Origin of the sequence: Maritimibacter alkaliphilus HTCC2654, assembly GCF_000152805.1 — a bacterium.
Lineage (GTDB): Bacteria > Pseudomonadota > Alphaproteobacteria > Rhodobacterales > Rhodobacteraceae > Maritimibacter > Maritimibacter alkaliphilus.
The window spans coordinates 2712606-2803427 of record NZ_CH902578.1; the positions used below are offsets into that span (position 1 = coordinate 2712606).

Consider the following 90822-nt stretch of genomic DNA (forward strand, 5'->3'; position numbering starts at 1 on the left):
AAAATCAAAGACGCAGCTTTCTGTTAAGCCAGACGAGACCAAGTCAGTTGCCCTGAAAACGGACGATCCGTCGGGCAAATTATCTGGCTCGCTATCGAAGTTTTTGAAGGGAATTTCTTCGAGCGAAGGAAGCCTCACTTTGTTGAACTGGGTCCCTTCTCCGGACTTCCTAATGTCGTACAATTTCCGGAATTTTATCTGGCTTTTGTCTTTCGCAAACCAGACGATGTAATCATAGATCGAAGCGAGGTACTTTGTGCCGAGCGGAATTTTCGTTCTGTAGGCGATTATATTCATGAAGTTTTCAGCGCCGAAAACCTCATCCATGAGCGCTCTCACCGAATGAAGGTTTTCATCTGAGATTTGCACGAAAACAGAGCCTGTTGGGTCCAACAGTTCGCGGGAAAGCACTAAGCGATCACGAAGATAAGTGAGGTATGAGTGCGCCCCTAACTCCCACGTATCGCGGAAGGCTCTGATCATCTCTGGTTCTGCAGTGAGGTCCTCTTCTTTGTCGTTTGTTTGATTTGGTTTCTTGTTGGTAAAGGGCTGAAAATTCGACCCATATTTGATGCCATAGGGCGGGTCGATATAGATCATCTGCACCTTGCCGCCCATGCTCTCCTTCGTCAGGAGCGAGTTCATCACCAGCAGGCTGTCCCCCGCCACCAGCCGGTTCGACCAGCCCTTTTCGTGGTGATAGAAATCCAGCGCCTGGCGCAGCGGCAGGTTCTCGAACGGGGCGGCGAACAGGTCCGGCTGCCGCCACTGCGCGCTTGCGTCCTGCCCCTTCAGCCGCTTCGCCGCATTGGTCAGAATCGTCGCCGGGTCCACTCGTTCATGGACATGGAGGCTGACGGTATCGACCTCGAACGATGTCTTCTCTGCCTTGCCCGTCCAGTTCAGGTAAGGGGCTTGCAGGCGTTTGAGTTCCGTCAGCGCGTCCTTCATCCGCTCCGGATCGTTACTGGCCAGCGCGTCATCGATCAGCGTTTCAATCGCCCCGCGCGCGCGGTCAAAGTTCAGCACCGGGTCCAGATGCGGGTCATATTGCCACGTGGTCTTTTCGCCATCCGGGTCAGTTTCCGCATGAACCATCCCCACCTCGGGATTGTTCACACGCGTCTCGCCATGCCGGTAGGACAGCACCTCGGTCGGGTCATCCGATTTGCGGCTGGCCTTCTTGCGCGTGCCGGTGGTGGCTTTGGGTTCCTTGGCCACCGGAGCCGTCAGTTCCAGATCAGCCACATCTGCCCGATACACCGATCCCCCACGCCCCTTGCCCCGGCCCAGCGTGCCATCGTCAATCAGCGCATCCCGCGCTTCGGCATAGGCTTCCTCAGTCAACGTTGGGATATGGTCCCGCAGCCGCGCGAGCATTGCGCCGTTGCCAATGGACGAGCCATCTTCGGGCGTCAGAGACAGGATCAGGTCAGAAAGATCGGATGACATATGCGCCCCTTACCCTTGAAATCACTTGTGTTCTTTTTGACGAACAATAGCGCGTTCCCCTAAGGGTTGCATCCGGGAAGTTTCGCCTAAGTGTGGCACATCAAGGGTGGCTGACACGGCATCGCATCCCCCTTTTCGCTGTCTAGGTCACACCTTTTCAGACCGGTGTCACATCTCGCCGTGATGAACGGCTATAAAACAAATGCTTAGAAAGATTTCAGTCACGCCTTTCGCGGCGTGATCCACAGATTTGGCGAGCATCGAAGCGCATCCTGAGACTTACAAACAGATCGCAATGACGCGGCCTGCAACGAGATCAGGAAAAGCTAAAATGGCGAAACTTACGCAAACCCAGCTCGCGACCCGCTGGCACATCTCACCCCGGACGCTGGAACAATGGCGCTGGCTCGGCAAGGGGCCGAAATTCCTCAAGATCGGTGCGCGGGTTCTTTACGACGAGGCAGACATCGAGGCCTTTGAGACCGCGCAGATTTGCCAGAACACCCATGGCCCATTGGCACCGGAGCGCATGTGATGGCCAAGAAGTTCCCCGCTCAACGGATCAAAGGGCATCGCGTCTATGATGTTTGGGAGGTCGCACAAGCGCTGGACTGCCACAAGCAAACTGTCATCCGCTGGATCAAGGCTGGAGAACTATCTGCGGATACGTCACGGAAGCCCTGGCTGATTGAAGGGAAAGACCTCAAGGCCTTTCTCGGTGCCCGCCAGACAAAGATCACCGTCAAACTGGCACCGCACCATTGCTATTGCCTCGGGTGTAAGGCTCCCCGCGAACCAGATGGGAAGATGGCCGATTACACGCAGCAAACCCCCGAAACCGGGCGCCTGACCGGCCTTTGTCCCAAGTGCGGCTCGCTGATGCACAAGGTTGTCAGGCGGGTCGATCTGGAGGCAATCCGGGCAAAAATTGAGGTCACGGTTCAGAAGGCGTCCCCAAGAATAGTGTCCCGTGCCGATCCCCGTTCAAATGTCACCATAGAACAGAAGGGCCAAACCCATGGCAAAACGCAGCAGGGATAACCTGCGCATCAAGCGCAAATACCTTCTCTGGCGCAAGGACGCTCAGGGCATCTCCGAGGCTTCCCTCGACAAGTCCGCCGCTGCCATCACGCTTTACGACGGCTGGCTGGGAGGCAAGGATTTCCGCGCATTCCATGCCGAACGCGCCCGGTCGTTCAAGCGCCACCTGGCGGGCCTCCGGAACGAGCGCACCGGCGCGCCGTTGTCCGCAGCGACGACCAACGGCACCCTGCGCGAGTTGAAGGCATTCTTCTACTGGATGGCGGATCAGCCCGGCTACAAGTCCAAGATCAGCCGCGCGGATGCTGACTATCTGACGCCGGATCGCAAATCGGAAAATGCGCGACGTGGGACACTATGGAAACCGCACCCCTCGCCCGCCCAGGCACGTCACGTCATCGAGACGATGCCCTCGGGCACGGTCATCGAGCGCAGGAACCGCGCCCTTCTGGCCTTTCTGTTCCTAACGGGATCGCGCGAGGGGGCCGCGATTTCATTGCCCTTGCGCAACCTCGACCTCAAGAGCGGTTGCGTGCAGTTCGATGGCCGATACGTTGATACGAAATTCGGCAAGTCATTCTCGACCGGTTTCTACCCGTTCGGCGAGTTCGCGGAAAACATTCTCCAGGATTGGGCGACCGAGTTGACGCAGGTTCACCTTTTCAGCGCGACCGATCCGCTGTTTCCGAAGACCAAGGTTGCGGTCGGCGTGTCCCGCAAGTTTGAGGCCGTGGGAATATCGCGGGAACCTTGGAAAAACGCATCCAGCGCAGCGAAGATCTTCAAGCAGGCATTCGCCGACGCTGGCCTGCCGCCGTTCTCGCCGCATCGGGTCAGGGATACAATGACCGATCTGGCAAATGACCACTGCCGCACGCCGGAAGACTTCAAGGCATGGTCGCAGAACATGGGCCACGATGACGTTCTGACGACGTTCAGCTCCTACGGAACGGTCCCGCCAGGGCGTCAAATGGAGTTGATGGGCCGATTTAGAAAACGCGGTGTCCATGTTGACGATGTCATCGAATGATCTCTGTCATTCCGCCTTGGCCTTCCGTACCGTTACGCGGTCCGGGGTCAACCGATAGCCAAGCCATGGTTGGTTTTCGATTATCGCATCGGCTTCCTCTGGCTCCCTGCCGCAGGAGGCCATTTTCTTTCGCATAACCACTTTCGCGCGATTGACCCGTTGGCGAACGGCTTCGTCGCCATCTACCTTCAAAGCCTTCGTCAAGAAGTTCGTGTTGGCCAGCGGGTAGTCGAGAGGCATCAATCCCTGACCAGCCCCTTCGAGCCATTTGTCGGCCAACACAATCAACAGGTCAGCCGTTGCATTGCGTTCAATGAAAATACGGTCGTCGATCACGACACGACGTCTTTGCGGATTCACTTCCATGACCATGGGCTTCGCAGGTTCGACAATGGGGCGAGATGAAACAGGGATATTTGGCAGGGCATTGGCTTTTTGCGCCTCACCGTAAAGCCTTGGCAGGCTTCCATCTGGAAAATCCTCCGCACTCTTTGCCTTCAACGTCGCGCGCATCACGTCGGACACGCCGATCCCGTGCCGTTTCAGCAACCGCGCGATCATTTCAATCGCTGTTTCAGTAGGCTGCGCCAAGTGAGCGACAGCGCTGATGACGGCAGGCAGGGCGCGTTCCAGTTCCGAGGGCGTGATGTGTTCATAGGCCCGGGCGCTTCGCAGGTAAGACAGTGCGACTTCTCGGTCTCGGACATCACTTCTGGTGTCGTCCATCAAGGCAACCCGATAGGCCTCTTCCGGGTCAAACCTTTCCAGCCCTGCAGCCAGCACAGCAAAACGCCGGTCGATGCACTGCGAACACCGCCCGCAATGGATGTGCTGTTTGGTTTGATTGTGAACGTCGGCGCAACTGCGCGTCTGCGCGATCTGCTCGGACATGCCCAGGCGCGCCACCGTCTCGACGACTTCCTTCTTTGTTCGCCAGAAAAACGGATTGTCGATCCGGGTCTCGGATGCGAACACGCGACCCAGGAAATCCGAGAACCGGGATAGTGTTTGCGGATGGGTGGTCCGGGTCGCCCGTGTGCCGAGGACGTTGCCAACGGGCGACAGGTTCAGACTGACGACCCCGTTTTCGAAGAAAGAAACCCGGTTCAGACCGAATGCCCTTGCCGTCACAGCACCCAAGGCCGCGAAAAGAAACGACCTTGCCCGATGTGTTCCTTCCTTGAGGCCCCTGCCAACCATCTGGACCTGCACCGGGATATGGCGGCAACTGTTCTCACCAAACTTCTCGGTCAATGTCTTGTGGAGTTGCCGCTGCACTGGCGCGATCTTCGACGCCGAGAAATGGCTGACCAGGGCGACGCGTTCGCCTCGCTCGGCGATTTCTTCAAGTGCCCCGGCAAAGGAATCGAGGCCGCCAGAGAACATCAGCACCCGCGTCGCCTGCCATGCGCTGCCCTCGTCGAACTTGAAGAACAATGATCGCTCGGCCTCGCCATCCTCTTTGGCGACGAACCGGAACACGAAGCGATCTCCGGACAGGAACATCAGCATTTCTTCAAGCGCCAGGACGACGTCTTCGCTTTGCCAGAAGGCGCGGTCCCGAACAGGCATATCAACCTGGAAATGTCGGTGCCACATCTTGCCCATCTGCTGATCTGCCGTTCCACCGCGACTGACGGCAGCATCGGCCCCGTAGACCACGGCTGCGACTTCCAGCAGGTCCAAAGCGCGGTCCGGCAAGTCGGCCACAAGCTGCGCGTTCAGGTGGCTGATGCAGACCTTGACGCCAGCCGGGTTCCCATCAATCTCAAGACGCAATTGGGCATCGCCGCCGCTCTTGGTCAGCGGCGGCAGGCATCGGACCCGACGCTCAGACGGGATCGCGCCGCCGACCAAGCTCGGACCTCATTTTCTTGAATGCATAATCGGTGAAACGGTTGATGGCGTCCTGATCCAGCGCTTGACGCTGCCAGACGGTTTTGCCGAACCACCCGCCCGCGAACTCTTGCACGATGCGCGAGGCCTCATAGCTGTGTTGAGCAAGTGCCTGCTGGAAAGCGACGCGCTGGGCATCTGTCGCAAAGCGCCGATCCTGCCCGATATGATTGGCCAGTTCGCGGCTAAGGTAATAGTCCAGCGACCGGTATGTCAGCCGCGCAAAGAAGTCCCGTGCCAATGTGGCGAAGCGGTCGCCCGAGGCAAATTCGCCAAGCGCCATGCGGATTTCCTGCGACGTCGGTTCGAACAGGCTCGGCAGGCGATTCCGCAAATGCACAGACAGCGTTTCGAGCAGGGCTGACTTGGCCAGCAAGCCCGCGTCCGATGCCTGCCCGGTGGCAAAGCTTTGTCGTTCGATTGCAGCATCCAACCCAGCCAGCAGGCTTGCCACCGACGTCAGTGGGCTATCGCCGCAACCCAGGTCGGCCAAGGCGTCCTCGAATCCCGGCGCACGCGCCAGAAGCGGCAGACGAACTAAAAGCGCTGCCACGAACTGGAAGCGCGGGTCTTTGCTGGCAAGGGAAAGGTCTCGCTCCGAGGCTTTGGCCGCCGCCTCGGCGATCACGTCAACCGACGCACCAGAATCAATCAGCCCAACGACATCGCGCCACTTTTTCGACCGTGGCAACGCGCCGAGCCGAATATGGCCCATGACAGTCTCCCTATCGTGTTGACGCTGGCGCAACCTGTGCGGGAAAGCAACGGAAATCAGAGATCAAATTCTTACCCTGCGCTTACCCGGTCAAACGGACAAGCTGCGCATCGTGAGATAAGTCTTTGATTTCAGTGGTGAGCCGTGCAGGATTCGAACCTGCGACCCACTGATTAAAAGTCAGTTGCTCTACCAACTGAGCTAACGGCCCACTGCGGAGGGCTGACTAAGGTGCGGGGGGCGGGTGGTCAAGAGAAAAAACCGCATTCTCTTTCATTCATTTCTCACGAGGCGTATATGCGCGCCATGAGCGATCTGCCGACCGATACGGGCCTGCCCTTCATGAAGTGGCACGGGGCCGGAAATGACTTCGTGATCTTCGATTCACGGGGGCGATCGGCTGTGACCACCGAAGCTCTGGCGCGCGGGCTGGGCGACCGGCACCGCGGCGTGGGATTCGACCAGCTCGCCGAGATTCGCGACAGTGACGTGGCGGACATCGACCTCGACTTCTGGAACAGCGACGGCAGCCGGGCGGGGGCCTGCGGGAACGCGACCCGTTGCGTGGCGCGGTATCTGTTCGACCAGACCGGGAAAGAGGCGCTCACGATCCGCACGACTCGCGGTGTGCTCGAAGCGCGTCTGGCCGAGGGCGAGGTTCATGTGAACATGGGCCATCCCCAGACGATGTGGGACGAGATCCCGTTGTCCAAGCCGATGGACACCGCGCATCTGCCGCTGGACTGTGATCCGATGGCCGTCGGCATGGGCAACCCGCACGCGGTGTTCTTCGTGGATGACGTGGGCGCGGTGGATGTCGAAGCGCGGGGCCGGGCGGTCGAGTTCGATCCGCTTTTCCCGCAACGCACGAATGTCGAGTTCGCCGAGGTCCGGTCGCGGGACGAGATTCGGATGAGGGTCTGGGAACGTGGCACGGGCATCACGCTCGCCTGCGGGTCCGGGGCCTGTGCGACCGCCGTGGCCGCGGCGGAACGGGGCCTGACCGAGCGCAAGGTTCGGATGGAGGTTGACGGCGGCTGGCTGACGCTCGACTGGCGCGACGATGGGGTCTGGATGACCGGGCCGACCGCGCATGTGTTCGACGCCACCCTGACGAAAGCCTTTCTGGAGTCGCTGTGATGACGGCGCAGCCCCCCATCTTCGCGACCCTTGGTTGTCGCCTGAACGCCTATGAGACCGAGGCGATGAAGACGCTTGCGGAAGGGGCGGGGGTCGAAGGTGCCGTGGTGGTGAACACCTGCGCCGTGACGGCGGAAGCCGTGCGCAAGGCGCGGCAGGAAATCCGGCGGTTGCGGCGCGAGAACCCCGAGGCGAAGCTGATCGTTACGGGCTGTGCCGCCCAGACCGAGCCCGAGACGTTCGCGGGTATGGCCGAGGTCGATCTGGTCGTCGGCAATGCCGAAAAGATGGAGCCTGCCACCTGGGCGCGGCTCGGCCCCGATTTCGTGGGCGAGACCGAGCGGGTTCAGGTCGACGACATCATGTCGGTGACAGAAACAGCCGGGCACCTGATCGACGGGTTCGGTACGCGCAGCCGGGCCTACGTGCAGGTTCAGAACGGCTGCGATCATCGCTGCACCTTCTGCATCATCCCCTATGGCCGGGGCAATTCGCGTTCGGTCCCGGCGGGCGTCGTGGTCGATCAGATCAAGCGGCTGGTGGACAAAGGGTTCAACGAGGTCGTTCTGACGGGCGTGGACCTGACGTCATGGGGTACCGATCTGCCGGGCGAGCCGCGTCTGGGCGATCTGGTCATGCGCATCCTGCGGCTGGTGCCCGACCTGAACCGCCTGCGCATCTCGTCCATCGATTCCATCGAGGCGGACGAGAACCTGATGCTCGCCATCGCGACCGAGCCGCGCCTGATGCCCCACCTGCACCTGAGCCTTCAGCACGGCGACGACCTGATCCTCAAGCGAATGAAACGGCGGCATCTGCGCGACGACGCCATCGCCTTTTGCGAAGAGGCGCGAAAGCTGCGTCCCGGCATCACCTTCGGCGCGGACATCATTGCGGGCTTCCCGACCGAGACCGACGCGCATTTCGAGAACTCGCTGAAGCTGGTCGAGGACTGCGACCTGACGTGGCTCCACGTCTTTCCCTATTCCGCGCGTGAGGGCACGCCTGCCACGCGCATCCCGCAGAAGGTGAACGGCACGATCATAAAGGACCGTGCCGCGCGGCTGCGTGAGGCGGGCGACGCGGCGGTAATCCGGCACCTGACAGCGCAGGTCGGCCAGACCCATGCCGTGCTTATGGAGAACCCGCGCATGGGGCGGACCGAGCATTTCGCCGAAGTCGTCTTCGACAACGATCAGACCGAGGGCGACATCGTGAGCGCCACGATCAAAGGTTTTGCTAACGGTCAGTTGGTCGCCTGATGCACCCGAACCCGGCCTTCCGCAAAGCCGATACGGCCCGCAACCTCGCCTTCGCACGCGAACGCAGTTTCGGCATCCTCAGCATCAACGGTGCGGACGGGCCGCTCATGGCGCATGTGCCGTTCAACCTGAACGAAGACGGCTCTATCGCCGCCATGCACCTCGTCCGCTCTAACCCGATTCTCGCCGCGCTGGACGCGCCGACGAAAGCCGTGATCGTGGTGAACGGGCCGGACGGCTATGTCTCGCCCGATTGGTACGGGATGGAGGATCAGGTGCCGACGTGGAATTACGTCGCCGTTCACCTGCGCGGGACACTGGAAAAGCGGCCGGCCGATGTGCTGCCGGGGATGCTTGCGTTTCAGTCCTATGCCTTCGAGTCGCGGATCAAGGGCAAGACACCTTGGGCACCCGACAAGATGACGCCCGAGGTGTTCGAGAAAATGCAGCGCGCCATCGTGCCCATTCGCCTGCATGTCGAAACCGTCGACGGAACGTGGAAGCTGGGTCAGAACAAACCGCCGCCCGCGCGTCTGTCGGCGGCTGCCAAGCTAAAGAAAGGGTTCGGGCAGGAGCTCAAGGTGCTCTCGGCACTCATGCGCCGCCCCGATCTGGACTGATGAATAAGATTGGACAGGATCGCGGCGAGGCCCTAGGCTCAATGTGAAGGAGATTCACATGCCGCTGCCCCTTGTCCCCATCGCCGTCTACGCCGCGACCTACGGGTCTCTGGCCCTCGCCACTTGGAAAGTCGCGCAAAAGGTCGAACGCGGGCGTCGCGACCAGCGGGCCGAGGATGCGCTGGACGACGTGCAGGAGGGGTTGACGATCCGTCGCGAAACGGACCAAGCAAACGGCACGGCCCGCATCCGGCGGGTGTTCCGGTTTTCGGATGACGGCTCTGCCTTCGAACTGGATGCAACGCTATTGGGCCGCGTGAAATTCAAGAAGGTTCCCTGATGATGCAGCTTGTTGGTAACCCCGCCTCGCCCTTCGTGCGCAAGGTGCGCGTGATGCTGATCGAAACCGGGCAGACGGACGAGGTCGAGATGATCGAGACCGTCACCACCGCCGTCGACCCATCGCCCGAAGCGACCGCCGCGAACCCGCTCAAGAAGATCCCGGCGCTGATCCGGCCTGATGGTTGCACGCTTTACGACAGCCGGGTCATCACCCGGTTCCTCGACGCGCGTGCAGATGCGAACCTGTATAAAAACAATCGGTTGTGGGAAATTCTGACGCTCGAAGCCACGGCGGACGGCCTTCTCGATGCCTCTGTTCTCATGGTCTACGAGGGGCGCGTGCGGCCCGAAAACATGCAATACGAAGGCTGGGTCGAGGCGCAGTGGGGCAAGGTCGAAGGCGCGCTCGACGCCATCGAAGCCCGCTGGATGAGCCACCTGCGCGGACCCATCGACGCCGGTCAGATCGCGGTCGGCTGCGCGCTGGGCTATCTCGATTTCCGCCACGGCGCCCGCGAATGGCGCAAGGGCCGCGGCGCGTTGGACGACTGGTACGCGGCGTTCGCGGAACGGCCGAGCATGAAGGCGACGATGCCGACAGGCTAGGGCAGGGGTGTTTTCCTGACAAAATCGCTCGCGTTTTTTCCGGTTCAGGCTGCGTCAGGACGCCACACCGCAATCCGTTTAATCCGGGCTTGAATCTCACCTTTGAGGGCTAATGCCTTCTGGACGGGTGCAATTCTAGGCGCTAAACACCGCCGCGATGGGCTACGGGCAACTGCGGCCTTCAAGGGACGTGTCAGCCGCGCACGCGGCTTGGGAAAGGGAGAAACTCTCGTGTCACACGCAGACGATCACGAAGGGACCCGCCGGGATTTCCTCTACTATGCGACCGCCGGTGCCGGCGTCGTTGCGACCGGTGCCGCCGTATGGCCGCTGGTCAACCAGATGAACCCCTCGGCGGACGTGCGGGCGCTGGCTTCGATCCGCGTCGACGTCTCGGGTATCGCCGAAGGCAGCCAGCTTACGGTTCAGTGGCTCGGCAAGCCGGTCTTCATCCGCAACCGGACGCAGGAAGAGATCGACGCGGCCCGCGAAACCCCGATCGACGATCTTCCCGATCCGATCGCGCGCAACCAGAACCTCGGTGGCGAAGAGCCCGCGACCGATGAAAACCGGACCCTTGGCGAAGGCGAAAACTGGCTGGTGATGATGGGCGTGTGCACCCACCTCGGCTGTGTGCCCCTTGGCGACGGCGCTGGCGATTACGGCGGGTGGTACTGCCCCTGCCACGGCTCCCACTACGACTCGGCCGGACGTATCCGTCGCGGCCCGGCGCCCGAGAACCTTCCGGTTCCGATCGCGCAGTTCGTCGACGAAACCACCATTCAGCTGGGCTGAGGGAGAGAGACATGGCTGGTATCCCCCACGACCATTACGAGCCGAAGTCCGGCTTCGAGAAATGGACGCACAAGCGTCTGCCGATCGTGTCGCTGCTTTACGACACCCTGATGATCCCGACCCCCAAGAACCTGAACTGGTGGTGGATCTGGGGCATCATTCTCGCGTTCTGCCTGGTCCTTCAAATCGTGACCGGCGTTATCCTCGTGATGCACTACACGCCGCATGTCGACATGGCGTTCGCCTCGATCGAGCACATCATGCGTGACGTGAACGGCGGGTTCTTCCTGCGTTACCTGCACATGAACGGCGCATCGCTGTTCTTCGTCGCGGTCTACATCCACATGTTCCGCGGTCTGTTCTACGGGTCCTACAAAGCTCCGCGTGAGATCACCTGGATCATCGGGATGCTGATCTACCTCGTCATGATGGCGACCGGCTTCCTGGGCTACGTTCTGCCCTGGGGTCAGATGTCCTTCTGGGGTGCGACGGTCATCACCGGCCTGTTCGGTGCGATCCCGTTCGTCGGCGAAGGCATTCAGACCTGGCTCCTCGGTGGGCCGGCGGTCGGCAACGCGACGCTCAACCGCTTCTTCTCGCTGCACTACCTGCTGCCCTTCGTGATCGCCGCGCTTGTGATCGTTCACATCTGGGCTTTCCACACCACGGGCAACAACAACCCGACGGGTGTCGAGGTGCGGCGCGGGTCGAAGGAAGAAGCCAAGAAAGACACGCTTCCGTTCTGGCCCTACTTCGTCATCAAGGACCTGTTCGCGCTGGCGATCGTCCTCCTGATCTTCTGGGCCATCGTGGGCTTTATGCCGAACTACCTCGGCCACCCCGACAACTATATCGAAGCGAACCCGCTGGCGACGCCCGCACATATCGTGCCGGAATGGTATTACCTGCCGTTCTACGCGATCCTGCGTGCCTTCACCGCCGACGTCTGGGCCGTGCAACTGGTGAGCTGGGTGACCGGCGGCATCATCGACGCCAAGTTCTTCGGCGTGCTCGCGATGTTCGGTGCGATCTTCGTGATGGCGCTGGCCCCGTGGCTCGACACCTCGTCGGTCCGCTCGGGCAAGTATCGTCCGGCGTTCAAGTGGTGGTTCCGTCTTCTGGTCATCGACTTCATCGTCCTGATGTGGGTCGGCGCCCGTGACACGAACTTCCCGCATGACTGGATTTCGCTGATCGGTGCGACCTACTGGTTCGCCTACTTCCTCGTGATCCTCCCGCTGCTCGGCGTGTTCGAGAAGCCGGAGACGCCCCCGGCGACCATCGAGGAGGATTTCAAGAAGCACTACCCCGACGCCCCTTCGGCGGCCGAGTGAGAGAGGATCTGAGACCAATGATCAAGAAACTCACCCTTTCCGCGGTCACCGCGATCACCATGGCCTTGGGCGGCACCGCTGCCCTGGCCGCCGGTGAAGGTGGCCATATCGAAGATGTCGCCTTCTCGTTCGAAGGACCCTTCGGCACCTATGACCAGCAGCAGCTTCAGCGCGGCTTCAAGGTCTATATGGACGTGTGCCGGGCCTGTCATGGCCTGCAATACGTGCCGCTGCGCACGCTCACCGACCTTGGGTATTCCGAGGACGAGGTGCGCGCCTTCGCTGCTGAGAACTTCGAAATCTACGAAGCCGAGACCGACGAATGGCGTCCCGCGCTTCCGCGTGACAACTTCCCGGCCGTGTCGGGCGAGGGCATGGGCCCGGACCTGTCGCTCATGGCCAAGGCGCGCGCGGGCTTCCACGGCCCCGCAGGCACCGGCATCAACCAGCTTCTCAAAGGCATGGGTGGACCGGAATACATCACCGCCTTCCTCACCGGGTTCACCGGCGAAGAGCGTGAAGTGGCCGGTCAGTATCTATACGAGAACACCGCCTTCGACGGCGGCTGGGTCTCGATGCCGCCGCAGCTTTCGGACGGGCTGGTGGACTTCGACGATGGGCACGCGAACGATGCGCACCATCTGGCCGAAGACGTCGCCGCGTTCCTGATGTGGACGGCGGAGCCGAAGATGATGGAGCGTAAGCAGGCCGGGTTCATCGGTGTGATTATGCTCGTCATCCTCGCGACGATGCTCTACCTCACGAACAAGAAGCTTTGGGCGCCGCACAAGTACGGCAAGGAACTGGATCTCTGATCCGGTCCATCCCGCTGAATGAAAAGGGCGCCTCGCGGGGCGCCCTTTTTCTTTGTCGGCCCTGCCCGGGTCAGTGGCCGAGGTAATCGCGAAGCGCCTCAGGCGGATGCGCGAAAATCTCGGCCGTCGGCACGGGGGCATGGGCCACCCCATCGGCCACGAGTATGACATCGTCCGCGATGCGCCGCGCATCGCCCGGTTCGTGGCTGACCATCAGAAGGGTCGCGCCTGTTTCGTCCGCCAGCGCCGCAATAAAACCAAGCATTTCGTCGCGCAGGGCTGGTCCCAGCGCACCGAATGGCTCGTCCAGAAGCATGATCGGCTTGTCGCGCAGAAGCGCCCGGGCAAGCGCCACGCGCGCGATCTGACCGCCCGACAAGGCCGCGGGTTTACGCGGGCCGAGCCCAGCAAGGCCGACCCGGTTCAAAGCCTCGTCCACCCGTGCCACATCGCCCTTGGACAGACGCAAGTCAGGTCGCACCCCCAAACCGACGTTCTGGGCGGCGGTCAGATGCGGGAACAGGTTGTTGTCTTGAAAGATGGTTGTGATCGGACGCTGCGCCGGGGATTTGCCCGACAGGTCGGTTCCTGACCAAAGCACCCGGCCCGACGCGGGTTGATAACCGCCGAGCGCCGCGAGCAGCGTCGATTTTCCGGCGCCCGACGGCCCGAGAATGGCGACTTTCCGGCCCGGCTCGACGCTCAGGGACGCGTCCAGCGTGAAGCCGCCAAGATCGACATGCATGTTTTCAAGCGTCAGCATTCACGCGCCCTCCCCGGTCGAAAACCCAGAACACCGCGAGACTCGCGGCAAGAAGCACCAGCGCGGCCCCGGCGGCGTCATCCATCCGATAAGCTGACAACAGACGATAGAGTTGCAGCGGCAGGGTCGGCGTGTCGGGCGATGCGAACAGGGCAATGACACCAAGGTCACCCATCGACAGGGCCGCGGCAAGCCCGGCAGAAAACCCGAGCGGGCGGCGCAGGCGGGGCAGCCAGACGAGCCTGAACCGCGCCCACCCGGACATGCCGAGACCGTCTGCAAGCCGCCCGAAGTCGGCCTCGATCTGACCAAGCGCGGGCACCAGCGCACGCAGGGCGAAGGGCAACGACATCACGGCGTTGACGAGCGCGGTCACCGGAAGCGCGAAGGCGAACGGATCGGCAACCGGGAAAATCAGGATGAACAGGCCGGTCCCGATCACAAGGGGCGAGGCCGCGATCGTGAGCGTCCCGATCGCCTCGACCAGCCGCGAACGGCTTTTCACGGCCCAGGCGGCAATGGGAAGCGCGAGCGAGATCGACAGCACGACCGAAGCCATCGCCACGCCGAGCGAGCGCAGGGTCGCCGCGAAGACGGAGGGCGGAAGGGACGTAAGCGCCGGGATGCCGTCCACGGCGATCATCGCCATGGGCAGAACCAGAAACAGCGTGGCGAGCGCGATCAACGCGGCGTCGAGCGCGCGCAATACGGGCGAGTTCGCATCCCAGCGCATCACGGCGCGGTCGAGGCCGGAACCGAAGCCGGATGGCAGGGCGACCTTCAACGCGATCAGCGCGACGGCGGCCCCGAGGACGAATTGCACGAGCGCCAGAAGGGCCGCCTTGCCGAGGTCGAAGTCGAGGCGGAACGCCTGATAGATCGCCAATTCGATGGTCGTGGCGCGCGGCCCGCCGCCAAGGGCGAGCGCGACGGCGAAAGACGTTAGGCACAGCAGGAAAATGACGAGGAAAGCCCCCGGAACCACTTCGCGCAGCATCGGCCTTTCGAGATGCCGGGAAATATCGCGGGATGTCATGCCGAGCGACGCGGCAAGGCGGAAGCGTTCGGCAGGAATGGCGAGCCATCCTTGCAGAACCAGCCGGGTCGCAAGCGGCAGGTTGAAGAACACATGCGCCAGCACGACGCCATGAAAGCCGTAGATCGAAATGGGTTCGAACCCGAGGGCGAGGAGCGCCTGACTGACGATTCCTGACCGTCCGAAAACGCTGATGAGCCCGAAGACCGCCACGATCACAGGCAGGATGAACGGTGCACCAAGCAACATGACCAGCAGACTTCGGCCCGGAAATCGCCGTCGCGCGAAAGCCCGCCCAATGGGCACCGCCAGCACAACCGACAGGGCCGCCGACAGCGTTGCCTGTATCAGCGTGAACCGTAGGGCGGCCCAATCCGCCACACCGAACCCGCCCGCACTTTCGGCCCGAACCGCAACCGCCGCGAGCGTGCCCAGCGTCAGAAGGAGAACGAGGGCGAGGGCAATGGCCCCCGCCCCGGCGGTCCGCGTCACCGCGTCGATGCCGCGCGCCATTCCTCGATGGCGTCGTCACGGATCGCTTCGGCCTCGGCCCCCAGATAGATCAGGGCACTCTCCGGCTCATGCAAAGTCTCGAACCCGTCCGGCAGGCCTTCGGTCGGGATCTTGGCCGGGTACATCCAGTTGGTGGTGGGGATCGCGGACTGGAATCCATCCGTGAGCATGAAATCCATGAACATATCGGCCAGTTCGCCCTGTTCGGTCGACGCGACCTTGCCCGCGATTTCGATCTGCATGTAGTGGCCGTCGTCAAAGGCGGCTGCCGCCTTGGTGTCGTCGTCCTCGGCTATCAGGTGATAGGCAGGGGATGTGGTGTAGGACAGGACCATGTCCGCCTCACCCTCGACGAACATGCCGTAGGCTTCGGACCATCCTTTCGTCACGGTGACGATCTGGTCGTTCAGACGCTCCCAATACGCGCCCGCCTCTTCGCCGTAGACCGCCTTGACCCAGAGGATGAGACCGAGGCCGGGCGTGGATGAGCGCGGGTCCTGAATGAGGATCGACAGGTCGCTGTCGGCCAGCTCTTCGAACGAGGTCGGCGGGTTGTCCACTTTGGTCTTGTCATAGATGAACGCGAAATACCCCCAGTCGAAGGGCAGGAACAGTTCGTCCTGCCATTCGATCGGCAGGTCGAGCTGCGGGCTTTCGATGCCGTGCGGCGCGAACAGCGCGGTTTCGCGGGCGGCTTCGGCAAGGTTTTCGTCAAGACCCAGCACGACGTCGGCCTCGGTCCGGGCGCCCTCGAGCCGCAGGCGCGACAGGATTTCGGCCCCGTCGCCTACGGCCACGAATTCGAGGTCGCAGTCGCAACGCGCCTCGAACGCCTTTTCGATCACGGGGCCGGGGCCCCATTCGGCGACGAAGCTGTCATAGGTGTAAACGGTAAGGGTGTCTTGCGCGTTGGCGACGCTCGCCAAGCCCACAAGTCCCGCTGCGATGATGGGTGTTCTCATGTCATCCTCCATTGCGACGGGCGAAAGTCCGGCAGGATGACCTGTGATGGTCCTGACCTTCCCTCCGCCGGTGCTAGCCGGTTCAGGTTCAACGGGTTCGCTTTCGCATCTCAGCCGGACGACTTGCGTCGCACGGGCACCCCGAGGTGAGGCAGACACTATGCATCGAACCCGGCGCTCGCAAGGGGGTGTCACCGAAAGGTGCGTGCTGGCGCACGCGATTTGGGAGCCACGTCCCGCCGCTCGCGGGCCGCGGCGGTGCGAGAGGGCCAGCCCTCTCGCGCCCTCCCGAGGTTTTCCGAAACGAAGAAGAGTTGAGGTTTTCCGGGGGGTCGGCTACCGAAGCGGCAAAGGAGCCGGGCCATGATGAACTCTTTCGGGCATATCTTTCGGGTGACGACCTGGGGCGAAAGCCACGGCCCGGCCCTGGGTGCGACGGTCGACGGGGTGCCGCCGGGCGTGGCGCTGGACGAGGCGATGATCCAGCACTGGCTGGACCGACGCAAACCCGGCCAGAACAAATACACGACCCAGCGGCGTGAACCCGACGCGGTTCGTATTCTGTCGGGTGTCTACGAGGGCGAGACGACCGGGACGCCGGTGCAGCTCATGATCGAGAACACCGATCAGCGATCCAAGGATTATGGCGACATCGCCGAGAAATTCCGGCCCGGCCATGCCGACATCACCTATTGGCAGAAATACGGTATCCGCGATCCGCGCGGGGGCGGGCGGTCATCGGCGCGCGAAACGGCGGCCCGCGTCGCGGCGGGCGGTATCGCGCGTGAGGCGCTCAAGATGCTGGTGCCGGGAATCGAGGTGCGCGGCTACATGACCCGCATGGGCGAGCACGAGATCGACCGCAGCCGTTTCGACTGGGACGAGATCGAGCGCAATCCGTTCTGGGTGCCGGACGCCGAGGCTGCCGCGACATGGGCCGACTACCTCGACGGGTTGCGCAAGGCGGGCTCGTCCGTCGGCGCGGTGATCGAGGTGGTCGTGCGCGGTGCGCCCGCGGGCCTTGGGGCGCCGATCTATGCCAAGCTCGACACCGATCTGGCCGCTGCGATGATGTCGATCAACGCCGTGAAGGGCGTCGAGATCGGTGAAGGCATGAACGCGGCCTGCCTGACGGGCGAGGCCAATGCGGACGAAATCTACATGGGGAACGACGGCAAGCCGGTGTTCTCGTCGAACCACGCGGGCGGCATTCTTGGTGGTATTTCGACCGGGCAGGACATCGTCTGCCGGTTCGCGGTCAAGCCGACATCGTCGATCCTGACCCCGCGCAAGACGATCACGAAAACGGGCGAGCCGGCCGAAATCGTCACCAAGGGCCGTCACGACCCCTGTGTCGGCATCCGTGCCGTGCCCGTGGGCGAGGCGATGGCGGCCTGTGTCATTCTCGATCATCTGATGCTGCACCGGGCGCAGGTCGGTGACGGGCCACGGGGCAAAATCGGCTGATGCTGTCGATCCTCGGGATCACCTTTCCGATCTTCGCGGCGATCGCGCTTGGCTATGGCCTGGTCCGCTGGCGGGTGTTCCGGCCGCAGGACATGCGGGTGTTCGGCGCCTATGTCATGAACATCGCGCTGCCCGCCCTGATCTTCAACGCGGTCGCGACACGGGACATCGGCGAAGTGTTCAACGTGCCCTACATGGCCGCGTATCTCGCCGGTGCGCTGGTCACGATGGGGATCGCGTTCGGCTGGTTTTCAGCCATCACCGGGCCGCAGCGCCGCGCTGTCGGGGCGATGGGTGCGTCCTGTCCGAACTCCGGTTTCGTCGGAGCGCCGCTGATGCTGTTGCTCTTCCCCGATATCGCCGGGCTCATCCTTGCCATGAACATGCTGGTCGAGAATGTGGTGATCGTGCCCGTGGCGCTCGCCCTGATCGAAGCGTCCAAGGGTGGGGGGCTGAACATCGGCAAGGTGCTGATCGGCGTGATCCGGCGGCCGATGGTGATCGGCCTGATCCTCGGCCTCGTCGTGTCGGTGATCGGGGTGCCGCTGCCGGGGCCGGTCGACCGGCTCGTCGGCATGGTGGCGGGGTCCGCCGCCGCGCTGGCGCTGGTCGTGATCGGCGGATCGCTCGCCGGGCTGTCGGTGAAAGGCAATGTCGCTCTGGCGGCGCAGATTTCGCTCGCCAAGCTGGTGGTGCATCCACTGGTGACGGTGGGTGCCGTGATCCTGTTCGGCGTGCTGGGGCTTGGCCTTGCCGGCGATCTGAGGATCGCCGTCATCCTGTCGGCGGCGATCCCGATGTTCACGATCTACACGGTTCTGGCGCAGGAGACGGGGCACGAAGGCCTTGCCTCGCTCGCGCTCTTGATGGCCACGGTCGCGTCTTTCGTGACGCTCAACGTGGCGATTTTCCTGCTGGTCTAGGCCGTCGCGGTGGCGAGCGCCGCGTCGAACAGAGCCTTGATGTCCTCGTAGGCCGTTCCCGCGACGATTCGGGCGATTTCCTTGCGGTCGGGACCGATCGCGATCAGGGTCGAACGGCGCGGAACCTTGAACGACGTGGTGATGTCGTCGCGTTTGTAGGTATCCCAATCCACCTCGATATACGTGATCTTTTCCTTGTAGGCCGGGTTCTCGTCGAACAGGCGCGAGATCACGCGGCGTTGAGCCTGACAGGTGCCGCACCACGGGGCGAAGTAATCGAGGACCACGGGCGTTCCGGCGTCGAGAGCACGGTTCACCGCGCCCGGCGTATAGGCGATGGTGGCGGATTGGCCGAGCGTCGGGATCAGAGCGACGGCGGATACTGTGGCAAGGAATGAGCGACGGTTCATAAGGACCTCCCTAGATGGAAACGGATAGATCGACGAGCCAGGCGGGCATGTTCGAAAACAGCCAGGCATCGATCATGTGGTTGATACGGAACAGGATGGCGAAGCCGACCAAAAGAAACGCGGCGCCGAGAACAGGGCGTGACACGTTGGCGAATTTCCTGAGCGCCGTGGCCCGCAGCCCGTAGCCGATGGCGAGGATCAGGGTCGAAACACCGGCGGCGAACATCACCATGATCGCGAAGGCGCGGATCAGGCTTTCACCCTGTGACGCGAGCGCGATGGCCCCGCCGAGCGTGGGGCCGATACAAGGGGACCAGACCGCGCCGAGCAGCAGGCCCCCGCCGAACTGACCCCAGAGCGAGGTCCGGTCGAAACTGTCGATGCCGCCGTCGGCACGCGCGGCGAGTCCCGCCGTGGCCGAGGCGAAGACCGCGTTCGCTTGCGGCCCCAGCATGACGAGGCCGAAGCCGATCATCAGGACGGCGCCAGCGGTCGCCACGGTGTCTTCGGTCAGGCCTATGGCGTAGCCCACGGTGGACACCAGCATACCGAAGGTGACGAAAGACAGGCTCATCCCGGCGGCGAGCACGACGGGGCCAAGGCGATGCGCCTGCAAGGCGGACGCAAGCACGATCGGCAGGACCGGCAGAACGCAGGGGTTGATGAGCGTCAGCAGGCCCGCGCCATAAGCGAGGATCAATTCCATGCCTTCTCATTGCCGTGACAGCCCGATCACTGTCACCCGACAAGCGCGTGAGTTTCGTTTCAGCCGGAATAGGTTTCCGACATCATTTCACGCAGCAACGGCACGCGGCGGGGACGGAAGCTTTCCCGCGTTTCGCTGACGGAGGCGACGCGGGAGATCAGGAAGCGGCGAAACCCCCTTCGCAGGCAACACCAAGCGAGGATCCACGGTTCGTAATCGGTGTAGACCACCGACAGCGGCCAGATCCGCCGTTCCGTGAACGACCCCTCGCGGTCGGTATAGGTGATATCGACCGCGCGCTCCTCCCATGCGGCTTCACGCAAGATGGGCATGAACTCCGGCACTTCGGGCTTTTTGTCGAAGGCATAGGCGAGCAGGGCGACGTGCCGCGCCTCGTCGGCTTTGCGCACGGGGAGCGAGGCGGTCACCTTGGCGATGGCGCGCTTGGCGGCCTCCGCCAGTGCCGGGTCGCCCTGCCATTCCAGCCAGCCGAGGCCCAGCATCACCGCCTCGAGCTCGAGACGGTCGAACATCTGCGGGGGCACCGCATTGTCCTCGGTCAGCGTGTAGCCGAACCCGGCCTCGCCATCGATGATCGCCCCGGCGGCGCGCAGGCTTTCGATGTCGCGATAGATGGTGCGCTCAGATACGCCTGTTTCACCGGCCAGACGGGCGGCGGTGACAGGTGGGGGCAGTCGCCGTAGGGTATCGAGCAGACGGAATAGGCGATCTGAACGGCTCATGTCCCCTCCTGACGGGAACTGTCAGTATGGGGGGAGCATAACGCGGGCAGTCACACAGGCAACGCGAAAGGAAAACCGATGCTGACGCTTTACCATTCCTACTGGTCCCGCGCGACACGGATGCTCGCCCTTGTCCATGAACTCGGCATCGTCGACGAGGTGACGCGCGTGCATGTCGACCTGAAACGGCAGGACGGATCGGGACGGTTCGACCCGAACAATCCGCATCCCGACCACAAGGTGCCCGCGCTCGACCATGACGGGACCGTCATCACCGAAAGCGCGGCGATTGCGCTTTACCTCAGCGATATGTTCCCCGATGCGGGGCTGGCGCCTGTGATGGGTGATCCGAAACGCGGTCCGTTCCTGACGTGGCTCGTCTATTCGGTGTCGGTGATGGAACCCGTCTACAATCACAAGGCCGCAGGTCTGGATCACCCGATCCTGCGGGCATCGTTCCGCGGCGTGCCCGAGGTCGAGAAACGCCTGATCGATACGTTCGCGGATGGTCGACCGTTTCTTCAGGGTGACACGTTCACCGCCGCCGATCTGATGGTGCAGTCGCCCTATCAGTGGATGCGTGACTGGGCGCCGCAGGATGACAACGTGCTTGCATGGGTCGACCGGGTGAACGCGCGTCCGTCCTATGCCTGGGCTCGGGAGATCGACGCGCAATATGCGCCGGCCATGACCTGAAGCGTCGGCTCAGGTGGCGGCGCGATCCGCCGTCACCGGGGCCGGTTTCTGCTTGGAAAGCTGCACGGCGAGGATGCCGACCGTCACGACCGCGACACCGATCACATCGAGCAGGCCCAGTTGTTCACCCAGCAGAACCGCAGCAATCGCCACCCCGAAGAACGGGTTGAGGAAGTGGAACGTCGCCGCCCGCACCGCCCCGATGCGTTGCACAAGTTCGAACCAGACCCATGTGGCCGCAAGGCCGGGCACCAGCGTGGTATAGGCAAAGGCCGCGACGAGACCGGTATTCCAGTTCACCTCGAACGGTTCCAGCGCCAATGCGAAGGGGGCGAGCGCGATGGCCCCCACCAGCATTTGAAGGCCGACCACCATCAGCAGGTTGCCCCCGCCCGACGCGGTGCGCACTGAAAGCGTCGCGACAGCCAGCGCGACGGCGGCGATGACACAGAGGATCAGACCATACATATCGACGCCACCGGAAATCCGGCTGCCCATGATGAGGGCGACCCCGGCAAAGCCGACGACCAACCCGACAACCGCCAGCATCGGCAGACGGTCGCGGAAGACGACCCAGCCGAGAAGGCCCACGATCAGCGGCATCGTCGAGGCGATGATGGAGGCGAACCCGGCCTCGATCGTCTGCATCGCGATGAAGTTCAGGCCAAGGTAAAGCGCGTTCTGGCAGACACCGAAGACGACCACCGAAATCCACTGGCCCCGCGTCAACCTGATCCGCTGACCCAGCATACGGGCAAGTCCCATTGCCATCAGGCCGGAGATCACGAACCGGATGGCAAGCGCGGTCATCGGCGGCGCATCGGCCACGATGATCCGGGCGGAGGTGAACGCGGACGACCACATCACGGCAAAGGCAAGACCCATCATGATCGCGCGAATATCCATCTGGTGCTCCTTACCGCTGTGCCCGGCGACCCTAGCCAAATCGCTCCGGTGCACAACCCCGTGCAATGCGATCCTCGCCATGTCCGATTGCCGGTCTTAAACTCGCCCCAGAGGTGCCCATGACCACAGAACCCAAAGCGTTCGAAACCATCGAAGATCTGGAAAGCTGGCTCTCCAGAAACCACGACACCGAGAGCGAACTGATCGTGCGGCTTTACAAGGTCCAGAGCGGTATACCTTCGATCACGTGGGACGAACTGGTGCAGGGCATCCTGTGTTGGGGCTGGATCGACGGGATCAAGCGGTCCTATGACGCGGTCAGCTACACGCAACGGATCACGCCGCGCAAACCGCGCTCATCATGGTCGAAACGCAACGTGGCGCATGTCGAGCGTCTGATCGACGAAGGGCGTATGCAGCCCTCGGGTCTGGCGCATGTCGAAGCGGCCAAGGCGGACGGACGGTGGGATGCGGCCTATGCCGGCCCCGCCGACATGGTGATCCCGCCAGATTTTCTTGCCGCCCTCGATGCCGTGCCCGAAGCGCGGGCGACCTATGACGGGCTTGCCAGCGGATGGCGCTATTCGATCTATCACGCCCTGCATTCGGCCAAGAAGCCCGTGACGCGTCTGGCCCGGATGGACCGCATGATCGCGCGCATGGCGGAAGGCCTGCCGCCCGTGAAGCGGTAAGAGTTTCTCGCCCCCCACAAAGCAAAAGGGCCGCCCTCGGGCGACCCTTTCGGACATTCTGATGGCCTGAACTTACGAGTTCACGGAGTCCTTCAGGGCCTTCGCAATGGTCATCTTGACCACCTTGTCGGCTTCTTTCTTGATCTGCTCACCGGTGGCCGGGTTGCGAACCATACGCTCGGGGCGCTCACGGCAATAGATCTTGCCGACACCCGGAAGGGTCACGGCACCGCCGCCCGACACTTCCTTGGTGATGATCGAGGTGATCGCGTCAAGCGCGGCGGATGCCGATTTCTTGTCGGTGTCCATCTCCTCGGCCAGCGCTGCAACGAGCTGGGTCTTGGTCATCGGTTTTGCCATGTGATTACTCCTCACTGTCCCGTCTTCGGGGTTTCATTGGCCGCATTTAAAGGAGGTTGCGGGGGGCACACAACTCTTTCTGAACGGAATCGGCAAGAAAACAACGGGTTTCCGCTCAGTCAGGGGGGTTTTCCTTATTCAAAGGAATGCCGTTTCGTCGAATGAGCGCAACTTCCGGCTGTGGATGCGTTCCAGCGGCATATCGCGCAGGCGCTCCATCGCGCGAATGCCGATCAACAGATGGCGCCCGACCTGCGTGGTGTAGAAGTCGCTCGCCATCCCCGGCAGTTTGAGTTCGCCGTGCAATGGCTTGTCCGACACGCACAGAAGCGTGCCGTAGGGCACGCGGAACCGGAACCCGTTGGCCGCGATCGTCGCACTTTCCATGTCGAGCGCGATGGCCCGCGACTGGCTCAGGCGCTGCACGGGTCCGGAATTGTCCCGAAGTTCCCAATTGCGGTTGTCGAGGGATGCGACCGTGCCCGTCCGCATGATCCGCTTCAACTCGTAACCTTCCAGCTCGGTCACATCCGCCACTGCGTCTTCCAGCGCGATCTGGATTTCGGCGAGCGGCGGGATTGGCACCCAGATCGGAAGATCGGCGTCCAGCACCTTGTCCTCGCGCAGATAGGCGTGCGCCAGAACGAAATCGCCCAGACGTTGCGAGTTCCGCAGACCGGCGCAATGTCCGACCATCAGCCACGCGTGGGGGCGAAGCACCGCGATATGGTCGGTCGCGGTCTTGGCGTTCGACGGACCCACCCCGATATTGACCAGCGTGATACCGGACCCGTCCGCGCGTTTCAGGTGATAGGTCGGCATCTGCGGTAGCTTCGACAGAGACGGGATTTCCCCGTCCGGCTCGGTCAGCGCAAAGTTTCCGGGGCTGACGAAGGCGGTATAACCGCTCGACTTGTCCGCCAGCATCGCGCGGGCGAACAGCTCGAATTCCTCGACATAGAACTGGTAGTTCGTGAACAGCACGTGGTTCTGGAAATGCTCGGCCAGCGTCGCGGTGTAGTGGCTGAGGCGCGCGAGCGAATAGTCGATGCGCTGGGCCGTGAACGGTGCGAGCGGTTCGGACCCGTCCTCGTGCCGGTAGCCCAGCCCGTTGACGATGTCGTCATGCGTATTCGTCAGGTCCGGCACGTCGAACACGTCGCGCAGGGGAAACGCCATCGCCCCCTCTTGCGGAACGGTGATGTCAGCGCGCCCCGCCACCGCGAAATGCACCGGCATCGGTGTGCTGGACTGGCCGACCGCGACCGGAACCCCGTGGTTCTGGATCAACAGGCCGATCTGTTGTTCGAGATAGTTCCGAAACAGGTCCGGTCGGGTGATCGTGGTCGAATAGGTGCCGGGGCCGGGCACATGGCCGAAGGACAGGCGATTGTCCGTCGCCGCATGGGTCGTCGTACGGAACCGTATCTCAGGATAGAACGCCCGGAACCGGTTCGCAGGCTGTTTCGAAAGACCGGCGGAGTCCGAGAATTTAACCGTCAGGAAATCGCAGGCGGCGTCGTAAAGCTCGCACAGGCGGTCCACCGCGAGACTCGCGTCGGTGAAGAACTCCGCCTGAACTTTGGACGGTGTCTTGATCGGCAGGGTCAAGTCAGCGGGGGACATCAAGGCTCCTCAAACAATTCGGTCAACTCGAACTTGGTCACGTCCACCAAACCGAGATCGGAGATGCGTAGTTCAGGGATGACCACCAGCGCAAGCAGCGAGTGCTGCATGTAGGCGTTGTTGAGCGTGCAGCCGCAGGCCGCCATCGCCTCGACCATGTTCTGCGCCTTGGCGGCCACCGTTTCGGCCGGTTCGTCGGACATGAGGCCAGCGACCGGCAATTCGACGAGCGCGATTTCCTTGCCATCCCTGAAGACGGTGATGCCGCCGCCCACTTCGCCCAGCCGGTTCGCGGCCAGCGCCATGTCGCGGCGCGACGTGCCGACGACGATCATGTGGTGGCTGTCATGCGCCACGGTCGAGGCGATGGCCATGTCGCCACGGTAACCGAAGCCCGAGACGAAACCGTTGGTCACGTCGCCCGTGCCGCGATGCCGTTCGACAAGCGCGATCTGCGCGATGTCGTTTGCCTCGTCCGGTTCGACGATCCCGTTCGAGACTTGCAGGTCTGCGGTCAGCGCCTTGGTCGGGGCCTGGTTCTCGACCACGCCGATCACCTTGGCGGTGACGGTGTTCGCGCCATCCGGGGCTGCGATCTCGAAATCGGCCCCCTCCAGCGTCTTGCCGAGGTGCACGGTGTTGCGCGCGTGATCCGGCCAGTCGAGGTGGGGGCACGCGACCGTGATGCGGCCCTTCTCCGCGACCAGCGCGCCGCGCGCATAGACCCGTTCGATCTGCAATTCGGTGAGCGAGGGGGTCAGGATCATGTCGGCCCGCCGCCCCGGGGCGATGGACCCGAGCTCGCGTTCGAGCCCGAAATGGGTGGCCGTGTTGATCGTGGCCATTTGAAGCGCGATCAGCGGGTCGCAACCGCAGGCGATGGCGTGCCGCACCACGCGGTTCATGTGACCATCGTTGACGAGCGTACCGGAATGGCTGTCGTCGGTGCACAGGATGAAGCTGCGCGGGTCGAGGCCTTTTTCGGTGACAGCGGTGATCTGGGTTTCCACGTCATACCACGCCGACCCCAGCCGCATCATGCTCCGCATGCCCTGACGCACGCGCGCGATGGCATCGGCCTCGCACGTCCCTTCGTGGTCGTCGGCAGGGCCACCCGCCGCATAGGCGTGGAAGTTCGGGCCGAGGTCGGGCGAGGCATAGTGGCCGCCAACCGTCTTGTTCGCGTTCTGGGTCGCTGCAATCTCGGCCAGCATCTTGGGGTCGCCGTGGACCACGCCGGGAAAGTTCATCATTTCGCCCAGACCGATGATGCCGGGCCAGTTCATCGCTTCCGCCACATCCTCGGGCGTGATCTCGCGCCCCGTGGTCTCGAGCCCCGGCGCCGAGGGCGCACAGGAGGGCATCTGCGTGAAGATGTTGACCGGCTGCAAGGCGGCCTCGTCATGCATAAGCCGCACGCCTTCCAGTCCCAGCACGTTCGCGATTTCGTGCGGGTCGGTGAACATGCTCGTCGTGCCGTGCGGGATCACGGCGGCGGCGAATTCCGCCGGGGTCAGCATACCGCTTTCGATATGCATATGGGCGTCGCACAGGCCGGGGATCAGGTACTTGCCGTCGGCGTCGATCACCTCGGTGTCGTCGGCAAGGCAATGGCTGGCGTCCGGACCGACGTAGGCGAACCGCCCCTCAGCGACTGCGACTTGCCAGCCGTCCAGCACTTCGCGCGTGTGGACGTTCACGACTTTGGCGCTTTTGATGACGAGGTCGGCAGCCTCACGACCCGCAGCCACAGCGACAAGGCGCGGTGCGGTTTCGGCCCAAGATTTCAATGGAGTGTCTGTCATGGAGCAATTGTCCAGCAAATTTGATCATATGCAAGCGGGTTCCGGGGCGCAGTTTGCCAAACGGTCCGCGAACCCTTACATCTTGCCATGTCAATCCGATGAAGGACGAAACGATGGACCTGCACCCGACCCCGATGAGCCCCCTGTGTTCCCCGGTCGAGGTGTCCCATGTCTGCCTTTCTGTCCCTTCACGATCTTTCTCTCAAAACCCCTGACGGACGCCCGCTCGTCCGTGATCTGACGTTGGCCTTCGGGGCCGAACGTACCGGCATCGTCGGTGCGAACGGGTCAGGCAAATCCACGCTGCTCGCCGCGATGTCGGCAGGCGGTCCGCATGTCTCGCACATCGGCACCTGCGGGCTGTTCGATCAACGGCTCGACCCGGCACAGGCCGTGCCGGAGGCGCTGGGCGTGGACGCCGCGCTTGCGCAACTCGACCGGATCGAAAGCGGGATCTTCGAGCCCGCCGACCTCGACACCGCCGACTGGACGTTGCCTGCGCGGACCGAAGGCGTGGTCGCGCGTCTTGGCCTGCCCGCCGATACCCTCGCGCGTCGCGTCGGTGACCTTTCCGGCGGGCAGCGCACACGTTTGTCGGTCGCCCGCGTCCTGATCGACGCGCCGGACCTGCTCCTGATGGATGAGCCGACGAACAATCTGGACCGCGCGGGCCGAGCCTTGATCGCCGAGCTGATCGCGGGGTGGTCCGGCGGCGTCGTGGTGGTGAGCCATGATCGGGAATTGCTGGAGGGGATGGAGCGCATACTCGAACTGTCACCGACAGGCTGGCACCTGCACGGCGGCGGCTGGTCGGTCTATGCCGAAGCCCGCGCGGCCCGCGAAGCACATGCGCAAGCCGCGCTGGAGACGGCCGAACGCGACCTTGCGCGGACCAAGCGCGAGATTCGAGCACGGGAAGAAAAGAAAGCGCGCCGCGACCGCGCCGGGCGCGCCCTGCGTGCGAGTGGCAGCCAGCCCAAAGTGCTACTCGACGCGATGAAGGACCGGGCCGGGCGCACGGCGGGGCGCGAGGCCGCGCTGTCGCAGAAGCTGGAGGACCGCGCCGCCGCCGCGCGTGCAACGGCTTCGGCCCAGGTCGCAGCACGGCGCGACCTTCGGATCGACGCGACGCCGCGATCTGCGCACGGAATCGTGGCGGCAATGGCGGGTGCGGCGACGATGCGCGGCGCGTTTCATGTCGGTCCCATCGACCTCACAATTCACGCCGGGGAGCATGTCGCGCTTGAAGGTGCCAACGGCGCGGGCAAGTCCACACTGCTCGACATGCTGCGCGGCCATCTTCCCACCACGGGCGACATTCGCAGACCGGGCCGGATCGCGATGCTGGACCAACATGCCGAAACGCTCGCGCATGATGAAACCATCGTCGCGGGGCTGCGCCGTCTGCATCCGGGCATGACCCTGAACGATGCCCACACCGTCCTTGCGCGTTTTGCGTTCCGGAACATCGATGCCGAGAAGCTGGTCGGCACGCTGTCGGGCGGCGAACGCTTGCGGGCCGGGCTGGCGGCCGCGCTGGGCGGGCCGCCACCAGACCTGCTGATCCTCGACGAGCCGACTAATCACCTCGACATCGAGGCGGTCGAGGTGCTGGAGGCCGCGCTTGCGGACTATCCCGGTGCGCTGCTTGTGGTCAGCCATGACAGCGCCTTCCTCGACGCCATCGGCATTGATCGGGTGCTCACGCTTGCCAACGGGCGGCTGGCGGATTGACCTTGCATCCCGGTGTGAGGTGCAGATGATCGCGCCCATGACCAGAACGCTTCTTTCCTTCGGCCACGGCTTCTCTGCCCGCGCCCTGTCGCGCATCCTCATCCCTCAAGGCTGGCGGGTGATCGGGACCACCCGATCCGAGGACAAGGCTCAGGCGCTGCGAGACGAAGGGGTCGAACCGCTTATCTGGCCGGGCACCGACATGACCGAGGCCATCGGGCAGGCGACACATATGCTTATCTCGACCGCGCCCGGCGAGGACGGCGACCCGGTGCTGGCGGAATGGCGCGACACGATTGCGGCGCGGGCGGATCGGTTCGACTGGGTCGGCTATCTTTCGACGACCGGGGTCTACGGCGACCATCAGGGTGGCTGGGTCGATGAGGAAACCGGGCTGACACCGGGCACCAAGCGCGGCAAGCAGCGCGTGAAGGCCGAGGGCGAATGGTGGATGCTGGCGAAGGAGACGCGGATGCTCCCGCTCCACATTTTCCGGCTCGCGGGCATTTACGGGCCGGGGCGCGGGCCGTTCGCCAAGGTCCGCAACGGGACGGCGCGGCGGATCATCAAGCCGGATCAGGTATTCTCACGCATCCATGTGGACGACATCGCGCAGGTGCTTGCCGCGTCCATCGCCAAACCGCGACCGGGCCGCATCTACAACGTCTGCGATGACGAGGCCGCGCCGCCGGAGGATGTCATCGCATATGCGGCAGACCTGCTTGGGAAACCTATTCCGCTTTCGGAGGATTTCGCGGATGCGGACATGACCCCGATGGCGCGCAGTTTCTATGCCGAGTCCAAACGCGTGCGCAACGACCGCATGAAGCGGGAGCTTGGCGTCACGCTAAAATACCCGACCTATCGCGAGGGGTTGTCGGCCCTGCTGAATGAGCAGGGCGCATAGGCGTCAGAGGATCAGGCCGAGGCCCACGAAAAACAGAAAGAAAAGCGGCGGGATCACGTGGTGGTTGAAACCCGATGTCGCCGTTTCCTGTGCGATGACCGCCTGATTCATGACCGGATCGACAAGGGTGCCCGCAAAGGCCGAGCCTGCGATGACGGCGATGACCGCGCCAAGGATGATCTTGTTCATTCTCTTCCCCTAACACTAAATACGCTAGTGATTGGGTGATTATGCCCCACATGCAGTGCAGGTCTAGAAAAAAGCGTCGGTTTTTGGCCCGGTGTTGCGTGCCGAAAACGCTTTCTCAGGCGCGCTGCGATCCGAGTGTCGAGATATCCAAAGCCGACATCACTTTCGCAACCATATCGTCGGCGGTCAGGCCCGCGACTTCGTACATCTGATCCGGCGTCGCCTGATCGATGAAAGTGTCGGGCAGGACCATCGAGCGAAATTTCAGCCCCGAATCGAAAACGCCGTTCTCGGCCAGCAATTGTGCGACGTGGCTTCCGAACCCGCCGATGGCGCCTTCTTCGATCGTTATGAGAACCTCGTGCTCGCGCGCGAGTTTCAGGATCATGTCCTCGTCCAGCGGCTTGGCGAAACGCGCGTCGGCAATCGTCGGCGTGATCCCCTTGGCCGTCAGCATCTCGGCGGCCTTGTGGACCTCGGTGAGGCGCGGACCGAGAGACAGGAACGCGACGCGCTTGCCCTCTGCCACGATGCGGCCCTTGCCGATCTCGAGCGCGGTGGGCGTCTCGGGCATTTCGGTGCCGACCCCGGCACCACGCGGATACCGCACGGCCGAGGGGCGGTCGTCGATCCCGCGCGCGGTTTCGATCATGTTCACCAGCTCCGCCTCGTCCGACGGGGCCATGATGACGAAGTCCGGCAGGTTGGCGAGATAGGCGATGTCGAAACTGCCCGCATGGGTCGCGCCGTCGGCCCCGACCAGACCGGCCCGGTCGATCATGAAACGCACGGGCAGGCGCTGGATCGCCACGTCATGCACGACCTGATCGTAGCCGCGTTGCAGGAAGGTCGAGTAGATCGCGCAGAACGGCCGCATCCCGCCAGCCGCGAGCCCGGCCGAAAACGTCACCCCGTGCTGCTCGGCGATGCCCACGTCGAATGTCCGGCTCGGGAAGCGCGCCCCGAAGATGTCGACGCCCGTTCCGTCCGGCATGGCCGCCGTGACGGCGACGATCTTGTCGTCGGTCTCGCCCAGCTTGGTCAGGGTCTTGCCGAAGACGCTGGTGTAAGACGGCGCATTCGACGGCGCCTTGTGCTGTTTTCCGGTGGGAACGTCGAACTTGGCGGTCGCGTGGCCCTTGTCGTCGCGTTCCTCGGCGGGGCGATAGCCTTTGCCCTTGCGGGTGATCGCGTGGATCAGGACCGGCCCGGTCGCGCGGGCTTTCACCGTCCGCAACACCTGTGCCAACTGATCCATGTCGTGTCCGTCGATGGGGCCGACATAGGAAAAGCCGAGCTCTTCGAACATCGTGCCGCCGACGGTCATGCCCTTGAGCATTTCCTTGGCGCGTCGTGCCCCTTCCTGAAACGGCGGGGGGAGCAGGCGCACGGCACCCTTCGCGGCGGCCTTGAACTCCTGAAACGGCTCGCCCGCATATAGGCGCGACAGGTAGGTCGACAGGGCACCGACAGGCGGGGCGATGGACATTTCGTTGTCGTTCAGGACGACGATCAGGCGTTTGTTCAGATGGCCCGCGTTGTTCATCGCCTCGAAGGCCATGCCCGCGCTCATCGCGCCGTCACCGATCACGGCGATACAGTCGCCGATCCCGTTCTCGGGCGATCCCCCAAGGTCGCGCGCCACGGCAAAACCAAGCGCGGCCGAGATCGAGGTGGAGCTATGGGCCGCACCGAAAGGGTCGTAGGGCGACTCGGTCCGCTTGGTGAAGCCCGACAGACCGTCCTTCTGCCGGATCGAGGTCATCCGGTCGCGGCGGCCCGTCAGGATCTTGTGCGGATAGCATTGGTGCGACACATCCCAGATCAGCTTGTCGTGCGGCGTGTCGAAAATCGCGTGAATCGCGACGGTCAGTTCGACCACGCCCAGACCTGCGCCAAGGTGCCCGCCGGTCTTCGACACGGAATAGATCGTCTCGGCGCGCAGCTCGTCGGCAAGCTGGCGCATTTCCGCTACGGACAGCCCACGCATGTCGGCGGGCGACGCGATCCGGTCGAGAAGGGGCGTTGCGGGTTTTTCGGGCATCGGGGGCCTCGTCTTCAATTCTTCCGCGAAATAGCGAAGCGCGCGGCCTCTCGCAAGTTATCGGCCTTCTGACCAAAGGGCGCGAGAACGTCGCAGGCATTGTCCACAAGCATATGGGCACGCTTGCGCGCCCCGTCCATGCCGAGAAGCGAAACGAAGGTCGCCTTACCGGCGTCCTTGTCTTTCTGAACCGCCTTGCCGACGGTTTCGGCATCGCCTTCGATGTCCAGAATGTCGTCGGCGATCTGGAACGCCTGACCCAGCGCGGCCCCGTATTGGCGCAGCGGTTCGCGGTCGGCCTCGCCCAGTATCGCCCCGGCGAAGGCGGACCATTCGAACAGCGCCCCGGTCTTGCCCGCCTGAAGCGCGATGATTTCGTCCAAAGTGAGCGGGTTCGGCGCCACCTCTGCTGCGAGATCGAGCGATTGTCCCATCACCATGCCGAATCCCCCGGCACCGTGACCGAGCGTGCGGGCGAGTTCCGCGCGTATGTCGCCGCTTCCGACCGCCGGGTCACCGACCAGTTCGAAGGCAAGGAATTGCAGCGCGACCCCGACCAGAACGCCCGTCGCCTCGTCCCATTTGACATGGACGGTCGGGCGGCCGCGCCTGAGGTCGTCGTCGTCCATGCAGGGCAGGTCGTCATGGACGAGCGAGCTGGCGTGGACCGCTTCGATCGCGGCGGCGGCATAGGACGAGCGGTCCGGCGACACGTCGAACAGCGACGCCCCTTCGATGACCAGAAACCCGCGCAGGCCCTTGCCGCCTTCGACCGCATAGGCCATCGGCTCGGCCAACGGCCCGGTTTTCGGCAAGGCATGTGCGAGTCGCGCACGCGCGCGCCGATTCGCTTCTTCCAGCGCGTCGTGAAACATCAGTCGGTCTCGACCGGCGTCGTCCCCGTCGGTTGCCCGTCCCGGTCCAGCGTGATCGCCGCGACCTTTTCCTCGGCCGCCTTAAGCTTTTCTTCGCATTGCGCCTTGAGCGCAGCACCGCGTTCGTAAAGCTTGATCGATTCTTCGAGCGCCACGTCGCCGCGCTCCAACTGGCTCACCACCTGTTCAAGCTCGCGCATCGCCTCTTCGAAGCTCATGTCTTTCACTGGCTTGTCGGTCATGCGCCACGCTCCATCAGGGTTTTCACATGCGCTGCGGTGCCCTGCGCCAGCGCGTCGAGATCATATCCGCCCTCGAGTGAGGACACCACCCGGCCCTCGCAGACCTTTTCGGCCACATCCACTATCCGATCGGTTACCCACGCATAGTCTTCGGTGCGCCAGTTCAGCCCGGCAAGCGGGTCGGCGGCATGTGCGTCGAACCCTGCCGACACGAGGATCAGTTGCGGTTCGTAGTCCTCGATCCAGGGCAAAATGTGCTCGCCCCATGCCTCGCGCATCAACTGCGATCCCGATCCGCTGTCGAGTGCGGCGTTACGGATCTGGTCATATGCGCCGGTTTCATTCGGCGCGCCGGTGCCGGGATAAAGCGGCATCTGGTGCGACGAGGCGAAGCGCACGCCACTTTCGTTCCAAAGCACATCCTGCGTGCCGTTGCCGTGGTGCACGTCGAAGTCCAGCACCGCGACCCGGTCGAGTCCGTGGTGTTCGATTGCGTGCAACGCCGCGATGGCGACGTTGGCGAACAGGCAGAACCCCATCGGCTTCGCCTTTTCGGCATGGTGCCCGGGCGGGCGGGTCATGACGAAGGCATTGCTGGCTTCGCCCGACAGAACGGCATCGACCGCCGCGATGTTGCCGCCGATGGCCCGCATCGCGGCGTTGAAACTGCCCGGCGCCATCGAAGTGTCGGCGTCGATCTGGGCGTAGCCCTCGACCGGCTCCGATGTGCGTATCCTGTCGAGATGCGCCAGCGGATGTGCCAGCCGCACGTGCTTTTCCTCGCCCATCGGCGCGGCGCGGCGGTCGAGCGCGTCGAATTCGGGTTTGGCGAGGGCGCGCCCAATGGCCTCCAGACGTTCGACCCGTTCCGGGTGTCCCGGCGGCGTCACGTGGTCAAGGCATTGGTCATGCGAAAAAAGCAGCGTTGTCATGGGCGGACGCTAGGCGAATAGACAGGGCGCTTCAAGGTCGCGAAGGCGCTCTTGGCGATCATTCAGGCAGCCTTTCGGACAGCGCCTGATCCAGCGTCGCCCAATCGTCTGCCTCCAACCTGACGGGAAGGACAAGCACCTTGGGCCGGAACGCCACCGGCAGGCGCACGGCGTCTTTCTCGGTCGTGACCAGTTGCGCGCCTGCCATGGCCGCCTCACGCTCCAACCGGGCGAGCAGGGTGGGTGTCATTTCCTGATGATCCGCCAGCGCCTGCGCGCGCACCACCTGCGCGCCGATGTCGCGGAGTGTCGCGAAGAACCGCTCTGGCACGCCGATCCCGGCAAAGGCGAGGACGGGCAGACCTTTCCACGTCATCCCGGTCTGAAGCACGTCGAGATACGCACTAATGCGGGGCAGGGGCACGGTCCGAAACGCCTTCTGCGCGCGCTGTGGCCCGACGGTCACCAGCAGGTCGGCCTCCGCCAGCCCCCGCGACAAGGGGTGGCGCAGCGGGCCGAGCGGCCAGACCCTGCCGTTCCCGAACCCCCTGACCGCATCCTCGACGAGGATGCGGTAGTCCGAGGCGACGTCCTGCGGGCCGTCCTCTTCCACGATCAGCAGGTCGGCACCGGCGTCCGCCGCCGCGCGCGCCGCTTCGACCATGTCGGACCCGACCCATGTCGGCGCGAAGGCCGCGGACAAGAGCGGTTCGTCCCCCACGTCGTTGGCGGTGTGCGTTCGTTCGTTCACGCGTAGGGGCGCGTCGCTCGCCCGCATGACGACATGAACCTTCCTGTCGGGGCGACCAAGACGTTGGGCGAGGGCGATCACCATCGGGGTCTTGCCGGTCCCGCCCCGCGACAGGCTGGCGACCGATACGACGGGCACATCCACGCGAACGGGGTCAGGGCGTCGGGACCGGGGAAAGCGCACGGTCAGACGCCCTTTCGGTCGAGCGTGTCGAGCACCAGTTCCACCACGCGATCCGTCGCCTGCGCGCCGTTGGTGGTCACGTCCCAAGCCGCCGAGGCCATGCGCGCCACGTGATCCGGCGCAAGCAATTCCTCGACCGTGCGGGTCAGATCCTGCTTGTCGCTGACGCATCGCGCCGCGCCCGCATCGCGCAGCCGTTCGAAGCTTTCGCGCCACGGACCCGGACGCGGACCATACAGCACCGCCGACCCCAATGCGGCGGCCTCGTAAGGATTGCGAACGGGCCCACCGGACAGCGTGCCGCCCAGAAAGGAGGTCGGCGCCAGACGATACCACAGGCCCAACTCGCCGGGGACGTCGGCGATATAGATTTCGACCTCGGGCTCAGGTTCGTCTTCCAGCGAACGCAGGCCGACGACCCAGCCCTCGCTTTCCAGCTTACGGGCGAGGAGAGGCCCCTCGTTCGGGTCTTGTGGCGCAAGGATTAGAAGGAGCCTGTGCGACCGCCGCATGACCTGCTGGTGCACGCCTGTCAGGATCGCGAATTCATCGGCCCCGGCGCCCGCCGCAAGCCAGACGGGACGCGCGGCAAGCTCTTCGGCCAGCATGTCGCGTTCGGCCTGACTGCATGTCAGGGGCGCGGTGCCTTCCTGAAGGAAACCCACCGTCTCGATCCGGTCGGGGGACACACCCAAGCCGATCAGGCCGGTTCGCGCAGTGTCGTCACCTGCGAACACATGAGTGAACTGGCGCAGGAGTGTCCGCCTGATACCCGGAAGCCAGCGCCAGCCGGCCCGTTCAGGCACCCGTGCGTCGACAAGCACCATGTCCACCCCGGCGCTCGCCGTCCGGTCGATCAGGCCCGGTTCGAACCTGTTTTCGGCCCAAAGGCATATGTCGGGACGCCAGTGACCCAAGAAAGCCTCGACCGCCCCGTCCTCGCCGTAGGGCGCGTATTGCAGGATCGCGCGTGACGGCAGGCGGGCCTCCAGCGGGTGATCCGGGTCGTGTCCGGTCGTGGTGACGAGAAAGCTCAGATCTTCGCGCTCGTCGGCCAGACGATCGACCAGTTCCGGAAATCCCAGCGCCTCGACCTCGTTGCCTGCGTGCAGCCAGATCAGCGGACCGGCGGGGCGGTCCTGACGCGGCTTGCCCAACCGTTCGGCTGCGCGGGTCCGGTCTTCGGACCCTTCGACGAGACCGCGTTTGAGCCGCGCCTCGGCACGGGCACGCCCCCGCAGCTTCTGCGATGCCAGATAGAATGAAAGGCCGGGGCGTTTCGCCATAGGCGGATTATTCCAGCTCCTCGGTCGGCGAGGCGGGTGTTTCCTCGTCCCGAAGGCGATGAAGGTGGGCGATGAAATACCGCATGTGGGCGTTGTCCACGGTGCGCTGCGCCTCGGCCCGCCAGGCGTCATAGGCGGTGGCGTAGTCCGGGTAGATCCCCACGATGTGAATATCGTCCACGCTCTTGAACTGGGTTTTGGTCGGGTCGACCAATTCGCCCCCGAACACGAGGTGCAGTCTTTGGGCCATGTCCGTCTCCGCCGTTGCCTGTGCCGAGCCTATCGCAGGGCCGGGTGAGGTAAAAGGCGCTCAGGTCTTGAGGCGCGTCTCGTAGCCCGCCGCCTTGATCGCGTCGGCCAGAGCGGCGGTGTCGAGGGTCGAGTCGATCTCGACCTCGCGCGCGTCCATGTCGAACGCGATGACCGCGCCTTCGTCGGCGTCCATCACGGCGTCTTCGATCTTTGCCTTGCAGTGGCCGCAGCTCATTTCGGGAATGGAAAACGTGGTCATCGGAACCTCCTGAATGACCCCTCAGCTAGGATCGCGTCGCGCCTCCGTCAATCGGGATTCGAAAATTCCACCGCGACCTCTTGACCTTCCAGTGACTGGAAGGGCTATGTGGTGGATCATCGACAAAAGGAGTCGGTGATGAACGACATGACGATCAAGGTCGAAGGGATGCATTGCGCCTCCTGCGTGTCCCGTGTCGAGGACGCGTTGAAGGGGCTGCCGTTCGTGGCCGACCCATCGGTGAACCTCGCAGGGGAAAGCGCGAACCTCACCTTCACGGAACCCGGCCACATGGCCGAAACGGCCGAGGCTCTGGCGCGCGTGGGCTATCCTGTCGTGACCGACGAGATCGACCTGTCGGTTGACGGTCTGGTGGATGCCGCCGCCGTCGCCAAGGTCGAAGCGGCGCTGAACGCGATCCCCGGCGTGCTCGAGGCACATGCGAACCCGGCGACCGACACCGCCAAGGTGGTGTTCGCGGCAGGCGCGGCCGCACCGTCCGCCATCACCGCTGCCGTCAACGCAACGGGATACAGCGCCGAGGTGAAATCGGGCGGATCGCTCGACCTTGAAGCCAAGAAAGCCGCCGAGACGACCCGGTTGGGCCGGATGACCCTGCTCGCCGCGATCCTGACGCTGCCCGTGTTCATCGCCGAGATGGGCGGGCACTTGATCCCGGTCTTCCATCAATGGCTTCACGGCCTGATCGGAATGCAGAACCTGCGGTTGGCCGAGTTCGCGCTAACCGCGCTGGTCCTCGTCATCCCCGGACGCCGGTTCTTCACGGCGGGCGTGCCGCAGCTTTGGCGCCTGTCGCCCGACATGAACTCGCTGGTTGCGGTCGGCACGGCGGCGGCGTTTGCCTATTCCACCCTGTCGACCTTTACCCCCGGTATTTTCCCGGCAGGCACGGCGAACGTGTATTTCGAAAGCGCCGCGGTCATCGTCACTCTGATCCTCTTCGGACGCTGGATGGAGGCACGTGCCAAGGGTCGGACGGGCGAGGCGATCCGCGCGCTCATGAACCTCGCCCCCCGGACCGCACGGGTCGAGCGGGACGGCGAGACACGGGAAATCCCGACCTCCGAGGTGCGACCCGGCGACATCGTCGTCGCCCGTCCCGGCGAGGCGATCGCGACCGATGGCGAAGTCCTGTCGGGCGAAAGCTACGTCGATGAAAGCATGGTCACCGGCGAGCCTGTTCCGGTCGAAAAGGGGCCGGGCGACAGTGTGACGGGCGGCACCGTGAACACCAACGGGGCGCTGCGGATCACCGCCACGCGCGTCGGGGCCGACACCACGCTCGCCCAGATCATCCGCATGGTCGAACAGGCGCAGGGGGCGAAACTGCCGATCCAGTCTCTTGTCGATCAGATCACCCGCTGGTTCGTGCCGGGGGTCATGGCCATCGCCGCCGTGACCGTGGCCGTCTGGCTCGCCTTCGGTCCCGATCCTGCGCTGAGTTTCGCTCTGGTCGCCGGTGTCGCGGTGCTCATCATCGCCTGTCCCTGTGCGATGGGTCTGGCGACGCCGACCTCGATCATGGTCGGCACGGGTCGGGGCGCGGAGCTTGGCGTGCTGTTTCGCAAGGGCGACGCACTTCAGATCATGGAAGGCGTCAAGGTCGTCGCGCTCGACAAGACCGGGACGCTGACCAAGGGCCAGCCGGAGCTTACCGACCTGATCGGTGACGATACGGACGAGGCGCTGCGCCTTGCCGCGAGCGTCGAAGCCCAATCCGAGCATCCCATCGGGCAGGCGATCCTGCGGGCGGCAGAGGACCGTGGACTGACGCTTTCCGAGCCTCACGGGTTCAAGGCGCTGCCCGGTTTCGGGTTGAAGGCCGAGGTCGACGGGCGCGCCGTTCTGATCGGGGCCGAGCGGCTTATGCTGCGCGAAAAGGTCGACACCGGGAAGTTTCCCGGGGAAGCCGCCCGCCTTGCGGCCCTTGGCAAGACACCGCTCTACATCGCGCTCGACGGCAGCGTGGCGGCGCTGGTCGCGGTCGAAGACCCGATCAAGGAAACGACGCCGCGCGCAATCAAGGCGCTGCACGATATGGGCATCGAGGTCGCCATGATTACGGGCGATGCGCAGGGCACGGCGGGCGCCATCGCCAAACGGCTGGGGATCGACCATGTGACCGCCGAGGTTCTGCCGCGCGGCAAGGTCAAGGCGCTCGAGTCGCTTCAGGCCGAGCATGGCACGACCGCTTTCGTGGGTGACGGCATCAACGACGCGCCTGCCCTAGCCGCAGCCGACATCGGCCTTGCGATCGGAACGGGCACGGACGTGGCGATCGGAGCGGCGGACGTGGTCCTGTCGTCCGGCGAGTTGACCGGCGTGCCGACGGCGATCCACCTCAGCCGCCGCACGATGCGGAATATCCGCCAGAACCTGTTCTGGGCCTTCGGCTACAATGTCGTGCTGATCCCGGTCGCCGCCGGGGTGCTGTTCCCGGCCTTCGGCCTCATGCTGTCGCCGATGCTCGCGGCCTTCGCCATGGCGATGTCCTCGGTCTTCGTGCTTACCAACGCCCTCAGACTTCGCTTCGTAAAGGTGCCGACATGAATATCTCAGACGCCGGAGCCCGTGCGGGCCTGCCGCCGAAGACGATCCGGTATTACGAGGATATCGGGCTCGTGACGCCCGACCGCGATCCCAATGGATACCGCTCGTTCTCGGACGTGGACATTCACAACCTGACCTTCCTGTCGCGTGCCCGCGCGCTGGGCTTCACCATCGAAGATTGCCGGACACTTCTGGCCCTGTATCAGGACAAGTCGCGCGCCTCGTCCGAGGTCAAGAAGCTGGCCGAGGGTCATCTGGACGAGATCGAACGCAAGATCGCCGACCTGACGTCGATGCGCGACACGCTCACGCATTTGGTTCACGCCTGTCATGGGGATGATCGGCCGGATTGTCCGATCCTCAAGGGCTTGGGGGGCGGCGGCGCGACTGATGACGAGACGGCCTAGCCGGCTACCCGTCGCTTGCAACGTCAGGTGCGTGGCCCCTTGGGTCGGTTGGACTTGTTCACGCCGGCCCGCGTTGCGACACCAAGACTTACCGATCCGACAGAAAAGGGCGGCCCAACAGGGGCCGCCCTTCGTATTTCGTAAGCGCGGATCGCTTAGTTCAGCGCCATGTCGGTGATGTCGAGCGTGTAGGCACCCTCAGGCTCCTTCGTGATGACCGGGTCCGAACCGCCACCCATCAGGGTTTCCACGGTGCGTTCATAGTCCGCCGGGTCGAGCGCGCCGTTGGAACCGGCGGTCAGTTTGGCCACCTCGCCCATCATGCGGATCTGGTGCTGTTCGGTCTGGGCGCCGGTTTCATCGTATTCCAGCACGATCATCGCGGCCTCTTCCGGGTTCTCTTCGGCCCATTTCCAGCCCTTCATCGACGCGCGCACGAAGCGGGCCATCTTGTCCTTGAAGGCCTCGTCCGAAAGGTTTTCTTCCAGTACGTACAGACCGTCTTCAAGCGTCGCGACGCCCTGATCTTCGTATTTGAAGGTGATGAGTTCGTCTTCACCGATGCCAGCGTCGATGACCTGCCAGTATTCGTTGTAGGTCATGGTCGAGATACAGGCGGCCTGGTTCTGAAGCAGCGGATCGACGTTGAAGCCCTGCTTGAGCACTTCGACACCGTCGTCGCCACCCTCGGTCGGGATGCCCAGCGTGCTCATCCACGACAGGAACGGGTATTCGTTGCCGAAGAACCAGACGCCCAGCGTGTTGCCGGGGAAGTCGTCCGGGCTGGTGATGCCGCTTTCTTCGAGGCAGGTCAGCATCATGCCGGACGATTTGAACGGCTGCGCGATGTTGACGAGCGGCAGGCCCTGCTCACGTGCGGCGAGGGCGGCGGGCATCCATTCGACGATCACGTCGGCACCGCCACCGGCGATGACCTGCGGGGGCGCGATGTCGGGGCCGCCCGGTTTGATCGTCACGTCGAGGTTCTCTTCCTCGTAAAAGCCCTGTTCGAGCGCCACGTAATAGCCCGCGAACTGCGCTTGCGTCACCCACTTGAGCTGAAGCGTGACCTCGTCCTGAGCCATTGCGGCCCCCGACGACAGGGCCAGCGCGGTGGCGGCGAGTTTCATTGATTTCATCATTGGTCTTTCTCCCGTTGGTAAGTTTCGGCTCAGCCTCGTTGTGACGGGTGCCAGAAGGTCACCCCTTTTTCTATGAGTGCCACGGCGCCGTAAAAGACGCTCCCGGCGATCGCGGCGACCGCGATTTCAGCCCAGACCATATCAAGTCTGAGACGCCCGACCTCGGTCGAGATGCGAAATCCCATGCCTTTGATCGGACTGCCGAAAAACTCGGCAACGATGGCCCCGATAAGGGCCAGCGTTGTCGTGATTTTAAGCCCGTTGAAAATGAACGGCATGGCTGCGGGCAGGCGCAGTTTGATGAGCGTCTGGGCGTAACTTGCCGAATAGGTCGACATCAGGTCGCGCTGCATCCGGGTGGTGGCCGCCAGACCCTCGACCGTGTTCACCAGCATCGGGAAGAAGACCATCACCACGACGACGGCGGCCTTGGACTGCCAGTCGAAGCCGAACCACATGACGAGGATCGGGGCGGTGCCGACGATGGGCAACGCGGCGATGAAGTTGCCGACGGGCAGAAGCCCCTGTTGCAGGAACTTGGAACGGTCGATCAGGATCGCGGTCAGCACCGCCGCGCCGCAGCCGATCACGTAGCCCGACAGCGCGCCCTTGACGAAGGTCTGGACGAAATCCTCCCACAGCGTCGGCACCGATTGGGTCATGCGCAGCCAGATGTCCGAGGGCGCGGGCAGAATCACCAAGGGCACGTTCAGGCCCCGCACCAGCCCCTGCCACACGACGAGGATGGTGATGCCGAAGATCACCGGAACCCCGATCCGCACGGCGCGATACTTGGCCAGGCGCGAATTGGCGAGCCAGACGTTCAGCGCATAGGCCCCGGCCCAGAACGCAGCCGCGAAGATCAGCCAGCCCCAGCTCATGCGTTCATCCCCATTCTGGTAAGGGTCCGGCGCTGGATCACGCCGATGATCCCCACAAGTATCGCGGCGAGGATGGCGGCGGCGAAAAGCGCGGACCAGATTTGAACGGTCTGGCCATAATAGCTGCCCGACAGCATCCGGGCGCCAAGGCCACGGATCGCTCCGGTCGGAAGCTCACCGACGATGGTGCCGACCAGCGCGGCGGCGATCCCCACCTTCAGCGATGCGAAGAGATAGGGCATCGACGCGGGCAGGCGCAGTTTCCAGAAGGTCTGGGACCGGCTGGCCGAATAGGTTTTCATCAGGTCGAGATCGAATGCGGCGGGCGACCGAAGCCCCTTGACCATACCGACGACGACCGGGAAGAAACTGAGATAGGCCGAGATGATCGCCTTGGGGATGATCCCCGTCACACCCAGCGAACTCAACACCACGATAATCATCGGCGCGATGGCGAGGATCGGAATTGTCTGCGACGCGATGGCCCATGGCATCACGCCCATGTCCATCGCGCGACTGTGGACGATCCCGACGGCCAGCAGGATGCCCAGCCCGGTGCCGAAGGCGAAGCCGAGCATGGTGGCCGACAGCGTGATCCAGCCATGGAAGATGAGCGAGCGTTTCGACGTTATCTTCATCTCGACGGTCGATCCCCAAAGCTCGGACACGACCTGATGCGGGGCGGGCAGGCGCGGCCTTTCCTGCGACCATGTGTCGAGGATCAGCTCGCCGGTCGAAAGCTCGACCTCGGCACGCTCGGCCTGATCCAATGCCCACTGGCTGTTCATCGGGATAGCGGCGGCATACCAGATGACGACGATGGCGGCGACGACGGTGAGGATCGGAACGATGTTCTTCATGCGCCGGTCCTCGCCATACGCAGGTTTCGCAGGCCGAAGACGACGTTCAGAAGGCCGATGAGGCCGAAGAGGATCGGCGACACGTAGCTTCCGCCTTCGGCGTCCAGCGCGAAATTGATGGCCACACCGATCAGGATCACCCCGGCGATCAGCAGCATCCAGCCCGACGGGCGGTCACGGGTAGTCCGGCGCGCTTCGTTCGCCGCCTCCTTGGTATTGGCGGTCCGCACGTATTTGTAAGCGGCGTCCTTTTTGCTGACCATCACGCGCCCTCAGTCATAGCTGTGCCCTTCGCGCAGCCCTTCGCGAACCCTGTGGGCCACGTCGAGAAACTCCTTGCTGTCGCGGATGTCGAGCGGGCGCTCTTTCGGCAGGGGGCTTTCGATGACATCGGTGATCCGTCCGGGGCGCGGCGACATGACGACGATCTTGGTCGAAAGATAAACCGCTTCGGGGATCGAGTGGGTGACGAAAGCGATGGTCTTTTCCGTCCGCGCCCACAGGTCCAGAAGCTGTTCGTTCAGGTGATCGCGCACAATCTCGTCCAGCGCGCCGAACGGTTCATCCATCAGCATGATGTCGGCATCGAAGGCCAGCGCGCGCGCGATGCTGGCCCGTTGCTGCATACCACCGGACAGCTGCCACGGAAATTTCTTGCCGAAACCCTTGAGGTCCACGAGGTCCAGCACCTTTTCGATCCGGCCAGCGTGTTCCGACTTGGGATAACCCATGATCTCGAGCGGGAGGCGGACGTTGCCCGCGATGGTACGCCAGGGGTAAAGTCCCGCCGCCTGAAAGACGTATCCATAGGCCCGCGATTTGCGCGCCTCGTCCGGGGTCATGCCGTTGACGGTCAGCGTGCCGCCCGTCGGATGCTCCAGTCCCGCGATACAGCGCAGAAAGGTGGTCTTGCCACAGCCGGATGGCCCGATGAAGCTGACGAAATCGCCTTTGTCCACGGCCAGATCGACGCCCTTCAGCGCGTGAACCGGGCCATCGTTGGTTTCGAATGTCAGATCGAGCCCCTTTGCCTCGATCACTGGATTTGTGCTCACGAAAGTCCCCACAGTTTCGGTTCGGCGAATTCCACCGAGTTCCCGGCCGGATCACGCACGTAGATCGAACGCGGGCCGTGCGGCCAGTTGAAATCCGACTCGATATCGATCCCCTTGTCCACCAGATAGGCGGCCCATCCGTCCAGCTCTTCGCCCGGTACGGAAAAACAGATGTGCCCCGGACCCGTCGCACCGTGCGGCGGGACCGGAAGCTGGTCGTCACCCGGCGGCACCACCGTTTCCTCGGCCACGAAGGCAAGGACGACGGTCGGCCCGCAGGCGAAAAAGATGTGGCGCGGATCGCGCCGCGTGATGACGTCGAGCCCCACGACACCGGCATAGAAGGCTTCGGTCTTGTCGAGGTCGTCGACATAAACCGCGGCCTCGAGCACGCCGGTGGGTGTTGCGGGGCTCGTCATCCGTTACACGCCCGTCGCCGGGATGCCTGACCGCTGCACCGGCTGCGGTGCGGTCAGCGCCTTCCATTTGGAGAGCGACGTGTTCACGGTGGCGTTCGGCTCACGCGCGACGAACTCGCCCCAGCCCGGCTTGTGGTTCATCTCGCCGTCCATCACGGCGACATGCCCGCGGGTGAGGACATAGCGGGGCAGGGCCGAGACCTCTTTGCCTTCGAACACGTTGTAGTCGATCGACGACTGCTGTGTGTCCGCCGTGATCGTTTTCGACTTCGCCGGGTCCAGCACCATGATGTCGGCATCCGCCCCCACCAGAATGGCCCCCTTCTTCGGGTAGCAGTTCAGGATTTTTGCGATGTTGGTCGAGGTGACGGCGACGAATTCGTTCATCGTGATCCGCCCCGTTTCGACCCCATAGGTCCAGAGCATCGGGATACGATCCTCCAGCCCGCCAGTGCCGTTCGGAATCTTGGTGAAGTCGCCCACGCCGTAGCGTTTCTGCTCGGTCGTAAACGCGCAGTGGTCGGTGGCGACCACGGAAAGCGTGCCCGACGAAAGACCGGCCCACAGGCTGTCCTGATGCTGCTTGTTGCGGAACGGGGGCGACATGACGCGGCGGGCGGCATGGTCCCAGTCCTGATTGAAGTATTCGCTTTCATCCAGCGTCAGATGCTGGATCAGCGGCTCGCCCCAGACGCGCTTGCCCTGCATCTTGGCCCGCCGGATCGCCTCATGGCTTTCCTCGCAGGAGACGTGGACGACGTAAAGCGGCGCACCGGCCATGTCCGCGATCATGATCGCGCGGTTCGTCGCCTCGCCCTCGACCTGCGGCGGGCGGGAATAGGCGTGGGCTTCCGGCCCGGTGTTGCCCTCGGCCAGCAGCTTGGCCGACAGTTCCGCGACCACATCACCGTTCTCAGCGTGAACCATCGGGGTCGCGCCCAATTCGGCCAGACGCATGAAGGACGAATAAAGCTCGTCGTCGTTCACCATCAGCGCGCCCTTGTAGGCGAGGAAGTGCTTGAACGTGTTGATGCCGCGCTCTTTGACGACCGTCTCCATCTCGTTGAAGACCTGCTCGCTCCACCAAGTCACGGCCATGTGGAAGGAATAGTCACAGGCGGCGCGGGTCGATTTGTTGTCCCAACGCTTGAGTGCATCCAGCAGGCTTTCACCGGGGTTCGGCAGAGCGAAGTCCACGACCATCGTTGTCCCGCCGGCAAGCGCCGCGCGGGTGCCGCTTTCGAAATCGTCCGAGGAATAGGTGCCCATGAACGGCATCTCGAGGTGCGTGTGCGGGTCGATCCCGCCCGGCATGACATAGCAGCCGGTCGCGTCCAGCGTCTCATCGCCCGACAGACCTTGCCCGATCTCGATGATCTTGCCGTCCTCGATCTTGACGTCGGCCTTGTAGGTCAGGTCGGCGGTGACGATCGTTCCGTCCTTGATGACTTTGGTGGCCATATTCTCTCTCCTGTTGTTTCCCTGACCTTATTGGACGCAGACGGGATAACCGTCGGCATTGGTCAGCGGATAGATTTTGCCGTCTCTGCGGTAGTGGTAGCAGAACCCGATATCCTCGGGTTCGGTGTAGACCAGTAGGTCCGAATAGGGGATGTCGGCGGGCAGGGCCGCCAGCGCCTCGGGCGTGTGCGGTTCATCGGCGACGTAGTAGTTGGCGGGCAACCCGCCGCTCGACCCAGACTGCCCGCAGGCCGCGAGCGTCAGAGCGAATAGTCCAAGTGCGATGCGTGTCATTGTCCCCCCTCAAACACTTGCAAAACAACCGATGGCGTCGCCGTGGACCGAGATGTCACAGGGTCCGAAGCGGCTTTCGACTGCGAGCGAGAAGACGTCGGACCATGGCAGCCAGAAGACCCGGTAAGGCCCCTTGGTCTCGGTCACCGCATAGGCGAAATCGGTGACCCCGCCCGGAAGGTTCACTTCCATCAGTTCGGGCTCGATCAAAGCAGACTTGAAGTCGGCGAGGATCGCCTCGTTCCATTCCTTGATCCCGGTGTGACGCGCCGGGTCGAACCCCGCGATCTCCGCCTGGATCAACTCCCGGATGCGGGCGACTTCCTTTGCCTGACTTTCATGTTCACTTACCAATTGCGACTCCACTCCCCGAAGGCATGGTTGTCGCTACGCGGACGCAGGTCAAATCAAGTCGTCTCCTTGCATCGCATGCCGATAGGAGCCGGCGACGATTGGCCGGATCAACTCTCAAGAAACGATCTCCGCCGTTTCGAGCGCGGCGTGGAACAAGACGTCGGCCCCGGCCATCGCCCAGTCTTTCGAGATTTCTTCGGCCTCGTTGTGGCTGAGACCGTCGACGCAGGGGCACATTATCATCGCGGTCGGGGCGACCTGATTGATCCAGCAGGCATCGTGACCCGCGCCCGAGATGATGTCGCGGTGGCTGTAGCCCAGCCGGTCCGCCGCGTCGCGCACGGCGCTCACGCAGTCCTTGTCGAACTCGACGGGATCGAAGCCGCCGACCTTCTCAAGCTCGACCTCCAGCCCCATCTCGTCGCAGATCTTCTTGGCGCCCTCGGCCAGCCGCTTTTCCATGTCCTGAATGGTGGCGAGGTTCGGAGAGCGGAAGTCGACGGTGAACACCGCCTTGCCGGGGATCACGTTTCGGCTGTTGGGGTAGATGTCGATATGACCAGCAGCCCCCACCGCGTCGGGTTTGTGGGACCACGCGATCTCGTCCACCAGTTCCAGAATGCGCCCCATGCCCAGCCCTGCGTTCTTGCGCATCGGCATCGGGGTCGAGCCGGTGTGGCTTTCCTTGCCCGTTACGGTCACCTGCGTCCACGACAGGCCCTGACCGTGGGTGACGACGCCGATGTCCTTTTCTTCGGCCTCGAGGATCGGGCCCTGTTCGATGTGCAGTTCGAACATCGCGTGCATCTTGCGCGCGCCGACCTCTTCGTCGCCGACCCAGCCGATCCGCTTCAACTCGTCGCCGAACTTTTTCCCTTCCGCATCGACCCGGTCATAGGCCCAGTCCTGCGTGTGGATGCCCGCGAAAACGCCGGACGACAGCATCGCGGGGGCGAACCGTGTGCCTTCTTCGTTCGTCCAGTTCGCGATCACGATGGGATGCTTGGTCTTGATCCCCAGATCGTTCATCGAGCGCACGGCCTCCAGCGCGCCGAGCACGCCCAGAACCCCGTCGTATTTCCCGCCCGTCGGCTGGGTGTCGAGGTGGCTGCCCATGTAGACGGGAAGCGCATCGGGGTCGGTCCCTTCGCGGGTCGCGAACATGTTGCCCATGGTGTCCACCCCCATGCTCATGCCCGCATCCTCGCACCACTTCTGGAACAGGGCGCGCCCTTCGGCATCGGCGTCGGTCAGGGTCTGACGGTTGTTGCCGCCCGCCACGCCGGGGCCGATCTTGGCCATTTCCATCAGGCTGTCCCAAAGCCGGTCGGCGTTGATACGAAGGTTCTCACCGGGGGCTGCCATGGCACTCTCCTGTCATTTCGTCGCAGTCGCGGGCGGACGCCCATACATCAGGCGCGCCGCCGTCAAATTGTGCAACAGGGAAATGGGCGGACGCGGTCGGGTGCGCTGTGACGCCTCCGAACCGATCTGTGATTTCGCGCGATGCAGCATCGCCCTTGTCCCTGTTGCGTCGCCGCGCCCCTTGTTTTGCAGGGGCTTCGGCAGAAGTTCTGGTTTTTACCATTCGGTTAAATCAAGGCTAGCACAGGCCAACCCGCGGTCAAGCACCGCTCACTGACCGCGCGAGATGCAGGTCAGCGGATCGCCCATCGGGTTGTTCGGGTGTTCGAGCCACGTGCGCTTGTCGTCCTCCGCCGGGATGGTCATGCCGGTCCGCAAGTCGGTTTCGCCGGGTTCAAGGCGGCGCATGGTGATGCAGCCTTCGACCGGGCAGACGTTGACGCACAGGTTGCAGGCGACGCATTCGTCGTCCTTCACCGTGAAAGTGCGGTCTTCCGACATGGCAATGGCCTGATGCGAGGTGTCCTCGCAGGCCGCGAAACAGCGACCGCAGGAAATGCAGAGGTCCTGATCGATTTCGGCCTTGGTCACGTAGTCGAGGTTCAGGTGCTGCCAGTCGGTGACCCGCGGGGTCGCCATGCCGATGAAGTCCGAGGTCTTGGTATAGCCCTTTTCGTCCATCCACTGACTCATGCCCGAGCACATCTCTTTCACGATGCGGAAGCCATAGGTCATCGCTGCCGTGCAGACCTGCGCATTGCCCGCGCCCAGTGCCATGAACTCGGCCGCGTCGCGCCATGTCGAAATTCCGCCGATGGCCGAGATCGGGATGCCGGCGGTTTTTTCCCAACGGGCCACTTCGGCGACCATGTTCATCGCGATGGGCTTCACCGCCGGGCCGCAATAACCGCCGTGGGTGCCAAGCCCGTCGATCATCGGTTCGGGGCACATCGCGTCAAGGTTCACGGACGTGATCGAGTTGATCGTGTTGATCATCGACACCGCATCGGCCCCGCCTTGCTTCGCGGCGAGCGCGGGCTGGCGGATGTCGGTGATGTTCGGTGTCAGCTTCACGATGCAGGGCAGGTCGGAGTGCTTTTTGACCCACTGGGTGATCTGGCCGACATACTCGGGCACCTGGCCGACGGCGGACCCCATGCCGCGCTCGGCCATGCCATGCGGGCAGCCGAAGTTCAGTTCGACCCCATCCGCGCCCGTCTCGCCCACACGGTCGAGGATCTTGCGCCAGGCATCCTCGTCCAGCGGAACCATTAGCGACACGACCACGGCGCGATCCGGGTAGTCGGCTTTGACGCGCTTGATCTCGTCGAGGTTGGTCTGAAGCGGGCGGTCGGTGATGAGTTCGATGTTGTTCAGGCCCAGAAGCCGCCGATCCGCGCCCCAGATCGCGCCATAGCGCGGGCCCGAAACGTTCACGACGGGCGGGCCTTCTTCGCCGAGCGTCTTCCACACGACGCCGCCCCATCCGGCCTCGAAGGCGCGGCGGACGTTGTATTCCTTGTCGGTCGGCGGTGCCGAAGCCAGCCAGAATGGGTTGGGGGATTTGATACCTACGAAATCGGTCGTCAGGTCTGCCATGTCATTGGCCTCCTACGGTCTGAAGAAGAATGAGATTGCCCTCGCTGTCGTGGATCATCGCCCAGCGGGTCGACGGGTCCCACGGCGCGGTGTCCGGGCCGAGATGGATGGGCACGCCCAGATTCCTGAGCGCGGCCACGTCGGCGTCGACGTCGTCACACAGCAGAACGAGGGCGGGCTTGTCGCTTGGTGTGATCGCGCTTTCTTTCGCGATCTGGAGCATGGTCTGCGCACCGGGAAGCTGGACGAAAATCCAGCGGTCGTCGCCATAGGCCTCATCCCGTTCCACCTCGAAGCCCAGCTTCTCGGTATAGAACGCCACCGCGCGCGCCTGATCCGTCGCGCTGATGGACTGGAAATGGATGTGGCTGGGCATTTTGCCTGGCTCCCCGGTTCGGTCCGCTTATCCCATAAGGCTCGCGTGGATGTCCTCGGCGGCGTCGCGGCCCTCGGACACGGCCACCACGGTCAGGTCTTCGCCCGCCGTGCAGTCGCCCCCGGCCCAGACGCCCGCGCGCGATGTGCGCCCGGCGCCCGTCACCTTGATCTTGCGCCCGTCGGTGTCGAGGCCTGCAACCTCATCGAACACCTGCCCGATGGCCTTGAACACCTGATCGGCGGGCAGCGTGAAGGTTTCGCCCGTCGGCTTGGCGTTCTCGTCGGTATAGGCGAGTTCGATGGCGGCGACGTGCCCCTCGCCGATCAGCGAGACGGGCGCGACGCCCGACATGATGTGCACGCCCTTGGATTGCGCGAGGTGCTGTTCGTATTCCGATGCTGGCATCTTGTCCTGCGACCGGCGGTAGACCAGCGTGACGTTCTCGGCGCCCAGCAGTTTGGATTGAACGGCAGCGTCGATCGCCGTCATGCCACCGCCGATCACCACCACGTTGCGGCCAACGGGGAGTTTGGTCAGGTCGTCGGTCTGGCGCAGGTCCGCAATGAATTTCACCGCATCCACGACGCCGCCAAGCTCTTCGCCCTCGATCCCGAGCGCATTTGTGTTGCCCAGCCCGATCCCGAGGAAGACCGCATCGAAGTCGGCGGCCAACCCGTCGAGCGTGATGTCGGAGCCGAGCGCCTTGCCCAGTTCCATCGTGATCCCGCCGATCTGCATCAGCCAGTCGACTTCACGCGCAGCGAAATCATCGACGGTCTTGTAGGTCGCGATCCCGTATTCGTTCAGCCCGCCCGGTTTCGGCTTTGCTTCGTAAATCACCACGTCATGCCCATGCATCGCCAGCCGGTGTGCCGCCGACAGACCCGCAGGCCCGGCGCCGACGACCGCCACGCGCTTTCCGGTCGGCTCGGCCCGCTTGAACGGGTGCACGTTCGCGCGCATCAGCGTGTCGGTGGCGTAGCGTTGCAGGCGGCCGATCTGAACCGGCTCGCCCTCGGCAACCTCGCGCACGCAGACCTCTTCGCACAGCGTTTCGGTCGGACAGACGCGGGCGCACATGCCGCCGAGGATATTCTGTTCGAGGATCGTCTTGGCCGCCGCTTCCGGCGTGCCGGTCATGATCTGCCGGATGAAAAGCGGAATGTCGATGTCGGTCGGGCAGGCTTCCATGCACGGCGCATCGTGGCAGAAATAACAGCGGTCCGCCGCGACATGCGCCTCATGCGCATCGAGCGGCGGATGCAAATCCGAAAAGTTGTCGGCCAGCGCCGGTGCCTGCAAACGCTCGGCAACCACGCCGGGGGTTTGTGGGGAATGGGTCACGGCTGTCTCCCTGTAGATTGTTCTTTTGGAGAACGCTGGCATGACTCGACTTTTTTATCAATTGGTAAAAATTATTGCGGTGTTTCATTCCACACCTGCCGCGCGACGCGCCGGATATTTTTCCAATTGGTCAATTGTTGTGCAGAGCGTTGACGAAGGCGTTGCTTCGACTTCGTGAAGGGAACGGGCGCTACCCGCAATTGGGTCTCGCCCTCGAACTCATTCGCCTTTAAGATGTATGGCGGGGCGAGTGGTTGCAAACCGAAAGCAGAGGTTCGGGCCGGTCGTAGAGATTGATGGGAAACACGAAACCGGGCGCAACGAAAGCTCGGTGGGGATCGTGAGGGCTGAATTTGGATCAGGTGGTCGAAGATCTGATTGTCGTGGGAATTGCAGCGTCGGCAGGGGGGCTCGAGGCCACGTCCTTGCTGGCCCAGAACCTGCCCAAGAGCCTGAATTGCGCCTATGTGATCGCGCAGCATATGTCGCCCAGCCACAAGAGTATGCTGGTGCCGCTCTTGTCGCGCGAGACTCGACTGAAGGTCGAAGAGGTCGAGGCGGAAACCGTGCCGTCGCCCGGAACGATCTATGTCCCGCCGCCGGGCCGCGATGTCGTGTTGGAGAACGGCACGCTCGTCCTGCGCGAACCCGTCGGTCACCATGCCGCGCCCAAGCCGTCCGCCGACCGCCTGCTGAAATCTCTGGCGAGCGATCTGGGGTCGAATGCGGTCGGTGTCGTGCTGTCCGGCACCGGAAGCGACGGGTCATATGGCGTGCAGGCCATCCGCGAAGCGGGCGGGATCACCATCGCGCAAGACCCCGGCACGTCGAAATACGACTCGATGCCGATCTCGGCGATCCGGACGGGTTGCGTCGACCTCACGCTCACGCCCGAACAGATCGGCCAGCACCTTGCCACCGTCCTGCAACAGCCGCGCGACCTGTCGTCGCTCAAGGATCTGAACGAAAAGACGTCGAAGAACCACGACCTGTTCCAGATCCTGCTCGCGCACACACTGGTCGATTTCCGACACTACAAGGAAACGACGATCAACCGTCGCATCCATCGCCGGATGTTCGCGAAGGGCATCGAGACGTTCGAGGAATATGTCGAGCTTTGCCGCCGCTCGGTGGAAGAGGTCGAGGCGCTGTATCGCGACCTCCTGATCTCGGTCACCAACTTCTTCCGCGATCCCGATCAGTTCGCCGCGCTGGAACAGGAAATCGCCGAGCGGTTCGCGGATCACGACGACGAAACGATCCGGGTCTGGGTGCCGGGATGCGCGACGGGGGAAGAGGCGTATTCCATCGCGATCCTCGTGGCCGAGGCGCTGGGCGGGCTTGAAAAACTGTCCAAGGACAAACTTCAGATTTTCGCGACGGACATCGACGACCGGGCGCTGGGCATCGGTCGCAAGGGCAAATACCCGGCCTCTGCGGCCAGCGACATTCCGGCCCGCTTCCTCGACCGTTACTTCGACGTGTCAGACGACACCGTGAAGGTGAAGGACAAGCTCAAGCAGCATGTCATGTTCACCCGCCACAACGTGTTTCAGGATGCGCCGTTCATGTCGATCGACCTCGTGTCGATCCGAAACGTGCTGATCTATTTCGAGGCGAAGTTGCAGGAGCGCGTGCTGACCCGCATTCAGTATGCGCTGAAATCGGATGGTCTGTTGTTCCTCGGCACGTCCGAGACGACGGGCGTGCTGGAAAGCTACTTCGTGCCCATCGAGTCGAACTCGAAGATCTTCGGCAAGCGTTCGCTGCGTCTGTCCCGTCCGCCGGGGCCGGAACGCACCTTGCCTGCGGGGCTCAATTTCCAGTCGGGGTCGGGCACCGGGTTCCATCGCGGCCAGATCGTCCACGAAAACACGTGGCGCTTCGACTCGCTCGCCCGGTCGGTCGTGTCCACAGGCATCCTGACGAACAGCGAAAAGTCGATCCTCAAGATCTACGGCGACATCGCCGAATTCGTTGAGATGCGGGAGCCGATTCAGGGCAGCATGACCCTTGGCGTCCTGAAAAAGACTTTGGCCTATGAGGCCGGGTCGATGGTTCTGGTTGCGCTGAAACACAAGGAAACGCGCGCCGGTCAATGGCACCAGATCGACGGGCGCGGATACAACAACCTTCGCATGGTCGCCTATCCGATCATGCCGGAAAGCGGCGATTCCGAGAATGAGCCGCTCGTCCTGATCGGTTTTGAGACCGAGATGCGGGAAGAGCCGAAGGGCGACGAAGCCGAGCGGACGGATTACCTCGACTATCTCGAAACCGAACTGACCCGCACCCGCGATACGCTTCAGGTCACCATCGAACAGCTTCAGACATCGAACGAAGAGCTTCAGTCGCTGAACGAAGAACTCCAGTCGTCCAACGAGGAATTGCAGTCCACGAACGAGGAGCTCGAAACCTCGAACGAGGAGCTTCAGTCGACGAACGAAGAACTCATCACGGTGAACGAGGAACTGCTGGTCAACACCTCGCAGCTTGAGCGGACGACCGCAGAGCTCAACGGTCTGATCTCGGGCATCCCTACGGTGATGATGATGCTGGACCTCGGCCTGCTTATCCGCCACGCGTCGAAAAGCGCGATCCAGACGTTCCAGATCAAGGAACGGGGGCATTCGCTGGGTCATCTGTCGCAGTGCTACATTCCCAAAGGCTACCCGCCCCTCGTCGACATCTGTTCGCAGGCCCTGCTCGACCGGCAGGTTCACACCCGCAACATCGAAATCGGCGACTCGCTCATCACCCTGTCCGTGTCTCCCTTGTCCACCGAGGGCGAGGGGCTGATCGGCCTGATCGTTCTGGCCGACGAGGTGGATATGTCCATCGAAGGCAAGCTGAACGAGACGCTGCGCACCTTCGGCGACATCGGCACCTGGAAGATGAACCTTACGACGGGCGAACTGGACTGGTCGCGTGAGACCTATCTGATCCACGGTATCGACCCGGACAACCACCGCAGGCAGTTGGACGAAGGGGTGAACTTCTATCATCCCGACGATCAGGCGATGGTGCGCACGGCCATCGACAAGACCGTCGAAACCGGCGAGCCCTTCCACTTCTTCGCCCGCCTCAATCGCGCGGACGGGCGCACGATCGTGGTCGAAGCGGCCGGATCGTCGGTGCGGAACGAGGCTGGCGAAGCCGTGGCGCTGGTCGGCGTGTTCCGCGATTTCTCGCGCCAGCGGAACGAAGACCTGCTGGTTCAGCATTACAACGAGGTCGCGGCGGATCAGGGGATCGGCTTCTATTCCTACGATATCGAGCACGACCTGCCGTACTGGAGCCCGCAGCTTTACGACATCCTCGGTCTCGATCCGAGCGAACCCCCGGTGGTCGATACGGCGCTGCGCCTGTTCGTGGGGGACGCGCGCGACCGCGTCGCGGATTACATGCAGTCGGCGATCGAGAAGAACGAGCCTTACGACTACGTCGAAGAGATCGAGCGCCCGGATGGAAGCCGCGCGAAGTGCCGCGGCACGGGGCGTGCGGAAGTGGATGAAAACGGCAAGGCGACCCACCTGTACGGGTCGTTTCAGATCGTGACCTGACCCGAAACGGCGCTACGGCGGGGCAGGCGTTAAGAGTTTGTTAACTCGCGAGAAGTAGCGCGAAGCCGTCGAGGTGAATAGAGTATGAGCATGGAACAGATCTCGGAAGACGGACCCAACGACACGCTCCAGATTCGCCTCGTCCGCGATTCGGACTCGGGCGAATGGTTCGCCGAGCAGATCGACATCAACCGCGGCGACGTCCATCACCGCATCGGATTTCGCAACAACCTGCCGCTTGCGCAGGCCTTCGTTCCGCAGTTTCTGGGCGAGTTGCAGCCCTACCTGCCCGACGGGCCGGCGAAGGGCGTGATGGCCGACAGTTCCGCGCTCATCGAAATTCCCGGTTTGGTGCTCGGCGGCATCCGCGTCATCGCGCAGTCGGTCGTCACCGGCATTCAGTCGCTGACCATCCGCTTCATTCGGGCGCTGGGCGCGCTTCAGGCGGTCCTTCTGCCCAAGTACCGGACCGAGACGGATATGTTCGCCAAACTCGAAGGGGCGGCGGCCCATACGCTCTTGTCGCTTCTGCACCCCGCGCTCGATCTTGCCGACGTCGGGCCGCCGACCACCCTCAGCCGCAATGTGATGGAGCAGGTGGCCGAACGGCTGGAAGTGCTTGCGCGCAACCGGAACGAAATCGGGTTCTTCGCGGTCCTGCTGCAACGCTATCTGCGCAATGCCCCCGACCTCGACCTTGCGGCCCGGCAGATCGCGGCCCAGACGAACGCCATCGGGCGGTATTGAGCGTTCCCGCATTGAGCCGTCCAGCGGGCACCTCCCGCAACGCTCAATCTGCGGCGAACGCCCGACAAAGCGGATGATCCGGGTCTTTGAGCCCGTCGATCACGTTGAAGTGGTGACGCCCCGGATCGGCGACGAGCGGTATGTTCCACGCTTCGGCAAGTAGCGCGGCTTGCCGCAGGAACTCCGGCCGTTCCCGTGCGCCGACCCATGCCGTCACATCCACCTTCCCGCGCTTGCTGCCCAGCGCGGGACTTTCCGCCGCCGCCTCATCGGCATCGAGGCGCAGGGCCTCGTTCATCGAATTCCGTCGGAGCGGGCGCAGATCGTGCAGGCCCGAGATCGAGACGACCCGTTCGACCCGGTCGGCAACCGCTTTGAGCAGGGGGGTAGACTCCGAAACCATGCGGGTGACCAGATGGCCGCCTGCCGAATGTCCGGTCAGCCGGATCGGCCCCGCAACCCGCTCGCCCGCCGCAGCAATGGCGCTGGCGATGTCTTTCGAGATTTCCGAAATCCGCACCTCGGGGGCCAAGCGGTAACTCGGCATCGCGACGGCCCAGCCATGTGCCAAAGCGCCTTCAGCCAGATCCGACCAGAAAGTTTTGTCGAACCTGAGCCAGTAGCCGCCATGCACGATGACCGCCAACCCGCGTGGTGTGCCTGCCGGGTGAAACAGGTCGAACACCTGCCTGTCATGATCGCCATAGGGAATGTCGAACGCGGCGGACGCGCTCTTGCGGAACGCCTCGGCCCTGTCGGTCCAGAGATCGGGGTAAGTTTCGCCGCCGTCGATGCGGCCTGCATTCACGAAGGCTTCTTCCCAGTCGATCCCGGTGTCCGCCACTGCACTGCCCATCGCCGCACCCCTCTCGCACGCTCTGGTTCAGGGTATAGTGCAAACATAAAAATTTCAAGCTTGAAGTATTTTTGGCAAGGCGTAGGCTTTGAGTGAGTCGGGGCTTGATCCCGGCATTGGGAAAGGAGCGCCACGATGCGGATCGCCTGTCTGGGTGGTGGACCCGCCGGTCTCTACTTCGCGATTTCGATGAAGCTGCGCGACCCGTCGCACGAGATCGTCGTGATGGAGCGAAACCGTGCCAACGACACCTTCGGCTGGGGTGTGGTTCTCAGCGACGACGCGCTGGAAAACCTCGAAGCGAACGATCCGAAAAGCGCGCAGCAGATCCGCGATCACTTCGCCTACTGGGACGATATCGCGGTGATTCATGGCGGCGTGCGAACGGTGTCGGGCGGCCACGGCTTCGCGGGGATCGGGCGCAAACAGATGCTGGTGCTGTTACAGGAGCGGGCGCGCGAGCTTGGGGTCGACTTGCGGTTCGAAACCCAGTTCGACGATATCGAGGCTATCCGAAAGGACTATGACCTCGTGGTCGGCTGCGACGGCCTGAACTCCCGCGTGCGGGCCGCCTATGCCGACACATTCAAACCGGACGTGGACACGCGAAAGTGCAAGTTCGTCTGGCTCGGCACACATCAGAAATTCGACGACGCCTTCACCTTCATCTTCGAAAAGACCGAACATGGCTGGGTCTGGGCCCATGCCTATCAATTCGACGCCGACACCGCGACCTTCATCGTCGAATGCTCGCAGGAGACGTGGGATCGCTTCGGCTTCGAAGGCATGACCAAGGACGAGACGGTCGAAACCTGCCGCCGCATCTTCGAGCGTCATCTCGACGGTCACGCGCTGATGTCGAACGCGGGCCACCTGCGCGGCTCGGCGGTCTGGATCAACTTCCCCCGCGTGCTGTGCGAACGTTGGCACCATGAGAACGTGGTGCTTCTGGGCGACGCCTCGGCCACCGCGCATTTCTCGATCGGTTCCGGCACGCGGCTGGCATTCGACAGCGCCATCGCGCTGGCGGAATTCCTGCATCGCGAGCCGACGATGGAGCGTGCGTTCGAGCGGTATCAGGACGAGCGGCGGCTCGACGTGTTGCGCCTTCAATCGGCGGCGCGCAACTCTCTTGAATGGTTCGAGGACGTTGAGCGGTATCTCGACCTCGACCCGGTGCAGTTCAACTATTCGCTTCTGACCCGGTCGCAGCGGATCAGCCACGAAAACCTCCGCCTGCGCGATGCCGATTGGCTGCAAAGCGCGGAACGCTGGTTCGCGATGCGCGCGGGCGTGGACGGGAACGCGCCGGTCCGCGCACCGATGTTCACACCGTTCAAGCTGCGCGACATGGAGCTGAAGAACCGCATCGTCGTATCGCCCATGGCGCAATACAAAGCCAAGGACGGCACGCCGACCGACTGGCACCTCGTCCATCTTGGCGAGCGAGCCAAGGGTGGGGCGGGGCTGGTGTTTACCGAAATGACCTGCGTGTCCCCCACGGGCCGGATCACGCCGGGCTGCCCCGGACTTTACGCGCCGGAGCATGAAGCGGCGTGGACCCGGATCGTGGATTTCGTCCATGCGGAAACCGATGCGCGCATCTGCTGCCAGATCGGGCATTCGGGCCGCAAGGGCTCCACCAACCTCGGGTGGGAGGGGATGGATGCCCCCTTGGCCTCGGGCAACTGGGATCTGATCTCGGCTTCGGCGATCCCGTGGTCCGAAGACAACGCGACACCACGAGAAATGACCCGCGCGGACATGGACGAGGTCCGCGATCAGTTCGTGGCCTCCACCGAAATGGCCGCACGGGCGGGGTTCGACATGATCGAACTACACGCGGCGCACGGGTATCTTTTGTCCTCGTTCATCTCGCCGACCTCCAACACACGCACGGACGACTACGGCGGGTCGCTGGACAACCGCCTGCGCTATCCTCTCGAAGTGTTTCAAGCGATGCGGGCGGTATGGCCCGCGGGCAAACCTATGTCGGTCCGCATCTCGGCGCACGACTGGGTGGGCGAGGCCGGGGTGACGCCCGAAGAAGCCGTCGAAATCGCGAGGGCGTTCGACCGGGCCGGGGCCGACCTGATCGACGTGTCGGCCGGCCAGACCTCGACCGAAGCGCAGCCCGTCTATGGCCGCATGTTCCAGACGCCGTTTTCCGACCGGATCAAGAACGCGGCGGGGATCACGACCATGGCGGTCGGCAACATCTACGAAGCCGACCACGCCAATTCCATCCTCATGGCCGGGCGTGCCGATCTGGTCGCCATCGCCCGCCCGCATCTCGCCGATCCCTATTGGACCCTGCACGAAGCCACCCGCGTCGGTGATCGTGCCGAGGCATGGCCGCTGCCCTATCTCGCAGGGCGCGATCAGGCTTGGCGACTGGCCGACCGCGATGCCGAGGCGGCACGGGTATGAGCCTTGCGGGTCGTCATATCGTGGTCACAGGCGGCGGAACGGGTGTCGGCGCCGCGATCGCGCAGGCGCTGGCGCGTGAAGGTGCCACCGTCACCATCATGGGTCGGACCGAGGCGCCGCTGGCCGAACAGGGTCTGCCGTACCAGATCTGCGATGTCACCGACGCCGAAGCGGTCGGTGCGGCCTTCGACAAGGCGCGCGATCAGGCGGGGCCGATTCATGGCGTCGTGGCCAATGCGGGCATGGCCGAAAGCGCCCCGTTCGCGCGTATGACCCCCGACCTCATGTCGCGGACGCTGGCCGTCAACGTCATCGGCACGTCGAACGTCTGGCAGGCCGCGATTGCCGACATGAAGGCCGCGGGATGGGGCCGGATGGTCGCCATTGCGTCGAGCGCGGGTCTGAAGGGCTACCCATACGTGTCCGCCTATTGCGCGGCCAAGCATGGGGTCGTTGGCCTGACCCGTGCTCTTGCGCTGGAACTGGCGAAAACGCCCATCACCGTCAACGCCGTTTGCCCCGGCTTCATCGACACGCCGATGCTGGATCGATCGGTCGAGAACATCGTCAAGACCACGGGCATGAGCGAAGAGGCCGCGCGCGCCTCGCTTTCCGCCAACAATCCGCAAGGACGGTTCATCGAGACGGATGAGGTCGCGGGCGCCGTGCTTTGGCTCCTGTCCGACGCGGCCCGTTCGGTGAACGGCCATACGCTTTCGATCACGGGGGGGGAGGTATGACGGCGGACGCAGGGCAACGCCCATCACAAACCCTCTCCAAGGAACGTCTTCGCCTGTGGCTGAAGCTGCTCAAGGCCAGTGGGATGATCGAGGAAGAGGTGCGCCGACGCCTGCGCCGGGATTTCGACTGGACCCTCCCGCGCTTCGACGTGATGTCCGCACTCCACCGCCACCCGGACGGGCTGAAGATGAGCGAGATTTCCCGGCTCCTGCGTGTGTCCAACGGAAACATCACCGGCATCGTGGACAAGCTGACCGACGAGGGGCTGGCGCTGCGCGTTTCGGTCGCGGGCGACCGGCGGGCGAACCTGATCCGCCTGACCCCGAAAGGGCGCGCGCTTTTTGCCGACCACGCCGCCGTGCACGAGGGCTGGATCGACGAACTGCTCGGCTCGGTCGACGCGGACGGCATCGCCAACATGACCGCCTGGCTCGACGAGCTGACGACACACCACGAGGAGGAGACCTGACATGCGCACCGACGTGTCCCACTTCAAATGCGAGATCGACGGGGCCATCGCCATCGTCTCTCTCGACCGGCCCGAGCGGAAGAACCCGCTGACCTTCGACAGCTACGCCGAGATGCGCGACTGGTTCCGTGAGCTTCACTACGACGACGAGGTGAAGGCGGTGATCCTTGCGCCGAACGGCGGGAATTTCTCGTCCGGCGGCGACGTGCGCGACATCATCGGGCCGCTCACCAAGATGACGATGAAGGAGCTTTTGACCTTCACCCGGATGACCGGTGATCTGGTCAAGGCGATGATCGGCTGCGGCAAGCCCATCATCGCGGCGGTCGATGGCGTATCGGCGGGCGCGGGCGCGATCATCGCCATGGCCTCGGACCTGCGGATTTCGACGCCGTCATCAAAAACCGCGTTCTTGTTCAACCGCGTCGGCCTAGCGGGCTGCGACATGGGCGCTTGCGCCATGCTGCCCCGGATCATCGGTCAGGGCCGCGCGTCGGAGCTTTTGTATCTGGGCCGGTCCATGAGTGCCGAAGAAGGCCACGCCTGGGGCTATTTCAACGCGGTCGTCGAGCCGGACGCGCTGATGGACGAGGCGCGCAAGATGGCGGGCCGGATCGCGTCGGGGCCGACGTTCTCGAACATGATGACCAAGACGATGCTGGCACAGGAGTGGTCGATGAGCCTCGATCAGGCGATCGAGGCCGAGGCGCAGGCCCAAGCGATCTGTATGCAGGGGCAGGACTTCACCCGCGCCTACGAGGCTTTCATCGCGGGCCAAACGCCCGTGTTCGAGGGCGACTGATGGCCGACACGAGTTATCTCGACTGGCCGTTCTTCGAGCCGCGCCACCGCGACCTCGCCGCACGGCTGGAGGATTGGGCGGCGTCCAACCTGGGTCAGATTGACCACTCTGACACCGACGCCGCCTGCCGCGCGCTGGTGCGGGCCTTGGGTGACGCGGGCTTTCTGGAGCATTCCGCCAGCGAGACAGGCGACCTCGACGTGCGAAGCCTTGCCCTGATCCGCGAAACGCTCGCCCGGCACGACGGTCTGGCCGATTTCACCTTTGCGATGCAGGGGCTTGGCACCGGGGCGGTCACGCTTTTTGGAAGCGACGCCCAGAGGCAGGAATGGCTGCCCAAGACCCGCAGCGGTCAGGCGATTTCGGCCTTCGCTCTGACGGAACCCGGATCGGGGTCCGACGTGGCCAGTTCCACGATGACCGCCACCCGCAACGGTGACGATTACATCCTGAACGGCGAAAAGACGTGGATCTCTAACGGCGAGATCGCGGACGTCTATACGCTCTTTGCCCGCACGGGCGAGGCACCGGGCGCCAAGGGGCTGTCGTGCTTCATCGTCACCCCGGACCTGCCGGGGTTCGAGGTGGCCGAACGGCTGGAAACCATCGCGCCCCATCCGCTCGCCACCCTCAGGTTCAAAGACTGCCGGGTGCAGGCCACGTCCATGATCGGCGGCCCCGGCGAGGGGTTCCGCATCGCGATGTCGGTGCTCGACGTGTTCCGCGCCTCGGTCGCCGCCGCCGCGCTCGGTTTCGCCCGCCGCGCGCTGGACGAGTCGCTGAACCGGGTTTCCAACCGCCGCGTACAGGGCGCGCCGCTGGCCGAGCTTCAGATGGTGCAGGGGCATATCGCCGACATGGCGCTCGACATCGACGCCGCCGCGCTTCTCGTCTACCGCGCCGCGTGGACCAAGGATTCCGGCGCGCCGCGGGTCACCCGCGAGGCCGCGATGGCCAAGCTTTTCGCCACCGATCGGGCGCAGGAGGTCATCGATACGGCAGTGCAGCTTCACGGCGGCGACGGCGTCCGCTCCGGCAGCGCCGTCGAGACACTTTACCGCGAAATCAGAGCGTTACGCATCTACGAGGGCGCCTCCGACGTTCAGCGCGTCGTCATCGCCCGCCAGACGCTCGCACAACACCACAGGGGTTAGCCATGCTTGGTCCGTCCGCGCATATCGACACGTTCACACGCGACAGTCTGCCGCCCGCGGACAGTTGGCCGGACCTGATGCTGGACGGGTTCGAGTATCCCGAGACGCTCAACGCGGGCTATGAACTGACTGACGCGATGGTCGCCAAGGGGTTTGGCGATCATGTGGCGCTGATCGGGAACGGGCGGCAGCGGACCTATAAGGAACTGGCCGACTGGACCAACCGGCTGGCCCATGTGCTGGTCGAGGATTTCAAGGTGAAACCAGGCAACCGCGTGCTGATCCGTTCGGCCAACAACCCGGCGATGGTGGCCGCCTGGCTTGCCGCGACCAAGGCGGGTGCGGTGGTGGTCAACACCATGCCGATGCTGCGGGCGGGGGAACTCGCGAAATACGTCGAGGCCGCCGAGATCAAGCTTGCCCTGTGCGATACGCGGCTGATGGACGAGATGATCCTCTGTGCGAAATCCAGCGACATCCTGGAAACTGTGGTGGGGTTCGACGGCACCTCGAACCATGACGCCGAGCTCGACCGTTTGGCGCTTGAAAAGCCGGTCACGTTCGATGCCGTTCCGACCGCCTCGGACGACGTGGCGCTGATCGGGTTCACGTCGGGTTCGACAGGAACGCCCAAGGGCACGATGCATTTCCACCGCGATCTGCTGATTATCGCGGACGGTTACGCGAAAGAGGTTCTGTCGGTCGTGCCCGAGGACATTTTCGTCGGCTCGCCGCCGCTTGCCTTTACCTTCGGGCTTGGCGGCCTCGCGATCTTTCCGCTGCGCTTCGGGGCGACGGCGACCCTGCTTGAAAACGCCTCGCCCCCGAACATGATCGAGATCATCCAGAAATACCGCGCGACCGTGTGCTTCACCGCCCCAACCGCCTACCGCGTGATGCTGCGGGCGATGGACGAGGGCGCGGACCTGTCGTCCCTGCGCGCGGCCGTCTCGGCGGGCGAGACGCTGCCGGGCCCGGTCTATGACGAATGGCAGGAAAAGACCGGCAAGCCGATGCTCGACGGGATCGGCGCGACCGAGATGCTGCACATCTTCATCACCAATCGCTTCGACGATCACAAACGGGCCTGCACGGGCAAACCCGTCACGGGCTATGAGGCCAAGGTTATCGGACCGGAGGGCGAAGACCTGCCAGCGGGCGAGATCGGGCGCCTTGCCGTGCGTGGCCCGACCGGGTGCCGCTATCTGGGCGGTCACCGGCAGGAGGAATACGTCGTCGATGGCTGGAACATCACCGGCGACGCCTTCGTGCAGGACGAAGACGGGTATTTCCACTTCGCGGCCCGCAACGACGACATGATCGTCTCGTCCGGCTACAACATCGCGGGGCCCGAGGTCGAAGCCGCGCTTCTGTCGCATGACGCCGTGCTGGAATGCGCCGTGATCGGCGTGCCGGACGACGAGCGCGGCCAGATCGTCGAGGCGCATGTGGTGCTGACCGAGGGCGCGACGGACGACGCGCTGATGGTCAAGACCCTTCAGGACCACGTGAAGGCGCAGATCGCCCCCTACAAATACCCCCGCAGCGTGCGGTTCACCGAGGCGCTTCCGAAGACGGAAAGCGGGAAAATCCAACGCTTCAAGCTGAAAGCCGACAGATGAGCAGCGACGCATACGATCCCGGCAGCGAAGGCGCCAAGATGGCGATGGCCGGGGCCATGTCCTATGGCGATTACCTCGACCTCGACACCCTGCTCGACCAGCAGAACCCGCTCTCCGGCGCGCATGACGAGTTGCTGTTCATCATCCAGCACCACACGAGCGAGCTTTGGATGAAGCTGATCCTGCACGAGATGCAGGCGGCCCGCGAAGCCCTGATCGCCCGCGATCTGCCGCCGATGTTCAAGATGCTCGCCCGCGTGTCGCGCATCTTCGAGCAGCTCAATAACCAGTGGGACATCCTGCGCACGATGACCCCGTCGGATTATACCACCTTTCGCGAGGTGCTCGGCCCGTCCTCCGGGTTCCAGTCCTACCAATACCGGCTGATCGAATACGTCCTCGGCAACCGCAATCCGAACCTGCTGAAGCCACATGCCCATGTGCCAGAGGTGCACGCGAAGCTCGCCCGCGAACTCGAACGTCCGAGCCTTTATGACGAGGCGGTGCGGTTCCTGTTCGAAACGCTCGACGGGCATGACCGCGATATCCCCGCGCCGCAACTGAACCATCCGCATCAGGCGGTCGAGGCGATTCAGGAGCGGTGGGCGGCCGTCTATCGCGACGTGCGCGCGCATTGGACGCTTTACGAACTGGCCGAGAAACTGGTCGATCTCGAGGACTATTTCCGGCGCTGGCGCTTCAACCACGTCACCACGGTCGAACGGGTGATCGGCTTCAAACGCGGCACCGGCGGCACATCCGGCGTGACCTATCTGCGCAAGATGCTCGACGTCGAACTCTTTCCGGAACTCTGGCACCTGAGGGGTGAGCTATGACCGTCTTGCGCAAGGAATTGTTCCACCTTCCCGAGGGCGTCATTTACCTTGACGGCAACTCGCTCGGCCCATTGCCTGTGAACGCCGAGGCCCGCGCGCGTGAGGTGATGACCCGCGAATGGGGACAGGATCTGATCCGCGCGTGGAACACCGCCGACTGGATTTCGCTGCCCAAGAAGGTGGGCGACCGGATCGGCCGGATCATCGGCGCGCCGGAGGGCAGCGTCGCGACCGGCGATACCTTGTCGATCAAGGTCTATCAGGCGCTCGCCGCCGCCTTGAAGATGAACCCGGATCGCCGCGTGATCCTGTCGGACAGCGGCAATTTCCCCACCGATCTTTACATGGCGCAGGGTCTGATCGGCACCATCGACAAGGGGTACGAGCTTCGCACGCCCGCGCCCGAGGATGTCGTGGACGCCATTACCGACGAGGTCGCCGTGGTCATGCTGACCCATGTCGATTACCGCACGGGCCGGATGCACGACATGGCCGCGATCACGCGCGCGGCGCATGCGGTCGGCGCGGTGATGATCTGGGATCTCGCCCATAGCGCGGGGGCGGTGCCGGTGGATATGGCCGGGTCGGGTGCCGAATTCGCGGTCGGCTGCACCTATAAATATCTGAACGGTGGCCCCGGTGCCCCGGCCTTCATCTATGCCCGCCCGGATATCGTCGAGACGGTTCAGCCTGCGCTCGCCGGTTGGATGGGCCATGAGGAGCCGTTTGCGATGGACCCGGACTACCGCCCCGCCATGTCGACCGAGCGCCTGCGCGTCGGCACGCCACCGATCCTGCAACTGTCGGTTCTGGATGCCGCGCTCGATGCGTGGGACGGGCTTTCGATGGACGATGTCCGGGCGGCGTCGATCCGGTTGTCGGACCTGTTCATCGCCGAGGTCGGGCGGCTGTGTCCGACCCTGACGCTCGCCTCTCCGCGCGACGCGGGGGTTCGGGGCAGCCAGGTCTCGTTCTGGTTCGAGCACGGCTATTCCGCCATTCAGGCGCTGATCGACCGGGGGGTGATCGGCGACTTCCGCGCGCCCGACATCATGCGGTTCGGCTTTACGCCGCTTTACCTGGATGAGAGCGATATTCGCGCGGCGGCCGACCACGTGGCGACCGTCATCAACGACAGCCTGTGGAACGATCCGAAATATCAGACGCGTTCGCGCGTGACGTGACCCGAGGGCGTGGAGGAGAATCGATGAAACCAGAAACCATTCACCCCGAGGGCTGGGCGCCCGCTCTGGGCTATGCGAACGGGATGCTTATGCCGGATGGGACGCTGCACATCGGCGGGCAGATCGGCTGGGACGCGCAAAAGGTTTTCGTCGAGGGCGGCTTTCTCGAACAGATGGAGCAGGCGCTGGCCAACATCGCCGCCATCGTCCGGGCGGCGGGCGGAGATGTGACCGACGTGGGTCGGCTGACGTGGTTCGTGAAGGACAAGGCGGAATACCTCGCCCATCAGCGCGAGATCGGGGCGGCCTATCGTCGCATCTTCGGCAAACATTTCCCCGCCATGTCGCTGGTCGTCGTCAAAGATCTGGTCGAGGACGAGGCGCTGGTGGAGATCGAAGCCACGGCATTCGTCGCGCGCTGAAAGCGAGTCGGTCGCGTTCAATCTGGTTGCCGCTTTAGGGCGGCACACATTCATCCTGTCGACTGCGATGGGCCGCTTCGGGGTCGCCGGGCGGCGATTCGTGGAGGGCTGAGAGCCCAGCCCTGTAAGGCCTCGCACGCGGGGTGGGTGGCAATGAGTCCTGCGTCGTCAACGGCCCACGGGCGTGATGTCTGGCGCCTATTTCTGCGCTGCTAGGCCACGCCTCGAACGGCGACGTCCGTGCCCCCGATCCTACCTTCTCACCGACCTTTCCACGGGCGCGTCTTCCACATGCCGTGGCGGCATTCGGCGGATTCTCACCCCCTCAACCAAAACACATTGACACATATCAATGTATGCATTTCCTATGAGCCTTAAGATTAAGTAAGTGACTAGTTACAAAATTAGCGACCCATCGCGTTGGCCAAGGAGGAAACGCCGTGACCACATACACATCACCCACGCATGTGTTTTCGATTGAAGACCTGACCGCGACATACTCAGGCGTACAGTATCCGGCCTTGACCGGGATGCTCGATACGGCCGGAACCACTGTCGAGCCATACACCGACAGGGACGGAAACATCCTCTACGCGATCGACAGCGAGTTCGGGTTCTACATCGACGACTTCATCGGTGCGCTTGAAAAGGTGCTGGACGGCGATTTCGCAGAAGGGTTCGCCGGCAACGCTTTCGATGACGAGGGGAATCAGATCGGTATCGCCCTGCGCGACGCCGAAACCGACGTGTTTCTCTCCGGCGCGCCCTTCGGAACATGGTCGCTGGGTCTGGGCGGGAACACCGTCAAAGCGTCGACCGAGCATTACGAAACGATGGCCTCGGTCCTGTCGGATCATGAATATCCCGGCGATCCGGGTGCGATTGGACCGCTCGACGACGATCTCAAGATGCTGGACATCCGCCCGAGCGAGGTGACGCCGGGCACGTTCGACGTCGGCCCCCTTAACAACGCCTATATCCACGAGATGATTCAGGCGCTTCAGGCCGCGATGGATTCGGCGGACCCCGGACTCGACACGGTTCTTTCCGACATCGACTTCGACCGTGACGGCGTTCTCGATACCTATCGCATCACCAAGACCACCGTGAATTTCGACGATGACGGCGACGGTATCGCGGACCCCATCGTGGTCGGCGCGGTCGATGTCGACAACGACGGCACCATCGACATCGTGGACAGCTTCCTGAACGGCTACGGCGGCGATGCCGACATCGTGGACCTGCTGGAACCCAATGAATCCAGCGTGACCTACAACATCGCCTACGGGCAGGATTACTCGGTCACGCTCAAGGATGATGGCAAGCTGCTTTACCGCTGGGGCGAGGCGGTCAAACGTCCGAACGATATCCGGCTCGAAGTGGACATGCCGCTGCCCGAGGAATGGACGCGGGACGCCAACAACAACTCGATCATGGACGGTCTAGAAGGCAGCGGGTTCACGATCACGCGGGCCGAACTGGTCATCACCCACGACATTACGAACAACCCGAACGATCAGGTCCGCCCTGAAGACTATGAGAACGAAGCGGCCATCGGTCGGCTCCCGTCCTTCTACATCGTCAAGGATCCGGACGATCCGACCAAACTGCTCTGGGTTTCGCCGCTCGACAGCTTCGATGGGACGGGTGAGCCGCTTCCGAGCTACTTCATCCTCGATGCCGACGGCAACGTCGACCTCGCCGCGGGCGGCACGGCGGTCTACGACCCCAACGACGTTCTGGTGGGCTACCGCAACGAAGATGGCGGCGGCAACCCGGTCGGGACGGTCTTCCGCAGCGATGCGCTTGCCGAAATGAACGCGGCTGCCGGTCTGGATTTCATGACCGAAGACCTCGAGCACGGTTTCACCGAGGCGTGGTACACCACCACCGACCGCGAGCCGTTCGAATGGTCCTACGATCTGTTCCCGACTGATCCCTACAAGAACGTCTTCGAAAGCTTCCGCTCGCCCGATGAAGCCGAAGATGCCGGTTTCACGGAAGATGCGCTGGTCTCCGGCCCGCGCTGGCGTTTGACCCCGAACAAGTTCGGGCAAGATTTGCCGGGGCTGGAAATCCCGCTCGAAGAAAATTCCGAGCCGCCCTACACCCGCGACAACATCAAGTACGACACCGGCGAAGTCATCACGACGACCCTGAACCTGCTCGACTGGGAAGGCGACTCGCCCCTTGCCAGCAGCCTCGGCTGGATGAGCATCGACATCGCGACGCTCGACGAGAATGCCGATGGCCTGATCGACGAAGGATGGTCGATGGTCAACGGGACGCTTGGGGCGGGGGATGCCGTTCCCACCGATCCGATCCTGACCGCCGTTACGCCCAATGGCGTGACGCTTGAATCCAGCTTTTTCGACGTTGCCGTCTACATGAAAGGCGACCGTCAGGACGACTCGATCATCTACGATATGGAACTCATCATCGAGTACGAATCCGATGCGGGCGACGTCATCGGGGCGGTTCAGAGCGTCGGCGGCGTGAATCATCAGACCCAGACCGTCAGCTATCAGGGCGGCACGACCTTCGACAATCCGGTGGTCTTCGCCTCGCTCGCCAGCCGCGTGGGCTGGGACATGGTGACGGTTGAATTCACCGACATCTCGGCGACCGGTGCCAGCTTCTACCTTGATGAACCCGAGGGTTACGATGGCACCCATGCTGCCGAAGAGGTGACGCTGGTCACCTTCGAAGAAGGCGTCTGGGAGCTTGCGGATGGCAGCCTGCTTCAGGTCGGCACGACGAACTTCGCCGCCGGAGCGACCGACGCATTCCACCGTGTCACCTTCGAACAGGCTTTCGACGAAGCACCCATCCTGCTGCTTCAGATCCAGTCCGACAACGGCGGCGAATGGGAGATCGTCCGCGCCCAGAACATCGGCGCCGATGGTTTCGATTTCGCAGTCGAAGAACGGGAAGCCGCAGACGGGTGGCACACCTCGGAAGTCGTCGGTTGGGCCGCGCTCGATGCATCGGCGGCAGATGGTGTGATCGACTGGGGCGGCATCGGATCGCAGGCGTTTTCGACCGGCGATACCGTCTCGCACGAGATCGCGCCTTTCGCTCTGGACGCAGCGGTCGGGGCCGACCCGCTCGTGGCGGCCTTCCTTGCCAGCTACAACGGGGCGGATACGGCCAATGTCCGCACCACGGGCGTGACCTTCGACGGTTTGGTCGCCTCGGCCAATTTCAAGATTGACGAAGAAACCAGCCTGGATGCCGAACTCGAACATGCTTTCGAGGATGTGCACGGCTTTGCCTTCGAGCAGGCCGGATTGCTCACGGGCATGGAATACGTCGACCCGCTGCTCATCACCTGACGCAGGCGCGTGACACACAAGATCGGGCGGCCCGTCGTGGCCGCCCGAAGGTGTCCTGAACTGGGCACTGAGATCAGGAATAATTCGAAAGGCCAGACACGTGAGACTTGTAACAACCGCCGCCCTCGGCATGACCATTCTGACCGTCGCCTGCACGGAACAGACCCCCCGCGTGAGCTACTCCGAGCCGATCTTCAACAAGTTCGGCGAACCGTCCTGCCGCCCGCCTGATGTGCCGATCGGCGGGATTTACACTGCCGCCATGCCCATCTGCGATTCCCGGTCCGTGGCCGTCATCCCAGCCGGCACCCGGACCGCGACCGCGCCCACAGGCACCGCCACGCCACCCGCCACGGACGACGATGGGTCTGAGACCACGACGGACACGACGGACGGCACCGACCCCACTGACGATCCCACGGACCCGACGACGGGTGGAAGTGGCACGCAGAACCAGAACACTCAGGCGACTCAGAACTCGAACCGCAACACGTCGAGCACGCGAAACCAGTCGCAATCAAGCAGCGGGAACCCGTAACGGCTAGCCGGTTCCCGAACGCAACGGGTCATTGCGGCTGACGTTTGCCGCGAGGCGCAGTCCATCTGGGACCAGCGACCTGTCTGGTGCGCCGAGCGGCCTGTGGGCACTCATGTGACGTGGTGTGAGTGTATTTGCGCGGCAATCAGCTAGCGCGGAGACGGTTCGGCCCCGCAGGCTCAGACCGCCAGCACAACGCGATCCTTGATTCCTGCGTTTCAAAGCGAAGCGCCAGATAGATCAACGGATTTCTTAGGAGAAATGGTGCCCAGGAGAGGACTCGAACCTCCACGTCCATACAGACACCAGCACCTGAAGCTGGCGCGTCTACCAATTCCGCCACCTGGGCACAGGTGCGTGGAGCCGCGATGTAAGGCCCCGCGCAAACAGTGTCAACGGGATTCGCACACTTTCAATTCGCCTTGTTCCGGTTGACGCCGGGGGCTATGCAGGAACCCGTATTTACGAAGGAGATCGGGCATGTCGAAACTCGTGACCATCTACGGCGGTTCCGGCTTTGCGGGGCGCTATATCGCGCGGCGCATGGCCAAGGCAGGGTGGCGCGTTCGCGTTGCGGTGCGCCGACCGAACGAGGCGATCTTCGTGAAGCCCTATGGCACGGTCGGGCAGGTCGCTCCGATCCTGTGCAACATCCGCGACGATAATTCGGTGGCCGAAGCGATGACGGGCGCGGATGCGGTCGTGAACTGCGTGGGCACCTTCGACAAAGGCGGCAAGAACAATTTCGGCGCTGTGCAGGACGAGGGCGCCACGCGGATCGCGCGGCTGGCCGCCGAAAAGGGGATTGGGACGCTCGTCCACCTTTCCGCCATCGGCGCGGACACGGAGGGCGACAGCCTGTATGCGCAGTCCAAGGGGCGTGGCGAGGCGGGTATACTCGAACATTTCCCCAACGCGGTGATCCTGCGCCCTTCGGTGATGTTCGGGCCCGAAGACAACTTCTTCAATCGGTTCGCGGGTATGACCCGCATGGGGCCGGTGCTTCCCATCGTCGGCGGCCAAACCCGGTTCCAGCCGGTGTTCGTCGATGACGTGGCCGCGGCCGCCGAAAAGGCGGTCAAGGGCGAGGCCGCACCGGGGATCTATGAGCTTGGCGGGCCGGACGTGCAGACCTTCCGCGAATTGATGCAGGATATGCTGACCGTCATTCAACGCCGCCGCATGATCGTGAATATTCCGTTCTGGATCGCGGGCGTGATGGGGACCGTTTTCGACGCCGGCTCCGCGATGACCGGGGGGCTCGTATCGGCGCCGCTTACGCGCGATCAGGTGACGTCGCTCAGGTCCGACAACGCGGTCGCCGAGGGCGGGAAAACCTTTGCCGATCTGGGCATCACGCCGACCGCGATGGAGGTGGTGCTGCCGCAATACCTGTGGCGTTTCCGCCAGACCGGGCAATATGCCGACATCACCGCCTCGGCGCGCAATCTGCGAACCTGAACGCGCGGGACTTTGAACGCAGGGCCGATCCGAAAGGGTCGGCCTTTTCGGTTCAGGTATAGGCGATGACGAGCAGAACGATCCCGAGGATCACGCGGTAGACCACATATGGCGTGAAGCTGACAGATTTCAGAAGCCGCATCATCAACGACAGGGCGAGCAGGGCGGCGACGAATGCCATGGCGGCGGCGATGGCCCCGTCCCGCAGAACCGCCCAGTCGGCTTCCGACGCGGCTTCCACGCCCAGAAGAAGACCGGAGGCCATGATGGTCGGGATCGACATCAGCATGGCGAGCCGGGTGCCGTCCTCGCGCTTGTAACCCAGCGCTCGCGCGCCCGAAATCGTGGCGCCGGAGCGGGAGGTGCCGGGGATCAGGGCGAGCGCCTGCCACAGCCCCATGACGATCGCATCGCGCAAGGTCCAGTCCGCGTCGGTCTTTGTTTCGGCGCCTTTCTGGTCGACCCAGAAAAGCACGAGGCCGAAGATCAGCATCGTCCAGCCGATGACCGTGATCGACCGCATCGCGTCGGACAGCCCGGTGACGCTCAGGATCAGGCCGAGAGCGAGAACGGGGATCGTGGCGATCAGCAGGAGGAAGGCGAGGCGCGATCCCTTGGTGTCGATCCGGCCCGTCAACATCCGGGGGATGCCGAAAAGCCCCTCCCGCACGTCGGACCAGAAGTAGAGAACGACGGCGCCGAGCGTGCCCACGTGGACCGCGACGTCGATGACCTGACCCTGATCCTCGAGCCCGGTGAGATTCGGCAGAAGAATCAGGTGACCGGAGGAGGAAACCGGAAGAAACTCGGTAAGTCCCTGAATGACAGCGACAATAAACAGGTGGAAGAGCGACATGCCTGCTGCCTCGGGTTTGGAAGTTGCCCAAAGCTAACCATTTGGAAAGTAATGGAAAGCGGAAATATAGGTCAGCATAAGTTACTTAAAAATTCTCCAAACGGTCAGAAAAACACGCTACCTTGGGCGATATGATCGTTTTTAGGTCAGCAATTATGCCTTTTCTTTTTCGGAAACCCTGCTAGATAGGCGGCTCGAAGACGGAGGACGTGATGGCCAAGCAGCCGATGTTGAAATTCGTGACTGTTCAGCGAGACATGCCCGAAAAGCGTGGCGCAGAACTACGTCGTGAAGACTTTCACGAGATTTATGCAGAGTTCGCGGATGCGAAGGCAGCCGAGCAATCGGCGCGGTGCAGCCAGTGCGGTGTGCCGTACTGCCAAAGCCACTGCCCGCTTCACAACAATATCCCCGACTGGCTGCGCATGACCGCGACCGGGCGGCTCAAGGAAGCCTACGAGATTTCGCAGGCGACCAACACCTTCCCGGAAATCTGCGGTCGCATCTGCCCGCAGGATCGTCTGTGCGAAGGCAACTGCGTGATCGAGCAGTCGGGCCACGGCACCGTCACCATCGGTGCGGTCGAGAAATACATCACCGACACGGCGTTTGAAAAAGGCTGGGTCGAAGACATCAAGCCCGCCGCCGAGCGCGGCGAGAGCGTCGGAATCATCGGGGCAGGCCCCGGCGGTCTTGCCGCCGCCGACCGTCTGCGCCGTGCGGGCGTGCAGGTCACCGTCTATGACCGTTACGACCGCTCCGGCGGGCTGCTGACCTACGGCATTCCCGGCTTCAAGCTGGAAAAAGACATCGTCATCCGCCGCAACGAGCAGCTTGAAAAGGGCGGTGTGGAGTTCATGATGAACTGCAACGTCGGCGAGGACATCAGCTTTGCCGAGCTGCGCGAGAAACATGATGCCGTGCTCATCGCCACGGGTGTCTACAAGACCCGCGATCTGTCCGGCCCCGGCGCGGGCAGCGCGGGAATCGTGCGCGCCATCGACTATCTCACCGCGTCGAACAAGGCGTCCTTCGGTGACGAGGTTGCCGAGCACAAGGACGGCTCGCTTTGGGCCGAGGGCAAGAAGGTCGTCGTGATCGGCGGTGGCGATACCGCCATGGACTGCGTGCGCACCGCGATCCGTCAGGGTGCCACGAGCGTCAAATGCCTTTATCGCCGCGACCGCGACAACATGCCCGGCTCGCAGCGTGAGGTTGCCAATGCCGAGGAAGAAGGCGTCGAATTCGTCTGGCTTTCGAACCCGAAAGGGTTCCATGGCGACCCGGTGACGGGTGTCGTGGTGCAGCGGATGCGGTTGGGTCAGCCCGACGCCACCGGCCGCCGCTCGCCCGAGGCGATCGAAGGCGCGGAATATGTCGAAGAGGCCGATCTGGTCATCAAGGCGCTGGGTTTCGAGCCCGAGGATCTGCCGACGCTCTGGGATCAGCCGGAACTTCCGGTGACCCGCTGGGGGACGATCAAGGCCGATTTCCGCACCGGCGCGACCGACATGGATGGGGTCTACGCGGTGGGCGACATCGTGCGCGGTGCCTCGCTCGTCGTGTGGGCGATCAAGGACGGCCGCGACGCCGCCGACGCAATGCTCAAGCGGTTCAACGCCGCGGCGGCAAGCGTCGCTGCGGAGTGAGGAACGGCGTGCACAGCGGGTAAGACGCCGTGCACAGGGACGAAACACGGCACTTCGGGAATGTCAGCGCACCTGACCCGGTCAAAGCCAAAGGTAAAGGAGGGGTTTAGATGAACCATCGCATCGCCGTGACGCTCGCCGTCGCGACCCTTCTCGCCACGCCTGCCGAAGCCCGTGTGTTCACCCCGCCCGAAGGGTGCGAAGTGTTTCTGACGGTGCAATCCAAGCAATGCTCGGTGTCCAACCTTTACCGCTGCGACACCGACACGGGCGGCTTCGCCGAAGCCATGTTCGACGGCGAGGGTATGTCGGCGGTCGTCACCTACGGCGCCGGCTACCAGTGGCAGGACAGCCTGTATATGTGGGACAACTCCCGCGAACGGCTGGTCGAACCGGCCGAAGACCCTATCGACCTGCCGACCCTGACCGACGAGGGCATCGACACGTTCCGGTTCACGATGCACCGCACCGCGCCGGGCGAAGATCGCGAGATCACCATCGTCGGGGCCGACATGCTGTCTGGTGAAACCACGGTCATCGACGGCATGACGCTCGACATCGTTCAGACCCAGCTTCAGATCCTGACCGAGGACGGGTCCGTGGAATACCAGTCGCGCGGGGTTCAATACCTCAACCGCGAGTTGGGCCTGTTCTTCCTTGGACCGGAAGAGGTGCTCGACGACACGGGCGAGGCGACCCCTTACGACAACAGCCCTGTCGATTTCATCCATCCGGGCGAGCCGGGCTTTGCCCAGACGCTCCCCCTATACGAATGCGACCAGCAGAAGGCGGGGTTCACCCCCGCGCCAGCCGCCCCCACTCCGGGGCTTGAGGAGACCGACCATGACCAAATTTGACGAACGCTGGGTGGCCGAGGAAGAAGCCAAGCGCGCTTACCTTGCCGAACATGGGATGTACCGCGAAGAGTTCGAACACGCCTCGTGCGGCGTGGGCCTCGTCGTGTCGATCGACGGCAAGAAAAGCCGCAAGGTCGTGGAATCGGGCATCGAAGCTCTGAAGGCGATCTGGCACCGGGGCGCGGTGGATGCCGACGGCAAGACCGGCGACGGCGCGGGCATCCACGTGCAGATCCCGGTGGAGTTCTTCTACGATCAGGTCCGCCGCACCGGCCACGAGCCGCGCGAGAAAGAGATGATCGCGGTCGGTCAGGTGTTCCTGCCGCGCACCGACTTCGGCGCGCAGGAGACGTGCCGGACCATCGTCGAGACCGAAGTCCTGCGCATGGGCTATTACATCTACGGCTGGCGTCACGTGCCGGTGGATATCTCCTGCCTCGGCGAAAAGGCCAACGCGACCCGGCCCGAGATCGAACAAATCCTGATTTCGAACGCCAAGGGCGTGGACGAAGAAACGTTCGAGCGCGAGCTTTACGTCATCCGCCGCCGGATCGAAAAAGCCGCCGCCGCCGCAGGTGTCGGCCAGCTTTACCTCGCCTCGCTGTCGTGCCGGTCGATCATCTACAAGGGCATGATGCTGGCCGAGCAGGTGGCGGAGTTCTACCCGGACCTGAAAGACGAGCGGTTCGAGAGCGCATTCGCGATCTATCACCAGCGGTATTCGACCAACACCTTCCCGCAGTGGTGGCTGGCGCAGCCGTTCCGGATGCTCGCCCACAACGGCGAAATCAACACGCTGAAGGGCAACCTGAACTGGATGAAGAGCCACGAGATCCGCATGGCCTCGGGCGCGTTCGGGGATCTGGCCGAGGACATCAAGCCGATCGTGCCGCAGGGCTCGTCGGACAGTGCCGCACTGGATTCGGTGTTCGAAGTTCTGGTGCGCGCCGGACGGTCCGCGCCGATGGCCAAGACGATGCTGGTGCCTGAATCGTGGTCCAAGCAGTCGGCGGAAATGCCGAAGGCGTGGGTGGATATGTATTCCTACGCCAACTCGACGATGGAGCCGTGGGACGGCCCCGCCGCGCTGGCCATGACCGATGGTCGCTGGGTCTGCGCGGGTCTGGACCGCAACGGCCTGCGCCCGATGCGCTATGTCGTGACGGGTGACGGGCTGGTGATCGCCGGGTCCGAGGCGGGCATGGTCCCGGTGGACGAGGCGACCTGCGTCGAGAAAGGCGCGCTCGGTCCCGGCCAGTTGCTCGCCGTCGATATGAAAGAGGGCAAGCTCTACCACGACGTCGAGATCAAGGACAAACTCGCCAACAGCCAGCCCTTCGGCGACTGGGTCGGCAAGGTCAACGACATTGACGAGGAACTGCTGGGCGTCGAAGAAAAGGCGCTTCACACCGGGTCCGATCTGCGCCGCCGTCAGGTGGCCGCCGGCTACACGCTGGAAGAGCTGGAACAGATTCTCGCGCCGATGGCCGAGGACGGGAAAGAAACGCTGGCGTCGATGGGTGATGACACGCCGTCTGCGGTGCTGTCGAATGAATACCGGCCCCTGAGCCACTTCTTCCGCCAGAACTTCAGCCAGGTCACGAACCCGCCGATTGACTCGCTGCGCGAATTCCGGGTCATGAGCCTCAAGACCCGGTTCGGCAACCTCAAGAACGTGCTGGACGAAACCGGAAGCCAGACCGAGATCCTCGTGCTGGAAAGCCCCTTCGTCGGCAACGCGCAGTTCGAAGAGTTGCTCAAGCACTTCAACGCGAAATGCGTCGACATCGACTGCACCTTCCCGGCGGACGGTGGCGATCAGGCGCTGCGCGACGGTCTGGCCCGCATCCGTGACGAGGCGGAAGAGGCTGTGCGTTCGGGTGCCGGGCACATCGTGCTGTCGGACATGGCACAGGACGAGGACAAGGTGGGGATGCCGATGATCCTTGCCACCTCGGCCGTGCATTCGTGGCTGACGCGCAAGGGGCTGCGGACCTTCACCTCGCTCAACGTGCGGTCGGCCGAATGCATCGACCCGCATTACTTCGCGGTGCTGATCGCGTCGGGCGCGACGGTGGTGAACGCCTATCTCGCCGAAGACAGCCTTGCCGACCGGATCGAGCGCGGCCTGCTCGAAGGCAGCCTGACCGATGCCGTTCGCAAGTATCGCGAAGCGGTGGATCAGGGTCTGCTCAAGATCATGGCCAAGATGGGTATCTCGGTCATCTCGTCCTATCGCGGCGGTCTGAACTTCGAGGCCGTGGGCCTGAGCCGCGCGATGGTCGCGGACTACTTCCCCGGCATGACCAGCCGTATCTCCGGCATCGGCATCGGCGGCATCCAGAAGAAAGCACGCGCGATCCACGCGAAAGGCTGGCGTCTGGGGCAGGATATTCTGCCCATCGGCGGCTTCTACAAGGCTCGCAAGAACGGCGAGACCCACGCTTGGGGTGCGCAGACCATGCACCTGATGCAGGCCGCCTGCGACCGCGCGTCTTACGAGATGTGGAAGCAGTATTCGGCACGGATGCAGGCGAACCCGCCGATCCATCTGCGCGACATGCTCGACATCAAACCGCTGGGCGAGCCGGTTCCGATCGAACAGGTGGAATCGATCACCTCGATCCGCAAACGGTTCGTGACCCCCGGCATGAGCTTGGGCGCTCTGTCGCCCGAGGCGCACAAAACGCTGAACGTCGCGATGAACCGGATCGGGGCCAAGTCGGACTCCGGTGAGGGCGGCGAAGACCCGGCGCATTTCGTGCCGGAGCCGAACGGCGACAACCCGTCGGCCAAGATCAAGCAGGTCGCATCGGGGCGTTTCGGCGTGACCGCCGAATACTTGAACCAGTGCGAAGAGCTTGAGATCAAGGTCGCTCAGGGTGCCAAGCCCGGCGAAGGTGGTCAGCTTCCGGGGATGAAGGTCACGGACCTGATCGCGCGTCTGCGTCACTCCACCAAAGGCGTGACGCTGATTTCGCCGCCGCCGCACCACGACATCTACTCGATCGAAGACCTTGCGCAGCTGATCTATGACCTCAAGCAGATCAACCCGCGTTGTAAGGTGACGGTGAAGCTTGTGGCCTCCTCCGGTGTCGGCACGATTGCTGCCGGTGTCGCCAAGGCGAAAGCCGACGTGATCCTGATTTCGGGTCACAACGGCGGCACGGGCGCGTCCCCTGCCACGTCGATCAAGTTCGCGGGTCTGCCGTGGGAGATGGGTCTGTCGGAAGCGCATCAGGTGCTTGCGATGAACAACCTGCGCTCGCGCGTGACGCTGCGCACCGATGGTGGCCTTCGCACGGGTCGTGACATCGTCATGGCTGCGATGATGGGTGCCGAGGAATACGGCATCGGCACCGCCGCGCTGATCGCGATGGGCTGTATCATGGTGCGTCAGTGCCAGTCGAACACCTGCCCGGTGGGCGTCTGCACGCAGGACGAAAGCCTGCGGGCCAAGTTCACGGGCAATGCCGACAAAGTGGTGAACCTCATCACCTTCTACGCCACCGAAGTGCGCGAAATCCTCGCCCGGATCGGTGCCCGTTCGCTGGACGAGGTGATCGGTCGTGCGGATCTTCTGAGCCAGGTCAGCCGCGGCGCCGCGCACCTTGACGATCTGGACCTGAACCCGCTCCTGATCTCGGTCGATGGCGTCGGCAAGGACACCTACGACCGCACCCGGCCGCGCAACGAGGTGCTGGATACGCTGGACGCCGAAATCGTGAAGGATGCCGCGCGCTTCCTGAACGAAGGCGAGAAGATGCAGCTTCAATACGCGGTTCAGAACACGGCCCGGACCATCGGGACGCGGGTGTCGAGCCATATCGTTCGCAACTTCGGCATGAACAACAACCTTCAGCCCGATCACCTGACGATCAAGCTGTCCGGTTCCGCCGGTCAGTCGCTGGGCGCTTTCGCGGCCCCCGGTCTCAAGATCGAGGTCGCGGGCGACGCCAACGACTATGTCGGCAAAGGCCTGTCCGGGGGCACGGTCGTCGTGCGTCCGACCATGTCGTCGCCGCTGGTGGCGAGCGAGAACACGATCATCGGCAACACCGTGCTTTACGGTGCGACCGCCGGGTATCTGTTCGCGGCAGGTCGCGCGGGTGAGCGGTTCGCCGTCCGCAACTCGGGTGCCCATGTGGTGATCGAGGGCTGCGGGTCGAACGGGTGTGAATACATGACCGGTGGTGTCGCGGTGATCCTCGGGACCATCGGGGCCAACTTCGGGGCCGGGATGACGGGCGGTATGGCCTATCTCTACGACCCGGACGCGGTGGCCGAGACCTATATGAACAAGGAAACGCTGGTGACCTGCCCGGTGACGGTCGAGCACTGGGAAACCGAGCTGCGCGGCCTGATCGAACGGCATGTGAAAGAGACGAACAGCCGTAAGGGGGCTGAGATCCTTCAGCACTGGGATATCGAGAAGGACAACTTCCTTCAGATCTGCCCGAAAGAGATGCTGCCGCACCTCGCCGCACCGCTTTCGGTCGAAGAGGGCGCGATCCCGGCCGAGTGATCGCTGTCGTGACTTTGAAAAGGGCGTGCCGCTGGCGCGCCCTTTTCCGTTACAAAACATGATTTTTCGTTATGCTGGCCTCACAACAAGGGGGCTTGCCATGAAACGACTACTCAAGATCGCGGCCGTGTTGATCGGTCTCGCGCCGGCGGCGGCGTCGGCCCAGCAATGGGGTGCGGTGTGTATCGGACCGGGCGGCGCATGGGGATATGCGCATAGTTATGGGAGCGAATCCGGGGCCTACAACCGGGCCTTGCAGGAGTCGCAATACGACTGCGAAGAGGTTCGGACGTTCTTCAACACCTGCGCCGCGATGGCCGTCGCCTCCAACGGCGGTTGGGGCTGGTCGACCGGCAATTCGCGCGGACAGGCCGAGGCGGGGGCGATGAGCTATTGCCGTCAATACGGGTCGGGCTGTCAGGTCCGCGTGTGGGCCTGTTCCGGCTGAGAACAATTCGTTGACGAACCCATAGGGCGTTCGCCGGATTGAGAATCCGTGCCAGACTTGCCCAAACTGGGGGATTCGATGCTGTTACATATTGCTGCCACGGCGCAGTTTTTCATGCGTGTCATATTGGGATTGTGTTTCGGGCTGATCGCCGGGGCCATGCTGGCGACGTTCCTTCCGATCTACGCCTGACGGGAACCGGACTTGCGCTTGCGACGTTCGATTTCCGAATGGATTGAACGGAGTGTCCCATGTCCGAGATCGTCGTTGCCCGTTTTCCCGACGCGGCCAAGGCCGAGGCCGCCCGCACGGCGCTGGCGAAGCTGGGCCGCACCTATCAGATCGAGCCGGAAGACATCGAATTGGTCAGGCGCGGCACCGACGGCAACGTCGAGATCATGCCGGAGGTCAACATCCGCCTCGCCCATGTGATCGGCGGCGCGATCTGGGGAGCCGTCCTGGGTGTCGTCTTTCTCGTGCCCGTCATCGGCGCGGCGGTTGGATCGGCCGCTGGGTTCCTGACCGGGCGCTTCACCGACGTCGGGCTTCGCGATGCGTATCTTCGCGATGTCGGACACCAGATCGCCCCGGGTGAGGCCGCGGTCGCCCTGCTTGCCCGTCGTGTGGACCCCGGTGCCTTGGCCGAGACCGTTCGCCGGTTCGGGGGCAAGGTCATCCGCTCTTCCTTAAGCGGGCGACGCGCCGACCAGATCCGAACCGTGACCGCAGCGGATGCGCGCGGTGCCGAAAAGGCCAGCTTGCGGGACCAGCCCGAGCTTGCTTGACCACGCGCCCGCGCCCGTGGTCATAAGTGGCCATGGCGCGGAAATCGAAAAAGACCGAAGCAAAACCACGCCGCGTCAGGGCCAAGCGCCCCGCGCGGCGTTTCCTGTGGCGTTGGTCACGGCGCATCGTTCTTGGGTTCGTCGCCCTGATCTGCCTTTTGGTCTCGCTCTTCGCCTTTGTGAACCCGCCCACCACGCTTTACATGGCGAGCGAGTCCCGCCGCCTTGGCGGTGTGGCGCATGACTGGATCGACATCGACTATGTTGCGCCAGTGATGGCCCGGTCCATCGTGGCGGCGGAAGATGCGAACTATTGCCTGCACTGGGGCTTCGACATGGAAGCGATCCGGCAGGTCATCGAAGCGGGTGAAACGCGCGGCGCCTCGACCCTGTCGCAGCAGGTCGTCAAGAACGTCTATCTCTGGCCTGCCCGCAGCTATGTGCGCAAGGCGCTGGAGGCGATCATCACGCCGGTCGTGGAACTGGTCTGGACCAAGCGCCGGATCATCGAGGTCTATATGAACGTGGCCGAGTTCGATGAGGGCGTGTTCGGCGTTCATGCAGCCGCCCAGCATTACTTCGGGGTCACCCCCGACCAGCTGACGGATGTGCAGGCCGCTCGTCTGGCCGCGATCCTGCCGAGCCCCAAGGAACGCTCGGCCTCGAACCCCGGTCAGTTCGTGCAGCGCCGGGCCGCGTCGATCCGCGACGGGGCGGCGACGATCCTCCGAGACGGGCGGGCGGATTGCTTCGAGGATTGAACCCTTCCGCATTTCACGGCATGACAGGCGAAACCCCAATAAAAACGCAGCGATGATCCGCCTTTACCACTCCCCCCTGTCCCCGTTCTGCCGCAAGGTGCGGCTTGTCCTTGCCGAGAAGCGGCTGGAGGTCGAGCTGGTCGAGGAACGGTATTGGGAAAAGAGCGTCGAGTTCATGCGCCGCAATCCGGCGGGCAAGGTTCCGGTGCTTCGCATCGACGGCAAGACGCTGACCGAAAGCGCGCCGATCTGCGAATACATCGAGGAAACCGTGCCGGAGCCGTCCCTGATGCCGAATTCGGCCGATGGGCGGTATGAGGTGCGGCGGCTGGTCATGTGGTTCGACGACAAGTTCCACAGCGAAGTGACGTCGAACCTGCTGTATGAGCGCGTCAACAAGAAGCTGATGGGGCAGGGCTACCCGGATTCGACGCGGATCAAGAACGGGGCGAAGGCGATCAAGTATCACCTCGACTACATGGGGTGGCTTCTGGATCAGCGGCGCTGGCTGGCGGGCGACGCCCTGACGCTGGCCGATTTCGCGGCGGCCGCGCATCTGTCGGCGCTCGACTACATCTCGGACGTCGACTGGAACCGCAACGCCAACGTGCGGGAGTGGTATGCCAAGATCAAGTCGCGGCCCGCGTTCCGGTCGTTGCTGGCAGATCAGGTGCCAAGCTTCCCGCCGCCCGAACATTACGCCAACCTCGATTTCTGACGCGGCCCGGACCGGAGAGGTCCCATGACACTGACCGAAAAGCTGAAGGCGCAGGCACTGGCCGAGGGATTCTCGGCGGTCGGTGTGACGCGTCCCGATGCCGTGCCGGAGCTGGCAGACCGGCTGGCCGCCTTCGTCGAAGCGGGCCGGCATGGCGACATGGGCTGGATGGCCGAGCGGATGCACTGGCGCGGCGCGCCCGATGCGCTGTGGCCCGAGGCGAAGTCGGTCATCATGCTGGCCGAGCTCTACACGCCGGAGCATGACCCGATGGCCGTGATCGGCGAACCGGAGCGCGGCGCGATCAGCGTCTACGCGCAGAACCGCGACTACCACGACATCGTCAAGAAACGGCTTAAGCGTGTCGGGCGCTGGCTGATCGACGCGGCGGGGCCCGACACCGAGATCAAGGTGTTCGTCGATACCGCGCCGGTGATGGAGAAGCCGCTCGCGCAGGCCGCGGGGCTGGGGTGGCAGGGTAAGCATACCAATCTGCTCAGTCGCGACTTGGGAAGCTGGTTCTTCCTCGGTGCGATTTTCACGACGGCCGAATTGGAGCCGGATCGTCCGGGGCGTGAGAACTGCGGACGTTGCACCGCCTGTCTGGACGTCTGCCCGACAAAAGCATTCCCGGCGCCATTCCAACTGGATGCAAGGCGCTGCATTTCCTACCTGACGATCGAGCACAAGGGTCCGGTGGACGAGGCCCTTCGCCCTCTGCTGGGGAACCGGATTTATGGGTGCGACGACTGCCTCGCCGTCTGTCCGTGGAACAAATTCGCGGCCGAGGCGTCGGAGGCGCGTTATCTGGCGCGAGACGATCTTGCCGCGCCAAGGCTCGCAGGCCTCGCGGCTCTGGACGATGCGGCGTTTCGCGAGAAGTTCTCCGGCAGTCCGATCAAGCGCATCGGCCGGAACCGTTTCCTGCGCAATGTGGCCTATGCCATGGGCAATTCCGGCGACCCGTCGTTCGCCCCACAGCTTCAGCGCCTCGCAGGCGAGCCTGACCCGGTGCTGGCCGATGCAGCCACGTGGGCTCTGACCCGGATCGCTCGTTAAGCCGATCCGAACTTACACCTTTCGGCCCACTGCACGCTGTCCTCGGATTTCGGTCAATTGATCGGAACGTGCATGTGAAAGGCTTCGACCGCGGCGCTGATCCCTCGTGCCGCACGGGCGACCGAATAGGGGCCGATGGTGGTATGACCGACCCTGTAGGTGACGCGCGTGGCGTCGACGCCGGGGTGGAAGAAAACGAAGACCTCGACCCCCTTGGCCTTGAAGGCGTTGACAATGGCGAGTTCCAGCGCCCTTTGCGAATACCCTCCGGCGCGGGCGGGCACCCATTCGACCTGTGCGACGATGTGGATCTGTTCGGTGGGGCGGCCCCTGTCATATGCCGACAGGGCTTGCTGAGTGACGCCAAGGGGTCGAAGATTCGGATCCTTCGTCACCACGTAATAGCCGAGGGACATCGCGGTCGGCATCACGATAAGTGCGATGATCCCGAGAACGTAAAGGATGTTGCGGCGCGCGGCCATGCCTGCCCCCAGAGTTGGACGAGGCCACTCTAGGGGACAGGTCTTTTCAAAGTGTTACGACCGAACGTGCCGTTCGTAGGCCTCGGCGATCTCACGGGTGAGTGCGCCGACCTCGAAGGTGTAGTCCCCGATCTGACCGACCGGGGTCACTTCGGCCGCCGACCCGGTGAGCCAGCACTGTTCGAACCCTTCCATCTCTTCGGGCATGATGTGCCGCTCGTGCACCTTCACGCCCCGCTCTTCGAGCATCTTGATGACGGTCTGACGGGTCAGGCCGTTCAGGATCGCGTCGGGCAGGGGGGTGTGAACCTCGCCGTCCTTGACGAAGAACACGTTGGCCCCGGTCGCCTCGGCCACGTAACCGCGATAGTCGTAAAACAGCGCGTCGGAGCAGCCCTTGGCCTCGGCCGCGTGCTTGGACATGGTGCAGATCATGTAAAGACCGGCGGCCTTGGCGGCGGTCGGGATCGTTTCCGGCGAGGGGCGCTTCCACTTCGAAATGTCGAGCTTCGCGCCCTTCATCTTGGCGTCGCCATAGTAGCTGCCCCATTCCCAAGCCGCGATGAACAGGCGCACGGGGTTGCGCGAGGAACTGACACCCATGTCTTCGCCCGCGCCCCGGAACGCGACGGCCCGCACGTAGGCATTGGAGAACCCGTTCGCCTTGAGCACCTCGTCCTTGGCGGCGGTGATCTGTTCCGCCGTCCACGGGATCGGCATGTCGAGCAGCTCGCCCGAGCGCAACAGGCGCTTGGAATGCTCGTCGGTCAGGAAGATCTTGCCGTCATACGCGCGTTCGCCCTCGAACACGGACGAGGCGTAGTGAAGCGCGTGGGTCAGGATGTGTACGTTGGCGTCGCGCCAATCGACGAGCGTGCCGTCGACCCAGATCTTGCCGTCGCGGTCATCATATCCAGCCATTCCAACCTCCTTGGCCACATGGGCGCTTTTGCAAATGTTGCGCAAACTATGTCCGAACCGGACGTAAAGTTGCGTCAAAGACGCGATTCGCTACCATTGAGGGGTGGTAAAGTCAACAAGACTGACGTAAATTGCCTATCCGAAGGGCATTTTGTGAACGAGGATACCAAGGATGGACGACCGGCGTGGACCCCACCTGCTGTTCCTCACCGACGAGCAGCTCAAGAAGGGCATCGAGGCGATGTTCTTTGCCTACAAGGGCTTTACGGCGGACCCTGATCGCATTCTTGAGCAATACGGCTACGGGCGGGCGCATCACCGGGCGATCCACTTCATTCATCGCAGCCCCGGCACGACCGTCAACAACCTGCTGGCGATTCTCGGCGTTACGAAACAGTCGCTGAACCGCGTGTTGCGCACGCTGGTCGAAGACGGGCTGGTCGAAAGCCGCGTGGGCACGCGCGATAAACGCGAACGGCATCTGGTGCTGACCGAGAAAGGTCAGGCACTCGAGGCGGACCTCGCCGAAGCGCAGCGTGCCCGGATGCGCGCGGCCTACCGCGAGGTCGGGCCGGAGGCGGTCGACGGGTTCCGAAAGGTGCTGGAGGCGATGATGGACCCGGACATGCGCCGCCACTTCAACGCGCTGAAGGACCCGGAATGAGCCAGCCGGACGCGCATCTGCTTTTGGTCGACCCGGATGAGACCAAGCGCGGTCTGCTCAAGACCTTTCTCGGTCGACATGGCTTCCTCGTCTCCGCCGCGCGGGATGTAGACCATGCGCAGCGCCTGCTGTCGGGGCTGGATTTCGACCTGATCGTGCTGGAGGATGTGGCCGAGGCCGCACCGCTGTGCGATCTGACCGAAGCCCCGGCGCTGTGGCTGGTCGCGGCAGGCGAAACGCGCGAGGGCGAGGTCCTGTTGAAACCGTTCGAGCCGCCCGCGTTGATCGACAAGATCAACCAGATGCTCGACCGCCGCCCGCCGCCCGAATCCGCCGCACCCAAGGTGCTCAGGATGGGGCCGTTCACCTATGACATCGAAGCGGGTGCCCTGACTCAGGGCGAAGCGCGCGTGCGCCTGACCGCGACCGAGGTCAAACTGATGCGTGCGCTGGCGGCCCGGCCCAATGCGCCGATCACGCGGTCCGAACTGGCCGACGTGGTCGATGCCGACCCGGCAAGCCGCGCGGTCGACGTCCAGATCACGCGGCTGAGGCGCAAGCTGGAACCCAACCCCAAGATGCCCAAGGTGCTGCAAACCGTGCGCGGGACCGGCTACATGATCGTCGCCGACTGATCGCGTCCCCACGTCACGCTTGCGCCGATGGTCTGCCCCGTGCCTCTCTCACCCCCAAGGGAGGATCAGCCATGTACGAAGTGATCGGAAAGATCGACACCCGCGCGTTCCGCGTGCTCTGGATGCTCGAAGAACTGGGCCAGCCTTACGAGTGGACCAAGGCCGGGCCGCGCAGTGCCGAGGTGATGGCGCACAACCCGTCGGGCAAGGTGCCGGTCCTGCTGGTCGATGGCGAGCCGGTGAACGACTCGGTCGCGATCATGCAGTATCTGGCGGACCGCCATGGCGCGTTCACCCATCCCGCAGGGACGCTGGAACGCGCGCGCCAGGACGCGATCAGCAACTTCCTGATCGACGATTTCGACGCGCTCCTCTGGATGGGCGCGCGCCACGTCTTCGTCCTGCCGGAAGAGCACCGGATGCCCGAAATCCGCTCGTCGCTGAAATGGGAATTCGCAGGCGCGGTGGAACGTTGTGCCGGTATCCTCGGCGACAAGGCATTCCTGACCGGGGACGAGATGACGGTGCCGGACATCCTTGCCGCCCATTGTGCGAACTGGGCCTTCTCGGCCAAGTTCCCGCTCGAGAACGATAAGTTCAACGCCTACGTCAAGCGGATGCGCGATCGGGACGCCTTCAAACGCGTGGCGGCGCTGGCGAAAGCCTAGACCAGCGCCTGACGGGCCGCCGCCAGCCCGGTGGCGAAACAGGCGGTCAACAGGTAGCCGCCCGTCGGCGCCTCCCAATCCAGCATCTCGCCGCAGGCATACAGGCCGGGAATGGCCCGGATCGCGTAGCCGTCGAGGGCTTCGGCCGTGATGCCCCCGGCGGTCGAGATCGCCTCGTCGATCGGGCGCAGTCCGGCATGGCGGATCGGCAGAGCCTTGACGAGCGGGGCGAGGTCGTCGGGCAAGGGCCGCCCGAACTCCATCAACAGGGCGAGGCGAACGGGATCCAGTTTCAGCGCCTTGCGCAGATGTCCCGCGACGGTGGCCTTGCCGCGCGGCTTGGCCAGACGCGCGGCCACCTCGTCTTGCGTCAGGTCGGGGCACAGGTCGACGGTAAGCGCCATACCCACACGCACCGCGCGCGAGACGGTGTAAATGGCCGAACCTTCGAGACCCCGCGCCGACACCACGAACTCCCCCCGGACCGAGGTGTCGCCTGCGGTGAGCCGGGCCACCTTGACCGGCGCGCCAAAGTGCTTGGCCATGTGAACTGACCAGTCGACGACCAGCCCGGCGTTCGCAGGGGCGAGCGGCGCGATGTTCACGCCACGATCCGCCAGCCACGGCACCCATGCCCCGTCCGAGCCGAGGCGCGCCCAACTGCCGCCGCCAAGCGCGAGAATGCACAGGTCGGGGGTGACGACCTGCCGCCCCTCCGGCGTCTCGAAGGCATAGCCTGTGCCGTCGAAGCCGACCCACCGCCAGCGTGTGCGGATGGTAACGCCGTCGAGGGTGCCGAGCCATGCCCGCAACAAAGGCGAGCCTTTCATGGTTTCGGGAAACACCCGGCCCGACGATCCGGTGAACACGGGCTGACCCAGCCCGCGTGCCCAATCCGCGACCTCCACCGGTCCGAAATCCACAACCGCCGCCCGCACCAGCCCAGCGCAACCGCCGTGATAGGCGGCAAGGAACCGTTCGAGCGGCTCGTCCTTGGTCAGGTTCAGCCCGCTCTTACCCGCCATCAGGAATTTTCGCGCAACCGAGGGTTTCCCTTCGGCCACCACCACGTCGCAGTCGTCACGCGCCAGCGCCCCGGCGGCCATCAACCCCGCCGGACCCGCGCCGATCACCAGTGCTTGCCGTTTCACGCCGTTCATCCCACCTTCACTGCATGGAAGCGCCGCCCGACACAAGCGACCCGATCTGCCCGATCTGCGCCCGCCCGATCCCCGAAGGCGTTCCGCAATCGCGCCATCACCTGATCCCGCGCCTGAAAGGCGGCAAAGGCGGCGAGACGGTGCTGCTCCACCACATCTGCCACAAGGAAATCCACGCGACCCTGTCCGAGGCCGAGCTTGCCCGTGTCTACAACACGCCCGAGGCGCTGCTCACCCATCCCCGGATCGCGAAATTCGCCAGATGGGTCGCCAAGCGCCCGCCCGACTTCCTGTCTCGTAGCGAAGGCAAACGCCGTCCCCGCCGTTAGGTGTTTCCGGTCTCGAAATATCCCGGGGGAGCGCGAGGGGGCTGGCCCCCTCGCCCGGGTCGGGTCGGGCGCAAGCCCGATCCGAAATCAGATTAAGCCCTTGATCCCGGCCACATGCTCCGGCGTCGCGCCCAGCGCATCCGTGGCCAAATCCCGCGCAGCCGTGGCGACATCCGCGTCGATGATCCGGTCGATCAGGCCCCAGTCCAGCGCCTCGGGTGCCTCGACTTTCTGCCCCGCCATCAGGATCATCTTGGCCCGCGACGGGCCAACGAGGGCCGCAAGACGTTTCGGGTCCGACGGTTGCGGCAGGAAGCCCAACTTCATCACCGGGTAGAAGAACTTGGCCGACGGCACCGCGATCCGCAGATCGCAGGCCAGTGCCATGCCCATCGCCCCGCCTGCGAGCGTGCCGTTTAGGGCCGCGATGGTCAGGATCGGGGCGCTGGCGATGGCGCCCGAGAGCCGTTCCCAGACCGGATCGGTGGCAAGCCCCGCCCGCGCCTCGTCAAGATCGGCCCCGGCGGAGAACACCTTGCCTTCCCCGGTGAAGATCAGCGCGCGTGCGCTGCTCGACGCCTCTTCGGCCACGGTCGCCAGTTCGAGCAGCATCTCGCGGGTGAGCGAATTGGCCTTGTCGGGCCGGGCGATCGTAGCGATCCAGAGGCCGCCGTCCCGCTCCAGCCGGATCATGCGATCAGGCCCACGGCGCGGCGCACATCTTCGTCGCGCAAAGAGACCTCCTGCCCGAGCCATGCATCCCCATCCGGGCCGCAAAGCCACAACAGGCACTTCGCGGGCCAGTCGGGCGGGATGTGGTCGGACCAGTCGAGCTGGCTGACCGGGTTCACGCCGGAGGCCTTGATCTCGCGCTGCATCTCGGTCGCCACGGTGCCGGGCGACAGGCCGATGGCCCTGATGCCGTGACCCACCTCTTCCTTGTGAAGACACCGGGTCAGCATGTGGACCGCGGCCTTGGAGGTGCAATAGTGGCTCCATGCCTCCAGCGCGCCATGCGCCGCGCCGGACGAAATCGTCAAAACCGTTCCGCTGCCTGCCTTCCGCATCGTCGGCAGCACCGCCCGCATGCCGTGGTAGACGCCCTTGACGTTGATGTCGATCACACGGCCCCAGTCGTCCGGGTCGCTGTCCGCCATGTTCGCAATCGGTTCGATCACGCCTGCGTTGTTGATGAGCACGTCGACGCCACCGAATTGCGCGATGGCTTCGTCCACGGCGGTCTGCACCGCTTCGAAGCTGGCCACGTCGCATTCCAGCGCGAGCGCGTTGTCCCCGATCTCTTCCGCCAGTGAGGTGAGCGCATCGCCGGAACGGGCCAGCAGGGCGACGTTCGCCCCGGCCTCGGCGAACACGCGCGCGGCGGCCTCGCCGATCCCTCGGCTCGCGCCGGTGATGACCACCGTCTTGCCTGTCATATCCATCTGAAAACTCCCTGTTTCGCGCAGACCGTAATGGTTCGTTGCGCGGTGGACCAGTGCGTCGCCCTTGCGGGGGGGCGTTGGGGCCGTTACCTGAGACGACAACGTGGAAAGGAAACCCATGAAGGCCAAGCTCGACAGTCTCACCCAACAGCTTCTCGACGCCGCGCGCAAAGCGGGGGCCGACAATGCCGACGCGCTCGCCGTCGCGGGCACGTCGCTGTCCATCGACGTGCTCAAGGGCGCGCTGGAACATGCGGAGCGGTCCGAGGGCGTGGACATCGGGCTGCGCGTGATGGTCGGGCATCGTCAGGCGAACGTGTCGGCCTCGGACACCTCGGCGGACACGATCGAGGAAATGGCACAGCGGGCCGTCGCGATGGCGCGGGAGGCGCCGGAGGACCCCACCATCGGGCTGGCCGATCCGTCGCAATATGCCCGCGACTGGGATCTGGCGGCGCTGGAACTGGCCGATCCGTCAGACGAGCCCGCGCCCGACGCGCTGGAAGAAGATGCGCGGACCGCCGAACAGGCCGCGCTGGGCGTCGAGGGCGTCAGTCAGGTGCAGGCCACGTCTGCGGGCTACGGGCGCACCGACATTTTTCTTGCCACCTCGAACGGGTTCGCGGGCGGCTATGGCCGCACGACGCGCGCCGTGTCGCTCGCCGCGATCTCAGGCACGGGTGCCGAGATGGAGCGGGAATTCAACGGCGAATCCCGCATTTTCCAGACCGACCTGCCGTCAGCGGAAGAGATCGGGCGCATCGCAGGCGAACGGGCAGCGGCGCGCAAGGGCGCGAAACAACCGCCGACCGGCACCTATCCGGTCCTGTTCGACGAACGCGTTTCGGCTTCGATCATCGGGCATCTTCTGGGGGCGATCAACGGGGCCTCCATCGTGCGCGGATCGTCCTTCCTGCGCGACAGGATGGGCCAGCAGGTTCTGCCCGCGCATCTGTCGATCATCGAAGATCCGCTGCGCGTGCGTGCCAACGGATCGCGCCCCTTCGACGGGGAGGGCCTTCCGACCGGGCGCCGGGCGCTTGTCGAAAACGGCGTGCTGAACGGCTGGGTGCTCGACCTCGCCACCGCGCGCAAACTGGGGCTGGAAAGCACGGCGAATGCCGGGCGCGGCACCGGAGCGCCGCCCAGCCCGGGCGTGTCCAATATGTACCTGACACCGGGCGACAAGACCCATGCCGACCTCATGTCCGATATGGGGACCGGGCTGCTGGTCACGGGGCTGATCGGGTCGACCGTGAACCCGAACACGGGCGATTACTCGCGCGGGGCCTCGGGCTTCTGGGTCGAGAACGGTGAAATCGCCTACCCGGTCAACGAATGCACCATCGCGAACAACCTGATCGACATGCTTCTGCGGATCATTCCGGCGAATGACGCCGAGCCGCACAAGTCGCGGCAGGTGCCATCGCTTCTGATCGAAGGGATGACCCTTGCGGGAAGCTGATACCGCGCTTCTGGCCGACGCGGCACGAGAGGCGGGGGAGATCGCGAAGCGGTTCTTCAAGCGCGACGTGACCAAGTGGGAAAAGCCGGACTATCAGGGCCCGGTGACCGAAGCCGATCTGGCGGTCGACGAGATGCTGAAGGACCGCTTGCGGGCCGCCCGGCCGGATTACGGCTGGCTGTCCGAAGAGACGCCGGACGCGACCGACCGTCTGGATGCCGAGACGGTGTTTATCATCGACCCGATCGACGGGACGCGGGGCTTCATCGAGGGGAACCCGACGTGGTCCCATTCCCTCGCCATCGCGAAGGGCGGCGCGGTCGTGGCGGCGGTCGTCTATCTGCCGATGCACGACAAGCTTTATGCGGCGACGGCGGGGCAAGGGGCGATGCTGAACGGGGAGGCCATTCGCGCGTCGGAGCAGAGCGTTCTGGCCGAGGCCGAGGTGCTGGCGGCGAAGCCCGCGATGGAGCCGCACAACTGGCTCGACGCCGATGTGCCGGAAATGAAGCGGCAATTCCGCTCGTCGCTCGCCTATCGCATGGCGCTGGTCGCCGAAGGGCGCAAGGATGCCATGTTCACGCTGCGCGCGACGTGGGAATGGGACGTGGCCGCCGGAACGTTGCTGGTCGCCGAGGCCGGCGGGCGCGTGTCGGACCGCAAGGGCGGCGTGCTGGGGTTCAACAACCGGCATCCGCAAGTCAACGGCGTGGTCGCCGGTGGTGGCGCGGTCCACGCCGATATCGTTTCGCGTCTGCTTTAGGGATTTCGCCGCGGGCTTGCGCCCGCGTCGACCC

General features: G+C 63.8%; 89 protein-coding genes, 2 tRNA genes and 1 riboswitch (1 of these 92 cut by a window edge). Of the genes, 47 read left to right on the plus strand and 44 right to left on the minus strand.

The window, feature by feature from the left end; all coding sequences use genetic code 11:
• On the minus strand, positions 1–1452 hold the 5' end (the start) of the coding sequence (locus RB2654_RS14110) for a site-specific DNA-methyltransferase (protein WP_008332784.1). 1728 nt of this gene lie to the left of the window's left edge; 1452 of the gene's 3180 nt are visible here — the first part of the coding sequence; the start codon lies at positions 1450–1452; its stop codon lies beyond the left edge, outside the window.
• 331 nt (positions 1453–1783) lie between these two features.
• Between RB2654_RS14110 and RB2654_RS14115 the strand changes: the two genes are divergently transcribed.
• From RB2654_RS14115 to RB2654_RS14125, 3 genes are read left to right on the plus strand one after another with little or no spacing between them, the layout of a single operon-like run.
• Positions 1784–1987, plus strand: coding sequence for a helix-turn-helix transcriptional regulator (locus RB2654_RS14115; RefSeq protein ID WP_040884936.1), 204 nt, complete (start codon positions 1784–1786; stop codon positions 1985–1987).
• Positions 1987–2493, plus strand: a complete 507-nt coding sequence (locus tag RB2654_RS14120; protein WP_040884938.1) for a helix-turn-helix domain-containing protein — start codon at positions 1987–1989, stop codon at positions 2491–2493. Before RB2654_RS14115 ends, RB2654_RS14120 begins: the two co-directional genes overlap by 1 nt.
• On the plus strand, positions 2471–3523 hold the full coding sequence (locus tag RB2654_RS14125; RefSeq protein WP_040884940.1) for a tyrosine-type recombinase/integrase: 1053 nt from the start codon (positions 2471–2473) through the stop codon (positions 3521–3523). Before RB2654_RS14120 ends, RB2654_RS14125 begins: the two co-directional genes overlap by 23 nt.
• A 6-nt stretch (positions 3524–3529) precedes the next feature.
• Here RB2654_RS14125 and RB2654_RS14130 read toward each other — a convergent pair whose 3' ends face one another.
• The 3 genes from RB2654_RS14130 to RB2654_RS14140 all read right to left on the minus strand — a co-directional run bounded on the left by RB2654_RS14130 (position 3530) and on the right by RB2654_RS14140 (position 6345).
• Positions 3530–5380 carry a 7-cyano-7-deazaguanine synthase gene (locus RB2654_RS14130; RefSeq protein ID WP_008332833.1) on the minus strand — a complete coding sequence of 617 codons (1851 nt, stop codon included), beginning with the start codon at positions 5378–5380 and terminating at the stop codon, positions 3530–3532.
• A complete protein-coding gene (locus RB2654_RS14135) occupies positions 5355–6134 on the minus strand; it encodes a hypothetical protein (protein WP_040884942.1) in 780 nt (259 codons plus the stop codon). The genes RB2654_RS14130 and RB2654_RS14135 overlap by 26 nt, the downstream gene beginning before the upstream one ends.
• Before the next feature lie 135 nt (positions 6135–6269).
• A tRNA-Lys gene (locus RB2654_RS14140) sits at positions 6270–6345 on the minus strand.
• Positions 6346–6440: 95 nt separating this feature from the next.
• Here RB2654_RS14140 and dapF point away from each other — a divergent pair.
• The 8 genes from dapF (at position 6441) to RB2654_RS14180 (ending at position 13048) form a co-directional block, all read left to right on the plus strand.
• Positions 6441–7274 carry a diaminopimelate epimerase gene (gene dapF, locus RB2654_RS14145; protein ID WP_040885722.1) on the plus strand — a complete coding sequence of 278 codons (834 nt, stop codon included), beginning with the start codon at positions 6441–6443 and terminating at the stop codon, positions 7272–7274.
• Positions 7274–8536 carry a tRNA (N(6)-L-threonylcarbamoyladenosine(37)-C(2))-methylthiotransferase MtaB gene (mtaB, locus tag RB2654_RS14150; RefSeq protein ID WP_040884944.1) on the plus strand — a complete coding sequence of 421 codons (1263 nt, stop codon included), beginning with the start codon at positions 7274–7276 and terminating at the stop codon, positions 8534–8536. Before dapF ends, mtaB begins: the two co-directional genes overlap by 1 nt.
• Complete coding sequence (locus tag RB2654_RS14155) at positions 8536–9156, plus strand: FMN-binding negative transcriptional regulator (protein WP_008332848.1); 621 nt, start codon at positions 8536–8538, stop codon at positions 9154–9156. Before mtaB ends, RB2654_RS14155 begins: the two co-directional genes overlap by 1 nt.
• A 58-nt stretch (positions 9157–9214) precedes the next feature.
• The gene (locus tag RB2654_RS14160; protein ID WP_040884946.1) at positions 9215–9496 is read left to right on the plus strand and encodes a hypothetical protein; all 282 of its coding nucleotides are present in this window, start codon (positions 9215–9217) and stop codon (positions 9494–9496) included.
• Positions 9497–9498: 2 nt separating this feature from the next.
• On the plus strand, positions 9499–10104 hold the full coding sequence (locus tag RB2654_RS14165) for a glutathione S-transferase (protein ID WP_040885723.1): 606 nt from the start codon (positions 9499–9501) through the stop codon (positions 10102–10104).
• Between the two features lie 231 nt (positions 10105–10335).
• Positions 10336–10899 carry a ubiquinol-cytochrome c reductase iron-sulfur subunit gene (petA, locus tag RB2654_RS14170; RefSeq protein WP_040884948.1) on the plus strand — a complete coding sequence of 188 codons (564 nt, stop codon included), beginning with the start codon at positions 10336–10338 and terminating at the stop codon, positions 10897–10899.
• 11 nt (positions 10900–10910) lie between these two features.
• Positions 10911–12233, plus strand: coding sequence for a cytochrome b (gene petB, locus RB2654_RS14175; protein ID WP_040884950.1), 1323 nt, complete (start codon positions 10911–10913; stop codon positions 12231–12233).
• A 17-nt stretch (positions 12234–12250) separates the two neighbouring features.
• A complete protein-coding gene (locus tag RB2654_RS14180) occupies positions 12251–13048 on the plus strand; it encodes a cytochrome c1 (RefSeq protein ID WP_008332856.1) in 798 nt (265 codons plus the stop codon).
• 70 nt (positions 13049–13118) lie between these two features.
• Here the strand turns inward: RB2654_RS14180 and RB2654_RS14185 are convergent, their stop codons facing one another.
• From RB2654_RS14185 to thiB, 3 genes are read right to left on the minus strand one after another with little or no spacing between them, the layout of a single operon-like run.
• Positions 13119–13811, minus strand: coding sequence for a thiamine ABC transporter ATP-binding protein (locus RB2654_RS14185; RefSeq protein ID WP_008332857.1), 693 nt, complete (start codon positions 13809–13811; stop codon positions 13119–13121).
• The gene (locus tag RB2654_RS14190) at positions 13798–15360 is read right to left on the minus strand and encodes a thiamine/thiamine pyrophosphate ABC transporter permease ThiP (protein ID WP_008332859.1); all 1563 of its coding nucleotides are present in this window, start codon (positions 15358–15360) and stop codon (positions 13798–13800) included. Before RB2654_RS14190 ends, RB2654_RS14185 begins: the two co-directional genes overlap by 14 nt.
• Entirely contained in the window at positions 15336–16322 is a 987-nt protein-coding gene (thiB, locus tag RB2654_RS14195) for a thiamine ABC transporter substrate binding subunit (RefSeq protein ID WP_040884952.1), read from the minus strand. Before thiB ends, RB2654_RS14190 begins: the two co-directional genes overlap by 25 nt.
• 42 nt (positions 16323–16364) lie before the next feature.
• Positions 16365–16476: riboswitch (TPP riboswitch) on the minus strand.
• Positions 16477–16685: 209 nt separating this feature from the next.
• Here thiB and aroC point away from each other — a divergent pair.
• Positions 16686–17789 carry a chorismate synthase gene (gene aroC / locus RB2654_RS14200; protein ID WP_040884954.1) on the plus strand — a complete coding sequence of 368 codons (1104 nt, stop codon included), beginning with the start codon at positions 16686–16688 and terminating at the stop codon, positions 17787–17789.
• Positions 17789–18712 (plus strand): AEC family transporter, encoded by a 924-nt coding sequence (locus RB2654_RS14205; RefSeq protein WP_040884956.1) that lies wholly within the window; start codon positions 17789–17791, stop codon positions 18710–18712. Before aroC ends, RB2654_RS14205 begins: the two co-directional genes overlap by 1 nt.
• Here the strand turns inward: RB2654_RS14205 and RB2654_RS14210 are convergent.
• From RB2654_RS14210 to RB2654_RS14220, 3 genes are read right to left on the minus strand one after another with little or no spacing between them, the layout of a single operon-like run.
• Positions 18709–19122, minus strand: coding sequence for a thioredoxin family protein (locus RB2654_RS14210; RefSeq protein WP_008332876.1), 414 nt, complete (start codon positions 19120–19122; stop codon positions 18709–18711). The genes RB2654_RS14205 and RB2654_RS14210 overlap by 4 nt on opposite strands.
• A 10-nt stretch (positions 19123–19132) precedes the next feature.
• Positions 19133–19828, minus strand: coding sequence for a cytochrome c biogenesis CcdA family protein (locus RB2654_RS14215; protein WP_040884958.1), 696 nt, complete (start codon positions 19826–19828; stop codon positions 19133–19135).
• 59 nt (positions 19829–19887) lie between these two features.
• On the minus strand, positions 19888–20571 hold the full coding sequence (locus tag RB2654_RS14220) for a helix-turn-helix transcriptional regulator (protein WP_008332881.1): 684 nt from the start codon (positions 20569–20571) through the stop codon (positions 19888–19890).
• 78 nt (positions 20572–20649) lie between these two features.
• On the opposite strand from RB2654_RS14220, the gene RB2654_RS14225 reads away from it, so the two are divergent.
• On the plus strand, positions 20650–21267 hold the full coding sequence (locus RB2654_RS14225; protein ID WP_008332884.1) for a glutathione S-transferase family protein: 618 nt from the start codon (positions 20650–20652) through the stop codon (positions 21265–21267).
• 9 nt (positions 21268–21276) lie between these two features.
• On the opposite strand, the gene RB2654_RS14230 is transcribed toward RB2654_RS14225, so the two are convergent.
• The gene (locus RB2654_RS14230) at positions 21277–22173 is read right to left on the minus strand and encodes a DMT family transporter (RefSeq protein ID WP_040884960.1); all 897 of its coding nucleotides are present in this window, start codon (positions 22171–22173) and stop codon (positions 21277–21279) included.
• 119 nt (positions 22174–22292) lie between these two features.
• Between RB2654_RS14230 and RB2654_RS14235 the strand changes: the two genes are divergently transcribed.
• Complete coding sequence (locus RB2654_RS14235; RefSeq protein ID WP_040884962.1) at positions 22293–22865, plus strand: YdeI/OmpD-associated family protein; 573 nt, start codon at positions 22293–22295, stop codon at positions 22863–22865.
• Between the two features lie 72 nt (positions 22866–22937).
• Here the strand turns inward: RB2654_RS14235 and RB2654_RS14240 are convergent, their stop codons facing one another.
• The 3 genes from RB2654_RS14240 to ade form a co-directional block, all read right to left on the minus strand.
• The gene (locus tag RB2654_RS14240) at positions 22938–23225 is read right to left on the minus strand and encodes an HU family DNA-binding protein (protein WP_008332906.1); all 288 of its coding nucleotides are present in this window, start codon (positions 23223–23225) and stop codon (positions 22938–22940) included.
• A gap of 138 nt (positions 23226–23363) precedes the next feature.
• Positions 23364–24851 (minus strand): AMP nucleosidase, encoded by a 1488-nt coding sequence (locus RB2654_RS14245; protein WP_040884964.1) that lies wholly within the window; start codon positions 24849–24851, stop codon positions 23364–23366.
• Entirely contained in the window at positions 24851–26656 is a 1806-nt protein-coding gene (gene ade, locus RB2654_RS14250) for an adenine deaminase (protein ID WP_040884967.1), read from the minus strand. The genes RB2654_RS14245 and ade overlap by 1 nt, the downstream gene beginning before the upstream one ends.
• 168 nt (positions 26657–26824) lie before the next feature.
• Between ade and RB2654_RS14255 the strand changes: the two genes are divergently transcribed.
• Both RB2654_RS14255 and RB2654_RS14260 read left to right on the plus strand, forming a co-directional pair.
• Positions 26825–28390 (plus strand): ABC-F family ATP-binding cassette domain-containing protein, encoded by a 1566-nt coding sequence (locus RB2654_RS14255; protein ID WP_040884969.1) that lies wholly within the window; start codon positions 26825–26827, stop codon positions 28388–28390.
• A gap of 37 nt (positions 28391–28427) precedes the next feature.
• On the plus strand, positions 28428–29297 hold the full coding sequence (locus RB2654_RS14260) for an SDR family oxidoreductase (protein ID WP_040885725.1): 870 nt from the start codon (positions 28428–28430) through the stop codon (positions 29295–29297).
• A gap of 3 nt (positions 29298–29300) precedes the next feature.
• On the opposite strand, the gene RB2654_RS23715 is transcribed toward RB2654_RS14260, so the two are convergent.
• The 9 genes from RB2654_RS23715 to RB2654_RS14305 all read right to left on the minus strand — a co-directional run bounded on the left by RB2654_RS23715 (position 29301) and on the right by RB2654_RS14305 (position 36310).
• Positions 29301–29486, minus strand: a complete 186-nt coding sequence (locus RB2654_RS23715; RefSeq protein ID WP_040884971.1) for a hypothetical protein — start codon at positions 29484–29486, stop codon at positions 29301–29303.
• A 115-nt stretch (positions 29487–29601) separates the two neighbouring features.
• A complete protein-coding gene (gene dxs, locus RB2654_RS14270) occupies positions 29602–31530 on the minus strand; it encodes a 1-deoxy-D-xylulose-5-phosphate synthase (RefSeq protein ID WP_040884973.1) in 1929 nt (642 codons plus the stop codon).
• Between the two features lie 14 nt (positions 31531–31544).
• The gene (locus RB2654_RS14275; RefSeq protein ID WP_008332951.1) at positions 31545–32405 is read right to left on the minus strand and encodes a polyprenyl synthetase family protein; all 861 of its coding nucleotides are present in this window, start codon (positions 32403–32405) and stop codon (positions 31545–31547) included.
• A complete protein-coding gene (locus tag RB2654_RS14280; protein ID WP_008332952.1) occupies positions 32405–32647 on the minus strand; it encodes an exodeoxyribonuclease VII small subunit in 243 nt (80 codons plus the stop codon). Before RB2654_RS14280 ends, RB2654_RS14275 begins: the two co-directional genes overlap by 1 nt.
• Positions 32644–33579: a histone deacetylase family protein gene (locus RB2654_RS14285; RefSeq protein ID WP_008332953.1), complete on the minus strand. Its 936-nt coding sequence runs from the start codon at positions 33577–33579 to the stop codon at positions 32644–32646. Before RB2654_RS14285 ends, RB2654_RS14280 begins: the two co-directional genes overlap by 4 nt.
• A 58-nt stretch (positions 33580–33637) precedes the next feature.
• Positions 33638–34600: a tetraacyldisaccharide 4'-kinase gene (gene lpxK, locus RB2654_RS14290; RefSeq protein ID WP_008332956.1), complete on the minus strand. Its 963-nt coding sequence runs from the start codon at positions 34598–34600 to the stop codon at positions 33638–33640.
• A complete protein-coding gene (locus tag RB2654_RS14295) occupies positions 34516–35799 on the minus strand; it encodes a 3-deoxy-D-manno-octulosonic acid transferase (RefSeq protein ID WP_008332959.1) in 1284 nt (427 codons plus the stop codon). Before RB2654_RS14295 ends, lpxK begins: the two co-directional genes overlap by 85 nt.
• A gap of 7 nt (positions 35800–35806) precedes the next feature.
• On the minus strand, positions 35807–36049 hold the full coding sequence (locus RB2654_RS14300; protein ID WP_008332961.1) for a DUF4170 domain-containing protein: 243 nt from the start codon (positions 36047–36049) through the stop codon (positions 35807–35809).
• Between the two features lie 60 nt (positions 36050–36109).
• Positions 36110–36310, minus strand: coding sequence for a heavy-metal-associated domain-containing protein (locus tag RB2654_RS14305; protein WP_008332964.1), 201 nt, complete (start codon positions 36308–36310; stop codon positions 36110–36112).
• 138 nt (positions 36311–36448) lie between these two features.
• On the opposite strand from RB2654_RS14305, the gene RB2654_RS14310 reads away from it, so the two are divergent.
• Complete coding sequence (locus RB2654_RS14310; RefSeq protein ID WP_050771969.1) at positions 36449–38881, plus strand: heavy metal translocating P-type ATPase; 2433 nt, start codon at positions 36449–36451, stop codon at positions 38879–38881.
• Positions 38878–39288 carry a Cu(I)-responsive transcriptional regulator gene (cueR, locus tag RB2654_RS14315; RefSeq protein ID WP_008333002.1) on the plus strand — a complete coding sequence of 137 codons (411 nt, stop codon included), beginning with the start codon at positions 38878–38880 and terminating at the stop codon, positions 39286–39288. The genes RB2654_RS14310 and cueR overlap by 4 nt, the downstream gene beginning before the upstream one ends.
• A gap of 155 nt (positions 39289–39443) precedes the next feature.
• Here the strand turns inward: cueR and RB2654_RS14320 are convergent, their stop codons facing one another.
• The 13 genes from RB2654_RS14320 to RB2654_RS14380 all read right to left on the minus strand — a co-directional run bounded on the left by RB2654_RS14320 (position 39444) and on the right by RB2654_RS14380 (position 50441).
• Positions 39444–40430: an ABC transporter substrate-binding protein gene (locus RB2654_RS14320; protein ID WP_008333009.1), complete on the minus strand. Its 987-nt coding sequence runs from the start codon at positions 40428–40430 to the stop codon at positions 39444–39446.
• A 29-nt stretch (positions 40431–40459) separates the two neighbouring features.
• Positions 40460–41311 carry an ABC transporter permease gene (locus RB2654_RS14325; protein WP_008333013.1) on the minus strand — a complete coding sequence of 284 codons (852 nt, stop codon included), beginning with the start codon at positions 41309–41311 and terminating at the stop codon, positions 40460–40462.
• Positions 41308–42171 carry an ABC transporter permease gene (locus RB2654_RS14330; protein WP_008333014.1) on the minus strand — a complete coding sequence of 288 codons (864 nt, stop codon included), beginning with the start codon at positions 42169–42171 and terminating at the stop codon, positions 41308–41310. Before RB2654_RS14330 ends, RB2654_RS14325 begins: the two co-directional genes overlap by 4 nt.
• Positions 42168–42434, minus strand: a complete 267-nt coding sequence (locus tag RB2654_RS14335; RefSeq protein WP_040884978.1) for a hypothetical protein — start codon at positions 42432–42434, stop codon at positions 42168–42170. The genes RB2654_RS14330 and RB2654_RS14335 overlap by 4 nt, the downstream gene beginning before the upstream one ends.
• A 9-nt stretch (positions 42435–42443) precedes the next feature.
• A complete protein-coding gene (locus tag RB2654_RS14340; protein WP_040884980.1) occupies positions 42444–43226 on the minus strand; it encodes an ABC transporter ATP-binding protein in 783 nt (260 codons plus the stop codon).
• A complete protein-coding gene (locus RB2654_RS14345) occupies positions 43223–43645 on the minus strand; it encodes a VOC family protein (protein ID WP_008333025.1) in 423 nt (140 codons plus the stop codon). The genes RB2654_RS14340 and RB2654_RS14345 overlap by 4 nt, the downstream gene beginning before the upstream one ends.
• Before the next feature lie 3 nt (positions 43646–43648).
• Positions 43649–45106: a dihydropyrimidinase gene (gene hydA / locus RB2654_RS14350; RefSeq protein WP_008333027.1), complete on the minus strand. Its 1458-nt coding sequence runs from the start codon at positions 45104–45106 to the stop codon at positions 43649–43651.
• Between the two features lie 27 nt (positions 45107–45133).
• Positions 45134–45400 (minus strand): hypothetical protein, encoded by a 267-nt coding sequence (locus tag RB2654_RS14355; protein WP_040884982.1) that lies wholly within the window; start codon positions 45398–45400, stop codon positions 45134–45136.
• A 9-nt stretch (positions 45401–45409) separates the two neighbouring features.
• Positions 45410–45754 carry a hypothetical protein gene (locus RB2654_RS14360; RefSeq protein WP_148912507.1) on the minus strand — a complete coding sequence of 115 codons (345 nt, stop codon included), beginning with the start codon at positions 45752–45754 and terminating at the stop codon, positions 45410–45412.
• A gap of 114 nt (positions 45755–45868) precedes the next feature.
• On the minus strand, positions 45869–47119 hold the full coding sequence (locus RB2654_RS14365) for a Zn-dependent hydrolase (RefSeq protein WP_008333033.1): 1251 nt from the start codon (positions 47117–47119) through the stop codon (positions 45869–45871).
• A 270-nt stretch (positions 47120–47389) separates the two neighbouring features.
• Complete coding sequence (gene preA, locus RB2654_RS14370; RefSeq protein ID WP_050771970.1) at positions 47390–48718, minus strand: NAD-dependent dihydropyrimidine dehydrogenase subunit PreA; 1329 nt, start codon at positions 48716–48718, stop codon at positions 47390–47392.
• Between the two features lies 1 nt (position 48719).
• Positions 48720–49094: a VOC family protein gene (locus tag RB2654_RS14375; protein ID WP_040884986.1), complete on the minus strand. Its 375-nt coding sequence runs from the start codon at positions 49092–49094 to the stop codon at positions 48720–48722.
• Between the two features lie 27 nt (positions 49095–49121).
• Positions 49122–50441 carry an NAD(P)-dependent oxidoreductase gene (locus RB2654_RS14380; RefSeq protein WP_040884988.1) on the minus strand — a complete coding sequence of 440 codons (1320 nt, stop codon included), beginning with the start codon at positions 50439–50441 and terminating at the stop codon, positions 49122–49124.
• A gap of 383 nt (positions 50442–50824) precedes the next feature.
• Here RB2654_RS14380 and RB2654_RS14385 point away from each other — a divergent pair, with 383 nt between their 5' ends.
• Positions 50825–54004, plus strand: coding sequence for a chemotaxis protein CheB (locus tag RB2654_RS14385; RefSeq protein ID WP_148912508.1), 3180 nt, complete (start codon positions 50825–50827; stop codon positions 54002–54004).
• Between the two features lie 84 nt (positions 54005–54088).
• Positions 54089–54751, plus strand: a complete 663-nt coding sequence (locus RB2654_RS14390) for a hypothetical protein (RefSeq protein WP_040884990.1) — start codon at positions 54089–54091, stop codon at positions 54749–54751.
• 43 nt (positions 54752–54794) lie between these two features.
• Here the strand turns inward: RB2654_RS14390 and RB2654_RS14395 are convergent, their stop codons facing one another.
• Entirely contained in the window at positions 54795–55607 is an 813-nt protein-coding gene (locus RB2654_RS14395) for a hormone-sensitive lipase (protein WP_008333071.1), read from the minus strand.
• 135 nt (positions 55608–55742) lie between these two features.
• On the opposite strand from RB2654_RS14395, the gene RB2654_RS14400 reads away from it, so the two are divergent.
• The 11 genes from RB2654_RS14400 to RB2654_RS14450 all read left to right on the plus strand — a co-directional run bounded on the left by RB2654_RS14400 (position 55743) and on the right by RB2654_RS14450 (position 69140).
• Positions 55743–58037, plus strand: a complete 2295-nt coding sequence (locus tag RB2654_RS14400) for a bifunctional salicylyl-CoA 5-hydroxylase/oxidoreductase (protein ID WP_008333073.1) — start codon at positions 55743–55745, stop codon at positions 58035–58037.
• Positions 58034–58777 carry an SDR family NAD(P)-dependent oxidoreductase gene (locus RB2654_RS14405; protein WP_040884992.1) on the plus strand — a complete coding sequence of 248 codons (744 nt, stop codon included), beginning with the start codon at positions 58034–58036 and terminating at the stop codon, positions 58775–58777. The genes RB2654_RS14400 and RB2654_RS14405 overlap by 4 nt, the downstream gene beginning before the upstream one ends.
• Positions 58774–59247, plus strand: a complete 474-nt coding sequence (locus RB2654_RS14410) for a MarR family winged helix-turn-helix transcriptional regulator (RefSeq protein WP_040884994.1) — start codon at positions 58774–58776, stop codon at positions 59245–59247. The genes RB2654_RS14405 and RB2654_RS14410 overlap by 4 nt, the downstream gene beginning before the upstream one ends.
• A 1-nt stretch (position 59248) precedes the next feature.
• The gene (locus tag RB2654_RS14415) at positions 59249–60049 is read left to right on the plus strand and encodes an enoyl-CoA hydratase family protein (RefSeq protein ID WP_040884996.1); all 801 of its coding nucleotides are present in this window, start codon (positions 59249–59251) and stop codon (positions 60047–60049) included.
• Positions 60049–61203 carry an acyl-CoA dehydrogenase family protein gene (locus tag RB2654_RS14420; protein WP_040884998.1) on the plus strand — a complete coding sequence of 385 codons (1155 nt, stop codon included), beginning with the start codon at positions 60049–60051 and terminating at the stop codon, positions 61201–61203. Before RB2654_RS14415 ends, RB2654_RS14420 begins: the two co-directional genes overlap by 1 nt.
• A gap of 2 nt (positions 61204–61205) precedes the next feature.
• The gene (locus RB2654_RS14425) at positions 61206–62825 is read left to right on the plus strand and encodes an AMP-binding protein (RefSeq protein ID WP_040885000.1); all 1620 of its coding nucleotides are present in this window, start codon (positions 61206–61208) and stop codon (positions 62823–62825) included.
• Positions 62822–63661 (plus strand): tryptophan 2,3-dioxygenase, encoded by an 840-nt coding sequence (locus tag RB2654_RS14430; protein WP_040885002.1) that lies wholly within the window; start codon positions 62822–62824, stop codon positions 63659–63661. The genes RB2654_RS14425 and RB2654_RS14430 overlap by 4 nt, the downstream gene beginning before the upstream one ends.
• On the plus strand, positions 63658–64845 hold the full coding sequence (gene kynU, locus RB2654_RS14435) for a kynureninase (RefSeq protein WP_040885004.1): 1188 nt from the start codon (positions 63658–63660) through the stop codon (positions 64843–64845). The genes RB2654_RS14430 and kynU overlap by 4 nt, the downstream gene beginning before the upstream one ends.
• A gap of 23 nt (positions 64846–64868) precedes the next feature.
• Positions 64869–65267: a RidA family protein gene (locus RB2654_RS14440; RefSeq protein ID WP_040885005.1), complete on the plus strand. Its 399-nt coding sequence runs from the start codon at positions 64869–64871 to the stop codon at positions 65265–65267.
• Positions 65268–65707: 440 nt separating this feature from the next.
• Positions 65708–68602, plus strand: coding sequence for a hypothetical protein (locus RB2654_RS22480; RefSeq protein WP_154653312.1), 2895 nt, complete (start codon positions 65708–65710; stop codon positions 68600–68602).
• Between the two features lie 130 nt (positions 68603–68732).
• Positions 68733–69140 (plus strand): hypothetical protein, encoded by a 408-nt coding sequence (locus tag RB2654_RS14450; protein ID WP_040885007.1) that lies wholly within the window; start codon positions 68733–68735, stop codon positions 69138–69140.
• Positions 69141–69402: 262 nt separating this feature from the next.
• On the opposite strand, the gene RB2654_RS14455 is transcribed toward RB2654_RS14450, so the two are convergent.
• Positions 69403–69489, minus strand: a tRNA-Leu gene (locus RB2654_RS14455).
• 131 nt (positions 69490–69620) lie between these two features.
• Between RB2654_RS14455 and RB2654_RS14460 the strand changes: the two genes are divergently transcribed.
• Positions 69621–70601, plus strand: a complete 981-nt coding sequence (locus RB2654_RS14460) for a complex I NDUFA9 subunit family protein (RefSeq protein WP_040885009.1) — start codon at positions 69621–69623, stop codon at positions 70599–70601.
• Between the two features lie 52 nt (positions 70602–70653).
• On the opposite strand, the gene RB2654_RS14465 is transcribed toward RB2654_RS14460, so the two are convergent.
• Positions 70654–71457 (minus strand): undecaprenyl-diphosphate phosphatase, encoded by an 804-nt coding sequence (locus RB2654_RS14465; RefSeq protein WP_040885011.1) that lies wholly within the window; start codon positions 71455–71457, stop codon positions 70654–70656.
• Between the two features lie 212 nt (positions 71458–71669).
• On the opposite strand from RB2654_RS14465, the gene RB2654_RS14470 reads away from it, so the two are divergent.
• From RB2654_RS14470 to queG, 8 genes are all read left to right on the plus strand, one after another.
• Entirely contained in the window at positions 71670–73106 is a 1437-nt protein-coding gene (locus RB2654_RS14470; RefSeq protein ID WP_040885013.1) for an NAD(P)-dependent oxidoreductase, read from the plus strand.
• Between the two features lie 110 nt (positions 73107–73216).
• On the plus strand, positions 73217–73963 hold the full coding sequence (locus tag RB2654_RS14475; protein WP_050771973.1) for a hypothetical protein: 747 nt from the start codon (positions 73217–73219) through the stop codon (positions 73961–73963).
• On the plus strand, positions 73950–78488 hold the full coding sequence (gene gltB / locus RB2654_RS14480; RefSeq protein ID WP_040885015.1) for a glutamate synthase large subunit: 4539 nt from the start codon (positions 73950–73952) through the stop codon (positions 78486–78488). The genes RB2654_RS14475 and gltB overlap by 14 nt, the downstream gene beginning before the upstream one ends.
• 100 nt (positions 78489–78588) lie before the next feature.
• The gene (locus tag RB2654_RS14485; RefSeq protein ID WP_050771974.1) at positions 78589–78936 is read left to right on the plus strand and encodes a DUF4189 domain-containing protein; all 348 of its coding nucleotides are present in this window, start codon (positions 78589–78591) and stop codon (positions 78934–78936) included.
• A 251-nt stretch (positions 78937–79187) separates the two neighbouring features.
• Positions 79188–79721 (plus strand): DUF1269 domain-containing protein, encoded by a 534-nt coding sequence (locus tag RB2654_RS14490; protein WP_040885016.1) that lies wholly within the window; start codon positions 79188–79190, stop codon positions 79719–79721.
• A gap of 32 nt (positions 79722–79753) precedes the next feature.
• Positions 79754–80482, plus strand: coding sequence for a monofunctional biosynthetic peptidoglycan transglycosylase (gene mtgA / locus RB2654_RS14495; RefSeq protein WP_040885018.1), 729 nt, complete (start codon positions 79754–79756; stop codon positions 80480–80482).
• A 52-nt stretch (positions 80483–80534) separates the two neighbouring features.
• Positions 80535–81200: an FtsZ-binding protein FzlA gene (gene fzlA / locus RB2654_RS14500; RefSeq protein WP_008333163.1), complete on the plus strand. Its 666-nt coding sequence runs from the start codon at positions 80535–80537 to the stop codon at positions 81198–81200.
• A gap of 24 nt (positions 81201–81224) precedes the next feature.
• Positions 81225–82259, plus strand: a complete 1035-nt coding sequence (gene queG, locus RB2654_RS14505; RefSeq protein WP_008333164.1) for a tRNA epoxyqueuosine(34) reductase QueG — start codon at positions 81225–81227, stop codon at positions 82257–82259.
• A gap of 53 nt (positions 82260–82312) precedes the next feature.
• Here queG and RB2654_RS14510 read toward each other — a convergent pair whose 3' ends face one another.
• The gene (locus RB2654_RS14510; protein ID WP_040885020.1) at positions 82313–82741 is read right to left on the minus strand and encodes a hypothetical protein; all 429 of its coding nucleotides are present in this window, start codon (positions 82739–82741) and stop codon (positions 82313–82315) included.
• Between the two features lie 54 nt (positions 82742–82795).
• On the minus strand, positions 82796–83662 hold the full coding sequence (locus RB2654_RS14515) for a branched-chain amino acid aminotransferase (RefSeq protein ID WP_040885024.1): 867 nt from the start codon (positions 83660–83662) through the stop codon (positions 82796–82798).
• A 172-nt stretch (positions 83663–83834) separates the two neighbouring features.
• Between RB2654_RS14515 and RB2654_RS14520 the strand changes: the two genes are divergently transcribed.
• The 3 genes from RB2654_RS14520 to RB2654_RS14530 all read left to right on the plus strand — a co-directional run bounded on the left by RB2654_RS14520 (position 83835) and on the right by RB2654_RS14530 (position 85629).
• Complete coding sequence (locus tag RB2654_RS14520) at positions 83835–84326, plus strand: MarR family winged helix-turn-helix transcriptional regulator (protein ID WP_040885026.1); 492 nt, start codon at positions 83835–83837, stop codon at positions 84324–84326.
• A complete protein-coding gene (locus RB2654_RS14525) occupies positions 84323–84961 on the plus strand; it encodes a winged helix-turn-helix domain-containing protein (RefSeq protein ID WP_040885028.1) in 639 nt (212 codons plus the stop codon). The genes RB2654_RS14520 and RB2654_RS14525 overlap by 4 nt, the downstream gene beginning before the upstream one ends.
• A gap of 71 nt (positions 84962–85032) precedes the next feature.
• Positions 85033–85629: a glutathione S-transferase family protein gene (locus RB2654_RS14530; protein WP_008333177.1), complete on the plus strand. Its 597-nt coding sequence runs from the start codon at positions 85033–85035 to the stop codon at positions 85627–85629.
• Here RB2654_RS14530 and RB2654_RS14535 read toward each other — a convergent pair.
• The gene (locus RB2654_RS14535) at positions 85626–86789 is read right to left on the minus strand and encodes a TIGR03862 family flavoprotein (protein ID WP_040885030.1); all 1164 of its coding nucleotides are present in this window, start codon (positions 86787–86789) and stop codon (positions 85626–85628) included. The two genes, RB2654_RS14530 and RB2654_RS14535, sit on opposite strands and share 4 nt — an antisense overlap.
• 14 nt (positions 86790–86803) lie before the next feature.
• Between RB2654_RS14535 and RB2654_RS14540 the strand changes: the two genes are divergently transcribed.
• Positions 86804–87118, plus strand: a complete 315-nt coding sequence (locus RB2654_RS14540; RefSeq protein ID WP_040885031.1) for an HNH endonuclease family protein — start codon at positions 86804–86806, stop codon at positions 87116–87118.
• 87 nt (positions 87119–87205) lie between these two features.
• Here the strand turns inward: RB2654_RS14540 and RB2654_RS14545 are convergent, their stop codons facing one another.
• Positions 87206–87811: an enoyl-CoA hydratase/isomerase family protein gene (locus RB2654_RS14545; protein WP_040885032.1), complete on the minus strand. Its 606-nt coding sequence runs from the start codon at positions 87809–87811 to the stop codon at positions 87206–87208.
• Positions 87808–88560, minus strand: a complete 753-nt coding sequence (locus RB2654_RS14550) for an SDR family oxidoreductase (RefSeq protein WP_008333192.1) — start codon at positions 88558–88560, stop codon at positions 87808–87810. Before RB2654_RS14550 ends, RB2654_RS14545 begins: the two co-directional genes overlap by 4 nt.
• 118 nt (positions 88561–88678) lie before the next feature.
• Here RB2654_RS14550 and RB2654_RS14555 point away from each other — a divergent pair, with 118 nt between their 5' ends.
• Together RB2654_RS14555 and RB2654_RS14560 are read left to right on the plus strand one after the other, a co-directional pair.
• Positions 88679–90025 (plus strand): TldD/PmbA family protein, encoded by a 1347-nt coding sequence (locus RB2654_RS14555; RefSeq protein ID WP_008333193.1) that lies wholly within the window; start codon positions 88679–88681, stop codon positions 90023–90025.
• Positions 90012–90788: an inositol monophosphatase family protein gene (locus RB2654_RS14560; protein ID WP_040885033.1), complete on the plus strand. Its 777-nt coding sequence runs from the start codon at positions 90012–90014 to the stop codon at positions 90786–90788. Before RB2654_RS14555 ends, RB2654_RS14560 begins: the two co-directional genes overlap by 14 nt.
• Positions 90789–90822: the final 34 nt, after the last annotated feature.

What these genes read in the sequence shown, in the direction of transcription:
- RB2654_RS14115 (WP_040884936.1), top strand. Translation starts at nt 1,784, where the DNA reads ATGGCGAAACTTACGCAAACCCAGCTCGCGACCCGCTGGCACATCTCA.
- RB2654_RS14120 (WP_040884938.1), top strand. Translation starts at nt 1,987, where the DNA reads ATGGCCAAGAAGTTCCCCGCTCAACGGATCAAAGGGCATCGCGTCTAT.
- RB2654_RS14125 (WP_040884940.1), top strand. Translation starts at nt 2,471, where the DNA reads ATGGCAAAACGCAGCAGGGATAACCTGCGCATCAAGCGCAAATACCTT.
- RB2654_RS14135 (WP_040884942.1), bottom strand. Translation starts at nt 6,134, where the DNA reads ATGGGCCATATTCGGCTCGGCGCGTTGCCACGGTCGAAAAAGTGGCGC.
- dapF (WP_040885722.1), top strand. Translation starts at nt 6,441, where the DNA reads ATGAGCGATCTGCCGACCGATACGGGCCTGCCCTTCATGAAGTGGCAC.
- mtaB (WP_040884944.1), top strand. Translation starts at nt 7,274, where the DNA reads ATGACGGCGCAGCCCCCCATCTTCGCGACCCTTGGTTGTCGCCTGAAC.
- RB2654_RS14155 (WP_008332848.1), top strand. Translation starts at nt 8,536, where the DNA reads ATGCACCCGAACCCGGCCTTCCGCAAAGCCGATACGGCCCGCAACCTC.
- RB2654_RS14160 (WP_040884946.1), top strand. Translation starts at nt 9,215, where the DNA reads ATGCCGCTGCCCCTTGTCCCCATCGCCGTCTACGCCGCGACCTACGGG.
- RB2654_RS14165 (WP_040885723.1), top strand. Translation starts at nt 9,499, where the DNA reads ATGCAGCTTGTTGGTAACCCCGCCTCGCCCTTCGTGCGCAAGGTGCGC.
- petB (WP_040884950.1), top strand. Translation starts at nt 10,911, where the DNA reads ATGGCTGGTATCCCCCACGACCATTACGAGCCGAAGTCCGGCTTCGAG.
- RB2654_RS14180 (WP_008332856.1), top strand. Translation starts at nt 12,251, where the DNA reads ATGATCAAGAAACTCACCCTTTCCGCGGTCACCGCGATCACCATGGCC.
- RB2654_RS14185 (WP_008332857.1), bottom strand. Translation starts at nt 13,811, where the DNA reads ATGCTGACGCTTGAAAACATGCATGTCGATCTTGGCGGCTTCACGCTG.
- RB2654_RS14190 (WP_008332859.1), bottom strand. Translation starts at nt 15,360, where the DNA reads ATGGCGCGCGGCATCGACGCGGTGACGCGGACCGCCGGGGCGGGGGCC.
- thiB (WP_040884952.1), bottom strand. Translation starts at nt 16,322, where the DNA reads ATGAGAACACCCATCATCGCAGCGGGACTTGTGGGCTTGGCGAGCGTC.
- aroC (WP_040884954.1), top strand. Translation starts at nt 16,686, where the DNA reads ATGATGAACTCTTTCGGGCATATCTTTCGGGTGACGACCTGGGGCGAA.
- RB2654_RS14205 (WP_040884956.1), top strand. Translation starts at nt 17,789, where the DNA reads ATGCTGTCGATCCTCGGGATCACCTTTCCGATCTTCGCGGCGATCGCG.
- RB2654_RS14210 (WP_008332876.1), bottom strand. Translation starts at nt 19,122, where the DNA reads ATGAACCGTCGCTCATTCCTTGCCACAGTATCCGCCGTCGCTCTGATC.
- RB2654_RS14215 (WP_040884958.1), bottom strand. Translation starts at nt 19,828, where the DNA reads ATGGAATTGATCCTCGCTTATGGCGCGGGCCTGCTGACGCTCATCAAC.
- RB2654_RS14220 (WP_008332881.1), bottom strand. Translation starts at nt 20,571, where the DNA reads ATGAGCCGTTCAGATCGCCTATTCCGTCTGCTCGATACCCTACGGCGA.
- RB2654_RS14225 (WP_008332884.1), top strand. Translation starts at nt 20,650, where the DNA reads ATGCTGACGCTTTACCATTCCTACTGGTCCCGCGCGACACGGATGCTC.
- RB2654_RS14230 (WP_040884960.1), bottom strand. Translation starts at nt 22,173, where the DNA reads ATGGATATTCGCGCGATCATGATGGGTCTTGCCTTTGCCGTGATGTGG.
- RB2654_RS14235 (WP_040884962.1), top strand. Translation starts at nt 22,293, where the DNA reads ATGACCACAGAACCCAAAGCGTTCGAAACCATCGAAGATCTGGAAAGC.
- RB2654_RS14240 (WP_008332906.1), bottom strand. Translation starts at nt 23,225, where the DNA reads ATGGCAAAACCGATGACCAAGACCCAGCTCGTTGCAGCGCTGGCCGAG.
- RB2654_RS14245 (WP_040884964.1), bottom strand. Translation starts at nt 24,851, where the DNA reads ATGTCCCCCGCTGACTTGACCCTGCCGATCAAGACACCGTCCAAAGTT.
- ade (WP_040884967.1), bottom strand. Translation starts at nt 26,656, where the DNA reads ATGACAGACACTCCATTGAAATCTTGGGCCGAAACCGCACCGCGCCTT.
- RB2654_RS14255 (WP_040884969.1), top strand. Translation starts at nt 26,825, where the DNA reads ATGTCTGCCTTTCTGTCCCTTCACGATCTTTCTCTCAAAACCCCTGAC.
- RB2654_RS14260 (WP_040885725.1), top strand. Translation starts at nt 28,428, where the DNA reads ATGACCAGAACGCTTCTTTCCTTCGGCCACGGCTTCTCTGCCCGCGCC.
- RB2654_RS23715 (WP_040884971.1), bottom strand. Translation starts at nt 29,486, where the DNA reads ATGAACAAGATCATCCTTGGCGCGGTCATCGCCGTCATCGCAGGCTCG.
- dxs (WP_040884973.1), bottom strand. Translation starts at nt 31,530, where the DNA reads ATGCCCGAAAAACCCGCAACGCCCCTTCTCGACCGGATCGCGTCGCCC.
- RB2654_RS14275 (WP_008332951.1), bottom strand. Translation starts at nt 32,405, where the DNA reads ATGTTTCACGACGCGCTGGAAGAAGCGAATCGGCGCGCGCGTGCGCGA.
- RB2654_RS14280 (WP_008332952.1), bottom strand. Translation starts at nt 32,647, where the DNA reads ATGACCGACAAGCCAGTGAAAGACATGAGCTTCGAAGAGGCGATGCGC.
- RB2654_RS14285 (WP_008332953.1), bottom strand. Translation starts at nt 33,579, where the DNA reads ATGACAACGCTGCTTTTTTCGCATGACCAATGCCTTGACCACGTGACG.
- RB2654_RS14295 (WP_008332959.1), bottom strand. Translation starts at nt 35,799, where the DNA reads ATGGCGAAACGCCCCGGCCTTTCATTCTATCTGGCATCGCAGAAGCTG.
- RB2654_RS14300 (WP_008332961.1), bottom strand. Translation starts at nt 36,049, where the DNA reads ATGGCCCAAAGACTGCACCTCGTGTTCGGGGGCGAATTGGTCGACCCG.
- RB2654_RS14305 (WP_008332964.1), bottom strand. Translation starts at nt 36,310, where the DNA reads ATGACCACGTTTTCCATTCCCGAAATGAGCTGCGGCCACTGCAAGGCA.
- RB2654_RS14310 (WP_050771969.1), top strand. Translation starts at nt 36,449, where the DNA reads ATGAACGACATGACGATCAAGGTCGAAGGGATGCATTGCGCCTCCTGC.
- cueR (WP_008333002.1), top strand. Translation starts at nt 38,878, where the DNA reads ATGAATATCTCAGACGCCGGAGCCCGTGCGGGCCTGCCGCCGAAGACG.
- RB2654_RS14320 (WP_008333009.1), bottom strand. Translation starts at nt 40,430, where the DNA reads ATGATGAAATCAATGAAACTCGCCGCCACCGCGCTGGCCCTGTCGTCG.
- RB2654_RS14325 (WP_008333013.1), bottom strand. Translation starts at nt 41,311, where the DNA reads ATGAGCTGGGGCTGGCTGATCTTCGCGGCTGCGTTCTGGGCCGGGGCC.
- RB2654_RS14330 (WP_008333014.1), bottom strand. Translation starts at nt 42,171, where the DNA reads ATGAAGAACATCGTTCCGATCCTCACCGTCGTCGCCGCCATCGTCGTC.
- RB2654_RS14335 (WP_040884978.1), bottom strand. Translation starts at nt 42,434, where the DNA reads ATGGTCAGCAAAAAGGACGCCGCTTACAAATACGTGCGGACCGCCAAT.
- RB2654_RS14345 (WP_008333025.1), bottom strand. Translation starts at nt 43,645, where the DNA reads ATGACGAGCCCCGCAACACCCACCGGCGTGCTCGAGGCCGCGGTTTAT.
- hydA (WP_008333027.1), bottom strand. Translation starts at nt 45,106, where the DNA reads ATGGCCACCAAAGTCATCAAGGACGGAACGATCGTCACCGCCGACCTG.
- RB2654_RS14355 (WP_040884982.1), bottom strand. Translation starts at nt 45,400, where the DNA reads ATGACACGCATCGCACTTGGACTATTCGCTCTGACGCTCGCGGCCTGC.
- RB2654_RS14365 (WP_008333033.1), bottom strand. Translation starts at nt 47,119, where the DNA reads ATGGCAGCCCCCGGTGAGAACCTTCGTATCAACGCCGACCGGCTTTGG.
- preA (WP_050771970.1), bottom strand. Translation starts at nt 48,718, where the DNA reads ATGGCAGACCTGACGACCGATTTCGTAGGTATCAAATCCCCCAACCCA.
- RB2654_RS14375 (WP_040884986.1), bottom strand. Translation starts at nt 49,094, where the DNA reads ATGCCCAGCCACATCCATTTCCAGTCCATCAGCGCGACGGATCAGGCG.
- RB2654_RS14390 (WP_040884990.1), top strand. Translation starts at nt 54,089, where the DNA reads ATGAGCATGGAACAGATCTCGGAAGACGGACCCAACGACACGCTCCAG.
- RB2654_RS14395 (WP_008333071.1), bottom strand. Translation starts at nt 55,607, where the DNA reads ATGGGCAGTGCAGTGGCGGACACCGGGATCGACTGGGAAGAAGCCTTC.
- RB2654_RS14400 (WP_008333073.1), top strand. Translation starts at nt 55,743, where the DNA reads ATGCGGATCGCCTGTCTGGGTGGTGGACCCGCCGGTCTCTACTTCGCG.
- RB2654_RS14405 (WP_040884992.1), top strand. Translation starts at nt 58,034, where the DNA reads ATGAGCCTTGCGGGTCGTCATATCGTGGTCACAGGCGGCGGAACGGGT.
- RB2654_RS14410 (WP_040884994.1), top strand. Translation starts at nt 58,774, where the DNA reads ATGACGGCGGACGCAGGGCAACGCCCATCACAAACCCTCTCCAAGGAA.
- RB2654_RS14415 (WP_040884996.1), top strand. Translation starts at nt 59,249, where the DNA reads ATGCGCACCGACGTGTCCCACTTCAAATGCGAGATCGACGGGGCCATC.
- RB2654_RS14420 (WP_040884998.1), top strand. Translation starts at nt 60,049, where the DNA reads ATGGCCGACACGAGTTATCTCGACTGGCCGTTCTTCGAGCCGCGCCAC.
- RB2654_RS14425 (WP_040885000.1), top strand. Translation starts at nt 61,206, where the DNA reads ATGCTTGGTCCGTCCGCGCATATCGACACGTTCACACGCGACAGTCTG.
- RB2654_RS14430 (WP_040885002.1), top strand. Translation starts at nt 62,822, where the DNA reads ATGAGCAGCGACGCATACGATCCCGGCAGCGAAGGCGCCAAGATGGCG.
- kynU (WP_040885004.1), top strand. Translation starts at nt 63,658, where the DNA reads ATGACCGTCTTGCGCAAGGAATTGTTCCACCTTCCCGAGGGCGTCATT.
- RB2654_RS14440 (WP_040885005.1), top strand. Translation starts at nt 64,869, where the DNA reads ATGAAACCAGAAACCATTCACCCCGAGGGCTGGGCGCCCGCTCTGGGC.
- RB2654_RS14450 (WP_040885007.1), top strand. Translation starts at nt 68,733, where the DNA reads ATGACCATTCTGACCGTCGCCTGCACGGAACAGACCCCCCGCGTGAGC.
- RB2654_RS14460 (WP_040885009.1), top strand. Translation starts at nt 69,621, where the DNA reads ATGTCGAAACTCGTGACCATCTACGGCGGTTCCGGCTTTGCGGGGCGC.
- RB2654_RS14465 (WP_040885011.1), bottom strand. Translation starts at nt 71,457, where the DNA reads ATGTCGCTCTTCCACCTGTTTATTGTCGCTGTCATTCAGGGACTTACC.
- RB2654_RS14470 (WP_040885013.1), top strand. Translation starts at nt 71,670, where the DNA reads ATGGCCAAGCAGCCGATGTTGAAATTCGTGACTGTTCAGCGAGACATG.
- RB2654_RS14475 (WP_050771973.1), top strand. Translation starts at nt 73,217, where the DNA reads ATGAACCATCGCATCGCCGTGACGCTCGCCGTCGCGACCCTTCTCGCC.
- gltB (WP_040885015.1), top strand. Translation starts at nt 73,950, where the DNA reads ATGACCAAATTTGACGAACGCTGGGTGGCCGAGGAAGAAGCCAAGCGC.
- RB2654_RS14485 (WP_050771974.1), top strand. Translation starts at nt 78,589, where the DNA reads ATGAAACGACTACTCAAGATCGCGGCCGTGTTGATCGGTCTCGCGCCG.
- RB2654_RS14490 (WP_040885016.1), top strand. Translation starts at nt 79,188, where the DNA reads ATGTCCGAGATCGTCGTTGCCCGTTTTCCCGACGCGGCCAAGGCCGAG.
- mtgA (WP_040885018.1), top strand. Translation starts at nt 79,754, where the DNA reads ATGGCGCGGAAATCGAAAAAGACCGAAGCAAAACCACGCCGCGTCAGG.
- fzlA (WP_008333163.1), top strand. Translation starts at nt 80,535, where the DNA reads ATGATCCGCCTTTACCACTCCCCCCTGTCCCCGTTCTGCCGCAAGGTG.
- queG (WP_008333164.1), top strand. Translation starts at nt 81,225, where the DNA reads ATGACACTGACCGAAAAGCTGAAGGCGCAGGCACTGGCCGAGGGATTC.
- RB2654_RS14510 (WP_040885020.1), bottom strand. Translation starts at nt 82,741, where the DNA reads ATGGCCGCGCGCCGCAACATCCTTTACGTTCTCGGGATCATCGCACTT.
- RB2654_RS14515 (WP_040885024.1), bottom strand. Translation starts at nt 83,662, where the DNA reads ATGGCTGGATATGATGACCGCGACGGCAAGATCTGGGTCGACGGCACG.
- RB2654_RS14520 (WP_040885026.1), top strand. Translation starts at nt 83,835, where the DNA reads ATGGACGACCGGCGTGGACCCCACCTGCTGTTCCTCACCGACGAGCAG.
- RB2654_RS14525 (WP_040885028.1), top strand. Translation starts at nt 84,323, where the DNA reads ATGAGCCAGCCGGACGCGCATCTGCTTTTGGTCGACCCGGATGAGACC.
- RB2654_RS14530 (WP_008333177.1), top strand. Translation starts at nt 85,033, where the DNA reads ATGTACGAAGTGATCGGAAAGATCGACACCCGCGCGTTCCGCGTGCTC.
- RB2654_RS14535 (WP_040885030.1), bottom strand. Translation starts at nt 86,789, where the DNA reads ATGAACGGCGTGAAACGGCAAGCACTGGTGATCGGCGCGGGTCCGGCG.
- RB2654_RS14540 (WP_040885031.1), top strand. Translation starts at nt 86,804, where the DNA reads ATGGAAGCGCCGCCCGACACAAGCGACCCGATCTGCCCGATCTGCGCC.
- RB2654_RS14545 (WP_040885032.1), bottom strand. Translation starts at nt 87,811, where the DNA reads ATGATCCGGCTGGAGCGGGACGGCGGCCTCTGGATCGCTACGATCGCC.
- RB2654_RS14550 (WP_008333192.1), bottom strand. Translation starts at nt 88,560, where the DNA reads ATGGATATGACAGGCAAGACGGTGGTCATCACCGGCGCGAGCCGAGGG.
- RB2654_RS14555 (WP_008333193.1), top strand. Translation starts at nt 88,679, where the DNA reads ATGAAGGCCAAGCTCGACAGTCTCACCCAACAGCTTCTCGACGCCGCG.